This is a genomic window from Paenibacillus sp. Paensp38 (genome assembly GCF_059491915.1).
In genome coordinates, this window is sequence record NZ_CP168516.1 from 5,616,716 (window position 1) to 5,732,058 (window position 115,343).

At 45.1% G+C, this 115,343-nt stretch carries 84 protein-coding genes (2 of these 84 running past the window's edge); 72 read left to right on the top strand and 12 right to left on the bottom strand.

Annotation, left to right across the window (positions count from 1 at the left end):
- Window positions 1-142 carry the beginning of an efflux RND transporter periplasmic adaptor subunit gene (locus tag ACEN8J_RS24930; protein ID WP_029514596.1) on the bottom strand. It extends 1,268 nt beyond the left edge of the window, so 142 of the gene's 1,410 nt are visible here — the first part of the coding sequence; the start codon lies at window positions 140-142; the stop codon falls past the left edge of the window.
- A gap of 266 nt (window positions 143-408) precedes the next feature.
- Here ACEN8J_RS24930 and ACEN8J_RS24935 point away from each other — a divergent pair, with 266 nt between their 5' ends.
- The 32 genes from ACEN8J_RS24935 to ACEN8J_RS25090 all read left to right on the top strand — a co-directional run bounded on the left by ACEN8J_RS24935 (window position 409) and on the right by ACEN8J_RS25090 (window position 35,055).
- Complete coding sequence (locus ACEN8J_RS24935) at window positions 409-3,126, top strand: stalk domain-containing protein (RefSeq protein ID WP_342425346.1); 2,718 nt, start codon at window positions 409-411, stop codon at window positions 3,124-3,126.
- A 47-nt stretch (window positions 3,127-3,173) separates the two neighbouring features.
- Window positions 3,174-4,334, top strand: coding sequence for a sensor histidine kinase (locus tag ACEN8J_RS24940; RefSeq protein WP_013312293.1), 1,161 nt, complete (start codon window positions 3,174-3,176; stop codon window positions 4,332-4,334).
- 4 nt (window positions 4,335-4,338) lie between these two features.
- Window positions 4,339-5,061: a response regulator gene (locus ACEN8J_RS24945; RefSeq protein ID WP_340886602.1), complete on the top strand. Its 723-nt coding sequence runs from the start codon at window positions 4,339-4,341 to the stop codon at window positions 5,059-5,061.
- A 169-nt stretch (window positions 5,062-5,230) separates the two neighbouring features.
- Window positions 5,231-5,671, top strand: a complete 441-nt coding sequence (locus ACEN8J_RS24950; RefSeq protein ID WP_039271515.1) for a hypothetical protein — start codon at window positions 5,231-5,233, stop codon at window positions 5,669-5,671.
- Between the two features lie 200 nt (window positions 5,672-5,871).
- Window positions 5,872-7,989, top strand: coding sequence for an ATP-dependent helicase ComFA (locus tag ACEN8J_RS24955; protein WP_495594102.1), 2,118 nt, complete (start codon window positions 5,872-5,874; stop codon window positions 7,987-7,989).
- A gap of 569 nt (window positions 7,990-8,558) precedes the next feature.
- Window positions 8,559-8,909: a ComF family protein gene (locus tag ACEN8J_RS24960; protein WP_495594103.1), complete on the top strand. Its 351-nt coding sequence runs from the start codon at window positions 8,559-8,561 to the stop codon at window positions 8,907-8,909.
- A gap of 383 nt (window positions 8,910-9,292) precedes the next feature.
- Window positions 9,293-9,760, top strand: coding sequence for a LysM peptidoglycan-binding domain-containing protein (locus ACEN8J_RS24965; RefSeq protein WP_318627928.1), 468 nt, complete (start codon window positions 9,293-9,295; stop codon window positions 9,758-9,760).
- A gap of 747 nt (window positions 9,761-10,507) precedes the next feature.
- A complete protein-coding gene (locus tag ACEN8J_RS24970; RefSeq protein WP_039271507.1) occupies window positions 10,508-10,918 on the top strand; it encodes a TIGR03826 family flagellar region protein in 411 nt (136 codons plus the stop codon).
- A gap of 195 nt (window positions 10,919-11,113) precedes the next feature.
- Complete coding sequence (gene flgM / locus ACEN8J_RS24975) at window positions 11,114-11,389, top strand: flagellar biosynthesis anti-sigma factor FlgM (RefSeq protein WP_342425343.1); 276 nt, start codon at window positions 11,114-11,116, stop codon at window positions 11,387-11,389.
- 10 nt (window positions 11,390-11,399) lie between these two features.
- The gene (locus tag ACEN8J_RS24980; protein ID WP_039271503.1) at window positions 11,400-11,900 is read left to right on the top strand and encodes a flagellar protein FlgN; all 501 of its coding nucleotides are present in this window, start codon (window positions 11,400-11,402) and stop codon (window positions 11,898-11,900) included.
- A gap of 15 nt (window positions 11,901-11,915) precedes the next feature.
- Entirely contained in the window at window positions 11,916-13,496 is a 1,581-nt protein-coding gene (gene flgK, locus ACEN8J_RS24985) for a flagellar hook-associated protein FlgK (RefSeq protein WP_495594104.1), read from the top strand.
- 24 nt (window positions 13,497-13,520) lie between these two features.
- Window positions 13,521-14,429 (top strand): flagellar hook-associated protein FlgL, encoded by a 909-nt coding sequence (gene flgL / locus ACEN8J_RS24990; RefSeq protein WP_340933418.1) that lies wholly within the window; start codon window positions 13,521-13,523, stop codon window positions 14,427-14,429.
- Window positions 14,430-14,514: 85 nt separating this feature from the next.
- On the top strand, window positions 14,515-14,961 hold the full coding sequence (locus ACEN8J_RS24995; RefSeq protein WP_039271499.1) for a flagellar assembly protein FliW: 447 nt from the start codon (window positions 14,515-14,517) through the stop codon (window positions 14,959-14,961).
- The gene (gene csrA / locus ACEN8J_RS25000) at window positions 14,961-15,197 is read left to right on the top strand and encodes a carbon storage regulator CsrA (protein ID WP_495594105.1); all 237 of its coding nucleotides are present in this window, start codon (window positions 14,961-14,963) and stop codon (window positions 15,195-15,197) included. The genes ACEN8J_RS24995 and csrA overlap by 1 nt, the downstream gene beginning before the upstream one ends.
- Before the next feature lie 373 nt (window positions 15,198-15,570).
- Window positions 15,571-16,344 carry a flagellin N-terminal helical domain-containing protein gene (locus tag ACEN8J_RS25005; RefSeq protein WP_495594106.1) on the top strand — a complete coding sequence of 258 codons (774 nt, stop codon included), beginning with the start codon at window positions 15,571-15,573 and terminating at the stop codon, window positions 16,342-16,344.
- 171 nt (window positions 16,345-16,515) lie between these two features.
- Complete coding sequence (locus ACEN8J_RS25010) at window positions 16,516-16,893, top strand: flagellar protein FlaG (RefSeq protein ID WP_341063034.1); 378 nt, start codon at window positions 16,516-16,518, stop codon at window positions 16,891-16,893.
- A gap of 12 nt (window positions 16,894-16,905) precedes the next feature.
- Window positions 16,906-18,378: a flagellar filament capping protein FliD gene (gene fliD / locus ACEN8J_RS25015; protein WP_342425339.1), complete on the top strand. Its 1,473-nt coding sequence runs from the start codon at window positions 16,906-16,908 to the stop codon at window positions 18,376-18,378.
- A gap of 14 nt (window positions 18,379-18,392) precedes the next feature.
- On the top strand, window positions 18,393-18,776 hold the full coding sequence (fliS, locus tag ACEN8J_RS25020; RefSeq protein ID WP_339201040.1) for a flagellar export chaperone FliS: 384 nt from the start codon (window positions 18,393-18,395) through the stop codon (window positions 18,774-18,776).
- Entirely contained in the window at window positions 18,776-19,120 is a 345-nt protein-coding gene (locus ACEN8J_RS25025) for a hypothetical protein (protein ID WP_495594108.1), read from the top strand. The genes fliS and ACEN8J_RS25025 overlap by 1 nt, the downstream gene beginning before the upstream one ends.
- A gap of 127 nt (window positions 19,121-19,247) precedes the next feature.
- Window positions 19,248-21,056: a motility associated factor glycosyltransferase family protein gene (locus tag ACEN8J_RS25030; RefSeq protein ID WP_341063030.1), complete on the top strand. Its 1,809-nt coding sequence runs from the start codon at window positions 19,248-19,250 to the stop codon at window positions 21,054-21,056.
- 29 nt (window positions 21,057-21,085) lie between these two features.
- A complete protein-coding gene (locus tag ACEN8J_RS25035; RefSeq protein ID WP_341063029.1) occupies window positions 21,086-22,105 on the top strand; it encodes a UDP-N-acetylglucosamine 4,6-dehydratase family protein in 1,020 nt (339 codons plus the stop codon).
- Window positions 22,102-22,821, top strand: coding sequence for an acylneuraminate cytidylyltransferase family protein (locus ACEN8J_RS25040; protein WP_495594109.1), 720 nt, complete (start codon window positions 22,102-22,104; stop codon window positions 22,819-22,821). Before ACEN8J_RS25035 ends, ACEN8J_RS25040 begins: the two co-directional genes overlap by 4 nt.
- Before the next feature lie 16 nt (window positions 22,822-22,837).
- A complete protein-coding gene (neuB, locus tag ACEN8J_RS25045) occupies window positions 22,838-23,866 on the top strand; it encodes an N-acetylneuraminate synthase (protein ID WP_495594110.1) in 1,029 nt (342 codons plus the stop codon).
- Window positions 23,863-25,002: a UDP-N-acetylglucosamine 2-epimerase gene (gene neuC / locus ACEN8J_RS25050; RefSeq protein WP_495594111.1), complete on the top strand. Its 1,140-nt coding sequence runs from the start codon at window positions 23,863-23,865 to the stop codon at window positions 25,000-25,002. Before neuB ends, neuC begins: the two co-directional genes overlap by 4 nt.
- 12 nt (window positions 25,003-25,014) lie before the next feature.
- On the top strand, window positions 25,015-25,641 hold the full coding sequence (locus ACEN8J_RS25055) for an acetyltransferase (RefSeq protein ID WP_254328279.1): 627 nt from the start codon (window positions 25,015-25,017) through the stop codon (window positions 25,639-25,641).
- Between the two features lie 19 nt (window positions 25,642-25,660).
- Window positions 25,661-26,803: a DegT/DnrJ/EryC1/StrS family aminotransferase gene (locus ACEN8J_RS25060; protein ID WP_495594112.1), complete on the top strand. Its 1,143-nt coding sequence runs from the start codon at window positions 25,661-25,663 to the stop codon at window positions 26,801-26,803.
- 60 nt (window positions 26,804-26,863) lie between these two features.
- Complete coding sequence (locus ACEN8J_RS25065) at window positions 26,864-28,912, top strand: sulfatase-like hydrolase/transferase (protein ID WP_495594113.1); 2,049 nt, start codon at window positions 26,864-26,866, stop codon at window positions 28,910-28,912.
- A 49-nt stretch (window positions 28,913-28,961) separates the two neighbouring features.
- A complete protein-coding gene (gene aepX, locus ACEN8J_RS25070) occupies window positions 28,962-30,560 on the top strand; it encodes a phosphoenolpyruvate mutase (RefSeq protein ID WP_279835400.1) in 1,599 nt (532 codons plus the stop codon).
- Window positions 30,557-31,699: a phosphonopyruvate decarboxylase gene (aepY, locus tag ACEN8J_RS25075; RefSeq protein WP_340959063.1), complete on the top strand. Its 1,143-nt coding sequence runs from the start codon at window positions 30,557-30,559 to the stop codon at window positions 31,697-31,699. Before aepX ends, aepY begins: the two co-directional genes overlap by 4 nt.
- Window positions 31,692-32,384, top strand: a complete 693-nt coding sequence (locus ACEN8J_RS25080) for a class I SAM-dependent methyltransferase (RefSeq protein ID WP_495594114.1) — start codon at window positions 31,692-31,694, stop codon at window positions 32,382-32,384. The genes aepY and ACEN8J_RS25080 overlap by 8 nt, the downstream gene beginning before the upstream one ends.
- Window positions 32,378-34,210: a 2-aminoethylphosphonate aminotransferase gene (locus ACEN8J_RS25085; RefSeq protein WP_495594115.1), complete on the top strand. Its 1,833-nt coding sequence runs from the start codon at window positions 32,378-32,380 to the stop codon at window positions 34,208-34,210. The genes ACEN8J_RS25080 and ACEN8J_RS25085 overlap by 7 nt, the downstream gene beginning before the upstream one ends.
- A 647-nt stretch (window positions 34,211-34,857) precedes the next feature.
- Window positions 34,858-35,055, top strand: a complete 198-nt coding sequence (locus tag ACEN8J_RS25090; RefSeq protein ID WP_013312263.1) for a cold shock domain-containing protein — start codon at window positions 34,858-34,860, stop codon at window positions 35,053-35,055.
- 158 nt (window positions 35,056-35,213) lie between these two features.
- On the opposite strand, the gene ACEN8J_RS25095 is transcribed toward ACEN8J_RS25090, so the two are convergent.
- Window positions 35,214-46,289: a DUF7507 domain-containing protein gene (locus ACEN8J_RS25095; RefSeq protein WP_495594117.1), complete on the bottom strand. Its 11,076-nt coding sequence runs from the start codon at window positions 46,287-46,289 to the stop codon at window positions 35,214-35,216.
- Between the two features lie 433 nt (window positions 46,290-46,722).
- On the opposite strand from ACEN8J_RS25095, the gene hpf reads away from it, so the two are divergent.
- The 5 genes from hpf to ACEN8J_RS25120 all read left to right on the top strand — a co-directional run bounded on the left by hpf (window position 46,723) and on the right by ACEN8J_RS25120 (window position 52,763).
- On the top strand, window positions 46,723-47,277 hold the full coding sequence (gene hpf / locus ACEN8J_RS25100; protein ID WP_029514571.1) for a ribosome hibernation-promoting factor, HPF/YfiA family: 555 nt from the start codon (window positions 46,723-46,725) through the stop codon (window positions 47,275-47,277).
- A gap of 412 nt (window positions 47,278-47,689) precedes the next feature.
- The gene (gene secA / locus ACEN8J_RS25105; protein ID WP_039271459.1) at window positions 47,690-50,140 is read left to right on the top strand and encodes a preprotein translocase subunit SecA; all 2,451 of its coding nucleotides are present in this window, start codon (window positions 47,690-47,692) and stop codon (window positions 50,138-50,140) included.
- Window positions 50,141-50,365: 225 nt separating this feature from the next.
- Window positions 50,366-50,500 (top strand): hypothetical protein, encoded by a 135-nt coding sequence (locus ACEN8J_RS25110; RefSeq protein WP_280921432.1) that lies wholly within the window; start codon window positions 50,366-50,368, stop codon window positions 50,498-50,500.
- Window positions 50,501-50,652: 152 nt separating this feature from the next.
- A protein-coding gene (gene prfB, locus ACEN8J_RS25115) for a peptide chain release factor 2 (protein ID WP_141695457.1) occupies window positions 50,653-51,766 on the top strand; the annotation gives its coding sequence in 2 pieces (ribosomal slippage) (window positions 50,653-50,724 and window positions 50,726-51,766; 1,113 coding nt in all).
- A 97-nt stretch (window positions 51,767-51,863) separates the two neighbouring features.
- Window positions 51,864-52,763, top strand: a complete 900-nt coding sequence (locus tag ACEN8J_RS25120; protein WP_495594571.1) for a YitT family protein — start codon at window positions 51,864-51,866, stop codon at window positions 52,761-52,763.
- A 99-nt stretch (window positions 52,764-52,862) separates the two neighbouring features.
- Here ACEN8J_RS25120 and ACEN8J_RS25125 read toward each other — a convergent pair whose 3' ends face one another.
- On the bottom strand, window positions 52,863-53,777 hold the full coding sequence (locus ACEN8J_RS25125; protein WP_495594119.1) for an SMP-30/gluconolactonase/LRE family protein: 915 nt from the start codon (window positions 53,775-53,777) through the stop codon (window positions 52,863-52,865).
- 418 nt (window positions 53,778-54,195) lie between these two features.
- Between ACEN8J_RS25125 and argC the strand changes: the two genes are divergently transcribed.
- From argC to ACEN8J_RS25190, 13 genes are all read left to right on the top strand, one after another.
- Complete coding sequence (gene argC / locus ACEN8J_RS25130) at window positions 54,196-55,245, top strand: N-acetyl-gamma-glutamyl-phosphate reductase (RefSeq protein ID WP_495594120.1); 1,050 nt, start codon at window positions 54,196-54,198, stop codon at window positions 55,243-55,245.
- A gap of 105 nt (window positions 55,246-55,350) precedes the next feature.
- Window positions 55,351-56,577 (top strand): bifunctional glutamate N-acetyltransferase/amino-acid acetyltransferase ArgJ, encoded by a 1,227-nt coding sequence (gene argJ, locus ACEN8J_RS25135; protein ID WP_495594121.1) that lies wholly within the window; start codon window positions 55,351-55,353, stop codon window positions 56,575-56,577.
- 118 nt (window positions 56,578-56,695) lie between these two features.
- Window positions 56,696-57,535 carry an acetylglutamate kinase gene (argB, locus tag ACEN8J_RS25140; RefSeq protein WP_449291740.1) on the top strand — a complete coding sequence of 280 codons (840 nt, stop codon included), beginning with the start codon at window positions 56,696-56,698 and terminating at the stop codon, window positions 57,533-57,535.
- A gap of 55 nt (window positions 57,536-57,590) precedes the next feature.
- A complete protein-coding gene (gene argD, locus ACEN8J_RS25145; RefSeq protein WP_495594122.1) occupies window positions 57,591-58,853 on the top strand; it encodes an acetylornithine transaminase in 1,263 nt (420 codons plus the stop codon).
- Between the two features lie 48 nt (window positions 58,854-58,901).
- Window positions 58,902-59,858, top strand: a complete 957-nt coding sequence (argF, locus tag ACEN8J_RS25150; protein WP_495594123.1) for an ornithine carbamoyltransferase — start codon at window positions 58,902-58,904, stop codon at window positions 59,856-59,858.
- A 63-nt stretch (window positions 59,859-59,921) separates the two neighbouring features.
- Complete coding sequence (locus ACEN8J_RS25155; RefSeq protein WP_069010680.1) at window positions 59,922-61,157, top strand: argininosuccinate synthase; 1,236 nt, start codon at window positions 59,922-59,924, stop codon at window positions 61,155-61,157.
- Between the two features lie 86 nt (window positions 61,158-61,243).
- Entirely contained in the window at window positions 61,244-62,656 is a 1,413-nt protein-coding gene (argH, locus tag ACEN8J_RS25160) for an argininosuccinate lyase (protein ID WP_013312248.1), read from the top strand.
- A 447-nt stretch (window positions 62,657-63,103) separates the two neighbouring features.
- On the top strand, window positions 63,104-63,355 hold the full coding sequence (locus tag ACEN8J_RS25165; RefSeq protein ID WP_495594124.1) for a hypothetical protein: 252 nt from the start codon (window positions 63,104-63,106) through the stop codon (window positions 63,353-63,355).
- Window positions 63,348-65,807, top strand: coding sequence for a cyclic di-GMP-binding domain-containing protein, MshE-related (locus ACEN8J_RS25170; RefSeq protein WP_318627920.1), 2,460 nt, complete (start codon window positions 63,348-63,350; stop codon window positions 65,805-65,807). Before ACEN8J_RS25165 ends, ACEN8J_RS25170 begins: the two co-directional genes overlap by 8 nt.
- Before the next feature lie 23 nt (window positions 65,808-65,830).
- A complete protein-coding gene (locus ACEN8J_RS25175) occupies window positions 65,831-66,838 on the top strand; it encodes a glycosyltransferase family 2 protein (protein WP_029514557.1) in 1,008 nt (335 codons plus the stop codon).
- A complete protein-coding gene (locus ACEN8J_RS25180; protein WP_029514556.1) occupies window positions 66,801-67,220 on the top strand; it encodes a GtrA family protein in 420 nt (139 codons plus the stop codon). The genes ACEN8J_RS25175 and ACEN8J_RS25180 overlap by 38 nt, the downstream gene beginning before the upstream one ends.
- Window positions 67,217-68,818: an ArnT family glycosyltransferase gene (locus tag ACEN8J_RS25185; protein WP_069010683.1), complete on the top strand. Its 1,602-nt coding sequence runs from the start codon at window positions 67,217-67,219 to the stop codon at window positions 68,816-68,818. The genes ACEN8J_RS25180 and ACEN8J_RS25185 overlap by 4 nt, the downstream gene beginning before the upstream one ends.
- 103 nt (window positions 68,819-68,921) lie before the next feature.
- A complete protein-coding gene (locus ACEN8J_RS25190; protein WP_069010684.1) occupies window positions 68,922-70,556 on the top strand; it encodes a glycosyltransferase family 39 protein in 1,635 nt (544 codons plus the stop codon).
- Window positions 70,557-70,634: 78 nt separating this feature from the next.
- Here ACEN8J_RS25190 and ACEN8J_RS25195 read toward each other — a convergent pair whose 3' ends face one another.
- Window positions 70,635-71,423 (bottom strand): alpha/beta hydrolase, encoded by a 789-nt coding sequence (locus ACEN8J_RS25195; protein WP_209947871.1) that lies wholly within the window; start codon window positions 71,421-71,423, stop codon window positions 70,635-70,637.
- 265 nt (window positions 71,424-71,688) lie between these two features.
- Here ACEN8J_RS25195 and ACEN8J_RS25200 point away from each other — a divergent pair, with 265 nt between their 5' ends.
- Window positions 71,689-72,840: an S-layer homology domain-containing protein gene (locus ACEN8J_RS25200; protein ID WP_069010686.1), complete on the top strand. Its 1,152-nt coding sequence runs from the start codon at window positions 71,689-71,691 to the stop codon at window positions 72,838-72,840.
- 71 nt (window positions 72,841-72,911) lie between these two features.
- Here ACEN8J_RS25200 and ACEN8J_RS25205 read toward each other — a convergent pair whose 3' ends face one another.
- Entirely contained in the window at window positions 72,912-74,330 is a 1,419-nt protein-coding gene (locus tag ACEN8J_RS25205; RefSeq protein ID WP_495594126.1) for a VanW family protein, read from the bottom strand.
- Window positions 74,331-74,554: 224 nt separating this feature from the next.
- Between ACEN8J_RS25205 and ftsE the strand changes: the two genes are divergently transcribed.
- From ftsE to ACEN8J_RS25250, 9 genes are all read left to right on the top strand, one after another.
- The gene (ftsE, locus tag ACEN8J_RS25210; protein WP_023990620.1) at window positions 74,555-75,241 is read left to right on the top strand and encodes a cell division ATP-binding protein FtsE; all 687 of its coding nucleotides are present in this window, start codon (window positions 74,555-74,557) and stop codon (window positions 75,239-75,241) included.
- Window positions 75,231-76,148 (top strand): permease-like cell division protein FtsX, encoded by a 918-nt coding sequence (gene ftsX, locus ACEN8J_RS25215; protein WP_013312238.1) that lies wholly within the window; start codon window positions 75,231-75,233, stop codon window positions 76,146-76,148. Before ftsE ends, ftsX begins: the two co-directional genes overlap by 11 nt.
- Before the next feature lie 83 nt (window positions 76,149-76,231).
- Window positions 76,232-77,515: a M23 family metallopeptidase gene (locus ACEN8J_RS25220; protein WP_029514550.1), complete on the top strand. Its 1,284-nt coding sequence runs from the start codon at window positions 76,232-76,234 to the stop codon at window positions 77,513-77,515.
- 206 nt (window positions 77,516-77,721) lie between these two features.
- Window positions 77,722-79,188 carry a S41 family peptidase gene (locus ACEN8J_RS25225; protein WP_029514549.1) on the top strand — a complete coding sequence of 489 codons (1,467 nt, stop codon included), beginning with the start codon at window positions 77,722-77,724 and terminating at the stop codon, window positions 79,186-79,188.
- 165 nt (window positions 79,189-79,353) lie between these two features.
- On the top strand, window positions 79,354-80,670 hold the full coding sequence (locus tag ACEN8J_RS25230; RefSeq protein WP_069010688.1) for a PDZ domain-containing protein: 1,317 nt from the start codon (window positions 79,354-79,356) through the stop codon (window positions 80,668-80,670).
- Window positions 80,671-80,847: 177 nt separating this feature from the next.
- Complete coding sequence (locus tag ACEN8J_RS25235) at window positions 80,848-81,405, top strand: class I SAM-dependent methyltransferase (protein WP_029514547.1); 558 nt, start codon at window positions 80,848-80,850, stop codon at window positions 81,403-81,405.
- Between the two features lie 273 nt (window positions 81,406-81,678).
- The gene (locus tag ACEN8J_RS25240) at window positions 81,679-82,062 is read left to right on the top strand and encodes a hypothetical protein (RefSeq protein ID WP_029514546.1); all 384 of its coding nucleotides are present in this window, start codon (window positions 81,679-81,681) and stop codon (window positions 82,060-82,062) included.
- A 297-nt stretch (window positions 82,063-82,359) separates the two neighbouring features.
- Window positions 82,360-86,415 (top strand): glycosyl hydrolase, encoded by a 4,056-nt coding sequence (locus tag ACEN8J_RS25245; protein ID WP_483595239.1) that lies wholly within the window; start codon window positions 82,360-82,362, stop codon window positions 86,413-86,415.
- A gap of 272 nt (window positions 86,416-86,687) precedes the next feature.
- Window positions 86,688-87,050: a BLB8/JUQZ-1 family protein gene (locus tag ACEN8J_RS25250; protein WP_029514544.1), complete on the top strand. Its 363-nt coding sequence runs from the start codon at window positions 86,688-86,690 to the stop codon at window positions 87,048-87,050.
- Window positions 87,051-87,110: 60 nt separating this feature from the next.
- Here ACEN8J_RS25250 and ACEN8J_RS25255 read toward each other — a convergent pair whose 3' ends face one another.
- Window positions 87,111-88,247: a DUF4179 domain-containing protein gene (locus tag ACEN8J_RS25255; protein ID WP_340933353.1), complete on the bottom strand. Its 1,137-nt coding sequence runs from the start codon at window positions 88,245-88,247 to the stop codon at window positions 87,111-87,113.
- Window positions 88,219-88,794 carry an RNA polymerase sigma factor gene (locus ACEN8J_RS25260; protein WP_495594127.1) on the bottom strand — a complete coding sequence of 192 codons (576 nt, stop codon included), beginning with the start codon at window positions 88,792-88,794 and terminating at the stop codon, window positions 88,219-88,221. Before ACEN8J_RS25260 ends, ACEN8J_RS25255 begins: the two co-directional genes overlap by 29 nt.
- Before the next feature lie 296 nt (window positions 88,795-89,090).
- Between ACEN8J_RS25260 and ACEN8J_RS25265 the strand changes: the two genes are divergently transcribed.
- The gene (locus ACEN8J_RS25265) at window positions 89,091-90,488 is read left to right on the top strand and encodes a helix-turn-helix domain-containing protein (RefSeq protein ID WP_495594128.1); all 1,398 of its coding nucleotides are present in this window, start codon (window positions 89,091-89,093) and stop codon (window positions 90,486-90,488) included.
- 101 nt (window positions 90,489-90,589) lie between these two features.
- Here the strand turns inward: ACEN8J_RS25265 and ACEN8J_RS25270 are convergent, their stop codons facing one another.
- Window positions 90,590-90,964, bottom strand: a complete 375-nt coding sequence (locus ACEN8J_RS25270) for a helix-turn-helix domain-containing protein (protein WP_165146326.1) — start codon at window positions 90,962-90,964, stop codon at window positions 90,590-90,592.
- A 255-nt stretch (window positions 90,965-91,219) separates the two neighbouring features.
- Here ACEN8J_RS25270 and ACEN8J_RS25275 point away from each other — a divergent pair, with 255 nt between their 5' ends.
- Both ACEN8J_RS25275 and ACEN8J_RS25280 read left to right on the top strand, forming a co-directional pair.
- Entirely contained in the window at window positions 91,220-92,623 is a 1,404-nt protein-coding gene (locus tag ACEN8J_RS25275) for a DNA-binding protein (RefSeq protein ID WP_185156346.1), read from the top strand.
- A gap of 261 nt (window positions 92,624-92,884) precedes the next feature.
- On the top strand, window positions 92,885-93,112 hold the full coding sequence (locus ACEN8J_RS25280; RefSeq protein WP_023990607.1) for an aspartyl-phosphate phosphatase Spo0E family protein: 228 nt from the start codon (window positions 92,885-92,887) through the stop codon (window positions 93,110-93,112).
- A gap of 235 nt (window positions 93,113-93,347) precedes the next feature.
- Here the strand turns inward: ACEN8J_RS25280 and ACEN8J_RS25285 are convergent, their stop codons facing one another.
- Window positions 93,348-94,163 (bottom strand): flagellar motor protein MotB, encoded by an 816-nt coding sequence (locus ACEN8J_RS25285; protein ID WP_495594130.1) that lies wholly within the window; start codon window positions 94,161-94,163, stop codon window positions 93,348-93,350.
- Window positions 94,147-94,974, bottom strand: a complete 828-nt coding sequence (locus tag ACEN8J_RS25290) for a flagellar motor protein (RefSeq protein ID WP_029514537.1) — start codon at window positions 94,972-94,974, stop codon at window positions 94,147-94,149. Before ACEN8J_RS25290 ends, ACEN8J_RS25285 begins: the two co-directional genes overlap by 17 nt.
- 208 nt (window positions 94,975-95,182) lie before the next feature.
- Between ACEN8J_RS25290 and uvrB the strand changes: the two genes are divergently transcribed.
- The 3 genes from uvrB to ACEN8J_RS25305 all read left to right on the top strand — a co-directional run bounded on the left by uvrB (window position 95,183) and on the right by ACEN8J_RS25305 (window position 101,825).
- Entirely contained in the window at window positions 95,183-97,174 is a 1,992-nt protein-coding gene (gene uvrB, locus ACEN8J_RS25295) for an excinuclease ABC subunit UvrB (protein ID WP_029514536.1), read from the top strand.
- Window positions 97,175-97,346: 172 nt separating this feature from the next.
- Window positions 97,347-100,208, top strand: coding sequence for an excinuclease ABC subunit UvrA (gene uvrA, locus ACEN8J_RS25300; protein ID WP_029514535.1), 2,862 nt, complete (start codon window positions 97,347-97,349; stop codon window positions 100,206-100,208).
- Window positions 100,209-100,613: 405 nt separating this feature from the next.
- Window positions 100,614-101,825 carry a hypothetical protein gene (locus ACEN8J_RS25305; RefSeq protein ID WP_495594131.1) on the top strand — a complete coding sequence of 404 codons (1,212 nt, stop codon included), beginning with the start codon at window positions 100,614-100,616 and terminating at the stop codon, window positions 101,823-101,825.
- Window positions 101,826-101,938: 113 nt separating this feature from the next.
- On the opposite strand, the gene ACEN8J_RS25310 is transcribed toward ACEN8J_RS25305, so the two are convergent.
- Window positions 101,939-103,564 (bottom strand): nitrite/sulfite reductase, encoded by a 1,626-nt coding sequence (locus ACEN8J_RS25310; RefSeq protein WP_039271414.1) that lies wholly within the window; start codon window positions 103,562-103,564, stop codon window positions 101,939-101,941.
- Window positions 103,565-103,923: 359 nt separating this feature from the next.
- On the opposite strand from ACEN8J_RS25310, the gene ACEN8J_RS25315 reads away from it, so the two are divergent.
- The 4 genes from ACEN8J_RS25315 (at window position 103,924) to galU (ending at window position 111,421) form a co-directional block, all read left to right on the top strand.
- Window positions 103,924-105,168: a S1C family serine protease gene (locus ACEN8J_RS25315; RefSeq protein WP_029514532.1), complete on the top strand. Its 1,245-nt coding sequence runs from the start codon at window positions 103,924-103,926 to the stop codon at window positions 105,166-105,168.
- A gap of 49 nt (window positions 105,169-105,217) precedes the next feature.
- Window positions 105,218-107,131 (top strand): stalk domain-containing protein, encoded by a 1,914-nt coding sequence (locus ACEN8J_RS25320; protein WP_165146332.1) that lies wholly within the window; start codon window positions 105,218-105,220, stop codon window positions 107,129-107,131.
- A gap of 702 nt (window positions 107,132-107,833) precedes the next feature.
- On the top strand, window positions 107,834-110,344 hold the full coding sequence (locus ACEN8J_RS25325) for a U32 family peptidase (protein ID WP_209947885.1): 2,511 nt from the start codon (window positions 107,834-107,836) through the stop codon (window positions 110,342-110,344).
- 195 nt (window positions 110,345-110,539) lie between these two features.
- Window positions 110,540-111,421 (top strand): UTP--glucose-1-phosphate uridylyltransferase GalU, encoded by an 882-nt coding sequence (galU, locus tag ACEN8J_RS25330; RefSeq protein WP_029514529.1) that lies wholly within the window; start codon window positions 110,540-110,542, stop codon window positions 111,419-111,421.
- A 91-nt stretch (window positions 111,422-111,512) separates the two neighbouring features.
- Here the strand turns inward: galU and ACEN8J_RS25335 are convergent, their stop codons facing one another.
- A complete protein-coding gene (locus ACEN8J_RS25335; protein ID WP_029514528.1) occupies window positions 111,513-113,966 on the bottom strand; it encodes an O-antigen ligase family protein in 2,454 nt (817 codons plus the stop codon).
- Window positions 113,967-114,083: 117 nt separating this feature from the next.
- Between ACEN8J_RS25335 and ACEN8J_RS25340 the strand changes: the two genes are divergently transcribed.
- Entirely contained in the window at window positions 114,084-114,875 is a 792-nt protein-coding gene (locus ACEN8J_RS25340) for an ABC transporter permease (RefSeq protein WP_029514527.1), read from the top strand.
- A 25-nt stretch (window positions 114,876-114,900) separates the two neighbouring features.
- Window positions 114,901-115,343, top strand: the 5' end (the start) of a protein-coding gene (locus ACEN8J_RS25345; RefSeq protein WP_080658543.1) for an ABC transporter ATP-binding protein. It continues 847 nt past the right edge of the window; 443 of the gene's 1,290 nt are visible here — the first part of the coding sequence; its start codon is at window positions 114,901-114,903; its stop codon lies off the right edge, out of view.

The window sequence follows — 115,343 nt, forward strand, 5'->3', positions numbered from 1 at the left end:
GCGTTGATTTGACGATTGCGGTCCGCACAACGGTTGGCTGTACAGATGAACCTAGAGCGGCATCTTTTTTTTCTGTAGAACATCCGGTCATTGCGATGCACAGGGATAAAGTAGATATGATGATGGCCCGTTGTTTATTCATGATTATCAATCCTTCCGATAGGGTCATAATTAGAGAAGTGAACTAATCAGTATTATTTGAACTAACAAGTTCAAATGTATTATAGTGCGCCGATATTGCATTCGTCAATTCATCGTTTTAGATTTTATGAATTAGTTGACGGGACTTTCGTAACTTTTGCCTATATAATAAGTCTATTAACATAAGAGGATTTTTTTGTTTATTGATAGAGTACATGCGCGGAACAAAACCGTTTAAATACATTGAAGATGGGAGCTATTATCCAAATGTTTTTAAGTAATAAGAAACAGAGTGAAGTGAAAGTTAATGGCAGAGGAATCGCTAAAAGATGGGCCGTGTTAACACTGGCAGGGGTATTATGGGTCGGTCCGGTTGCTGGAACTGGGGCTCTAATTCCCTTAAATGGTTGGATGTCTGCTCCAATCGCAAGTGCAGCCTCTGGTTCAACTGTAAAATTGGGAGAAGAGATCATTACTTCGGGTGCAACATTATTGAAATATCGTTTTAAAGGGTCCAAAGGAACAGCACTGGCTGATATCATTCGAGTAGACTTGCAAAATCCGTACGTTAAGCTGGATGTCATGACGGGGAAGAATGGACAGTTTACGACCCGGCAGAGCACAGGCGGCATGGCAAAAGAGACTGGAGCGGTTGCTGGTGTAAACGGGGATTATTTTAATACCTCAAGCGAGGGAGCTCCGATCGGTGGACAAGTATCCAAGGGTGTGTTGATGTCTACTCCATCTGATTTAACGGGCATGTATGCCTTTGCTGTAACCAAAGATGGTTCTCCGATGGTGGAGCAGTTTACTTTTGAAGGAACAGTAAAAGCTGGAGACGGGTCGTCTTTCTCTTTGGCGGGGATGAACAAGGCTTCGTATTCGCCTGAGACGAGCGGGGGCAGTTATAGTCACTCTAATGCTATGTATATTTATACATCTGCTTGGAAAGCAATTGAGCGGCCCAAAAACAGTTCGACAACGCCTACCGAGGTATTGGTACAAAATGGTGTGGTTACGCAAGTCTCCGACAATGCTACATTGAATATGACCGTTCCGCAGGATGGCTATATTTTACGTACTCACGGTAAAGCGGCTGATTATGCCAAAGCGCATCTGACCGTGGGACAGACCGTAGAAACGAGCTATCGCCTTCGTGTTAAATCGACAGGGAGTGAAGTAGATCCTTCCAACCTTCAGATGATGATTGGTGGACATACCATATTAGTAAATGACGGTCAGAAAACCTCTTTTTCCCGGAGCACAACAAGCATAGGCGGGACGCGTGCGCGTACAGCTTTGGGATATTCCCGTGACAAGCGTTACGCTTATGTCATTGCCGTTGAGAAGAATGGGAACAGCGTTGGTGTATCCCTGAGCGAGCTGCAAACGCTGATGAAAGATATTGGCGTCTGGAAGGGTATGAATCTCGATGGGGGCGGTTCTACGACCATGGTGACTCGTGATTTGGGGGATACGACAGCGGGACTTACGTTCAATACGGAATATGGTACAGAGCAACGTAGTATCGTAAATGGAGTGGGGGTATATACCAATGCTCCTAAAGGAACGCTCAAAGGTTTCACCATCAAGGGCAATAAAACGCTGCTGATTGGTCAGACCGGAAGCTATTCCTTCAAAGGCTATGACAACTACTACAATCCCTTCGATACCTCAAAAGTACAAGTGACGTGGAAGTCCAGCAACCCGGCTGTTGTGTCAGTGAGCGGCGGCGTTGTGAAGGGGGCCCAACCGGGAACGGCTACTTTAACGGCATCCAGTGGCTCAGCCAGCGCTACAACTAAGGTCACCGTGCTTGGAGCAGATGAAATTTCATCACTCACCGCAGGAAGTGGAACTGGCTCGCTTACCGCTGGAGCTAAAATCGCTGTACCGGTAACGGCAAAGACAAAAGATGGACAGAGTGTCAGCATTACGTCAGATGCGCTCAAATGGGAGTTCATTGGCTTTAAGGGAAGCGTTAAGGACAATCAACTTACAGTAAATACGGTGGATGCAGGCGTGAAAACGGGCTATGCCATCGGTCGCTATGATGGTTTCAGCGCTGTCGTCTTCTTGTCTGCTGGCGGAGCAAGTACAAACAATTGGGAGAACTTCGAAAATGTTTCGTATCCGGTTGATTTTACTTCGAATGTGGAAGGTGTTACCGGCACAGTGGCTGTTGTACAAGGAGATGGTGACCATGCCAATTCCAAAGTGCTGGAACTGAACTACGATATGACAAATGGCAGTGGTAAAATGTATGCTTACGCCCAATTGAACGGCACGTCCGGGAAAACGCTTGAACAGGCGGCTACTTCCATCTCAATTGATGTCAGAGGGGATAAGAGTCTGAACTGGCTGCGTGCGGAGCTAGAGGATGCCCAAGGCAAAACAGCATATATTGATCTCGCTAAAGTGATCGACTGGAACGGTTGGAAAACCATTAATGCAGATATGAGCGGTTTGAATATTTCGTATCCAGCGAAGCTGAAACGTCTTTATGTGGTCAATGTGGCGGAAGGTCAGGACGAGCGTGCTAAAACAGGCAATGTTGCTTTTGATAATATTTCTTTTAATACACCGGGAACGGTCGGCACAGAAGGACTTAAAAAGGGAACAGCCCAAATGACGATCGGACAAAAATCAATGACAGTAAACGGAACACCTACAACAATTGATGCAGCTCCGATGACTCGCGATGGTTCAACGTATGTTCCGATTAAGTATGTGCTGGACGCATTTGGCGGACAAGCCAAATGGAATGCGGGCGATCAACGGATCACCGTTATGCGCGGTGGTGTGCTGATGGATTTGACCGTAGGGAAAAAAGAAGTTGTTCTGAACGGGAAGCGTCAAAGTACTGATGTTGCACCCGTTGTGCTAGGGGGTAGGACTTTAGTCCCGTTGAGACTCGTGTCTGAGCAGTTAGGAATGACTGTAAAATGGGAACAAGAAACGAAGACCATCACCCTTCAATCATGATATGGTATGATATATACTTGAAATGCTAGGATTGGAGTAGAACATTTGTGGACTTTCAAGCCGATATCATAGACCGAGTCATTAAAAATGCCATCCAGGTGATGGAGAACAGCAAATATCAGATGTTCGAAATATTGGACACGGCCCGGACCGAGCTGGTCACGTTAAATCAGGAGCTCCAGAGCGTCTTGAAGGAAACAGCAGAAACGATCGAAAAGGTGGACCAGCTGGAAATGAACTATCGGCGGTCCCGCATTCGGTTGACTGAGGTCAGCCGTGACTTCGTTCGCTATTCGGAAGAGGATATCAAGCAGGCTTATGAGAAGGCAACACAGCTTCAACTCGATGTGATGATTTTCCGCGAGAAGGAAATGTATCTCAAAGCCAGAAGAGATGATCTTCAAAAGCGGGCCAAAAGTGTTGAGGCTTCTGTCGAGCGCGCCGAAACCATCGGTTCGCAGATGGGAGTCGTGCTGGAATATTTGTCGGGCGAATTGGGACAAGTGACGCGGATCATCGAATCGGCTAAAAACCGGCAGTTTATTGGTCTGAAAATTATTTTGGCTCAGGAAGAGGAGCGCAAACGCATATCTCGTGAAATTCACGATGGACCTGCGCAGCTCCTTGCGCATCTAGTGCTTAGGACGGAAATTGTAGAAAGAATGATCGCCAAGCAGGAATTTAAGATGGTTCAGGACGAAATAGTAGACTTGAAGAAACAGGTTCGCTCCAGTCTTGAGGAAATGCGAAAGGTCATTTTCAATTTGCGTCCTATGGCCCTGGATGACCTGGGACTTATTCCGACGCTCCGGAAATATGTGCAGGATTTTGAAGAAAAAACGAAGATTAGATCGCTTTTTGAAACAAGGGGCAAGGAACACCGTCTCTCTTCCGCGATGGAAGCAGCCATTTACCGTCTGATCCAGGAAGCTTTGACCAATGCTGCCAAGCATGCTTATCCTACCTATGTGCTTGTTGAGATTACCTATCAGGCGCAGCTTGTAAAAATCGTGGTGCAGGATAATGGTTTGGGCTTTAAGCCAGAGCTTTTTCAGCAAAAAAGCAAAGATCATGGGCATTTTGGTCTGATTGGTATGCGGGAAAGGGTTGAACTGCTCGAGGGGAGAATGGAGATCGAATCAGCTGAGAATCAAGGCACCAAGATAGTGATTCATATCCCAACCAACGTGGAAAAGGGAAAGGAGTAACAACATGGAAAATCAGGAAATTAGCAATACACCCATCAAAGTTCTCTTAGCGGACGATCATCAGTTGTTCCGTGAAGGACTTAAACGTATTTTGAATATGGAGGACGACATTGAGGTCATCGGAGAATGTGGCGATGGTATTCAAGTGTTGGAATTCTGTAACGTAGAGAAACCGGATATTGTTCTGATGGACATTAATATGCCAATCGAAAATGGTGTAGAGGCAACCGAAAAACTGCGTGAGATGTTCCCAGATGTCAAAGTGATCATTTTATCCATTCATGATGATGAAAGCTATGTATTTGAGACGTTGCGCAAGGGAGCCAATGGTTATCTGTTAAAGGATATGGAGGCCGAGTCCCTCATTAATGCTATTCGTTCGGTTCATGAAGGCTATGCGTTTATCCATCCGAAGGTAACAGGTAAGCTCATTCAGCAACTCCGCCGGATGACCTACTTGAATGAAACAGGGGCTATGGCTGAAGGTCATACGAAGGAAGCCGGCGTGAAGTTTGTCGCAGGTGAGAATAATCCATTGACCCGTCGTGAAGCTGAAGTATTGCGTCTGATGGCTGAAGGTAAGAGCAACAAGATGATCGGTGAATATTTATTCATTAGTGAGAAAACGGTCAAAAACCATGTCAGCAGTATTTTGCAAAAAATGGAGGTTGATGACCGTACACAAGCGGTTATTAACTCAATCAAATATGGATGGGTTACGCTGTAAAGTGTAGTTTTTTCATGCATTAGACGATGCAGCTGCTAATAGATATGAATGCTGTACCGCCTTTCACTCCGGGCGATATGTCCGCTCATACAGAAACCCAGTACATAACCGTGACACCTCTTCCTGTTATACGGCATATATTGTCGCTATAGGAGGAGGTGGAACCCTCGTGACGGCTCACTTGGTTTGGATATTGCTTATATACGGTGTGGGGGCCGCTGTCGTGCATCTTATGTATATACGACAGGCGGTTCAGGCTTATCACAATGGTGAAGATTCATGCGCGATATCTTCAGGTCATCGCGCGATTCGCTATATTGTGATTACGTCCAATGACGGAGATCGTGTGGAATGGGTGATGCGTTCGTTGAACATACTTGCCTGGCTGCACCGGAGGCCGCTACATGTGACGGTACTGGATGATGAATCTATGGACGATACGCTACCGATTCTGACACGGCTAGTGCGCTATAGTCATATGGATGTTTCAGTCATTTCAAGTCGTTTTTCACCGGGGAACCCGGTTTTACCGAAGTCAGGCGGTGAAAAGCAGGTTGTTATTGATCTTAGAACAGTCAAGTCGTTGGCGGACGCCCCGCTTGTTCCTTAGCGACAGGGGATTGTGGACATCGTGGTCAAAATCGGATATAAATGTTTATAAACAGTTGTATAGGCAAGACAATAGGGATATCGTTGAGATCTACTTGATGTGAAGCACACTTCAGGCTATTAGCCACAGAAGTGTGCTTTTTTGCTGTTCTCTGGGGTGATAAGAACCCAAAAAGTCATGAATGGGAGGAGAAGGGGAAGGTGAAAATTGCAGTATATGCAGTGAGGTATAAGGGGAATTGGAATCTCCGATTAACTGTGGATATTCGAGTAGATATGACATGGTGGATGAATCCAGATGAGGGGCAGGGGAATGTTGTCGAAAGGTGGGTGTTATTAGGAGATGAGCTCCCCTTGTCCTGGGGAACAAAGCTGTGTGAAACATTTAAGGAATTAGTAGGTATGGAGCGATGGGGGAAACGGCAGTGGTGGGCTTATATTATCGCACAGCTAAAAAGTGAACTGGCTCTTGAACCTTTTGACGGAGAACGAATTTTATCTGGAGGAGTAGAGAATATATGCATTTGGGATCATGTACAAGGTTGGACTTCTCGCACAGAAAGTGGGGATGAGAGACGAGAAACAAAGGGAGGTTTACGTTCTATTCAAAAAAGGGACCTCGTCACGGGAATGGATGGATTGGAGAGGGAGTGTTTAACACGACAAGCGAATGAGCTGGCTAATTTGTTGTCAGGACGCCAGTTACTCGTTCCAGAAGTCGAAGCGCTACTGGCAGAGGCAGCGCCAGGTTTGGAGCGTACTTGGCGATCCGCTGCACAACTTGCATATCTGCAAGGCCGACTAAGCTTTGCTACTGGCCTCGATCCAGCACCTCGCACGCGCTGGTCTGCCGCGCGTACGCATGAACTCCGCTGCAATCGTTGTGGCAGCGGGATAGTGCACCGCACGAGCTGCGCATCGTGCGGCCGTAAGGCGTGCGCCTACTGCGAGACATGTCTCGCACTTGGACGCAGCCGTGAATGCTCGCTGCTGCTGCGCGGTGCAGCGAAACCCGCGCTGCCGTGCACAGCAGGCATAGCCCCGGCGACGGAACTCGACCGCTGGGGGCTAAGCTCAGCGCAGCGTGCCGCCGCCGAAGCGGCGCTGCGCTTTTTAGCCGCACCGCACGGCGGAGTGCGGGGACATTTTCGCCCGGAAGGCCGTGGGCTCCGGGCGTTGTTCCGGCGCGACATGGTTGCGTGCCGGGGATCAGATGCTGCCACTTCGCAGGGCAGCAACCTTGCCCGTAGCAGACAGTCTTCGCCGAAACCTGGCGAAGGTGCGAGGCACAACGCTGCTGATCAGCAGGTGCCTGGTACTAAGGTAGAGCGTTTTTTGCTCTGGGCCGTAACGGGCGCAGGCAAGACGGAAATGATGTTTCCGCTCTTGCAATATGTGCTAGACCACGGAGGAACGGCACTTGTGGCAACACCACGCCGCGACGTGGTACTGGAGTTAGCCCCTCGTTTGGCCATTGCTTTTCCCGATGTGAGCATGGTGACGCTCTATGGGGGAAGCGCAGAACGCTGGCAAAGGGGACAGCTGACACTGGCAACGACACATCAGCTATTGCGTTATCGTCAAGCTTTTGATTTGGTTGTGATTGATGAGATTGACGCGTTTCCTTATCACAATGATCCTATGCTTGCCTTTGCTGCACGAGCAGTATGTAAGCCGAAGGGGAAGTTTATCTATTTGTCTGCTACACCACCGCAATCCTTGCAGAAAGAGGCTGCACGAGGTCTGCTGCCACACGCCAAGGTTCCCGTTCGTTTTCATCGTCATCCTCTACCTGTCCCATTTCGTTTGGGGGCTGCTTCAGTGCAACAATGGCTGCAAAAAGGTCGGCTTCCCGCATCCTTTATTCAACGCCTACGCGTATCCATACAACGTGGGGCACAGGTTTTCCTGTTTGTGACACGAATCTCACATATTCAGGGACTTGTGAAGCTGCTGATTAAACATTTGCCTTATGTACCTATTGCGGGCACCTCCTCACAGGATGAAGAAAGAACCGCTAAAGTACGCTTATTTCGAGCTACTGAAATACGTGTTCTGGTTACAACGACTATTTTGGAGCGAGGGGTAACTGTTCCACGGAGTGATGTGTACGTATTAGACGCGGACAGTAGTCTTTTTGATGAAGCCTCTCTTGTCCAAATGGCTGGTCGCGCGGGCAGGTCCAAGGATGACCCATGTGGAGTTGTTATTTTTACATCCCCCCAATGGACACGAGGTCAAAAAAGAGCAATTAGACAGATTAAACGTATGAATGAACTGGCTCGGAAAAGAGGATACCTGAAGGAGGCGAAGCACTAAATGCATTAAATAAAAAAAGTTTTTTTGGAAATGTGAAACCTGAAACAATGTCGGTACGTAAGCTACCAAGAAAGGTGCATTCTGATATGGGGATGATTCCAACAACCCGTCTATTTTTGAATTGGTTATTCCATCGCCAGTCCCAAACATGTATGGCTTGCGGCACTCTCACAGGTCGTTTTTCCGAATTCCCCGGGATTTGTACTTCTTGTTCACTTCAAATTCCTTGGGTTTACGATATTCGTTGTGTTTATTGTGGACGTCCAACGTCTTGCCCGGATTGCATAAGGCTTCACCGATTAGTACGTTACTATGTGTGCAATCGGAGTGCAACCAGCTATACACCAATGATGAGAGAATGGATTGGGCAGTTCAAATATCGCGGGAATGAAAAGTATGGTTCCCTGCTGGGTGAGATCATGAATTGAGCCTATCAGGCGATGAGGTATGAGTTTGCAGGTCTTAAACATTCTCGTTTCAAGCGATCTTTGTGGAGTGTGGATGTAGTGACCTGTGTTCCGGTAAGTGAGAAGAGGCTGTCAGAGCGAGGTTTCAATCAGGCTCGGATCTTGGCAGAAGAGATTGCTAAGCGGAATAAGCTCCCCTTCCTATCTTTACTTGCTCGTCCACAAGATACAGGCAAACAAAGCTTTAAATCAAAAAAGGAACGCATGAACACAATGAATAATGCGTTTTCTGTTCACCCCAATATGACAAATTTGCTGAAGTCTTTTATTTTAAAAGCTAAATCTCAATCTCAATGTGTTACGGAAAATAAGCTTTCCGTTACCGTTTTGCTTGTTGATGATATTTATACAACGGGGAGCACATTGCAGGCGTGTGCACGTGTTTTGAGAGAAAAGGCATTAGAGCAAGGAATACATTTGACTATTTTTTGCCTGACCTTAGCAAGATCATAAGTCTAAATATCTGGTATTCCCCATAAATTTCGCTTGAAACTATGAAAAAAAGGTTATAATTCTCTTGAAAGAAGGGTTAAATGGTAGAGCAAAAAGTCTTTTAAGCCGTACAATCAGCAGGATTTGACAACAAGCTAGAGAGAGGTATATAATAAAAAATATAGAGACAAACAAAAAGTAAGGAAGTGAGGGATGAAAACAGAATATTTCAATTTAGAGGTTGATTTTTTTGGAAAAGAGGAGTACAATTTCTATCTGTTGATAGCTAACATGATTGGTTATAAGTGATTAGCTAATGACTAAAGAGCGGACATTGGGAGTGTCTCGCTCAGTAGTAAAGCAGTTAATTAAAATTTAAAGTTAAAAAGAGGAGAGAATAAATCATGAAAAACGTAATGAAAAAGGTAGCAGTATCTAGCATGTTGGCAGTTAGTTTAGGTGCAGTATCTTTGTTGAGTCCACTTGCAACAGGTCAAGTAATGGCGAAGTCCAGCTCCGATGACGAAATTCAGCAATTGGAAGACCAACTCATAAGAGAGCAGCAAGAAGCAGCACAGAAAGCATTTGAAGCTAAGTTTTTTAAAACTGAAACTACTGAAAATGCAGCGACTGTAACACCAGCTCAACCAGCTACTGAGAACAACAATCAAGCAACAACCACAAAACCAGCAACAACTACAAATGAAACACCAGCAACTGTAAATACAATCACAGTAAATGTTCAAGAGGGCGACACACTGGCTTCTATTGCTGAAAAATACGGTGTAACTGTTGAAGAACTGGTTAAGATTAACAACCTAGTTAAAGCAGGCCAAGAACTGCAAGTACCGCAAACAAAAACAAATAAATAATTATCATTATAAATGTATAATGAAGTATGTTTTTTAAACCAAGCGTTTGACTATAGTATACGGGAAGGCCACTATTAAAACAATGCTTTTTTGAATAATTATTTGTGGAATAGCTTGTTTTTTTGGGTTGCAAATTTCCACTGGTGCATCTAGCTTGATTTCAGATAGGTTATAAGTTGAGATGATGTTAGGTCCATGAGATTTATGAATACCCACACTCCATGTGCGGAGCATTCGTATGGGCGCCGTTCCCCCGGATTTACAGGACTTTCTTGATGTCATTCGGGGCACAGGTGAACATGAATTCTTCTGAGGATTGTTTCGCCCGGTTTTTCCCTCATCTTGATAATTAATTTCTACATTTACTCATATTCATACAGCTATTTTAATTGTATAATGAAGCGCTATTCCCGAAAATAACTGGAATGGCGCTTATTTTATTTTCTATCTAAAGTACGGAGCAATGTTTGACGATAAATAGACACAGACACTAGACTGAGTTATTAGCTTTCATGGGCTTTCTTTATTTTTATGTCATTGCATATTGATGCATATAGATGTAGAGAAACTTTTGCTGATGGGTCATTCTCTCTTATACTTTTAATATGATAACTTATAAGATGTGCAATTGTGTAAAATCTGAAAATCTCTTTTTGAAATATTTGCTAGACGAGGCTCTTCATTATAAGGTAATGTAAGGATAAAAGTATTTTAAAGATCGGAAATTGGAAAGGGGCGCTACAGAGGATGAATTTGGATAACTGTCCTCGATGTGGAAAGCTGTTTATTATGAACGTCAGGGGAATCTGCCAGAACTGTATTAAAGAAATTGAAATTGAATACGAACGCTGTGTCAAACATATACGTGAGAATAAGGGCATTCATATGCATGAGCTTTCGGAGGCTACTGAGGTATCCGTAAAGCAAATCACGACATTTATACGCGAGGGACGTATTTCCATTGCTAATGCGCCCAATATGACGTATCCTTGCGAGGTATGCGGGATACCGATTCGTGAAGGGCATATGTGCGATTCTTGTCGAACACGTCTGACTAAAGACCTGCATCAGGCTGTACGCGAAAGTAGTAATCAGGATCAAAGTAATAATATGGGCTCAGGTACCTACAGCGCGATTGATAAACTTCGTGGAAAGTAGTACAGGGGAATTAAAAACACATTCAGCTATTCAAAAAGTTTCAAATACCGCCGATAATCTTTATAGAGCTTATCGGTTTTTTTATTTTAGCAACCATGCACAAAATAAAGAAGTGAGGCATAATACGAACCATGTTCGACGCTATGTCGTCTGATACATTCTGACCATATCAAATAACTAAGGAAGGTGGAAGTTATGAAAATTAACGAGACCAACCGCATCGGAGCTATTAATCCATACCAACGAAATATTGAAACAGGACGTCAAGAGGAGCTTAAGAAGTCTCGCCGCAAGGATGAGGTTTCGATTTCTCCAGAAGCGATGGAAATGCTGAACCGCAGCAGTGATGCAAATCGCGTTAAGAAAATCCAGGAGCTTAAGCAACAAGTAGCTTCTGGAACCTATCGTGTAGATGCCGATAAAATTGCAGAGAAGCTGTTACCTTACTTCAAGCAGTCTTCCGAAAGCTAGGTGAAAGATTATGCCTTTAGAGCGATTGATTGATGTGCTGGAGCAGCTTAGAGAGGCTCACGAGCAGTTGATTGCATTAGGAACTCAAAAAAAAGAAGCACTGATATCAAATAAGGTAGATCAGCTCATTCTAGTCATGAATCAGGAATCGAAGATGTCCAGACACATTGAACAGCTGGATGAACGACGCCTGCAGGCAGCATATGAATTTTTGCAGGAACGTGGTATTAAGTCCAAGTTGAATCTCAATATTACGGAGTTGTCTCGTCTTGTGTTTGATGTAGAAGATAAGCAGCGCCTCCTTCACATTCAAAAAAATCTAGCTGATACGCTTGAAGAATTGAAAAATTTAAATGAGTTGAATCAACAGCTTATACAACAGGCGCTTTCCTATATTGATTTTTCTATTGAGAGTATGTCATATTATGCGGAATCTGAAGCGGTTTATCAGCGTCCAGCTGATAAGAGCACGTCATCAGTACGGGCGGGACTATTTGATACACGCGCCTAATTGAAGGAGGAAAACATGGTCTCAACATTTCATGGTATAGAAACAGCGAAAAGAAGCTTAAACACACAAACAGCTGCATTAAATACAACCGGACACAATATCTCGAATGCCAACACAGCTGGTTACTCCAGACAAGTGGTTAGTATGAAGGCCTCGGAATCTATGGAAGCCTATGGTTTGAACCGTTCCGTTGTACGAGGTCAAATGGGTACAGGGGTTGAATTCACTGCTATTGAGCGTGTTCGTCAGACGTTTCTCGACGATCAGTATCGTAATGAAAGTTCTTCTCAAGGTGGATGGGACATCCGTTATGACACACTGAACAAGCTCGAGACCATCATGAATGAGCCTTCCGATACAGGTATCCGTAAGGTCATGGATAATTTTTGGGATTCATGGTCCGATCTGAGCCAAGACCCCCAGGATGTCACGAATCGCAAAATTGTAAAAGAGACTACACTTGCTCTGACAGATGCGATGAACCAGGCTAGTAAGCAACTGGATGCACTCAGTTCTGATTTGACTAATAACGTTACATTAAAAACATCTGAGATGAATTCGTTGTTGCAGTCTGTAGCGGATTTGAATGGCAATATTTATAAATTAGAACAGCTTGGGGATAATCCAAATGACTTGCGGGATCAGCGGGATTATGCAATTGATAAGTTGTCCAAGCTTGCGAATGTGCAGGTAACTCAACTGGATAACGGTTATCAGGTAACGGTGGCAGGACAGATAGCTGTAGCTGGCACAGAGGTAACTGCTATTACGGCGGCTGGCCTTGAGGCTGCATATCAAGGTGGAGCGTTAACTGGTGGCGAAGTGTACGGTATGATTTTATCCAGAGATAAATATGTAGCAGATTATAAAACCCAGATGGACCAGTTAGCTAATACATTGGCAAATGGTAACATTGAAATTACTTTACCTGCAGGTACAGTTCTACCTGAGGGAACGGTATTGAATTCAGGTGTCAACAATGCAGCGGTTACTTACTCAAATGCGAATAACAACAGAACCTTGACCGCGGATTTGAAAGTAACCGTACAAGGAATTAATGGACTCCATCAGTTGGGATACACACTTAGTGGTACGACACCACAAAAGGGCGGGGCGTTCTTTACCTCCAAAGATGGAGCTGCTATTACAGCAGGTAACATTACGTTGAATAAGGATATTCAAGACGATCCAAACAAAATTGCCAGTTCTTTGCGTGTAGATGGAACGGGAACGGCCAATGAGAAGGTGACCGTAGGTAACAATGCATTGGCATTGTCTATGGCGAGCCTGAAAAATGTAAAGTTTGGTTTTAATACAACTCAAGCGCAAAACACCACTGTAGATGACTTTTTCAGTGCAATTGTTGGGCAATTAGGTGTCCAAACTCAGGAAGCAGAGAGACAATCACAAAATGCACAGCTGTTAACTGAGCAAGTGGACTTAAACCGCCAATCCGTCAGCGGAGTGTCACTGGATGAAGAAATGTCAAACATGATTAAGTTCCAACATGCTTACAGTGCGGCTTCCCGGTTCATGACAACTTTTGATCAACTATTGGAAAAGCTGATTAATGGTACAGGCCGCGTAGGTCTCTAGTATAATGAGAAGGTGGAGTAAGCCATGCCAATTCGAGTGACTTCAGGGATGACTAATATGCAACTGCTCAGTAACCTGAATCGAAACAATAATAATATGGGTAAAATGGAGAATCAGATTTCGACTGGTCGAAAGTTGAATAAGCCTTCAGATGATCCAGTAGGGGTAACTTATGCGCTACGTTACAGAGCCGAGTTAGCTTCTAATGAACAATACAAGACAAACTCAGATGCAGCTGTTAGCTGGTTAGATTTCACTGATACAACCATGCAACAAGCCAGTGATGTGATGAAGCGTCTTAAAGAGCTGACAGTTCAGGCTTCAAGTGAAACACTTCCTCAATCCGGCTTGGATTCGATTAAACTGGAAGTTGATCAGTTAAAAGAACAAATGATGAATATTGGTAATAGCCAGCTTCGTGGGAAGTATGTTTTCAATGGACAAAATTATGATCAGATGCCGTATCAGCTATCTGCTACGGTAACAAGTTATGATCAGATTAATCCGGATCAAGGCGCGGTCAGCTATGCAGTTGGAGACCAAGACGCATTTCGGGTAAATACGTCCGGTAGCGATTTTTTTGGGAAATCGACAGATCCTGATAATGTTTTTAAGGTCATGGATGCTATATCTTCTGCACTAAGCAGTGGAAATAGTACGGCAATATCGAGTCAACTTTCAAGTATTGAATCCCGCTTTACTAAAATGCAGACAAGTTTGTCTGAAGTGGGCGCACGTACGAATCGGGTTGAACTGATACAATCCCGTTTGGAAGAGCGAAATTTGAATTTGACGACACTTCAAGCTAAAACGGAAGATGCGGATGTTGCTAGTCTGATGATTCAAGCTACATCTGCCCAAACCATTTATGAAGCCGCCCTGAAATCATCAGCTAAGATCATGCAGCCATCCCTGATGGACTTTATGAGCTGATTTCTATCTCTTTGGCATTTATAATTTGAAGCTATGGACGAGTGGTCCGTAGCTTTTTTGTTACTATATATAGGAGGAGTTACTTATGACCCCAGAACAGAAATTAGATGAAGAGAACCAAGATAAAAATACTAGTCTTTATGTGTTTCCGAAAGGAATACCAGGATTTGAACAACTTCGGGAATTTCAGCTACAGGAGCATAATGAATTATTTAGTCTTTTCAGTGCAGTAGAGCAGCCAGCTACTATTTTTATTACCGTAAATCCATTTGATTTTTTTGAAGATTATGAATTTGAGTTATCTGATGATGCTCTAGAGGATATTGGAATTACAAGTCAGGAACAGATATCAGTACGATGTATTTGTACATGGAACAGTGATCAATCCAAAACAACAGTTAATTTGCTTGCGCCTTTAATTTTTAACATTGAACAGCAGACGGGAAAGCAAATTGTTTTGCAAAATACGAACTATACAATTAAGCATCCCTTGTGGAATGAAATAGAGTCCAGCAAAGGCGGTGAGTCCTAATGCTGGTATTAGCACGTAAAAAGGGTGAATCCATCGTAATTCAGAATGATATCGTTATTACAGTTCTTTCTGTTGAAGGAGATACGGTGAAAATCGGTATTGATGCGCCTAAGGATATCGATATTTACAGAAAAGAAGTCTTTGATGCTATTCAGCAAAATAATCAAGTTGCTGTTATGGATTCGAATGCTATTCAAAATGCAATGTTGGAAATGGATAAGAGAAAGTCTGATTAAACAATAATAGTAGTACACTTTCATTGAGAAAGGCCGACACGAGTAAAGTGTCGGCCTTTGTTTTATGTTTATTCATCTGGAACAGTGCTTGATATAATCATGTATTCCACGTTTATCATCTAGGGGGTTGTTTGATGGCTTAAGTCAGATGTGGGACAGATCGGATTTGGGCAAGGTCATCATTATAGAGATGTTGACTTTTAGTCGTAGACTTCTAAGAAAATATTTCAAAAAAAGCTGAAATGCTATAAACAATTATAGCTTAAGGGTCGATATATATTTTAGAGCGGTAATTCTTCAGGGCGGCCGACCTGTGAAGACGCTTATACCACAAGGATGTGGGAATCAAACCATTTCAGGGAGGAAACTTAAAATGATTATCAATCACAACTTACCTGCAGTAAATACACACCGTAACATGCAATTGAACAACACAGCAGCAAGCAAAAACATGGAAAAATTGTCTTCAGGTCTTCGTATCAACCGTGCTGCTGACGATGCTGCTGGTCTCTCCATCTCCGAGAAAATGCGCGGTCAAATCCGTGGTCTGGAACAAGCACAACGTAACGTTCAAGATGGTATCTCTTTCGCACAAACAGCTGAAGGTGCAATGAACGAAGTATCCTCTATGTTGACTCGTATGAAAGAACTGAGCGTTCAACAATCCAATGATACTTACAGTGCTGGCGATAAATCTAACATCAAAGCAGAACTTGGTCAATTGGGTAGTCAAATTGACGCAATTCTGTCCAACACTAAATTCAACGGCATTGCAATTTCTGGTGGAACTGGTGTGAAAATCCAAGCTGATGATAACCAGTTCGTGATCACTATTAAAGGTATTAGTTCTGCTCGTTTCAGAGGTCTTACTTCTGCAGTTACTTTGTCTGCTACAACAGCTGCAATTGAAGCTGTTGCTAAGCAACGTGCGAACCTCGGTGCTATGCAAAATCGTCTGGAATACACTTCCAACAACTTGGGCACAACTGTAGAAAACCTGACAGCTTCCGAATCCCGTATTCGTGATACTGACATGGCAAAAGAAATGGTTGCTCTGTCCAAAAACAACATCTTGCTGCAAGCTTCACAATCCATGTTGTCACAAGCAAACTCCGCGCCACAAGGCGTACTGTCATTGCTGCGTTAATTTTAAACGACAACCATTACAAAAAAAAGATCCTGCCTTTCGCAGGATCTTTTTTTGTTTTATTTTAATTTTTTCGTAAATAATTGCACCTATTTACCGATATATAATGTATTGGCACTTCAAATACAGAACGGTTTTATTGTGTTTAAAATTATTAATGGAGGTTATTCTATGGACTCGATGATACCCCCTAGCACTGGGAGTCTGTTACCGATTCAGCCATCAGCAGGAATACAACGTGAAGCCCCTTCAGATGCCGAAACAAATTCTGTACAAGATACTGTTCAAACAGCCAATAGAAGTGGTGCCGCACAGAAACACCAGACACATGAGGAAGCAGTTTTGGAGCTACAGAAAGCAATTGATGCTATTCAAGGCCCGCAGAAGACGTTTGAAATATCCGTACATGAAAAGACACATGCAATCATGATAAAAGTGATGAACAAGGAAACGGGAGATTTGATTCGTGAGGTACCTCCTGAGAAAATTCTGGATATAGCGGCTAGAATGATGGAAATTGCAGGGATTATTATCGATAAAAAAGTATAGGGGGATATAACCATGGTAACTAGAATAAGTGGGCTTGCTTCAGGCATGGATGTTGATGCAATGGTTAAAAAACTGATGACTGCTAAGCGTGTACCTCTCGATAAGCTGACTCAACAAAAGCAGCTAATGGAATGGAAACGAGAAAACTATCGTGAGTCCAGTACTAAAATTGTTTCATTTCTACAAGATAAACTGACGACATTAAGCCGTACTGCTTCAATGAATCCGCAGAAAGTAACAGTATCGGGCAATAGTGATGCCTTGTCTGCATCGGCTTCATCGTCTGCCAGTGGAGTATTGGATATCTCAGTAACCAATCTCGCTACTGCCGCAAGATCTGTCTCAGACAGTTCATGGTCTGAAAAGGCAAGTACTGAGCTTGCCTTTGCCGATGGGGTAGCTCGTACGGTTCAGGTTGGTGGGGCCACCATTGATGTGGATGCAAACGAAACGATTGAGTCGTTTGTCAAAAAAATTAATGATAACAGCAAGACAGGAGTAACTGCCCTGTACGATCCCAAATCTGGTTTGTCATTAACTAGTAAGACCACAGGCTCGCAAACATTTAATATTGATTCTCAAATTAGTAATGAATTTAAATTATCTTCAACAAACGGAACCGATGCTGTGCTAAAGGTGAATGGACTTGAAGTCAAAAAGTCATCAAATAATTTTACCATTAATGGCATTGATATTACGCTGAAGGCAGCCGGTGGTGCTGCGACAAGAATCGAAGCAACCAAAGATACCGATAAGATTGTCGAAAATATTCAAAGCTTTGTCGATGCATATAATGATGTTCTCGCTACACTCAATGGCAAGGTTGGTGAGGAGAGATATAAAAAATACGCTCCGCTTACGACGGAACAAAGAGCTGCTATGAGTGATGATGAAGCCAAGCTCTGGACAACCAAGGCCAAGAGTGGCATGCTTAGAAACGATCCTATCCTGCAGGATACATTATCTGAAATGCGTAGTGCTATGATTCAAGGTGTAGACATCGGCAGAGTTGATGCAAATGGTAAGAATATGCCCTTAATGATGTCTGAGCTTGGGATCACTACGGGTACGTATGATACTAAAGGCAAACTTATTTTGGATGCAGACAAGTTGCGTGCAGCGGTTGAAAAGGATCCAGATGTTGTCGCGAATTTTTTCGGGAAACAGGACCCAAGTACCCTATTATCAAATAAATATACACAACAAGATGGTGTTCTTGCTAAACTTAAAAAGATTTCGAATGCCTCACTTCAGAGAATGGCCGATACAGCTGGTACTTCAAAAGTAAGTAAGGATCTAACATCTTCATTTCTTACTACGAGCACAATGGGAGAGCAATTATCGAGTCTGGATCGTCGAATTAGTGACATGACTAGCCGTCTAACAATGATTGAAACTAACTATTACAAAAAATTTACTACGATGGAAACGGCAATCAGCAAGTATAATAGTACATCTTCGAGTCTTACAGGCATGTCGTCATAAAGGAGGTTTTATAATTGATCAATACACCCTATCAGAAATACCGGCAGACTCAAGCGCAAACTGCTTCCAAGCCTAAACTGCTAATTATGCTGTACGATGGGGCTATTCGTTTCCTTCGTGCGGGAATTGAGGGGATAGAGAATAAGGATAATGAGAAGGCAAATAATAATTTGTGTAAAGCGCAAGCTATTGTACACGAGTTGATATCTGCGTTGAATTTTGAATATCCAATATCCCATGACTTATTGCGATTGTACGAATATATGCTGCATGAATTGATCGAGGCGAATGTCCACAAAATAGCCGCTCCGGCACAAGAGGTGCTGGAACATTTGACTGACCTACGGGAAGCTTGGTTGGAAGCTGCGAAAATGCCTGGTGTAGTTGGTAGTGTGTGATGGCAGATCCTAATATGCAAGTACTCCTTGAAGAGCTGCAACATAGGACAGAAGCAGTGCTATCTAACCTTCTGAATATAAGTGAGGAAGAGTTTGAACAGTTTGCAGATCAAAGGCAGCGCATTGTAGAACAGATGCAGCCCTATCAACCATCGTTAACGGAAAATGATAAGCAGAACATTCGTGACATACTAAGTAACGATTCTGTAATTTTGCAGCGTATGCAGGTACTAAAGGATAAGGCTGGTCACTGGATGGAGAAACGCGGAGCCATTCGTGTGCAGCAGCATGCATACCAGCAAGCTTATTCTGTAGACAGTTTGTTTATTGATCATCGTAAATAAAAAATGCTTTAAGGAGCGTACCCCTATTCGATTTAGAATGGGGGTATTTTTGTGAAAAGGTTCATTCCATTAAGAGTAAATCCGATATACTAATTAACAAATATTAATGTGAAACGGTGGTATTACCTTGTCTCAACTACAAATAAACCATACAATTCTAGAGCAGAGGTTTCCTCATGTTGCAACCAAAATAAGTAGTTTGCTGAATGATGACTTATCTATACCTTTGTTTACTGAGCCCTTTGAAAGGGATATCGCCTGGCTTAATGCTGTCGATGGATCTATTGGAAATGGAAAGATCATTTTTGTATATGGGTTTGAAAGGGGACTCAGTATTGCTGACCTCCTCGAATTGTATCCGAACCACTGGTTGTTTGTATACGAGCCAGATGAGCAACTTTTTCTGAAAGCCGTGACGGAGTATGACCTCAGTCTTTTGTTGGAGCATCCCAACTTGTACTGGCTATCCGTGGGTGATTCTCAGCTCAATATGATGTTTCATATGTTGAGTAGTTATATGATGGAAGACTTGGTGTTTATCGCACTACGTAAGTATTTATCAGACAATATGAGTATGTTACGTGAAGTGAAAGAACAATTCCAAGATTACCGTCAGAGTTTTTTGGTAGATAAATATACAGAGAATCGGTTTCGTGAAGAATGGACGCGGAATTTCCTATATCACCTATCTGATGTGTTATACACTCCCTCCATTGAGCGATTTTTTTATGCTTTTGAAGGCGCAACTGTAGTTGTTGTATCATCGGGACCATCGTTACAAGAAGATATCGAATGGCTGAAAAAATTACGTCCTCATGTACTGATTATTTCAGCAGGCTCCAGCATTCAGGCTTTAGCAAAGCATGGAATACAGCCTCACCTTGCTGTCATTATGGATGGACATCCAGTCAATAAGAAGATCTTCGCTTCTTCTGTAACAAGGGAGCAGCCTTTATTGTTTACCTCCTCATCTTATTATGAAATCTCTGATCAGAACTGCGCAGAGAAAATTCATAGTATTATGAAAAGTGATGCTGTATCTCAGTATTTCTTTGGACTCAGTAAAGAGGAACTCTTTATATCCCCCACAGAAACGGTTGCAGGAACGGCTATTCAAGCAGCAGCATGTTTAGGGGCTAAACGGATCATACTTGCAGGTCAGGATTTGTCGTTCCCTAATAACAAATTTTACGCAGATGGAATTGAACATTTTGCAGCCGAAGCTACTGAGAAGACAGTGCAAGAAGCGCCTAAGAAAGTACTGAATGTAAAGGGAACATACAACACTACAGATGAGAGTTTCTCTTTGATGAAGGATGGACTCGAAAATCTCATTGCGGCACTTCCGAGAATCGAATTCGTCAATTCAAGCCGCAATGGTGCAGTGATTGAGGGTGCTCCTTTCAAGCTCATGGAAGAGATGTATAAGTTGTTAGCATCAGAATCTATTGTTCCTGATGCAATTGCCGATTTGATAAATAAAAAAAGTATTACAGTTGATTTGAATAAGGTACAAGATGTCAGAGAAAAGCTGATAGCGACACGTGAGGACCTCTCCAATGTACGCTCTGAGATTGCAGCCATTCACAAGCTTATGAATAAGCTACGCGAGTTTAGCCGGACTAAACCAGCAAAGGCTCAATATATGATGGAATCCATAGAGCAGATGTGGGGGCTAATAGCTAACAGAACATGGTTCTCACCTATATTTGAGTCTATCATGCCTATCGAAGTTGCTCGTTTTGACCAGGTGCTTCCTGTCATTGTGACAGAACATCAGTTGACTCGTAAGTCTGATTTAATCTATGAGCACGTTAGTAAGATTTTGAAGGATATTACAACACAAATCCCAATACTTGAAGAAATGTTTTCGGAATCGATCCGCCGTTTAGATAAAAAAACAGATAGCGATGCAGTGATCGATAAAGATATATAAATTAATCGTTTTACACTCCGGAGGTCATTATGTTTAACAACAAGATTGTACTGGTTACGGGCGGCACAGGTTCGATTGGAAGCGAAATTGTACGTAATATTTTGTCGTATAACCCTAAAGCCTTGCGGATTTTTAGCAGGGATGAGAGCAAGCAGTTTGATCTGCAGCAGGAATTAAAAGAGTATACGAATATTCGTTATCTAATCGGTGATATCAGGGACAAGCAAAGACTGAGTTATGCTATGGAGGATGTGGATTATATTTTTCATGCTGCTGCTCTCAAACATGTGCCTGCATGCGAGTATAACCCTATGGAAGCAGTAAAAACGAATGTTATTGGCGTACAAAATCTGATAGAGACGGCTATTGAGCATAATGTAGAAAAAGTAGTAGCCATCAGCACAGATAAAGTGGTAAACCCAACGAATACGATGGGGGCTACGAAGCTGCTATCCGAACGTTTGATTTCTGCCGCCAACTTGTACAAAGGGAGCAAACGTACCATCTTCTCCTGTGTTCGTTTTGGAAATGTTATGGGATCTAGAGGCTCTGTTATTCCTTTATTCCGGGATCAGATTGCTAAAGGGATACCCGTGACGGTCACACATGCAGAGATGACTCGATTTATGATGTCTATTCCTCAGGCCGCTCAATTGGTCATAGATGCAGCGCATTATTCCCAAGGGGGAGAGGTATTTGTACTGAAAATGCCGATTCTCAAAATTACGGATTTGGCCCAATGCTTGATCGATTCGTATGAAGAGGCGGTTGGTAAACCTTATGGTGGAGAAATCATTGAGACCGGAATCCGTCCGGGAGAAAAGCTATATGAGGAGCTCATGACGCTTGAGGAATCGGAAAGAGCGTTGGAGAATGGACAAATGTATATCATTCCTTCGTTATTTCATACCGCAGAGCAAGAATATGAAGGTTTTCAAAAGGCGATTCGCCAAGAATATTCTTCAATGACTGCACCACAGATTTTCCCGAAAGCCATCCGGGAGCTTATTGAACAGAACGGATTGGGCTTTACAAAAGGTATTGTATGATGAGCAATCACAAGTGTTTGGCAATTATTCCTGCGCGGGGTGGATCAAAAGGTTTACCCGGTAAAAACATAAGATTGTTACATGATAAACCGCTCATTCAATATAGCATTGAAGCTGCACTAAATAGTGGTTGTGTGGACGAAGTTATAGTTTCAACGGATTGTAAAGAGATTGCTCGTGTGTCGGGCCAAGCCGGAGCGGCTGTTCCGTTTATAAGGCCCGATGAACTGGCTACCGATGAGGCTAAAAGCATTGATGTATTGAAGCATGCAGTTGAATTTTATGAGCAGACGCAAAATCAATTTTTTGATGTTATTATGCTGCTACAGCCCACATCTCCACTGCGAAATGCTATGGACATTAAAGAAGCATATAAAATATTTTTAGATCATCAGGCTGATTCACTTCAAAGTGTCACTTTGTCTGGAGTGCAACCCTATTTACTAAGGGAAATGGATAACGGACGGCTTACGCCCTACCTGAAAGGTGAAAGGGAGCATTTGAGGAGACAAGATCTCAAAGAACTACATGCTTTAAATGGAGCCATCTATATCGTGAAAAGAGATCTGTTGATGAATAGTGACACTCTGGTTGGGCCTAATAATTGTGGCTACATTATGCCTAAAGAACGATCTATTGACATAGATGACGAGCTTGATTTAAAAATGGCAGAGTTTTTTTGGAGAGAATCCAATCACAAGGAATCCTTGCAGTAGGAGGGAGGAATATAACATGCAAAACCTCTTGTCAAATCATGAAAACCACCCTATCTATATTATCGCGGAGGTAGGAGTCAATCATAACGGATCATTGGAGCTTGCATTCGAGTGTATTGATCAAGCGATTTTATGTGGTGCCGATGCAGTGAAATTCCAAACCTTTAAAAGCGAAAAGCTGGTAACCAAGTATGCCCAGAAGGCTAATTACCAGACGGAAAATACGAACTCAGCTGAAAGCCAACTAGATATGTTAAGACAGCTGGAATTGAGCTTTGAGGATTTTGTTCTTTTGAAAAAGTACTGTGAGGATAAAGGGATAGATTTCCTTTCCACACCCTTTGATGAAGAGAGTGCTGAGTTTCTGAATTCAATTCATATTGACGCATTCAAGGTTGGATCAGGAGATATGAATAATATCCCCTTTCTTCAGAAGCTTGATAGCTATGGGCGTCCAATTATTCTATCGACCGGGATGTCTAATTTGGATGAAGTCGGAGAATCGTTACAAGCATTCAAAAAAAGTGAAGTACTATTGCTACATTGTACTTCCGACTATCCAGCACCTTTGGAAGATGTAAACCTGCTGGCTATGAAGACTATTTCCACAACATTTGATAAGGTCACAGGATATTCCGATCATACGGCTGGGATTGAGATCGCTATAGCAGCTTCAGCATTAGGAGCGAGAATTATTGAAAAGCATTTTACATTGGATCGAAATCTTCCAGGTCCTGACCATAAGGCTTCACTGGAGCCTGCTGACTTTTCAAAGATGGTTCTTGCGATTCGAAATGTGGAGCAGGCTCTAGGGGATGGTGTTAAAAGGTGTATGCCTTCCGAGGAAAGCACCAGAGCCGTTGCAAGAAAAAGTATTGTGATGGCAACACCTAGAAAAACAGGCCAGCAATTAACTCGAGAAGATCTAGTTATCAAGCGTCCGGGCACTGGAATAGAGCCTAAATATTTTGATGACTTGGTTGGTAAGCAGCTTTTAAAGGATGTACATGAAGACTATTTGTTATCATGGGATGATGTGCAATGAAAAAAGTATTGGTGATTACCGGAACACGAGCTGATTATGGGATATATTACCCGGTTTTGCGGGCTCTTGAGGAAGAACATGCTCTGGAGCTCCACCTGTTGGTTACAGGCATGCATTTGTCTCCACAGTATGGGTATACATTGGACGCTATCCAAAAGGACGGATTTCGTGTATCTGCTAAGGTAGACTGTCTGCTGCAAGGATCTACTCATGCTAATATGTCTCGCTCTATTGGAATAGCAATCATGGGCATGACACAAGCCGTAGAAGCTTTGGAACCAGATTTCGTTGTTGTATTAGGAGATCGGGGAGAAATGCTTGCAGCTGCGATTGTATCCTCTCACATGAACATTCCGCTTGTTCATTTGCATGGTGGAGAAGTATCCGGCACGATTGATGAGTCTGTACGGCATGCGATTAGTAAGTTGGCCCACATCCACTTTGTGGCTACAAATGGAAGCAGGGATCGCCTAATCAGACTTGGCGAAGAACCTTGGAGAATTCATGTCGTCGGTGCTCCGAGAATTGAAACGATGATGAACACATCCCTGCCTGAGCTAGAGAGGACGAAACGTAAATACGATCTGAATATAGATAATGATTATGTACTGTTTGCTTATCATCCTGTCACCACGGAAGTAGCGGATATGCACATCCTTGGTAAGATGATGGAAGTTCTTTTGGCTGGGGAGAATGAGGTAATTTGTGTGATGCCCAATTCGGATGCTGGAGCTGATGCGATCGTTGATGTATATAATCGGTTTTCTGCAAGAAAAGGGATGCATCTTGTAACCAGTTTTGAGCAACTTGATTATCTGACGATGTTGAAAAATGCAAAAATATTAATTGGAAATTCCTCATCGGGGATTATTGAAGCTGCCTCCTTTCATGTTCCAGTCATTAATATTGGAACTCGTCAGACAGGCAGAGAGCGTTCTGTGAACACAATAGATATTGCAGCTGACGAGCTCGAATTGACTTCTGCAATAGAGTACGCAATGTCTGAGCCTTTCCAACAAATTGTTAAAGCAGCCGACAATATTTACAGTAGAGATAACACAAGCTCTCGCATCGTAGATATATTGAACCGAATATCCAAGTCAGAGCAGCTTATTCAAAAGACTATTACCTATTAAGGAGGATCGGCCTTGAGCTATATTGTTTTTGGAGCAGGAGGACATGCCAAGGTCATCGTGGATATTTTGCGGTCCTGTGGTGAAGAAATCATTGGAGTTCTGGATGATCATTGTAAAGAAGAAGCATGGAATGGACTGCCGATCTTGGGGAACCGTAATCAGATTGCTCAACTATTATCTCTGTATCCAGAGGCACTGTTCGTTGTGGCAATCGGAGATAATACAACCAGAAGGAAAATTGTAAGTCAATTAAAAGTTGCTTCAGTCCAATTTGGTACTGCTGTTCACCCAAGCGCTGTAGTCGCACCCAGCGCATTCATTGGGGAAGGGACGGTTGTCATGCCTAATGCTGTAATTAACGCAGACGCGTACGTTGGAGAGCATGTCATTGTTAATACCGCTGCTACTATAGACCATGATTGCCGAATAGAAGACTTCGTGCATATTTCCCCAGGTGTACATATGGCAGGTGGAGTTCAGATCGGGTGCTGTGCTCATATCGGAATAGGTGCAAGTCTTATACCTGGTGTTCGCGTAGGGTGTGATACCATCGTTGGTGCTGCTTCTTGTGTCATCCGCGATTTGCCAGAAAACGTTATAGCTGTGGGTTGTCCGGCCAAAGTAATAAAAAACCTATAAGGATAAGGGATGAAACAAAATGTCCAATCGAGATAGAATTTATTTATCTTCACCGCATATGGGCGGGCTTGAACAACAATATATCGCAGAAGCCTTTGAAACGAATTGGATTGCTCCACTAGGTAAAAATGTAGACGCTTTTGAATCAGAGGTGGCAAATTACTTAGGATGTGGAGGCGCAGTTGCCCTAAGTTCTGGAACAGCAGCGATTCACTTGTCTTTAATATTGCTTGGTGTGGAAAAGGATGATATTGTTTTTTGTTCTTCTCTTACCTTTGTTGCCAGTGCTAACCCGATCTTATATCAAGGTGCAATTCCTGTCTTTATCGATTCGGAACCAGACAGCTGGAATATGTCCCCTGAGGCACTAGAGCGAGCATTCAAGACTTATGCAGATAAGGGAAAGAAACCTAAAGCTGTAGTTATAGTCAATTTGTATGGGCAGAGTGCAGACTACGATCGCTTGAAAAAAATATGTGATTATTACGAGGTGCCAATTGTAGAAGATGCTGCGGAATCACTCGGAGCAACTTACGGCAAGCAAATGAGTGGAACGCTTGGGAAATTCGGCATTCTTTCATTTAATGGAAATAAAATTATTACTACTTCAGGTGGGGGGATGCTGGTTTCAGATGATTTAGAAGCACTGAGCAAAGCACGCTTCTATTCAACTCAGGCAAGAGATAAAGCGATTTATTATCAACATAGTGCGTTGGGTTATAATTATCGTTTAAGCAATGTACTTGCAGGGATTGGTAGAGGACAATTAAAAGTTCTAGAAGATAGAATTTCGCAAAAAAGAGATATTTTTGGCTTGTATCACAAAATGCTATCAGAAATAGATGGCATATATTTTATGCCTGAGACGGGCTCTGGTAAATCCACACGATGGTTAACTGCTATGCAGATTGATTCAACGAAAGTAGGAATTGATGTACATGAAATAGTTCGTTTTTTAGAGAAGTTAAATATTGAATCACGTCCAGTATGGAAGCCATTGCACTTACAGCCGTTGTTTGTGGAAACAGACTATTTTACACATGAAGCGGGAAGGGATATCAGTCGAGAGTTGTTTTCAAACGGAATTTGTCTCCCATCTGATACGAATATGACTCAAGAAAATCAAAAGTTTGTTATTGAACAGTTGAAAAAAAATTTCTAAGGTATGTTTCAGAAAATTATATTACTAAATAAAATATAGAAATTTTAGGGGATTTTTTTAATGAGAAGAAAGCCGATTCAGCAACGCATAGAGAAATTGAAAAATATAAACCATACTATTAGAGTTTCTTTTGATAACAATAATCCATCAACATTGGAGGAAGGCATTAATAAATATATTGAGATTACAGAAGATGCGAACCTAGTCTCGATTAAGAGCAACTACTTTTTCCAAAAAGGCGATTATGAGCAAGCTACGAAAATTTTAGAAGAAGGAATTAAGCTATATCCATTTAATTTTGATATTAACTTAAATCTTGGTATTGTTTATGAAATGCGTAATTTTTTTACTGACAGTTTTCATAGGTATCTCCGTGCATTCAAATATGCTAGTACGGTAGAAAAACAGGAATTAGCTGAGACGTATATTAATCGAATGAATCTTTTATTGATGGAAACTTATCAGACTCATCAGGCTGAATTGTTTCAAATTATTGAGGAGGGCAAGAGATTTTTAGGAGAAACAGACTATCGATTATTTCCCATTGACCATAACCGTCTAAGCACGATTCGTCGACCTCAGGCAACCGGAACCTCAGATGAATATATGACCAATTTTTACAAATCATATAATGATGCTGATATTGACGAAATTAATAGACACTATCATATGACAGAAACTTTAAAGGGCCGGATATGTAACTCTGAACAACAAATAGCATTAGAAGGTCAAACATTACTGCCTGTTTCCCCGCTAGAGGAAGACACGATGCTTAACTTTAATTTGAACGGCAAGGATTACCCTTTTTCAAGTAAAGATCTTCCTTATAATCAATATAATTATTTACGATTTAATGAAAGTGGCTTATTAAAGATAACGATGAATAAACCTATATTTATAGGAACACCGATCCCGTTACAAAAAGTAGCGAAGAAAAAACGATTAATCTTCAACATTTTTGTTGATGGGCTTTCGTTTGATTTTATACAAAAACATGATTTTAAATCGATTATGCCCTATACACATGCCTATTTTCAAAAGGGGTTCACTTCTACCAGTTGCTATGCAACAAGTGAATGGACATTTCCAAGTGTAGCTAGTATGTTTACTGGGAAGTATACAACCAGTCACGGCTTATTCCACCCTGACTTTAATCATGCATTTGCCGAAAATAATAAAATGGTGCAAGAGCACTTTAAAGAGGCTGGATATCTTACCTCACAAATCGGAGGAGATTGGAGAGTGACACCTGCACACGGGTATCATAAAGGTTTTGATCGTATTCTATATCAAAATTTTATGGGCGGGATGGATTGCAAACAGGTTATTACAGAATCAATAGAGCATTTGGAGACGTTTAAGGAAAGAAATAACTTTGTATGGATATCTTTGGCGGATGTACATCACGTGCCAGATGAGATAGATTGTAATCTCATGACACAAGCACAAACTGACATCAGTAAGCGTGTCAAGATAAATAAAAAGGGTAGTACTACCGTTCTGACTCCTTATGATATCAACAAACATGAGAAGTATATTCTTGAAATTAAACGAATCGATTTTTACTTGAACCTTCTTTATGCCTATTTTGATCAGCATTTTCAGAATGAAGAGATCCTGGTTCTGTTTCATTCCGATCATGGTCAATCATTCTTAGAAGATGAACCTTTTCTCCTTCATGAAAGTAGACGTAAAGTTCCTTTTATGATCAGAGGTGGGGATGTCCCAGTGGGAGAATCTGACGAATTTATGGAACTGATTGATATACTGCCGACGCTACTTCACTACAGTGATCTGTCTGCTCCTGAAGATATTGATGGTCACCTCCCTGCATCTTTAGGGGGCGAGGAAGCCCGCAAGTTTGCGTTTACAGAAGCTATACATCCTAATCAAACTTATAAAGCTGCAATCACGGATGAAACTCATATTTTTAGGTTTGAAAACGGACAACCTATTCAGAATGATGGGCTGGTAGATTTAAATGAGTATAAGGTTCAATTGATCAATAAAGAAACTAGTAGCAATGAGACTGATGTGTTCCCGGACAAAGTTGATCACTATGAGGAAGTTGTATGGAAACATATTCGTAAACACATAATAATTAGTTAATAGATTTTAAAATACAAACTTATAACAAGTAAAAGGATGAAAGATTATAATGAAAAAAACAAAGTTGCTCAAACAAATGATTACAAGCTCCAAACTTGATTTCATTATGGAAGCTCATAATGGGATATCAGCAAAAATTGTGGAGGAAGCAGGTTTTCAAGGAATCTGGGGTAGTGGACTTACGATCTCTGCTTCTCTGGGTGTTCGTGATAATAACGAAGCATCTTGGACACAAATCCTCGATGTTATGGAATTTATGAACGATGCGACGAGGCTGCCTATACTGCTAGATGGAGATACCGGTTACGGTAACTTCAACAATATGAGAAGATTGGTCAGAAAACTTGAACAGCGTGGTGTGGCTGGTGTATGCATTGAGGATAAACTGTTTCCTAAGACAAATTCTTTCATATCTGGAGAAACACAACCGCTTGCGGATATGGATGAATTCTGCGGTAAGATACAAGCTGCCAAGGAAACGCAAAGTGACGATGACTTCTGTGTAGTTGCGCGTTTGGAATCCTTTATTGCTGGATGGGGGCTGGACGAAGCTTTACGCCGAGCGGAAGCATACAGATTGGCGGGAGCGGACGCCATCCTGGTTCATAGTAAAAAAGCTGACAGTTCTGATATCGAGGCTTTCATGCGAGAGTGGGGTAATCGTCATCCAGTTGTGATTGTGCCTACTAAATATTATTCTACGCCTTCCGATCGGTTCAGGGAACTTGGAATTAACATGGTTATTTGGGCGAATCATACTTTACGGTCAGCTATCCATTCTATGCAACAGACAGTGCGACAGATTTACAAAGATCAATCTTTGATTAACGTAGAAGGTAAAATTACAACTGTGTCTGAAATTTTTAAGTTACAGGGCGCGGATGAACTGAAAGAAGCGGAGAAAAAATACCTGCCTACATCCGGAAAAAATGTAAATGCGCTCATTCTTGCGGCGAGTCAAGGAAACTTGGGAGAACTCACAAGAGAAATTCCTAAAACACTGCTGAAAGTTAGCGGGAAGCCGATCCTGAGCATGCAAGTGGATGATCTGAACAAGGTTGGTATAAAGGATATTTCAGTCGTACGCGGATTTGCAAAAGAGAACGTGAAGCTGAATAATATTTCGACTATTGACAATGATCAATTTGCTTCAACCCAAGAACTGTACTCTCTTTATCTGGCCAAAGATAAGATTGGTAGTGATACTACGGTGATTAGCTATGGAGATATTATTTATAAGAATTACATACTTAATGATCTTCTTAACGATACAAACGATATTACAATTGTGGTCGATGCGGATGCTGAAGTTTCTGAAAACAATCAAGATCTTGTTGTGACTGAAAAACCTTATTCCAAAAACTTATACTCTAGCGCTGTTAAGCTAGTAAGTGTAAGTAAATCCGGTGTTGAACAAAAATTCAATGGTGAGTTTATCGGGCTTTGGAAGGTATCCGCACAAGGAGCAGATATAGTAAAAACAGTGCTGGAACGCTTATCTAAAGAAAAAGACTTTCATACTCTTACTCTGACCGATCTATTTAATGAACTAGTTAAGATACATTCTGTTGCAGTGAGATTTATTAAAGGAGATTGGCTGGACGTGGACACGATTGTCGATCTTCAAAAAGCAGGTGAAATGCTGTGATAGATACAAAGTTGTTCGGGAAAGAGATGAAATCATTGGGGTACGACTTCTTTACTGGAGTACCGTGCTCTTTTTTGAAGGATCTGATTAACTATTCAATTAATGAGTGTGATTATGTAGGGGCTGCCAATGAAGGAGATGCAGTTGCAATAGCTAGTGGAGCCTATCTGGGGGGGCGTAAGTCTGTTGTTTTGATGCAGAACTCGGGTCTTACGAATGCCGTTTCTCCACTAACCTCCTTAAATTATACTTTCAAGTTGCCTGTTCTAGGGTTTGTCAGTTTGCGTGGTGAAGCAGGTGTCGCTGATGAACCTCAGCATGAGTTGATGGGACAGATAACAACACAACTTTTGGATTTGATGCAAGTGAAGTGGAGCTATCTTTCGAAAGATTTTGAAGAAGCTAGCAAACAATTGCATGAAGCTGATCGTTGGATTTCAAAAAATCAGCCCTTCTTTTTCGTAGTTAAGAAGGGAACCTTCAGTAAAGAGGTACTTCAAGTATCTGATGTAACAACGATCCGACACAATGTCTTGGAGGTGCAGGGGAGCATTAAGAAGCACCCTGAAAACAGGGCATCCAGATATCAAGCGTTAGAAGCCTTGAAACGCTGCAATGATCCAAAAACAGTATATCTGGCTACTACTGGATATACTGGAAGGGAACTGTACGAGGTTGAGGATTCCGAGCAAAATCTATATATGGTAGGTTCTATGGGGTGTGTGAGCTCGTTAGGGCTTGGGCTTGCTTTAAGTAGCTCCGAGTTGAACGTAATTGCTATTGATGGTGATGGTGCTTTAATCATGAGAATGGGGAATCTAGCTACTAATGGGCGTTATGGTCCAGGTAATCTGCTCCATTTGCTTTTGGATAACCAGTGTCATGATTCGACCGGTGGACAAGAAACAGTTTCAGCAAATATTGATTTTCCAGCTTTAGCAGCGGGTTGTGGCTATAAAAGAGTAAAGCGTGTAGAGGATACGGATCAACTTATTGAATTTATAGAAGAATGGAAGTCACAACCTGAACTCACATTTTTGTACATGCCGATCTTAGGGGGGGCAAAAGATGATCTCAGCCGTCCCAATGTTAAACCTCATGAAGTCAAAGAGAGATTGGTGGAGTTCATCCATGGATAATTGGAGAAATATTTGGTCACGTACTCGGCAGCTTCCGAATGCTGATCCAAACCTGCAGTTTTTAATCGATGCGGACGGTTTTAATTCCGGAGCGGGAAAAATCAGTGAGGAAGCTTGGTTTACTTACGTGAGGCATGCGGCTAGCCTTATGAAGATTCAGCCAGATGACTCATTGTTTGAAATAGGCTGTGGTAGCGGTGCTTTTTTGTATCCATTCTATAAGAATGGACACCGAGTAAGTGGTGTTGATTATTCTCCTTCTCTCATTGGAATTGCAGGTTTTGTTATGCCGGAGATGGACTTTAGTGTACAGGAGGCTGCTCATGTAGATTCCACACGTCGATTTGACATTGTCTTGGCTAATAGTGTTTTTCAATACTTTCCAAACCTAGAATATGCGGAAGAAGTGCTTCGGATCATGTGGGAGAAAACAAATAAAATGCTAGTTCTACTTGATTTGAATGATATCCAGTTCGCAGATGAAGCGTTAAGAATTCGGAAAGGATCGCTATCTTTAGGTGAGTATGAGAAGAAATATGCCGGTTTGGAACATCTTTTTTATGAACGGAACTTCGCTGAGAAAGCACTTAAGGGCAAAAAGTTTACAATAAATACTTCTAATCAGCAAATCAATAACTATGGTAACAACAAATTCCGGTTTAACGTGGTGATCGAAAAATGGTAAATACAGCAGTTATTCTGGCAGCTGGACTGGGTAGCCGATTAAAAGAACGTACGGCACATAAGCCAAAGGGCTTCCTAGAAATCGACGATTTGTCTATTATAGAACGCTCGATCCTTCAATTAATTAAGAGTGGTATTGAACATATCTGGATTGGAACCGGTTATTTAGCACAGGAGTATGAACGATTAGCAAGGAAGTACCCTGAAGTGAAATGCGTGCATAACAATCGCTATAAAGACAGTGGGAGCATGTACACCCTGTATAACATGCGGGATTCTGTACATGAGGACTTTCTACTATTAGAGTCTGATCTACTCTACGACATAGCGGGTCTGAAAAATCTGCTGGCGGATACGCGTAGTGATGTAATTCTATCGAGCGGCGCGACTCACTCTAATGATGAAGTTTATATAGAGATCGATGGAGAAGGTCACCTCATTGCGATGTCCAAGCAGATTGAACTTTTAGGCCGAGTGGATGCTGAACTTGTAGGGATATCCAAGGTGTCTTTGGATACGTATCAGCGAATGTGCCGACTGGTAGAAGCTGACTTTCATAATCACTTGAAATGGGATTATGAACAGGCATTGGTTGAGGTAGGTAAAGGAAAACCAATTTCTGTAAAAAAAATCGAGAAATTTATTTGGTGCGAAATTGATACAGAAGAACATTTACAGCGTGCCAAAGAAGTGATCTATCCGAAATTAAAGCAACCAGCAGCACATTTATTATTACCCATCAAAAGAAATATTCTACTTAATCCTGGACCAGCAACAACAACCGATACTGTAAAGCTAGCGCAAATTGTGCCAGATATTTGTCCGAGAGAACAGGAATTTGGAGATCTAATGGAGTGGATAGCTGAACAGCTTACTTTATTCGTTGCGCCAAAGAGTGAGTATGATACTGCTCTATTTTCAGGGTCGGGCACGGCTGCAGTAGAGTCGGTTATTAGTTCAGTGATCGGGGAAGGCAAATTGCTAATTCTCAGTAATGGAGCTTATGGAGAGCGAATGGCTGCGATTGCACAAATCTATCATGTTGATCACGAAGTTTTGGAGAGCTCATCTGTGCTACCGTTATCCCTGGATGCTGTTGAAACAGCGATTATAAGGAATAAAAATAAGCTTACTCATGTAGCGGTTGTTCATAATGAAACGACTAGCGGTATTTTAAACGATATTGATGCTATCGGAAAGTTGTGCGCTCTGCATGAAGTAGATCTGATTGTCGACGCGATGAGTTCGTATGGGGCAATACCGATTAATATGAAAGCGAGTAAGGTTTCTTTTCTTATATCGAGTTCAAATAAGAACTTGCAGGGAATGGCAGGAATTAGCTTTATCGTCGCATATAAAGAAAAACTCCAAAAGATTAAAGATTATAGTCCAAAATCATATTATCTGGATTTGTATAAGCAATATGAGCATTTCCAGCGTACCCGTCAGCTGCGATTTACGCCACCAGTTCAAACGTTTTATGCACTAGAACAAGCAATTATTGAGACGCAAAATGAGGGGATTGAACAGCGTTATAAACGCTATACAGAGTCGTGGCAGACCTTGATTAAAGGATTGGATCGCCTTCAGCTTCAGTATTTGGTACCAATACAGCATCATTCTAGAATTATTACCTCCATTAAGGAGCCAGCATCTAGGAACTACGAATTCGGTGCTATGCACGACTATTTGTACAACAATGGTTTTACAATTTACCCGGGTAAAATCGGTCAAACTGCTTCTTTCAGAGTGGCTAATATAGGGGCAATTACTTACCAAGATATCGAACGATTCTTGAAGTCCATGGAAGAGTATCTGTCTTTGTAACAAATTAAACCTATTTAAAAAACTTAAGTTTGTAACTGTTTGGAAATAGATCAATTATTTATTAATGGTGTTGCTCTAATCAGTCCAAATAATGTAAACAGAGTCTATCTCAATTTTATTGGGGCAAGGTTCTGCTTTTATTATGAGATAAAGTTGCAGTTGTAGAAATAGTTAATTGCCAAACATCAGACTATATAGACTAATTTTCGATTTTCCAGTGTCCAGATAACGCATTTTTTTTGATTTTAAACCTTTTCTGTTTATGGAGGCTATACTTCAAGAAGTTGTAATGAATTAGAGGTTCGTATAAAAAATCTCTGAAAACAATTAGATTTCAATGACATAGATGGAGACCGGAGTCTTTTATATGATCTAGATGAAAAGAGAGTAAATAAGAAACAAGAAAAATTCTAATTAATTTTATTTTATGAGTTTCAAACATTCAAAAAGAGTTTACTATACTTGTATAGTAAACTCTTTGCTTAATATACCATTTCAATCTATAAAAATAGATTGCTTTGTAAAATTGGAATAACTATGAATGAAAACATTATCAATTCCAATTGACAATGGATAACTTTGGATGGTATAGTCGGAAATGTGGGCGAGAGCTTCACTTCATTTGATGACGAAGGGAATGTTAGTGCATGCAAGGTAAAGTAAAATGGTTTAACGCAGAAAAAGGTTATGGTTTCATTGAAACATCTGACGGCGGCGACGTATTTGTACATTTTTCCGCAATTCAAACAGAAGGCTTCAAAACACTTGAAGAAGGACAAGACGTGGAGTTCGACATTGTCGAAGGCGCACGTGGACCACAAGCCGCTAACGTAACCAAATTATAATCATCCCCGGCATAGCCGACCTACATAATTGGTAAGATGGTTAGCAATGGATAACGCGCTAGCACTGCCCTGGAATTTATTCCAGGGCTTTTTTATGTTTTCTAATTACATAAAAAAGCCCCTTACCCGGTGGTAAGGAGCTCAACGCAACAGAACATTTACTCTAGAGAACCATCAAAGTCAGCCATCTCCACAAAAATGGTATTGGAGGAGGCAGATTGATTCTCTACACTTCCGTCTGGATAGCGGAATTGATAGCGCAGGATGACCTGGGCGATCAGATACGCGCGGAGCGCAGATTCGATGTCGAAAGAAAAGATGATGACGGCTTTGTGGTCTGGGTCAAGCCGACCTAACGGAATACCTTGGAGCAGGTTAGGATGCGGAAGCGGCAAAGAATTCACGGTGACCGTTCGCAGCAAAATGAAATCTTCGGCTGCAAATGGTGCAGTGAGCAAGAGCTCTTCCAGTGGAGTATTGCCGATGTTTTCCACATGGACGGTGAAGGACAGGGTATCTTCTTGGCCGACACGCAGAGCGCTGGAGCTAAGCGTGAGTTTAGGAATGGCTGCCATAACGGTCACGCCAACGGTGTTGGTCTGGGAGGTTTCCTGGATGGTCTCTCCTCCACTACGACGTGAGGTATATTCGATGATGGCCTGGTTGCTGAATGTTCCATCGGCAGGTGCTTCACGAATTTGCGCCTGAAGCGTAAGGGTGAGCTTCTCCCCTGGTGCAATATCCGGGAGCGTGATACCTGCGACGGGATTAGCACCTGGCTGTGCTTTTTCTTGGATAGTTAGGCTGTTGGGTACATAAATGAGTCCATGCGGCAACGGGTCCGTGAACAACGGATATTGTGCAGTGATCCCCCCTTTGTTAGTAATCTGAATGGTGAAGGTGAGTGTGTCGCCTACAGAGGCATCTGTGGTGTTCACCTTTTTAACTAATTCGAGCAGTGGGGATACAATTGGGATCGTAACGGCTTTGGTAGTCAATGTCCCTGATACGACTCTTCCTCCAGGTAGCGTAAACGAGTAGGCAAAGGCAGCTTGATTTACGATGTAGCCGGATGGATGCGTCTCTGATACGGTCACTTGATAAGTCAATGTCAATGACTGACCTGGTTCCACATACCCTAGGCTAACACCGATAGTTGGATCGGCTCCCGACAGTGATTGACCGTTCAACTGTATGCTGTCAGGAATCAACAGAGTCCCGGCAGGAATGAAATTTTGCAGTGTAACTTCGGATGTTACGTTGCCGAAGTTGTTGAGCAGTACCGTATAGGTAAGACCTTCTCCTGCGATGGCCTCCGTATTTTCCGTGGAGATACTTGCGGCAAGCTGTGGATCGAAAACAGCTATAGTCACGGTATTGCTGGTAACCTCGCTAGCCCCGTCACTGCCAGCATATTGAAGCCGCACGCTATTGTTTAGACGTCCTCCGAGAGGCAGAGACTGAACGTTCACGCTGTAGGATACATCAATTGTCTGTCCTGCCTGCAAGCTGCCGATAAATAATGGTTCACCCGGCTTGCTAGAAGCAGGTGGAGAACCGCTAATTCTCAAGCTATCCGGGTTTATGATGGTTCCATTCGGTACGTAATCGGCTAACACTACATCGGTAATGACCGAGCCTCCATCATTAACAAGAGTCAACTGATAAGGCACAGCATCGCCTAATGCGATAGTAGACACTGTTGTGCGTAGCACGGCTGACAAGGCTCCTTTAGCAGTAGGGGCTACTTTAACCGAGACAGAAGGTGAAGCAGTTACCAGATTCGTGCTTCGTCCGTCCGGCAGCTGGTAGGAGTAAGCCAGCGAAGCTTGATTCACCAGTGTGCCAGACTCGGAGGCACGAACGACAAGCGCGGAGAAGACGGTAGTCGTCTTTTCTCCTGGTGCGATAGTGCCTAGGGCAATGCCTTGCCCTGGACTGACGCCATATTGAGGGATTCCATTAACCGAAACAGAGCCAGAAACAAAAGAAAGCTCCGATGGCAGTGAGTCCGTTAACAAGCCAAATGCACCGATATTCCCAGTATTTTCTGCAATGATGGAATAGGTGATGCTTTGACCTGGCTGTACGCTCTCCGTGCTGGCTATTTTCGTCAGTTTCACTACAGGCTGAAGTAAGGCAATGGTGACAGCATTGGACAAAACGGCACTCGCTTCTTCACCATTTGAGAGTAACAGGCGTGCCTGATTCGTACGTGGTCCTGGCTGTTCTGTCGCTGTGATACGGACATCAAAGGATATGACAGTCTTGGAATTCGCTTCTAACGGTGGCAAAGGTATACCGGTGCCGGGATCGCTTTCTGTTACCGTAGATCCATTAATCTGAACTGAACCTGTAATAAACTCGATGTCTTCTGGCAAAATATCCAGCAAACGGGCATCTTGCACGGTATTTGTATCCTCGTTGAAGATCACGAGTTCATACGTCAAGGTTTCGCCAGTAGTGGCGAAAGGTGAGCTTACGCTTTTACTTAATGTGATGTCTAGCGGTGACACGGCAACCTCAACAATGTTGGATAAACGGAAACCGCCTGCCTCTCGCCCATTTGGTGCATTAAAGCGATAGTCTACCTCGGCCTGATCAACCAGCAGTACGGTTGCAGGGATGGAAGATACCAGCACTTGGAAGGTGACAGTTGCCGATTGTCCTGGTGGTATGGCTGGAGTCGGGATGCCGGAAACCGGGCTTGCACCGGGAGCTGCAATGCCATTAATCGAGACGGTGTTGGGAAGGAATACAGAGCCGTCTGGAATATTGTCGCTTACCGTAGTTGAGGCTGCAATGTTACCCGTGTTGGATACGACAATCGTATAAGTGATGATGTCTCCGACGGTGGCATTATTAGTATTGCTTGTTTTGACTGCTGTCAGGATCGGCTGGGAGACTGGAATAGTTACCACATTAGATGTTGAACTGCCAGTAAATGCCCCGCTGGTAAAGCTAACGGATGCCTGATTGGTTAATTGTGCCGATGTGGGCAAGAAATCAACTCGAGCCTGGAACGTAACGGTAGTAACAGCTCCTGGAGCGAGCGTACCGATGGCAATACCAAATCCAGGATTTCCATCAGGGAAGGAGGTTCCATTTACAGTAACACTGCCATTCACAAAGGAGCTTCCTGCTGCAATGATATCTGAAACCACTATATTATTGGCGGTACTGATTCCATTGTTGGAAACGGCCAAGGTATAGGTGATGATATCGCCGACAATGGCGTCTGTAGCTGCTGTTCCTTTGACAATGCTCACATCTGGTGAGGATACAGAGATACTAACTGTGTTGGATACCGCAGATCCGGATACTGTTCTGCCATCTGGTGGTTGGAAAGTGAATGAGCCTGATGCCTGATCGACCAGTACCTGTGGATTAGGCAGAGTATTGATAACGGTTTGGAACGTTACGGATACCGTTCCGCCTGGCAACACGGATCCAACGGGAACGCCAGTTTCGATGGACAATCCAGGTTGCGGACTGCCAGCAATGCTGACACTGTTGGCAAGGAAAGTCGATCCGGCTGGGATGTTATCGCTGATGGTAAGTGCTGCTGCAATATTGCCGCTATTTACGGCCGTAATCGTGTACGTCAGTGTATCGCCGACGGAGGCGTTAAGAGTGCTGGATGCTTTAGTAATTGCAATTAGCGGTTGGAACACAGGTACGATGAGTGGATCGGAAAAGGCAGTGCCAGTGAACGTTCCGCTAGTAAACGTGACGGCTGCAATATCTGTGAGCAGGGGTGGTTGCGGCAAAGACTGGACAGTCGTTTGGAAACTGACGACGAATGTATTTCCAGGTGCGACGTTTCCAATGGCAATTCCAGCAATCGGAGAGGCATTAGGGAAGGCTGCTCCGTCGATGAGGACACTGCCCGGAACGAAGGAGGTACCTGCAGGAATTGTATCGGTCACGACAGTATCTGTGACTGAATCCACACCGCTATTCGTGATGCTCAGTGTATATCTGATCGTATCTCCGACTACAGCGGCTGACAGACTGGATGTTTTCGTCACCTGAATATTAGGTGCAGACACAGCAACATTGACTGTATTGGATGTGACGGAACCACTCAGCACCCTACCATCTGGCGGTGAGTACGTAAAGTTCGCTTGCCCTCGGTCGGTCAATATAGGCGGAGTTGGTAGAGACGAGACGATGGTTTGGAAGCTCACTGTAATACTGCCTGAGGGGGCCAGTGATCCGAGCGTTATGCCTGTAACTGGCGAAGCTCCTGGTACAAGGATGCCGTTAACGACTACGCTGTTAGGCAGTAGCTCAGAGCCAGTAGGAATGTTATCCGACAGCACAGGTATAACGGCAATATTTCCGGTATTAGTGAGTGTCAGGGTGTAGACCAATGTTGAGCCGATTTGTGTGTTGACGGTGTTGACGGTTTTGGTCAGGCCGATGATTGGCTGATAAACAGGCAAGGTCACCGGATCGGATTGCGAAGACGAGGTCAACGCGCCCGAAGTAAAGCTGACGGTTGCTTGATTAGTTATTTGCGGCGGCTGCGGCAGACTAACGACGGAGACCTGGAATGTAACGGCTGCCGAGCCACCTACTGCAATGGTGCCAACAGGGATACCTGAGCTTGGTGATGCAGTAGGTACAGATGTGCCATTCACGGTTACACTGCCAGAAACAAAGCTGGTGCCGGGCGGCAGCTGATCAGATACAACGGCATTGACGACTTGACTGATTCCGTTATTCGTAGCGACGACAGTATACGTAATGGTATCTCCGACTACGGCATCCGTAGCAGAGGCTGTTTTGGTAACGTCCACATCCGGCGAAGAGACCGAGACGGTCACGGACGGAGATACTGCACTTCCAGTCAGGACACGACCATCTGGAGGTTGATAGCTGTAAGCTGCGGTCGCCTGATTGACCAATGTACCTGATGCGGGCAGTGAGGTAATGACTGTCTGAAAGGTCAGAGTAACGGTCGTAGCTGCACCTATGATACCTAATGGAATCCCAACACTTGGATCTGAACCAGGTGCGGCGGTGCCATTGATCACTACACTATTAGGTATAAAAGCAGCCCCTGCCGGGATGGGATCACTAAGTACGGTATCTGCACCGATGTTTCCAGAGTTCGTAACGGAGAATGTATAGGTTACAGTATCTCCAACTGTAGCTCTTCCCGCTCCCGCGCTTTTAGTTACAGTGACGATCGGTTGATACACAGGGATGGTAACGGGATTGGATACCGAAAATCCATTAAATGCACCTGAAGTAAAGCTGACGGTTGCTTCATTAGTGATGGACGCCGGTGTCGGCAGGGATTGTACGTTAAGCAAAAAGCGAATCGTGGCTCCGCCACCAGCTCCAAGCGTTCCGACAGGAATGCCATTTTGTGGGTTGGCTGTAACAACAGGAGTACCATTAATTGTAACGCTGCCCGGGACAAAGGCGGTTCCGAAAGGAATGGTGTCCGTAACGATTACGCTAGTAACCGGATCGAGTCCGTTATTGAACGCAGTTATGACATATGGGACAGAATCGCCCACGACAGCGACAGCCACCTCGGCTGCCTTTGTGACTGTTACATTCGGTGACGAGATTGGAATGGATACAGGCAGGGCTGCTCCGCTTCCAGTCAACGTTCGTCCATCTGGCAATTGGAACGTGTAGTTCACAGTGGCCTGGTTGGTCAGTATAGAGCCAGGTGGTACTGATATGACCACGGCGCTAAACGAGACGGTTACCGTCGCGCCTGGTGCGATTGAACCGATATTGATGCCTGTAATAGGGTCCGCTCCGGGAATGGGCGCACCGTTGACCAATACGCTATTTTGATTCAGGCTAAGCGAGCTGGATAACAGATCAAGCACGACCGTTTCTGCAGGCGCGTTGCCGGTATTGGTTACAGTGATGAAAAAACCTAGTGTATTCCCTACGGTAGCACGATCCGCACTGAGGGTATTGGTCACATTCAAGATCGGTTGTAATACAGGCAGGCTGACTTGATTCGAGACGGATTGACCTGCAAAAGCCCCGGAATTAAAGGATACCGTTGCCTGATCTGTTGACAAACCTGATGCTGGCAAGGATGTTACTGTGGCCTGGAAGGTAACCGTTGCTGAGCTGCCAGCTGGAACAGTGCCTACGGACACACCTGTAGCAATGTTGGCTCCTGGTATAGTGATACCGTTGACTTGTACGGAGTTAGGTATAAAAGTAGTGCCATCAGCTATCGGGTCGATAAAGACCGTCCCTGTTACAGGTTCAATGCCTCCGTTTGCTGCGGTAATGGTGTACGTAATGGTGTCTCCAAAGGCTACAGAAGTCTGATTGACTGTTTTGGTCACGGTGACATCTGGATTGGATACAGGAATAAACACCGGATTGGATTGGACGCTTCCGTTTAATGTGCGACCGTCAGGTGGCTGGAAAGTGAATGTGGCCGAACCTTGATTTAACAGGCCCAGGCCAGTGGGGACAGCGTTAATGACCACTTGAAAGGTAAGAGAAACAGAAGCCCCCGCTGCAATGTTTCCGACTATTACCCCTGATTGGGGATTGGCTCCAGCAACAGGCAGACCGTTCACGGTGACGCTATTCGGTATAAAGGAGGAACCAGATGGAATGGCATCGGTGAAGGTGGCGGTTGCTGCTAGATTACCTGTATTTTGGGCAGTGAGTGTATAGACTACGGTGTCGCCTACCGTTGCTTGACTCGTATTTGCGGTTTTAAGAAGACTGATAATAGGCTGGTAAACAGGGACGACAACGGTGTTGGAGAGTGATGTGAAGTTCAGTGTACCGCTGGTAAAAGAAACTGTAGCCTGATCACTCAGCTGAGGTGGGTCAGGCAGGCTGTTGACAGACACGGAAAAGGTAACGGTTGTTGACGCTCCAGCAGCGATGGAGCCAATTGGAATCCCCGTTAAGGGGCTTGCTGACGGCAGCGTTGTTCCATTTACGATAACGGAGCCAGGAACAAAAGAGGAGCCTGTCGGAATGGTATCGGTCACACGAACATCTGTTATGATTTCAATGCCACTATTGGTAGCTGTAATAGTATAGGTTATCGTATCACCAGGAACGGCATCAGTTGCCGAGGTGCTTTTACTGACCTGCACATTGGGTGACGATACAGGAATTGTGACAATATTGGACGAAACATTGCCGTTAACAATCCGGCCATCCGGCGGTTGAAAGGAAAAACTGATATTCGCCTGGTCGGTGAGTTGGGGAGGTAAAGGCACGGAAGTAATCACCACCTGAAAAGTTGTTTGAGTTACGGCTCCAGGTGCAATGGAGCCAATAGACAGACCTGCTTCGGGACTGGTACCAGGAATAGGAACACCGCTGACGACCACACTGTTCGGTACTAGTGCTGAGCCTGCGGGAATACTGTCTGTCAATGTGGCAGCAGCAGCTATGTTACCATGGTTGGTTACCGCCACGGAATACGTTACGATATCGCCAACTGTTGCCCGTAGGAGGTCAGCAGTTTTACTTACAGTTAGCACTGGAGCATTGACGGCTACTGTCACCGGGTTAGATACTGACACGCCTGAAAAAGCACCGCTCGTGTAGCTGACACGCGATTGATTGATGAGCTGCGGTGGACTTGGTAATGGAGAGGATACCGTTACCCTGAAGGTGATCGTAGCTCCCCCTCCAGCGGCAATGCTCCCAATTACGATACCTAAAGAAGGATCTCCACTGGCTATTGTGGAGCCATTCAGCGTTACGCTACCCGCAGTGAATTGAGAGCCGGCCGGGATAGGATCGGAAACGACCACATTGTTCACGGTCTGGATTCCGTTGTTAAGTACGGTCAGGGTGTATAATACCGAATCACCTGGAATGGCGGTGAAACGGTTTGCAGTCTTCGAAATGGACACATTCGGCGCAGACACAGGAATGGATAGCACGTTGGACGATGTGCTATCTGTTCGCACCCGCCCATCAGGCAACGTAAAGGAAATGGCGGCGGTGGCCTGGTCTGTCAGTTGAGATGGTGTTGGAAGAGAGGCTACTACGGTTTGAAATGTCAGTGTGATAGGGCTTTGCGGCGACACGGTTCCGATGAAAATGCCTGCTGCTGGACTGGCTCCAGGCTGACTAACACCATTGATTACTACGCTGTTCTCCATAAATGTGGAACCGGCAGGAATAACATCTGTCAGCGTTACAGAAGCATTATAGTTACCGTTGTTCGCGACCAACAATGTATACAGAATTGTGTCGCCTATCGTAGCTACTGTTGTATTTGCAGATTTGACCACACTGATACGAGGCTGATAAACCGGCACAGAGACGGTATTCGTCTGGGATGTTCCGGTAAAAGCACCGCTGGTGAAGCTGACACTGGCTGTGTTTTGCAGCGGCTGTACGGACGGAACGGCGTTGACTAGCACGGCATAGGACACCTGCACGGATGCGCCTGCGCCAATGGTACCGACTGGAATGCCACTTCTTGGATCGACTGTGCTCACAGGTGAACCACCGACGGTTACGCTTCCGGGTACAAATGACACGCTGCCGGGGAGTGGATCGGTAATCACGGTGTTTGTGATGGGGTCAATTCCGTTATTAACGGCGTTCACGCTGTAGGTCAGCGTTTCGCCAACACTAACGGATGTGAATCCCGCAGACTTGGTTACGGCTACGTTGGGAAGCGAAATCGATACGGAAACAATATTGGAAAAAAGCGAGCCCGAGAGGGTTCTTCCGTCTTGCAACTGATATGAATATTGGAGCAGGCCCTGATCGTTTAATCCACCCCCGGGTGGTAGGGAATCTACTGTCGTCCGGAATGAGACTGTAATTTGTGCACCAGGGTTTACGGTGCCCACTGAAATTCCCGTATTAGGATTGGCGCCTGGCACTGAGGATCCGCCGACAATGACGCTTCCGGGAATAAAGGTGGAGCCTGTCGGTACGGTTTCCGTCAAGGTCGTGTTTAATACGGCTGTTCCGGTATTAGCGATGAGAAATGAATAAGTAATCGTCCCGCCAACACTGGCACGGTTGGAGCTTGCGCTTTTGGTAATCGTCGGGGCTGCAATAACGACTGGTATGGTTACAAGATTGGACAAAGATGATCCGGTAAAGGCCCCGGAAGTGAAGCTGACAGTTGCACGATTGTTGATCTGTGCAGGAGAAGGCAGAGAATTAATGGCTGCCCGGAATACAACCGTAACCGATGCGCCTGGAGCTAAAGTGCCGATCGGAATGCCGTTCACAGGTGTAGCACTCGCAGAGGCAGTTCCGTTCACGGTGACGCTACCAGGTACAAAGGCAACTCCGCTTGGCAGCGGATCGGTAATGACTATATTGGTCACATTGGCGATTCCGTTGTTTGTGGCGGTTATGGTAAATTGAACAGTCTCTCCGACTGCGGCTGCCGCCAGGGAAGATGTTTTTGTCACGGTCACATTTGGTGAGGATACGGGAATGGTGAGCGTGTTGGACGTCCCGCTTCCGTTCAATACACGTCCGTCAGGCGGTGTGAAGGTATACGTGTAAGCCGCCTGATCGGTCAAATTACCAGAGGCGGGAACCGCGTTGACGAGAGTCTGGAAGGTCACGGGTATAGTAGCACCTGTATTAATTGTTCCTACTGAAAAGCCAGTAGCGGGATTGGCAGCAGGCACGGAAGAACCGCCAATGGTCACACTACCGGCTATGAAGGATGATCCGGTGGGAATGCTCTCCGAAAAGCTGAGATTTGCAGCAATGCTGCCCGTGTTGGATATCTGAAACGTGTACGTAATCGTATCTCCAACTGTAGCAGCCGTTGTATTGGCACTTTTAACAATACCGATGACAGGCTGGTAGATCGGTGTGCTCGCAGTGTTGGACGGAACGTTGCCGGAAATGACAGGTCCTCCAGGTACGGTTTGGAAGGAAAAGGATGCCGATGCTTGATTGCCCAGCTGGGTGTTTGCTGGCAATGAAGTGACGGTTGCCCGGAATGTAATGGTCACCGTGGAAGCAGGAGCTACACTACCTACTGTGATACCTGTAGTGGGATTAGCTGTTGGCTGGGCTGTGCCCGCGACAACAACACTGCTGGGTACGAAGGTAGCCCCGGCTGGTATGGTATCGGTAAGTACTGTGTTGGAAGCACTAACGAGCCCCGTATTCGAAATGTTAACCGTATAGGTCACTGTATCGCCAATAACCAAGCCCGTAGAGCTGGCCGTTTTGGTCAGAGTCACCAGCGGAGCATTGATATCAATTTGAATGGCGTTGGCATTTACAGTGTAAATATCGCCATTGGTTGTCAGCTGAAGGACACCCGTGGTCTGGCTGTTGAGTAGCGTGGAGGAAATATCGACATTGGTAATGTCCCAGCCTTGCCGTCCGCCTGTCACCTGCGTTCCAGGTGAGCCATTTACGGCATTAGTTGTACCGAAGGTCCCGGTCGTGACCAATGTACCGTCATCTCCGTTTATTTGCGAAGCGAAAAAATTAGTCGAAAAATTATTAGGCCCAGACAGCGCAGTCAAACTGGATGTGGTAGGTCCAAACAACGCACGGTCACCAGTGATGTCCACGTCACCCTCTTGGGCGCTAATCAGCGCCCTGCCGCGCAGAGTTCCCTGTACAGGAGTGGCAAAGCCACTCACTACAACGTTGACTGAGCCAGTAGCACTGCTGACCCCCTCACCGCCTACACGCAGCGACAGGTTACGGAAGGGCAGAGATGGGTTATTGTACACCACAGCGAGCGTCCAGCCGGCATGGTTGGTATTGGTGGAATCAGGAACCGTGATGGTGCCCGTCACATTTCCGACCGTGTATGCCCCTGCGCCGCCTTGAATGACCAGATTTGTGACATTCGCTGTTCTCACATAGGTACTGATACTGGTGACGTTGACTGATGTTGCAGATTCAGGACTGACCGTAGTAGATAAAGCAGGTGTCTGAAATGTGACCGGGTTGCTGGAGCTGGACAATACATTGGTACTGCCGTTGGCATAACTTCCTCCCCAAATAAGTTCAGCATACAGCACTGTACTGCCCGCAGGGAGCACAAGAAATGCTGTCGATGAGTTACTGGTAAAGGTAGAAGTCGTGCCAAATGGATACGTGCCGAAGCGAGAGGCTGTATTGGTTGTGATGAATGCGCCAATGCTGGTCGTTGTTCCCGGCGCTCCTACCGAATTAGAGCGTGCCAGCCCAAGTGTATTCCCTATAAAGGTGACAGCCCCCGTCTGGTTCGTTACGTAACGCTGAATAAAAGCCATGGATTAGCTTCCTACTTTCCATCTCTTCCAAATCCGTTATCTTGAGATCTCCGTATAGGAAGAGCCAGCTAGGCTGGGTGTAATAATCCTTTCGTATAAATTGTCTGCGTTGTAACCAGGCCTTGCATACCGCACAAGTCCATGTACCTGTCCAGCGGGAAAGGGACACCCCCTTTTTCGATAAGATCGCTTAGCATGAAGCCCAAAATAGTTGTTTGTCATGACGTCAGCGGAGCAATATTCGTATATGCACTCATTATTCACATATGTATGCAAGTCGATTTTAAACATACCTGTTTTCAAAGAATGACGTTATGGGAAGCGTTTTAGCGAAAAAAGAGGGATTTTGTAAAATAGCTTCGAAATGTTGGTCTCTTTTTTTACTTGGCGTTAACATATGTGCTATACTGAAGGGGCAAAGGAGGCGTGCCCTATGAACTTAACAGTACGAGGTCAACAGATCGAGGTTACCGACGCTTTGAAGGACTACGTTGATAAGAAATTCAGCAGACTTGAAAAGTATTTCGATGCACCCCCGACGTCTGATGGAAGTGTAACGTTAAGCACAACCAGAGATTTGCACACTGTAGAAGTAACCATTCCTTTGCCGGGGCTTGTACTCCGTGCCGAAGACGAGAGCGATGACATGTATGCATCCATTGATGCCGTGGTAGACAAGCTTGAACGGCAAATTCGCAAGCACAAAACCAAGCTAAACCGAAAATTCCGTCAAGAAGGCAGTTTGAAAACCCTTTTTGTGGAAGATCCGGCAGGTGGCGTGGCTGTTGCTGAAGATGCAGAACTGGATGAGCTGGAAGTTGTCCGCACCAAGCGTTTCTTATTGAAACCTATGGATGTGGAAGAAGCTATTCTTCAAATGAACATGGTTGGACATAATTTCTTTGTGTTTTCCAATATTGACAACGAAGAAGTTAACGTAGTTTACAAGCGCAATGATGGTAAATACGGTCTGATCGAACGGCAATAGCCTGTGAAGTAGGAACTTTTCACATTTTAAAATGAATAGAACGATTTCGATTGAAGCATGCTTCATGGATATTAGGAAAATGAAAACAACACGAGCCTTATCCTTGCGAACCTGGCGGGATAAGGCTCTTTTATATGTTTTTTTGTGAAAGTAAGGAAATTTAAACTTGGATAAGTGTAATCAAGTTGTGTATTTCGTGCGTCAATTGTTTTGGTATCTTTAACCGGATGCAAATCTGGAGGCTGCTTGTGTTGCGGCATGTCCTACAAACTGTTACAATTTATGCAAAGTACATCGCACGATGGGCTGGTACAGCCGGGCCTGTCAAACATATCGGGAATCAATTTCATCATGGACCCTTTCTTATTGTGAAATTGATTCTATTAATTGTTTTGCGCGAAAGGGGTAAACCATGCTAGGAATTGTTAAGAAAATCTTCGGAGATACCAATGAACGTGATGTCAAGCGTTTAATGAAGACGGTTGAACTGATCAATAAGATAGAGCCGGATTTCGAAAAGCTCTCGGATGAGGAGTTGCAAGCGAAGACGGTGGAATTTAAAGCTCGGGTCGAACAAGGGACTACGGCTGAAGAAATTTTGCCAGAAGCTTTTGCTACTGTTCGCGAAGCGTCCAAACGGGTGCTGGGTAAACGTCATTATGACGTACAGATGCTCGGCGGTATTGCGCTGCATGAAGGTAAAATTGCCGAAATGAAAACCGGTGAAGGTAAAACACTGGTAGGAACACTGCCGGTTTATTTGAATGCTCTGTTGGGCAAAGGCGTGCACGTGGTTACGGTCAATGACTATTTGGCGCAACGTGACAGCGGAGAAATGGGACAAATTTATAACTTCCTAGGAATGTCCGTAGGGCTTAATTTGGCCAACATGGATCATGCCGCCAAGCAGGCAGCATATGCTTGTGACATCACATACGGTACAAACAACGAGTTCGGATTCGATTATCTGCGCGATAACATGGTGCTTTACAAAGAGCAGATGGTACAACGTCCGTTGTACTTCTGTATCATTGATGAAGTGGATTCCATTCTCGTCGATGAAGCCCGTACACCATTGATTATTTCAGGACAAGCTCAGAAATCGACCGAGCTGTATTTTGCGGCTGACCGTTTTGTGAAGAGCCTGAATGTTGAAGAAGATTACACGCTGGATATTAAGGTGAAGTCGGTTGCTTTGACCGAAAACGGCGTATCCAAAGCTGAAAATTTCTTTGGTCTTGAAAACTTGTACGATCAGGAAAGTGTTACAATCAATCACCACATTGTACAGGCATTGAAAGCTAATGCTATTATGCGTTTGGATGTGGACTATGTCGTGGCTGACGGTGAAGTCCTAATTGTCGATGAGTTTACAGGTCGTTTGATGGCTGGACGTCGTTACAGTGATGGTTTGCACCAAGCTATTGAAGCAAAGGAAAACATCATTGTACAAAATGAAAGCATGACATTGGCGACAATTACATTCCAAAACTATTTCCGTATGTACCGCAAATTGGCGGGTATGACGGGTACAGCTAAAACAGAAGAAGAAGAATTCAAAAAAATATATGGTCTGGAAGTGCTCCAAATTCCGACGAATAAGCCTAACCAGCGTGTAGATATGCCTGACATAGTGTACAAGAGCGTGAAAGGCAAATTCCATGCTGTGGTAGATGAAATCCTGGAGCGTAACAAAAAGAACCAGCCGATATTAGTAGGTACGGTTTCTATTGAAAACTCGGAGCTTCTTTCTGAAATGCTGAAACGCAAAGGCGTTCGTCACAAAGTGCTTAACGCCAAGTATCATGCTGAGGAAGCTGAGATTATTTCCCGTGCAGGTGAAGCAGGCGCAGTTACCATCGCTACCAACATGGCCGGACGTGGTACTGACATCGTACTGGGTGAAGGCGTATCAGAACTTGGTGGTTTGCACATCATCGGTACAGAACGTCATGAATCCCGTCGTATTGATAATCAGCTTCGCGGACGTGCAGGACGTCAGGGTGATCCGGGCTCCACACAGTTTTACTTATCGCTGGGCGATGAGTTAATGAAGCGTTTTGGTGCGGACAACGTACTGAATATGATGGAGCGTTTGGGCTTCGAGGAAGACCAACCTATCGAGAGCCGTATGATTACACGTGCTATCGAATCAGCTCAAAAACGCGTCGAAGGCAACAACTTTGATCAGCGTAAAGTCGTTCTCCAGTATGATGATGTAATGAACCAGCAGCGTGCTATTATTTACAAACAACGCCGTGAGGTGCTGGAATCAGAGAACATCAAGGAAATTGTGTTTGACATGATCAAGCCTGTCATTGAGCGTGTAGTGGAAGCTCATTGCGGGGATGACATTCCTGAAAACTGGGAACTTGAAGAAGTAGCAGAGTATGTGAATAACAACCTGCTTGAGGAAAATACACTTACACGTGACGACCTGTGGGGCAAGGAAAAAGAGGAGATCGTGGACATGATCTTCGAAAAAGTTACCAACAGATACCACAGCCGTGAAGAAATGATTGGCGAAGATATGGTACGCGAGTTCGAGAAAGTTATCGTACTGCGTGCGGTCGATAGCAAATGGATGGACCATATTGATGCTATGGATCAATTGCGTCAAGGTATTCACTTGCGTGCTTACGGCGGTACCGATCCTCTGCGCGAGTATCAATTTGAAGGCTTCGAAATGTTCCATGCTATGATTGCTAGCATCCAAGAGGAAGTAGCGACATACATCATGAAAGCACAAATTGAATCCAATCAAGAGCGTCAGGCTGTCATCGACGAAGACAAAATCTCGACGAGTGGTGAACCAGCTGCTCCTAAAAAGAAATCCGCTCCTTCGCGTCCGCGTAGAAAATAACGGATTGAAATTAAGGGAGAGTCTTGAGATACACTATTCCCTGCAGTGCATATAATGGCAGGCGGCAGTTCAACCACTGACCGTCGGCCATTTTGTGCCATACAGGGGATGCACTGATGTTTTCAGCTTATAGTGTTTTTGTTGGAGGATCAGTTTGAATATTTTTTTCTTGAGAAGATTGTCCCTATTTCTATAATTATGACAAGCAAGCGGGTCTTAGCTTGCTTGTCAGTTAATTCAGCTCTTGACTCGGCTCACATACCTGAGCCGATTATCTATAAGTCGTTTGACTTTACGGCGGTCGGTAGCGAAGTGAAGGATTTGAATCTGGAGAAGCGTCAGCGTTCGCCTTTGCAGTGAGATGCCCACCTTTGAATGTGTTAATCCAATCAAGGGCATCTCGCTGCAACAGCGATCGTAAGATCAAATCATTCGCGCAGCGTCTCTTCACCCAGCCGTAACTCACAACGCTTTTACTTCCCCTAACCATATATTAAAAGGAGAATGACAGCATGATTGATCCAAGTGTAAAGCATGATTTGCGAGAAATAGGCAAGAAACTAACAAACCTTAGGGGGTCTCTTTGACTTAGATCTCAAACAGGAAATGATCGCAAACTTTGAAGTAAAGATGGCTGCACCTGACTTTTGGGATGATAATGATAAAGCCCAAGGTGTAATTGCAGAAATGAACGCTGTTAAGTCTTCAGTAGACAGCTATGAACAGCTTCGTCAGGAATACGAAGATGCTGGCATGATGGCTGAGCTGGCTGATGAGGAAGGCGATGAAACACTGGCTGGAGAAATCGAGAATAGTGTCAGTTCTCTGCTGAGCAAGCTTCAGGAGTTTGAGTTGCAATTGCTTTTGAATCAGCCGTATGACAAACTTAATGCCATCCTGGAGTTGCATCCGGGAGCAGGCGGAACGGAGTCCCAAGACTGGGGACAAATGTTGCTACGGATGTATACTCGCTGGGCTGAAAAACGGGGCTTTAAGGTAGAGACCCTGGATTATCTAGCGGGTGATGAAGCAGGAATTAAGAGTGTAACACTTTTGATCAAAGGTTATAATGCCTATGGCTATTTGAAAGCGGAGAAAGGCGTGCATCGGCTTGTTCGTATCTCTCCATTTGATTCCTCCGGCCGTCGGCATACATCGTTCGTATCCTGTGATGTGGTGCCTGAAATTGCGGATGATGTGGACGTTGAGATCCGCACGGAAGATCTTAAAATTGATACGTACCGGGCCAGTGGTGCGGGAGGTCAGCATATTAATACGACCGATTCAGCCGTTCGGATTACGCATTTACCTTCCGGTATTGTCGTGACCTGTCAAAATGAACGCTCCCAGATCAAGAACCGAGAGCGTGCCATGACGATGCTCCGTTCCAAGCTCTACGAGCGTAAGATCGAAGAGCAGCGTCAGCATTTGGATGAAATCCGCGGAGAACAGTCCGATATTGCATGGGGCAGCCAAATTCGCTCCTACGTGTTCCATCCGTACAGCATGGTTAAGGATCACCGTACTAGCGTGGAAACTGGCAACGTAGGGGCTGTCATGGATGGCGATCTCGATCCCTTCATCGATGGTTACCTGCGCAGCCAAATTAAGCTGGACGCAGAATAATAGCCTGTACGTTTTCCTACAGTCCGCAGACCATGTGCCTGCAGACTGTAGGAATTTTTGTGTAACGGTATTTTTTAATTAAAGGAGAACACGAATGATGCCTCAATTGAATCCTCCCGCTGCTCGCCGAAGACGACGCAAGCCTCTGATTGCCGCCAGCGGACCCGCACGCAACGTGACCGATATTTTGCTGATTATACTCGGCTCTTTCATTACAGCGCTGACCTTTAACATGTTCTTGCTCCCAAACCGGATTGCATCCGGGGGGGTATCGGGCTTGTCTATCTTGGGCGAGGAGCTGTTTGGCCTGGAACCAGCCTATACGCAGTGGGGAATGAATATTCCATTATTTATAGCAGGGGTCCTGCTGTTAGGGAAAAAATACGGTTTGCGTTCTTTGCTGGGAAGTATTATGCTGCCGCTATTCGTTTATGTTACGAAGGACTGGGCAGTTCCGACAACCAATTCGTTGCTGGCTTCGCTATATGGTGGAATCGGAGTAGGGTTGGGTTTGGGTACCGTGTTTCGGGGCAGGGGCTCGACGGGTGGATTGGCTATTTTGGCGCAGATTATTCAAAAGTATACGGGTTTTAGTCTTTCTCTCTGTGTCATGTTGATGGATGGCACGGTGATTACACTGGCTGGTTTTACCCTCTCGCCAGAACGGGCGTTGTACGCGTTGATCGGCTTGTTTGTAACGGGCAAGGTCATTGATGCCGTGGAAATGGGATTGGGCTACTCCAAAGTGGCTTACATCATATCCAATCAGAAAGAAACGATCACGCAGGCTATTTTGCAGGATTTGGACCGGGGATTGACAGAGCTGGCAGGACGGGGCGGTTACACGAACGAAGAACGTCCTGTGCTTATGGTTGTAGTCGGACAAAACGAGGTAACTCGCCTTAAAACGCTCGTCCGCTTGGTAGACCCGGAAGCTTTTGTGATTATTAGTAATACTCGTGAAGTATTGGGTGAAGGTTTTAAGAAGGAAAGTTGAAACAAAGGGCCCCGTCTGGAGGACTGCTGTTAACTGAATCCATGCAGGAGAGCCCACTAATATAGTAGGCTCTTCTCTCTTCAGTATGCTTTACTAGATTCATTTTACTAATCGTTCAAGCCAATTTGCCGTTTGTCCTTGATTAAAATACGAGGTAGGCGTTCCTTTTACCCCTGTTTTGACCATAAATAGGCCGCCTGCTAAGGGTTGATCGGCACTATCATCATCTTGAGCAGTCGTAATATATAACTCATCCAGCTGTTCACCGCCAAAAGCGCACGAAGTCACACAATTGACGGGAAGTGATACCTCAGCAATTACTTCTCCATGAGCAGGATGGATACGGGAGACACGTTTACCACCCCATCTCGCGACCCACAACATGCCCTCTGCATCGATTGTCATGCCATCTGGATACCCTTCACTTTCATCCAATCTAGCCACCAGTTGCTTATTCCTAATAGTGCCTTGCACCACATCGTAATCGAAGGAGACCACCTCCAATGTTGGAGTATCAATGTAATACATTGTACGATGATCTGCGCTCCAGGCTAATCCATTAGATATGGAAGCTTTATCAACCAGTAAGGAGACCTTGCCTTTTGTGTTCAGACTATACAATGCTCCTTGCGCATGTTCGCCATTTAGACTCATGGTTCCTGCTAAAAAACGTCCGGCAGGATCGCATTTTCCATCATTAAAACGATTACCTAGTCTACCTTCCTCAGGATCATGAATTAATACTTTGGCCCCTGTCTCAATATCTAAACAATATAGACCGCTAATCAGCGCTACGATCACTTTATTTTTGAGATAAGGTACAACTGCACCAATATGTTCACCAACATTTATTGTAAGATCTGTGCATGTAGAAGGATCGTAGATATGCAATTGAAAGCCTTTAATATCGACCCAAAATAAACGTTGAAACCGCTGATCCCAGCTGGGACCCTCGCCTAACTTTGCTTTTGCATCTATAACGATATTCGCTGTATATGTTTCGATGTGTAACACCCCTAACGTATAGGTTTATTTTCGACCCCAATTATCCGCTTCAGCGGTTCCTCTGAGCAGATTCACTAGATGCAGCGCATGTGATTTCCTCTTGTATGTAGTGCTACATGTACTCCCTTCATGTTCAACAAGTCCATAAAGTGCAGTAAATGACCAATCGAGATGAACTCCAATAAGTGAGATCATGTAAAGGGAATATCCCCCTTATTCTTTATGCAAAGTGGCAAGCTGTATTCAAGAAGTTCGCTGTCTATTTTTTTATTTACTTTATTATAGCTCGTATAGCTTGTCGGTCAAAAGAATAGACAAGAGCGCATATTTTAAATTAGGGGGAATAACATGACATGAGGTGTTGTATTTATATAAATAGAGTCGTATAATAATACATATTTCATACGAACGGAATGGAGGAAGGTCTGTGAGCAGCAAGTTAAAAGTGGCAATTGTCGGTTCCACCGGGTATGGCGGGGTGGAGCTGATTCGTTTTTTGGTTCATCATCCGCAAGTAGAGATTGTATCTGTTATTTCTTCGTCCAGCGCGGGTGTCCCAATCAGTGACGGATTTCCACATCTGACGGACATTGTAGTGCAGGATTTGGACGGTGTCGAAGTCCACGAAATTGCTGCTAAGGCCGATCTGGTTTTCACTGCTACGCCATCGGGCGTTAGTACCAAGTTAGTGCCGCAGCTTCTTGATGTCGGACTGAAGGTCATTGACCTTTCCGGGGACTTTAGGCTCCGAAGCGGGGAAATGTATGAAGCTTGGTATAAAAAGCCTGCGGCTTCCCCCGAATATCTCAAGCAAGCGGTATACGGACTCAGTGAGGTGTATGCAGAAAAGCTGGCGGGCGTTTCTTTTATTTCAAATCCAGGCTGCTATCCGACTGCAACATTACTGGGGATTATTCCTGCGCTGAAAGCGGATTGGATCGACCATCGGTCGCTGATTGTGGATGCCAAATCCGGTGTATCCGGCTCGGGTAGGGGAACAAGCCTCGTTTCGCACTATGCGGAAATGAACGAGAATTTTAAGGCTTATAAGGTGAATAAGCACCAGCACATCCCTGAGATCGAACAGGTACTGGGTGATATTGTGGGCGAGGACGTTACGATTACGTTTACAACACAACTTGTTCCTATGACCCGAGGAATTATGAGTACGATTTATGTCACGCTGAAGGGTGACCATACAGATCAAGATCTTATCGGGTTATACCGGGATTATTATAAAGGCCATCCTTTTGTCCGTGTACGTGGCGAAGGTATATGGCCAGCAACGAAGGAAGTAATGGGTTCGAATTACTGTGACATCGGTTTTGCAGCAGATGCCCGAACCGGGCGTCTTACGATTATTTCTGTCATTGATAATGTTGTGAAGGGTGCCGCTGGGCAGGCGATTCAGAATTTAAATTTGATGATGGGATGGGAGGAGAACCTCGGGCTAAGCTTCATACCGGTATATCCGTAAGTAGCAAGTAACTGCAACATGGATACGGATAACGGCAGCAAGCGGGAATTTGGAATACAAACAGCTGTCATTCATCGAATATGTTGCGAACGAGGGCACATAATTATGGGCAAAGTAGAGTTTATAGTAGTAAACGGGGGGAACATCGTAACTCCGCGTGGTTTTACAGCCGGCGGATTACACTGCGGGCTAAAAAATTCGAACCGCAACGATATGGGCGCGATTCGTTGCGAGGTAGAAGCGACAGCTGCTGCGGTGTACACCACCAATGTGTTTCAGGCTGCACCGCTGAAGGTGACCCGCGAGAGCTTGGCAGATGGTCGATTGCAGGCAGTAGTGGTGAACAGCGGAAACGCCAATGCCTGCACGGGACAACAAGGAGAGCAGGATGCCTACACTATGCGTTCGGCTGCGGCTCATGAACTGGGTGTTGCTGAGAGCAATGTAGCCGTCGCCTCGACAGGCGTGATCGGCGAGCATTTGAAAATGGATTGTGTGCTTGAAGGTATATCCTCCTTACCTGACCGTATGAACGGGGCAAACGATGGAGCAGAGCAATTTACCCAAGCCATTCTGACAACGGACTTGGTTAAAAAGGAAGCATGTGTGGCGGTTGAAGTGGACGGTGTGACCGTGCACATCGCCGGGGCGGCCAAGGGATCGGGCATGATACATCCGAATATGGCAACGATGCTCGCTTTTATGACCTGTGATGCAGTAATCGGACAGACGGCGCTTCATCAACTATTAAAGCAGGCAACGGATACCAGCTTTAATATGATTACGGTGGATGGGGATACGAGCACGAACGATATGCTGATTGCTATGGCAAGTGGGCTGGCTGGCAACCGTGAACTGCACGTAGGGCATCCCGATTGGGACGCTTTTGCCGAGGCGTTCACCTATATCTGCCGAGAACTGGCGAAGGCAATTGCTCGCGATGGAGAGGGTGCTACGAAGCTAGTAGAGGTGTCTGTAAGCGGAGCGGTAAGCGATGCGTCCGCTCAAGCGATAGCCAAGACGGTGGTTGGGTCTAGTCTGGTCAAGTCAGCCGTCTTCGGAGCAGATGCGAATTGGGGACGGATTATTGCGGCCGTAGGGCGTGCTGGAGAGCCAGTTAATCCAGAAACGGTAGATATTCGCTTGGGTGATATTGTTGTGCTAAGCCAATCAAGTCCGGTCGCTTTTGATGAAGAAGAGGCGCTAGCCTATTTGCGGGGAGATACGGTGCAAATTATTGTTGATTTGCATCACGGAGACGGAACCGCTACAGCATGGGGCTGTGACCTAACCTATGATTATGTGCGGATTAACGCAGCTTATCGGACATAGATACCCGAATAAAATACGGATTGAATAAGGATAGTAGTTAATAGAAGCAAAGAGCGGATATAAGTCCAGCATCATTTAAAAATTGCACGGATATGCGGAGAAGAAAAGGAGAGATGATATGCAATCGGCAGTGGAACACGCGGATCAAGCGAATCATGCGGGAGTGGCACGTCGTAATTTTGTGATGAAATGCGGAGGAAGTACGCTGGCTGCGTTACCTGATTCCTTTTTTGAAGATTTGGCGCGTTTGCAGTCGGAAGGTCTTCAACCTGTCATTGTACATGGCGGTGGCCCTGCGATCTCCGACAACTTGGCGAAGCTGGGGATCGAAACAGAGTTCATTCATGGATTACGCAAAACGACCGAACCCGTGCTGGATGTCGTGGAGATGGTACTGGCGGGTAGCATTAACAAGCAGATTGTACGTAGAATAGGACTGCATGGGGGCCGAGCGTTGGGGTTGTCAGGTAGTGATGGTTATTTAATCGAAGCCAAGCCTGTGTCGAATGCTGCTGAGGTCGGTTGGGTCGGAGAGGTAACATCTGTTCAAGCCTCGATTATTACAGGTGTCCTGGATATGGACTATATGCCTGTTATTGCCCCCATCGGGATTGATCGATCTGGTCAGCGTTACAACATTAATGCGGATACAGCGGCGGGTGCGGTAGCCTCTCATCTGGGGGTCAGTCGGATGATCGTCGTTACAGATGTACCAGGCATATTGAAGAAGTATGGCGGAGAAAAGAAAGTGCTGGACTCTATCACCGTACAGGAAATTGAGGATATGATTAGCACAGGTGAAATATATGGGGGTATGATCCCGAAAGTGAGAGCGGCTATTGCCTGTATCCACGGCAAAGTGAAGGAAGTCGTCATTGTGAACGGTAGCGAACCGCAGGTACTAAGTCGTGTGCTAGGCGGAGAATCGGTTGGAACACGCATCGTGCGTATGCAGTAATTGTAATATATATAGCTCGACCTATATAACCAAACGATAAAGGAGCGTGAACATAATGAGTAAGGAACCGAATACGCTGGTGAGCGAGGAAATGCCAAGTACGGATGGAAGTGGAGTGCAAGCGGAAATGGAGCCGGCAAAAACGCAGACAAATAGCTCTCTTTTTCCAAACTACGCAAGATACCCGCTTACACTGGTGAAAGGGCAAGGAAGCTGGCTGTGGGACGATCAGGGCAAGCGTTATCTGGATTTCATGTCAGGCATCGCCGTTACTAATTTGGGCCATGCGCCTCAAGCAGTAGTTGAACGATTGAAAAAACAGATCGATGAATTGTGGCATGTATCCAATCTGTTTCATATACCGGGGCAGGAACGGGCAGCTGCCTTGCTGACAGCCCATAGCAGCGCAGATGCCGTGTTCTTCTGCAACAGCGGGGCCGAAGCGAACGAAGCTGCAATTAAGCTGGCACGTCGTTACCACCAGAAGGTAAAGCAGACCGGTCGCTACGAAATTATTACGTTCACGCAATCCTTTCACGGACGGACGCTGGCAACCTTGACCGCTACGGGTCAGGACAAAGTGAAAGAAGGCTTTTTACCGCTTCCCGCCGGATTCAAAAGCGTTCCGCTTCATGATCAGGCTGCGCTCGAAGCAGCCATCAATGAGAATACAGCGGCAATTATGCTGGAAATGGTGCAAGCCGAAGGCGGCATGTATCCGGTAGACCCTGCTTTCGTAGATGTGATCACAAAGCTATGCCGCGAGCATGGTTTGCTGCTGATCATTGACGAAGTGCAAACAGGTATGGGACGGACGGGCAAGCTGTTTTCCTTTGAGCATTATGGTATAGAGCCGGATATCTTTACATTGGCGAAAGGACTGGGCAGTGGGTTCTCTGTGGGTGCGATGCTAGGCAAAGGATATTTGCGTGAAGCGTTCACAGCGGGCAGTCATGGTTCTACCTTTGGAGGTACGCCACTTGCTATGGCAGCGGTTCAAGCTACTATTGAAACGATTATTGATGACAAGCTGCCAGAACGTGCAGCAGAGATGGGAGATTACCTCTTCCATAGCCTGCAAAAGCAGCTTGGAGATAGTCCTTTTGTAAAGGATATCCGTGGAAAAGGTTTGATGGTCGGCATTGAGTGTGCAGAGCCGGTAGCGGAGCTTGTTTTGGCAGGACAGAAGAAGGGCATTCTGTTCATTACAGCAGGACCGAATGTGATTCGCCTGTTGCCTAACTTGTATGTAACGAAAAACGAAATAGATCAGGCTGTAACATGGATTGCTGAATTGATTCGGGAGCATGTGGCTTAGTGTAAAGATCAAATCATCCCAGACTAGAGTGTAAAAGGAGACGATAGCATGAGCCAGGGCGGCGCACTGCAGCAGATGAATTTGAAAGGACGGGACTTCCTGGAGCTGGACGATTACTCGCCAGAGGAAATCCAGTATTTAATTGATCTCGCTGTTGAAATTAAGCGTAAGCATAAAAACGGGGAAACCTATCAGCCGCTAAAAGGGAAAACGCTCGGACTGATTTTCGAGAAATCCTCTACCCGCACACGGGTATCTTTCGAAGTCGGTATGTATCAATTGGGTGGGCATGCCCTTTTCCTCAGCAAAAATGACATTCAACTGGGACGCGGCGAACCGATTAGCGACATGGCCCAAGTCATGTCACGTTATCTGGATGGCATTATGATTCGTACCTTTGGACACGATAATGTGGTAGAGTTGGCACGTTATGCGTCCATTCCTGTGATCAATGGATTGAGTGATTTGGCGCATCCGTGCCAAGTGCTAGCAGATTATCAAACCTTGTATGAGCAAAAGGGTGAGCTAAAAGGGCTCAAATTGGCTTACATCGGAGACGGTAACAATATGGCTCATTCTCTCTTGATTGGGGGGGCGAAGCTTGGAGTGCATGTGTCGATTGCAAGTCCAGCTGGATACGAGCCTGACCCGAGTGTGGTCGCAGCTTCCCGTGAAATTGCCAAACAGACAGGTAGTGAGATCGTTATAACCCAAAGTCCGCAGGAAGCAGTACAAGATGCGGATGCGATCTACACAGATGTGTGGGCGAGCATGGGGTTTGAGGAAGAGCAGAAGGAGCGGGAGCTTGCTTTTGCCGACTTTCAGGTGAATGAAGAGCTGGTCAAGCTGGCAAAGCCGGATTATTTATTCCTGCATTGTCTCCCTGCGCATCGTGGGGAAGAAGTGAGCTCAGGCGTAATCGATGGTCCGAATTCGGTCATCTTTGATGAAGCAGAAAATCGTCTGCATGCGCAAAAAGCGCTGTTAGTTGCTTTAATGGCATAAAATTGATAGGTATTGATAGGTAAAGAAGATAAAGGCTAGAAGCATTCGGGGAGGACTTTAACAATGGCAAAAGAAAAAATCGTACTCGCATATTCCGGCGGTCTGGATACGTCGGTTATTCTGAAATGGCTCAAAGAAACTTATGATGCTGAAATCATCGCTTTCACCGCAGATATTGGTCAAAAAGAAGAACTGGACGGTTTGGAGGAAAAAGCACTCGCTACAGGGGCTTCCAAAGTGTACATTGATGATCTGCGTGATGAATTCGCCAAGGATTTTATCTATCCGATGTTTCAGGCGGGTGCCTTATATGAAGGGCAATATTTGCTCGGAACGAGTATTGCACGTCCATTGATCGCTAAGCGGATGGTCGATATTGCGATTGCCGAGGGAGCAACAGCCATTGCTCACGGGGCAACAGGCAAAGGTAACGATCAGGTACGCTTCGAGCTGAACGCGGCGGCGTTGACGCCGGATATCAAGGTGATTGCACCTTGGCGGCTGGAAGAGTTCCGCAATCAGTTCCCGGGCCGTGCAGAAATGATTGCCTATGCGGAAAAACACGACATTCCGGTAACTGCTTCTGCAGCCAAGCCATACTCCATGGACCGTAATCTGCTGCATATCAGCTATGAAAGCGGCGTGCTGGAGGACCCTTGGTTTGATCCAAGTGCTCCTGAAAATAAAGAAATGTTCTTGCTCAGTAACGCGCCTGAGGACGCTCCTGATGAAGCAGAATATTTGGAGTTGGAATTTGAAGCAGGTAACTGCATCGCTTTGAACGGAGAACAGCTTAGTCCATTGCAAGTGATGGAAAAACTGAATGAGCTCGGCGGCAAGCATGGTATCGGACGCGTGGATATGGTGGAAAACCGTTTTGTTGGTATGAAAAGTCGGGGAGTCTATGAGACGCCGGGCGGTACGATCCTGTTCACAGCTCACCGCAAAATGGAATCCATCACGATGGATCGCGAGGTTATGAATCTGCGTGATAGTCTGATTACCCGTTATGCTACCTTGGTTTACAACGGTTTTTGGTTCGCACCGGAACGTGTCGCTTTGCAGGCTCTGGTTCATGAGAGTCAGAAAAATGTTAGTGGTACCGTGCGCGTGAAGCTGTACAAAGGCAACATTATCGGCGCAGGCGTTAAAAGTCCGGTTAGCTTGTACAATCCGGACATTGCGACCATGGAAGCCGATCCGACACAAGCCTACGATCAAGGCGATGCAACAGGCTTTATCCGCTTGAATGCTCTGCGTTTGAAGGTTAACGCGGGTGTAACACAAAATCATAAATAATGATGTAACCTAAAAAATGTACGGGATGCGGGCCGTTCTTGTCCAAACGACGAGGGCGGCTTGTATTGCAGAGAGGGGATCATACAATGAGTAAGCTATGGGGCGGACGGTTTACGAAGCAAACGAACAAGCTGGTAGAGGAATATACGGCTTCTATCGGGTTTGATCAGGCGTTGGCGGAAGAAGATATCCAAGGCAGTTTGGCTCATGTGGCCATGCTAGGAAAATGTGGAATTATTCCGCAGGAGGATGCAGACACGATCAAGGAAGGACTGCACACCGTTCTGGAGCGTATCCGCCGTGGGGAAATTGAATTTTCCGTTTCGGATGAGGATATTCACATGAATATCGAAAAAAATCTAATCGAGGCTATTGGTCCAGTGGGGGGTAAACTACACACTGGGCGTAGCCGTAACGATCAGGTAGCAACGGATATGCACTTGTATTTGCGTGGACGTGTGGTATCGCTGGTGGGTATGCTGCATGATGTACAAGCTGCATTAATCGGCCAAGCAAAGGATAATCTGGACACGATTGTACCTGGATACACACACTTGCAGCGTGCGCAGCCTATTTTATTTGCACATCATCTGCTGGCGTATGTGTCTATGCTGGAGCGTGATATTGACCGACTCAAAGACAGCTACAAGCGGATTAACGTGTTGCCGCTTGGCGCGGGTGCTTTGGCCGGGACCACTTTTCCGATCGACCGTCATTTTGTAGCCGAGCAACTGGGATTTGATGGCGTATATGAAAATAGCCTCGATGCCGTCAGCGATCGGGATTTTATCGTAGAGTTCCTGGCTGGCGCCTCGCTGATTATGACGCATTTGTCTCGTCTGAGCGAAGAATTGGTGCTATGGAGCAGCACGGAGTTTGGTTTTGTCGAGCTGGATGATGCTTTTTGTACAGGCAGCAGCATTATGCCGCAGAAGAAAAATCCGGACGTACCGGAGTTGGTACGTGGTAAAACCGGACGTGTCTATGGAAACCTCGTGGGCTTGTTGACTGTATTGAAATCCTTGCCGCTGGCATACAACAAGGACATGCAGGAAGACAAGGAAGGGATGTTCGATACCGTTGCCACGCTGGAAGGAGCCTTGCAACTGTTCGCACCGATGATCGCCACGATGAAGGTGAACAAGGATCGCATGCGTCAAGCGGTCAACCAGGACTTCTCCAATGCAACGGATATTGCGGACTTCTTGGTCGGCAAAGGGCTTCCGTTCCGTCAGGCGCATGAGGTCATTGGCAAAACCGTACTGTATTGCATCCAGCATGGAAAATATTTGCTTGATCTGACACTGGACGAATTTCAGCAGTTTTCGGATTTGTTTGATGAGCGTATCTATGAGGTACTTCAACCGGAAGCGGTAGTGAATGCACGGAATGTATATGGTGGAACCGCTACCGGTCAGGTACAGGCAGCCATTGGGCGCAGTGAACAGCTCCTGGCGAATACATCAACATGGTTTGAAGGGCACAAGCCGAAAAATTAATCAGTAAAGAAAGATATTATTCTCTTGCACAGTAGCGGTATACTGTGTAAAATCAAATTTTAAGGAATTAGCAATCAAAGATTCTAAGGCACCGTTCGCGGTGTCTTTTGTGCTTTTTGGGGCATTAATTAATAGTTCCAAATACCTATTACTACACTAGTGTGAAAGTTTCTAGAATTTACATTTTTGTATACTACGTCTACGGTGATTATGGTAGAATAGCACTAAGTTTTTCATTGAATTACCAATTCAATAGGACAAGAACTATATTCAATAAATAAATGTCAAGTTACTAGGGGCTCTTTTGGTCAAGTGAATTTCATAAATGTGTAAATGAAGGGCTTGAATGAGAATAGAGGTATGTCCTGGTTTTGGGAGAACGGCATGTATATGCTTTAAAGTAGTGACGTAGCAATAGGCAGAGTCGGGATGATTCAGGGAGGTATTATGAGAACTAAAAGGACGGCGCGTCAGTTAAAGAGCGCTTGGATCGGTTATCGCGCTTCTGAAGCCGATCAACTGATATCTTCATTGCATGAGGAACGGATACAAGCGGAGGAGTTACTGCGCGAGGAGCGGGAACTTTTTCGCGCGGCGCTGGAACGGAAAAAGCAGCGGGATGCGGAGTTAAAGCAGCTGCTTGCAGATGCGCTTGCGGAAGAGCGGCGCTGGATTGAAAGGGCGGGAATTCATGGGTGACAAGCTTAGGTGGCAGGTTGGAGGAGTTTCAATTCGCCAAACCAAGAGAAGAATAAAAGAAGAGCGTCAGCGAATCGAACAACTGCAACAACAGCTAGAGGCTCAGCGGTCAGAGCAGGCTCCGGTGCTGTACAAGCTTGATTTTCATATCGAAGAGTTGGAACGGCGACTTCAGGATACAGAACTTCGTATCCAGGCTATACGGAACGCCAATGATACAGCAGCAGCTGTGGAACAATTGCTGGATGAAGGGATACAGGATGGACAGGCGCAGGAGGCTCAAGTCCAATATGCATCTGGGCAGGAACAGACAGCAGCAGGAGCTGCTATGGTCACTGCTTCCAGTATCCCTGGTACGGAAGGCGAAGAGGCCGCAACAGGAACGCGGAGCGGCCGAAACGGCAAGGCCCGTCTGGGGGATCAACTGGTGGAGAACGGGATGATCACCCGCGATCAGCTGACAGATGCCATCCGCAACCAGAAGCGCTACGGTGGTAGGCTGGGCGATATTCTTGTAGAAATGGGCTTCATTACAGCCGAGCAGCTACAGGAACAGGTTGGCGGCGACGAGTCCAAGGAGCGCCTAGGCGATATGCTGGTTCGTTCCGGTTATATATTGCCGGAACAACTGGAACGCGCACTGGAGTTCCAGGCGAAGAGCGGCGGGCTGCTGGGCGACATCTTGCTGTCATTGCAAATGCTGGAACCTGCGGATTTGTACCGCGCGATTGCTACACAGAACCGGATCGGGCGTATTGGTGAGGAACTCGCGCTGGATGCGGCGTACAAACTACCCGAGCAAGTGGCAATGGCTTATGGCGTGGTCGTTATCCATCAATATATGAACCGATATATTGTGGCGGTCAGCGATCCGCTGCCAGAAGAGCGACGCTTGAAGCTGGAGGAAATTCTGGGTATGCCGGTAGAGCAGGTGCTTGCTACGAAGGAAGAGATGGAGCAGCTCTGGGGTAAAATCTACGGTGAAGAAATGATGCAGGAGAGCACGACCGGGCTGTTGGAAAAAGAACCGCACAATTCGGCGCGGACGACTTTTACAAAGGGACAACTTTGGGTGTTCGCAGCCATGGGTATGATTACACTGCTCGGTCTCTTCTGGAACAGTTGGAAAACGGTGTTGATCATCAATATGATGATTCAGCTGTTTTATTTTGCGATGACGCTATTTAAATTTGGCATTATTTATCTTGGTTCCCGGCGTGGGGCGCAGCTTCGTTTTACGAAGGAAGAGGTTGACGCCATGGATGAAAAGAAACTGCCGATCTATACCATTCTTGTACCTATGTATAAGGAAGCGGGCGTGCTTCCGATGTTGTTGCGAAATTTGGAGCAGCTGGATTATCCCAAGTCCAAGCTGGACGTGCGGCTGCTGATTGAAGAGGATGACATTGAGACGATCGAGCTACTTCGGGAAATGAAGCTGCCGGCCTATTACACGACACTGGTCGTTCCAGACGGTTTGCCGAAAACCAAGCCGAAGGCATGTAATTATGGACTTATTCGGGCACGTGGCGAGTTTGTCGTGATTTACGATGCTGAGGATCGTCCCGACGCTGATCAGCTTAAAAAGGTCATTGCAGCGTTCGATTCACTCCCTGAGCATTATGCGTGTATTCAGGCGAAGCTCAACTATTTTAATAGTACACAAAATTTGCTGACCCGCTGGTTCACTCAAGAATACAGTATGTGGTTCGAGCTACTGCTGCCGGGTATTATGCAGTTAGATACCCCAATTCCTTTAGGTGGCACATCCAATCATTTTCGGGTATCTGTATTGAAAGATATTAATGCGTGGGACCCCTATAATGTAACCGAGGATGCCGATCTGGGCATACGTCTGTATAAAGGCGGCTACAAAACTGCTATTGTCGATTCCCGCACATGGGAGGAAGCTAACAGCCGTGTGGGCAACTGGATTCGTCAGCGGTCACGCTGGATCAAGGGGTATATGCAGACGTGGCTGGTTCATATGCGCAATCCGGTGAAGCTGGTGCGCGAAGTGGGCTGGAAAGGTTTTTTCGGCTTTCAGGTGATGATTTTGGCAACTCCAATGTTGCCGTTGCTGAATCCGATTTTTTGGGGCTTGCTTATTTTATGGTTTGGCTGGGAATTGTCCTTTATTCCCAAGCTGTTCCCGGGATATGTGTATTACCTGGCCAGCGCGGAATTTTATATCGGTAACTTTCTGTTCGTATTCAGTAACGTGGCCGGAATGTATTGGGTCATCGGGGAACTGGAAGAGCGCGGTGAACGAACATTTTCATACGCGATGGTCAAATATGGGCTACTCTCGCCGTTATATTGGGTACTAATGAGTATAGCTGCGGTGAAAGCAGCTTGGCAGCTCATTACCAAGCCGTTCTATTGGGAAAAGACGACACATGGTCTGACCGATATGCACGACTTGGATGATACCCCGGCACAGTCCTCCTGAATATGAAGAAAGAAGGAGCAAGAATGGAGACAAAAACACCTTTTTTATCCGTCGTCATTCCCATGTACAATGAAAGCTCGCATCTTGAGCGTTCGCTTAAGGTGATTGATGGGGTACTGTCTGTTGTCACCTCACGCTATGAACTCATCATTGTAGATGATGGTTCCAAGGACGATACGTGGCTTAAATTGTCTGAATTATCCCATCGAATGCCCTCTTTGCTCGCGCTCCGGTTGAGTCGGAACTTCGGTAAGGAACTGGCGTTGTGCGCAGGTCTGGAAAATGCCTCTGGCGATGCAATCATTGTCATGGACGGTGATTTGCAGCACCCTCCTGAGATGATTGGAGAAATGGTGCGTTTATGGCAAAATGAAGGTTATGATTTGGTCGAATGTGTGAAAGAATTCCGGGGAGAAGAGTCGGTGGGCAAAAAGCTTGGAGCTTCTTTGTTCTACGCGACCTTGAACCGCTTGACGGGCTTTAATCTCAAGGATGCCTCCGATTATAAGCTACTGGATCGACGAGTGGTGGATGCCTGGATGGCGATGCCAGAGCGGATGCCGTTTTTTCGCGGAATGACGGCCTGGCTCGGTTTCCGTAAAACCCAGATTTCTTTCCGAGTGGCTCCACGCGAAGAGGGTCCAAGCCGCTGGAGTCCGTTAGGGCTGACTCGACTGGCAGCAGAAGCGATCGTTTCGTTTTCGACAGTACCATTGCGGGTTGTAAGTCTAATGGGCCTCATTTTTATGCTGATTTCAGTCGTATTGGGGATTCAGACCTTAATGCGTAAATTAATGGGTGACGCTGTGACCGGTTTTACCACTGTCATTTTGCTGCTCTTGATTATCGGCAGTGTACTCATGCTGTCGATCGGAGTAGTAGGAGAATATATTGCCGCCATATATCACGAAGTCAAAGCTAGACCTCGCTATCTGATAGCAGATAAACGGGCGAATGCTGACCGATTGTGGGTGGACAGGGAGTTTAATCAACATGATCAGACGTTCATATCTAAAGTATCCAATCATTAAATACGGTATTGTAGGACTGCTGGGTACAGGTATCCATGTTGGTGTACTTGTGCTGCTGGTGGAGCTGTTTACGGTACCTGCAGTAATGGCTACTACAATAGGATTCGTGGTTACGCTGCTCGTTTCCTATGTGCTGAACCGAAACTGGACGTTCGAGCCTACCGGTGAGGGAAGCCGCACCCAGTTTCTTAAATATTTATTGGTCTGTACCTGTGGCTTACTCTTAAATGCCGCCCTGATGTACGTGACCATTCACTGGATCGGTTGGTCGTATCTGATCGGTGAAGTACTAACTACCATCATCGTGCCTGTTCATAATTATTTCTGGAACCGCTACTGGATCTTCTCCGTTCCGCAACAGCGTCAGAAAGAGGTTTCATGATTTTAAGAAAACACGGAAAATTGCTGTCATTGTTTGCTTTTATTGCTGCTCTTGAACTGGCGGTGGGTGTGTATTTTGCATGGCATCTTGGCTATATGCATACCGATGCGCTCAGTCGAGTGGCTAATGCATTTTATGTGCTATACAGTCGTGATCCACACTTGGGTGCTATCGGGTTTGTATGGAATCCGCTGCCCAGTTTGATGGAACTGATCGTGCTGTTGTTTTATCCTTTATTTCCAGTACTCGCTTCCCACGGGCTGGCGGCAGTGATTGTGAGCAGCCTGTTTGCAGGGGCGAGCGCGGCATTATTGTATGCGACGGGCAAACAGTTGGGGCTTCACGGTGCAACCAGCTTGCTGATTGCGCTATTATTTTCACTGAATCCATTTATGTTTCTGTTTGGCTTCAACGGCTTAAGTGACTCGCCATATATCTTTTTCATCCTGTTGACAGTGAGTCGATTTTGTATGTGGTTGAAGGATCGCAAGGCGGCGAATTTGATCGTATCCGGTTTTGCACTTGCACTCGCTTTTTGGGTGCGCTATGAAGCGGTTCCGCTTGGCGTTGCGATGGCTTTGGGTGTATTGCTGACGATCTTTTTTCTGCATCGGTGGCGTACAAACAGAGAGAGCGTTAGAACGCAATTGTCTTTAAAAGAGCGCCTGTACAAGGTAGAAGCGACATGGCTTCTATTGTTGCTGCCGCTTGTCTTTTCCGGTTTGCTGTGGCTCTTTTTTAACTGGATTATCATGGGCGACCCGCTTTACTTTTTACGCTCGCAATATTCCAATTCCACACAATCAGCGGCTTTGTTAGAGGATCAGCGCTTTGTAGAAATGTTTGCTCACCCTGTGCTGATGCTAAAGTTTGTCGGGCAACGAACCTTATGGTATGCGGCTCCGTTAATTTCCATTTTGCTTATACGCCTATTGGACAAACGTCTGTGGAGTTGGAGCACGCTTACGCTATTAGCAATCTTTTTATCGGTACCCGGGCTTCAGCTTTTACTGATGTTTAAGCATTCTTCGTTTGGCTGGTTCCGATATTTTATGTATGTATTCCCGATTACGGTTGCTTGGCTGCCGTATGAGCTTAGTCTGTTGAAGGGGAAAATGCGGGGGATCGGAATCTCACTGGTAACGGCAGGGATGTTGGTAACAGCAGGCTTGTTATCCTACGCACTGACGAACCCCGCGATTGCAGCAGATGAACACAGCTATTTGACGCATAGTGGTAATGAAAGCTACGAACGTCAAATTATTGAGCGGAAAATAGCGCCGTGGCTGGATGAGTATTATGGTTCATCTCTTATTTTGACAGATTCTTATGCCGCCTATCCGATCATTTTGAGCAGCAAAATTCCGAAGAAGTTTATGATTACGAGTGATTATGATTTTGGGGAATCTTTAATAGATCTGCCTGCTTCCAAGGTGGATTATGTCTTGGTCACGCGCTTGGTGGATGGGGTACCGCTGGATCAGGTAAACCGGAGCTATCCTGATTTATTCGAAAAGGGAGCGCCGTGGGCCTCGTTGGTACATGACTTTGACGGGCAGTGGCGACTGTACAAAATAGAGCATGAAGAATCGAAATAATTATTATATTTTAGTGCATCGTAGCGGAGGGAAGAATACAGCTGTAGGGTGTGAGTGGGCTACAGCTGTATCACCGCAAGAAGTTTGAGGGGGAACGAGAGGAATGTCCTTTCGCAAATGGTCTGCAAGCAGATGGATGGCTATAGGTCTGTTTGTATTTATACTTGCATTGGAACTTTCTGCGGGCATCTATTTCAGCTATGTTCTGGGATATATGCACACAGACGCGCTCAGTCGCGTAGCTAACGCATTTTACGTGCTGTACAGCCGCGACCCGCATCTGGGCGCCATCGGATTTATCTGGAATCCACTACCCAGTCTTCTGGAAATGGTGATTCTACTGCTGTATCCAATCTTTCCGGCATTAGCCACCTATGGATTGGCTGCTATTATTTTGAGTGCTACCTTTTCTGCTTTGACCGCTATGTTGCTATATCGGGCGGGTGTCAGAACAGGGCTTAGCTCTAGTATGAGCTTGCTGCTGGCTTTGTTGTATGCACTGAATCCGTTTATTTTACTGTTTGGTGCCAATGGGCTGAGTGATTCGCTATACATATATTTCATTATGATGACGGTGATTGAGTTTGCATTGTGGCTCAAGGATCGCATGACGGCAAGTCTGATTGTTTCTGGATTAGCGCTTGCCATGGCGTTCTGGACTCGTTATGAAGCGGTTCCTCTGGGCGTGGCAATGGCAGGTGGCGTGGTCTTGGCGGTTTTGTTTCTCCATCGAAACATGGGCAGACGCGAGCTGGCCTTGCGAGAAAAACTGCACAAGGTCGAGGCAACGTGGTTACTGCTTCTGCTCCCCGTGGTCTTTTCCGGGCTGTTATGGATTTTCTTTAACTATCTCATTATGGGGAATGCTTTTTACTTCCTGAATTCGGAGTATTCGAACACGGCCCAATCGGCAGAGCTGCTGAATGATGATAAGTTTGTAGAGATTTTCTCCAATCCGCTGGTAGCCTTGAAATTTATTGCTTCCAAAACACTTTGGTATTCGGTACCGTTGTTGGCTATTCTGTTCATTCGTCTGTTGAGTGGACGCTTGTTCCGATGGGGAACCCTGATTATTTTGCTGCTGTTCCTATCAGTGCCGGGATTGCAGTTTTTACTTATGATGAAGCAATCTTCGTATGGATGGTTTCGTTATTTTATGTATGTATTCCCAATTACCATAGCCTGGTTGCCTTATGAGTTGAGCCAGCTTCAGGGACGATGGCGGAGGGCAGCCTTTGGCCTGGTATCCGTCAGTCTGCTGCTTACCGCTGGATTACTTTCCTATGCGTTGACTCGCCCGGATATTGCACCGGATGAGAACAGCTTTCTCACACGGACAGGTAATGTGAACTATGTGAGACAGGAGTCAGATCGTAGGATTGCCGTTTGGTTGGATGAGCATCTGCCGAAGTCTACCATTATGACCGATTCGGCTTCAGCCTACACCATGATTGTTTACAGCCAACATCCTAAACGCTTCCTGATCACCAGCGATTATTCGTTCAATAAGGCATTAAGTTATCCGCAGGATCACCATGTGGATTATATCCTTGTACCTAAGATCATGTCAGGCATGCCACTGAGTAAGATCAATATGGTATATCCGAACTTATATGAACATGGTGCCCCATGGGTTCAGCTTGAACGTGAGTTTAATGGCGAGTGGCGCCTGTATAAAGTACTGCCTAAGTCACTAACTAAAGAATCTCCATCAACGGAGACCACAACAAATCCCTAATGTGCATATAATAAATCCCCGAGCCTATCCCTTCGCCATGGTGCGATGAGAGAAGCTACGGGGATTTTTTTAACCTGTTTAGTGCTCTTTGAGCGGTAGCCATGCCAGAACATCCTGAATTTTCGCGTCCCAGTATCCCCATTCATGCGCTCCAGGACCTTCTTCGTAGGTCAGCGGAACCCCGACGGTACTACATGTTTCACGAAAAGTCTGATTCCCCTTATATAAGAAATCCTCCGTACCGCAGCATTGGTAGAGTCGGGGGAGTGAGGTCCCCAAGGCAGCATGACGTTGTAGCAACTCTAGCAAGTCGTGATCTGTTCCGCGTATTTCATCTGGCCCAAAAATGTTAAGCCATTCCGCTGGACTCATCGCATTTTGCATAGGATCGGTGCGTGATGCGTGTAAATCCATGACTCCCGAAAGACTGGCAGCGGCTGCAAACCGCTCTGGATGCTGGAGTGCCAGTTTGAAAGCACCATATCCACCCATAGAAAGTCCGGCTACAAAATTATCCTCACGCTTGTCGGATAGAGGAAAGAATGAACGTGCCAAAGCCGGCAATTCTTCACTGATAAAGCTCCAATAAGCCGCTCCTTGCTCCATATTCGTATAGAAACTCCGATGTACTTGGGGCATAACGACAGCCAGGCCCAATGAGGCCACATAGCGTTCAATGGAGGTTCGACGCAACCAGGTTGAATCATCGTCCGATAGGCCATGCAGCAAATACAGCGTCGGATGTGGCCCGGTTCCTTGCTTGCCCTCTAGTCCAATTTGTGAACGGGTTGCCTGAGGAAGAATAACATTCATGGATGTGCTCAGACCAAGAACTTCCGAATAAAACTGACATTGAATAAGAGCCATAAGAAGACCTCTTTTCCTAGGGGTTTGTGACCTCATTGCGGTGTTCAGCATATGACTGAGTATTCATTCAGTATACCTTAGCCTGTCTAAATATACATATCCAAGTGAGCGACTAGGTATTAAGTCCCGTTTCTTATTTATCCTACATTAGGAGGGGGTATGGTTATATGGGACGATTTTTTTAATTTGGGGGTTATTTGGGTTTGATTTCTGGTAAAGTGTTTAAAAAAGAATGATGAATCCAATCAGAGGAGGAATTTATAGCATGGGAAAAAAGTTAAGAAATACAGTTACAGGTGTATTGAGTACAGGTCTTATTCTTAGCGCATTCAGCGCAGCGGCAGCTGCTCCTCAAACTACAAATGGACATTGGGCAGGAGATCAGGTGCAACGCTGGTCAGCCACAGGACAATTGGACGGCGCGGTAAAACCGGATGCGGCAATCACACGTGCAGAATTTATTGTTCTTCTGAACCGCAGCTTGGGTACGTTCACGCAGGATACTCCAGCTGTGACAGACGTAACGTATGCGGACAGTGTAAAAGTAAACGGTAATGGAGGCAGAACGTTCACAGATGTACCAGCTTCTCACTGGGCATACAACGAGCTGACAAGTGCCGTGAATGCAGGTTACATAAGCGGCTATGCAGGTAACAAGCTCAAACCAAATGGTAAGGTAACACGTCAAGAGGCTGCGGCTATCGTAGGCAAAGCTATTGGACTCACTGCGGGTAACGCAGCAGATGTTACTAAATTTATTGACTCCGACAAAATTGGATCTTGGGCAAAGAAAAGTGTAGCGGCAGCTGCGGAGCAAAAAATCATCAACGGTTATCCGGATGGTAAATTTCAGCCACTGAAGTCGCTGACTCGTGCAGAGGCAATTGCTATTCTGGACGCTGCTTCCGGCTACAACCTGAGCCCTGTTGATAATCTGACGACGACTCCTGGTGGAACGGTAACGGATTCCACATACAGCAACGTGACAGATTCCACTTATGGTAACACGTCGACTACTTCTGGCAGCGAAACAGAAGATAGCAGCACAAATACCAGCACAGATAGCACGACTACGAACAACTCTACAACAATAGATACCAACACAGATGCAGACACAACTACGGATACGACTACAGATAGCACTACAGACACAGTTGCAACTACGGGAGTACTGAAAGTCAACGATGTGTATGACGGAGAAAGTACAATTACGGGGACAGCTAAAGCAGGTTCCACAGTAACCGCCTATTCCAACGAACTGCCTATCGGTAGTGCAGTAGCCAAAGATGATGGCACATTTAGTATCAGTGTGCTTACTCAAAAAGCAACGGTTAGACTGGTAATCAAAGCTAAAGATGCAGACGGTAACGAAAGTGAGCCTGTAGAAATTTCTGTTTTGGGTAAACGCAGCGAGTAATTTATAGCTAAAATCCCCCTTTCATTCTGTCTGGAACAAGTCCAGCCGACAATGGAAGGGGGATTTTTCGTTTATTCGCTTATACCATCCTCGACAATAGACTTCTCGGGTTCACGTGTTTGTGGCTCAGACGATGTGCCACCGCCATAACTAGCTATAATGCGTTGCTGCGCTCGATACGTATCGCGGCTGATTCGGGTGCGATCTACGGCTTTTCCGTCTACCTTTTTTACCCGAAATGTTTCTACCACATACCCTTCTTTGCCCTGCCGAAGTACTTGATAGAAGCCAGGGGAAAGTGAGTCATTACGCAGCCTCTTCTCCGGTATGGGAAGTACGCGAACCGTATGGGATTCCAGTTCATACGAAACATTGGACGGAAATGTACCAAAAAATTTAACAATAAGTGTTCGGTTTTGGACAGCCGCACGAAGTAACAAATGCTTGCCTGTATTGTTTTTAAAACGGAAATTAATGGACCCCGTAGCGAAAGTCGCATCCTGACCTTTGGGCAGATAGCTGACCGGCAAGGAATGGTTGCGGCGCTCAACAATGTCCAAACCGACTCGCAGCGCTGCATTATACACCGTGCTGGATACCTGACAAATCCCCCCGCCTATACCGGACTCCAACTGACCGTTCACGATCACTGGAGCTTCACGAAAGCCATGAGTGCGCTCAGCCTTGGCAATCAATTGGCCATAGTCAAAAATGTCACCCGGCTTGAGAATTAAACCATCAACGGTGCTTGCCGCTGAGTTAACGTTGTACACGCGTCCTTCCGAGCTGCTGCCCAGACTGGTGGAGAACTGGACAATTTTGCGCTCAATCCCTTCGTTACGTAGACTGTCCACCGAAATTTTCGGTTCCAGCTGACGGAAAGGTAATTCCACTCGTACGGGCTCTTCCGAAGCGGTAAAATCCTTGGGCAGCGCCTTATCTAGTGCGGCGTCCAATCTGGGCCAATCTAGGCGTCGGGCAGAGCGCCCCGGAATATAACGAACCTGATCATTCCCGTCAATCTGTCGCACAGCATTGATAGGCATGCCATATCGTTGCTCCTCCCAATCGGCTCCGAATTGGGCCCTTAATATCTCCTCCTGTCGGAAAGATGTGATAGACCATTCCTTCTCAAAGCTAAAACGTGTCTGCACACGAGTCCATAGATGCTCCGAGCTGAGTGCCGTCACGGCATTCCGAAATGCCTCCGCTTTATAATGAATTCCTGCTTCTCCGAGTGTAATTTTTATATCCTGTGCACTGCTGTCACTGTCCGTCAGAAGTAGTGGACGTTGCTTCAATGCATCCAATTTTTTATCCACCAGCCGAAGAGCGGCTGTGTGATCCATGCTTCCTACGTTAATTCCTCCGACCCTCACTCCCTCCGGCAGTGTTTGTCTGTCGGCGTACAGATGAAGTCCCCCCCACAACAGGGCCAGCGCCATAAACCCAGACCATATCCAAATAACAGATAAATGAATTTTTTTCATAATGCAGATGTCTCCTGTCTGATAAGCTTGATAGCGTGCTCGTGTGCCATAATATTCATATATATGTGCCAAAAGCAGAAAACTTTCGGTACTATTTAGGTAACAAATTTGTTACAATGATAAACGGTATGATGAAATAGAGAAGTTTTTAAAGGAAATGCATGGAATATGTCGAATGGATATTAGGTTATGCGTAATATGATTAAGCAGCGGGAAGTGATCGAGTGATTGAAATGCAGGATGTGTGGAAGACCTATACTAACGGAACCCACGCACTTCAAGGAGTATCGGTTAGAATTGACCGTAATGAATTTGTATACGTAGTCGGCCCGTCTGGAGCGGGGAAATCGACTTTTATGAAGCTTATTTATAGAGAAGAAGTACCTACCAAGGGGCAAATTTCAGTCAATGGTTTTAATATCGGGAAGCTCAAGCAGCGTAAAATTCCCTACGTTCGTCGTAACATCGGAGTCATTTTTCAGGATTTCCGGCTTTTGCCGCGTTTGACGGCTTATGAGAATGTGGCTTTTGCTATGGAAGTTATTGAAGCTCCCAAGAAGCTGATTCGCAAACGGGTACCCGAAGTGCTTGAACTGGTTGGCTTGAAAACAAAAATGAATCGTGAGCCTGCCCAGCTTTCCGGTGGGGAGCAACAGCGTGTAGCGATTGCACGGGCCATCGTAAACAATCCTTCCGTGATCATTGCCGATGAACCTACGGGAAATCTGGACCCGGAAACATCGTGGGAGATCATGCAGTTGCTGGACGAAATTAATTTTCGAGGCACGACCATTGTGATGGCGACCCACAATAAGGACATCGTGAACTCTATGCGTAAACGCGTGATTGCCATTGAAAATGGCAACATCGTAAGGGATCAGGTAAGAGGGGAGTACGGATATGACTTTTAACACCTTCTTACGTCATGTGCGGGAAGGTTTCAAAAACATATTCCGCAATGGCTGGATGTCCGTGGCATCCGTCACCTCGATTATTGTGTCACTGCTCATATTGGGCGTATTTATCATGCTGGTGCTCAACGTCAATTCCCTGGCTGATCAGGCAGATAGTCAGGTGGAGGTTAACGTATTTCTGGAGCTGAATGTAGAGCAAAACATGCGTGAAACACTGCAAAAGGAAATCGCGGCGATGCCAGAAATCAGCAAAACGACCTTTGTGACTAAAGCTCAGGGTTTGGAAGAGCTGCGCAAAGATTTGGGTGACAGCGGCAAGGAGCTGCTGGAGGGTTTTGACAAGGACAGCAATCCACTGCCGGACAAAATTGTGGTAGAGGTTATTGAACCAACAACGGTTCCATTTGTGGCCGAAAAGATTGAGAAGCTGAATACGTTGCATCCAGAGAAACCGATTTTAAAGGTTCGTTATGGAAAAGGCACCGTAGAGACGCTCTTTACGATTACGAAGCTCATTCGTAATGTAGGCTTTATATTCGTCGCTGGACTGGCGATCATGTCCATGTTCCTCATCTCGAATACGATTCGCGTGACCATATTGGCACGACGAAGAGAGATTGGCATTATGAAGCTGGTCGGTGCGACCAACTTTTTTATACGCTGGCCGTTTTTTATTGAAGGAGCGCTTATCGGTCTCATTGGTTCCTTGATTACCGTAGGTATTTTATTTACTGGCTATCAGCGTTTGCTGACCGCCGTTCAGGGCGATATAGCTCTGAATATGTTGAAGCTTATGCCACTTGAAGGCATTTGGATTCAGTTGAGTGCATTGCTGATTATTTTGGGGATGCTGGTCGGAATTGTTGGCAGTACCCTGTCCATGCGCAAGTTCTTAAAAGTATAAGAAGCGCTGGATGGACGTCGTGGTCGATTTAATAGAACGGGGAAGCCCGGTGTTATTTTGCGATAAAGGATGGGGAGTGCAAGTTGAAAAAAACAGGATCTGTGTTGGCCGCTACCTTGGTAGCCGCATTGCTAATCCAGCCTTCTGACGGATATGCCAAAAGCATGAGTGAGATCAATTCGCAGCTGAACAAATTGGAAAAGCAGGCCCAATCTGCCAAGCAACAACAGGAAAAGGCTGCTCAAGATAAACAGTATGCCCAACATTACAAAAATAAAACCGTGCAAAACCTAAAAATTGTGCTTGCTCAGATTAACAGTGTCAGTGATCAGCTGACTCGTGTTGCGGTTCAGATTGATCAAACGGAAGATAATCTGCGTGCGACTAAAAAAGATTTAGCTGAGGCCATTGATCGTATCCAGTCACGGGAAAAAATGCTGGAAACTCGTGTGCGTTTGATGTATACGGATGGAACCGTCTCATATATGGACGTGCTGATGTCTTCGTCCAGTTTTAGTGACTTTCTTAGCCGGGTAGATTCCCTGAAAACGATCGTGGAGCAGGATCAAATCCTGTTGGACGAGCATAAAAAGGACAAGGCTCTGGTCGTAAGTAAGAAGAAGCAGCTGGATACGGAATATAAAAATGCCAAGAAGCTGTATGCGCTCAAGCAGGGCGCCAAAGCAGAACTGAATTCGAAGGAGAAAGAGAAGCAAAGACTGATTTCCAATTATGATCATGATATTGCGGAGTCAGATGAAATCAGCGAAGAGCAAAATGACATGCTGGTAGCCCTCGCGAACAAACGTGTGGGTCTGGTGCAGGAGAAGAACAAGCTCAGAGCGGAGCAGGCTGCCAAAGCAGCACGCGCCAGAGCGGCTGCACGTGCGGCTGAAGCCAAACGATATGCATCTTCTTCCTCAGGCGCTGCCTCGAATTCCAGCCATGCGGCAGCCAGTACGTATACGGGTGGATCAGGTACGTTGGCTTTACCTGTATCTCATTACAGACTCTCATCTACTTTTGGCATGCGGGTACATCCGATTACTGGTAAGCTTAAAGGCCACACAGGTATTGATATGGCGGCTCCGCAGGGAACTGATATTCATGCAGCTGAAGACGGTGTTGTCATTGTTGCCGAGTGGTGGAGTGGTTATGGAAACACAGTTGTAATTGACCATGGAGACGGACTATGGACCCTATACGGACACATTCGCAATGGCGGTACGGTGGTTCATACGGGGCAGACTGTGAAACGTGGTCAAAAAATTGCAGAAGTTGGTTCGACGGGCAATTCCACGGGACCTCACTGTCATTTTGAGGTGCGCGAAAATAACAAACCTGTAAATCCGATGAACTATTTATAGTAAATAAGGTAAGCCCTATTTATAGCCATTACGGTTGTAGATAGGGCTTTGCTGTAATGGTTAATATCCGATGAAGAACATGTGCATTGAGACACGGAGTAGGATACAATTAACATATTCCGTACAAGCTAGACGTATACTTCGTGGATGGATATGCGTTGTAAGGCAATAGGATACAAGATAACGAGAAGGCGGTGGACGATTAGATGTTGAAAAAAAGTACAGCGATACTCTTGATGGTGATCGGGCTGCTTGGCGGCAGTCTGCTCACTTTTGCCTATACTGGAACGACTACAGTAGGGAACAGCGCTCTGGGCGAAGGACTGCTGGCGAGTGTGACAGGTAGCAGTTCTACCTCCAGAAGTGATATCCGCAAAATCGAGACGGCGATGGACCTGATTCAGGGACAATATTATCAGGATGTGGATCGTACCAAGCTGGTGGATGGCGCCATCAATGGTATGATGGAGTCGCTCGGCGACCCGTATTCCTCTTATATGGGTAAAGAAACTGCACAACAGTTCGAGCAATCTATAGAAGGCTCTTTTACCGGGATCGGAGCTGAAGTAGCGGCTGAAAACGGAAAAGTAGTTGTAGTCACGCCAATTAAAGGCTCGCCGGCTGAAAAGGCAGGGCTACGCTCTAAGGATATTATTTTGTCTGTTAATGGTGAAACACTGGACGGATTGGATCTGAACAAGGCCGTTTCCAAAATCCGTGGACCTAAAGGCAGTCAGGCGAAAGTCAAAATTCAGCGCAGTGGCTCTCCTGATCCGCTCGAATACACGATTACCCGTGACAATATTGATATGGAAACTGTAACAGCTCATATGGAAAGCGACGGTGTAGGCGTCATCACGATCACCCAGTTCTCCTTGAATACAGCAGAACGATTCAAGGAAGAGTTGGCGAAGCTCGAGAAGCAAGGGCTAAAAGGGCTCGTCATTGACGTGCGTAATAACCCGGGCGGCGTGCTTTCCGTTGTCATTGAGATTGCGCAGCAATTTGTACCTTCCGGCAAAACGATTGTACAAGTGGAAGACAAGAATCAGAAGCGTGAAGAAGAGAAATCCAAAGGTTCACGTAAAAATTACCCTGTGACTTTGCTAATGAATAAAGGTAGCGCAAGTGCGTCCGAAATTCTGGCAGGTGCTCTCCAGCAATCAGCAGGTGCTGTGTTGATCGGGGAAAACTCCTTTGGTAAAGGTACTGTACAAACCAGCTATGACAAGCAAATGGGTGACGGTAGCCTGCTCAAAATCACGATTGCCAAATGGTTAACGCCAAATGGAACGTGGATTCATAAAAAAGGGATTAAGCCGAACATCGCGGTGGAACAGCCTGAATACTTCACAGCAGCACCGCTGAACAAGGAAAAGTCCTTGAAATACAATATGAATAGCAGTGATGTGAAAAATGCACAAATCATTCTGCAAGGTTTGGGTTACAAACCAGGTCGCGAGGATGGCTATTTTGACAAAGTAACTGAAAGCTCTGTTATTGCTTTTCAAAAACAAGCGAAGCTGACGGCTAGTGGCATCATTGATGCGAAGACAGCAGCAGCGATGGAAGCCAAGCTGATTGAGAAAATTCGTGATCCGAAAAATGATAATCAACTCAAGCAGGGGATTGAAGAGATTCGGAAGGAAATGAAGACAAGCGTAGCGAAATAATAGTGAGGCTACAACAAGGGGGCTGGAAACAGCCTCCTTTTATATTGGGATTTATTTGCAGTCTGTCGGTTTGTCTTCCCTACGTTGGCAATTTCATATAGAATAAATGGATATGAAGTGTACGTGATCCGCTATACAGCGGGCCAGGGGCATAAGGGAGTGTGAATGGACTTGGAATGGGCATTACAATGGGGATGGAGCGTCTTGAATGCTTGCTTATACCTGCTTATGCAGCCGTTTTATTATATCTCAATACTCATTGTCGCACTTGGTTATCGTCGGCAAATGCTGCTGGAGCGCAAGCTATTTCATACTAAAATGCATAGCTGGGCCTCAGAGACCTGGCGTGTCGTATGGAGTGGTTTGCTTGCTGGAATGGCGCTATCCGCTCTGGGAATGTTCGTCAGCGTGCATCTGAACCCGGCTTCCATCGTGTGCCTGTGGGTAGCAACATTACTGCTCATGCTGGTACGCGTCCGTTACCTGTGTCTCGCTTATTCGGTAGGTCTGCTAGGTGTGGTTCAATTTTTCCTAAATGTGGCCAGTGGCTGGCAACCTGTGGGAGCGCTCGGAACTTCAGTAACGGCTATCCGCGGATTGGATATTCCAGCACTGTTGGTGTTGGTCGCCGTGCTGCATGTGGCTGAGGCGCTGTTGGTTCGCTGGCAAGGGGGGAAAGCTGCCACTCCACTGTTTGTCGAGGGCAAACGGGGGAGATTGGTTGGCGGCTATCGGATGGAAGATCTCTGGCCCATTCCGTTGTTATTGCTGGTACCCACTCAGGGAGGATTCATGCTTCCCTGGACACCGTTGTTCGGCGGCGATGCCGGAACCGGGTATATGCTGGCAGCCTTACCAGTCCTGATGGGCTTCAGCAGCGTGACGCTAGGCCAGCTACCACGACAGAAGGCGGTACTCACTTCGAACCGCTTGCTTCTGTACAGTGTGGCTTTACTTCTGCTGAGCTTGCTGGCTGCATGGTGGAGTCCGCTGATATTGTTAGCAGCGTTATTCTCTTTTCTGGCTCATGAGGCACTGATCTGGTATGGTAATATGGAGGAAAGTCGTCTTAGCCCGATGTTTGTCCATCCGGAGCAAGGGATGCGTGTGCTCGCTGTGCTGCCAGACAGTCCGGCGACAGCCATGGGCATACTGCCGGGCGAGGCCATTTACCGCGTGAATGGAGTTATTGTGAATACCCGTGCCGAGTTACACCAGGCCTTGCGGATCAATTCTGCCTTTTGCAAGCTGGAAGTACGCAATCTGCAAGGCGAGAGCAAGTTTGTGCAGCGAGGCATGTACGATGGCGATCATCACCAGCTAGGGGTCGTGCTTGCACCGGATGCAGACGCGAGCTGGGCCGTATCCCTACAGCCGGCCTCCATCTATCGGATTGTTGCCATGCATATAGGCGCACGGCGACGTAAAGCTGGACAGGCATCGCAGGCAGAGGGTACACAGTTGGATACCATGAACAAATAGATGTTACAATAAGAGGGTAGTCATTATTTGATTAGAGTCGAATAAGGCTACGCTCTTTTTATATGCCGACAGTAGCCTGCTTGAAATCAATATTCTGATCGGTATACAATGAATATGTAATAAGAAGCGTCGATGAACCGAATGTCTATCATGTGTGTCAAGCAGGGAGAGGAAAAGATGAACGCGATTCACTTTATTCGAGAGTACATCAGGCATCCACGCAGCGTAGGCGCTGTTATACCCAGCTCAAGACAGTTGGCCAAACAAATTGCCACACCGATTTACTTTGACAAAGCATCGTGCATTATTGAATATGGTGCAGGGACCGGTGTGTTTACGCAAGAGCTGATTTTGAACAAGCGTCCAGAAACGCTACTTTTAGTGATTGAAGCTAATGAATCGTTTTACAAAACGCTACAAAGCAAGTACGGACACTTGGAGAAGGTACACATCATTCATGGATCGGCTGAGCATGTGGCGCAGTATATACGACAGTATGAGGTTCCAAAAGTGGATTATGTCGTATCAGGGCTCCCTTTCACCAGCCTGCCAGGCGCGTTATCTAGCCTTATTTTGGGACAAACGGCTGAGGTTTTGGGCCAGGAAGGCAAATTTATTACGTTCCAGTACAGCAAGGTCAAACACAATTTTTTCCGCACCTTTTTTGCTGACATTCAGATTAAAAAGGTAAACTGCAATGTCCCGCCCGCTTATGTGTTCACGTGCAGCCTGTAACCTTGCAGCTATGTAGAAGATTAGAATAAATACGAATGCGATTATACGGATGATTATGAGAAGACTTGGTCAGCGTCATTAAGATACTGAAACGGTCTTTTTTTGTTGTCCACTTTCATAGATATATAAGAAGGGGATATGTTAAAAAGCAAAATTCATTTAAGGAATCATATTTTAAAATGGGGCTTAACCTATATATTACATAAGATGGAACCCACTAGATTTTTGTAAGATTCATGATAAATCTGAACTTTTGTTAAAGGAGATTTATATATGGTAAAACCACTGATATTCATGCGTTGGTGTGAGTACTATAAGTTAAGTGATCGTGAGACGGACTTTGTATCTTTTTTTATGATGAATTTCTCGGCTGCCCGTTCAGGCAATCAACCGAAGCTTAGGGAGCAGTTTGTTGAAATTCAGAAAAAAACCTTTCCTGAGTACCCGTTTGATATTACCCCGGAAGAACTGGATTACTCCAAATTCGAAGGTTTGATGAAGCAGGTGTTGAAAATTCATTTTGACACGGCCGAGCTACTATACTCCTTTTACCTCCAAAAGCTGTGCGCACCTTTGGCAGAATACATTTTATCCACTGGAGAATCAGAGCCTGCGCGCATCTATTATAAGCTTATTCAAAAGGATAAAGTACGGTAGGAAAGACGAGTGTGGATAAGCAAGAGCTATTGGGATACTCAAGCAATATGGTTATTTAAGAAATTAATACTAGCTAATTAAAACAATAGTTAAAAATGTCAATATACCTTTGTGTTAAGGTAATATTATAAATCCAGTTTCAAAGAAAGAGGGTGTTGTCTTCGGCTGGAACATTTCAAGCAGGGATATGACGCTGTACCAGAACGATAAACTCGTTTGGAATCAGGAGCCTTAAAGCCTTGTAGAGCGGCACTCGTATGGGTGCCGCTCTTTTCAAACTTAAAGGAGGAAAGCGGCATGAAGGAGAAAAATAGTAGTGGTATTTGGTCCAAACGTTCCAAATGGCTGCCGGTCGTCATGGCATGCACGATTATAGTAGGGGGGGCTCTACCCACTCCAACTGTAGTTCACGGTCAAACGGCAAAGACCGTTACCATTAAAGTCGATACATCCAAGGATCGTAAGCCGATTAGCCCTTATATTTACGGTACGAATCAGGAATTGACAGGCGATGAGAATCTGACTGCCAGACGACTTGGTGGCAATCGAATGACCGGATATAACTGGGAAAACAATATGTCCAATGCAGGAAGTGACTGGATGCAGTCCAGCGATAGCTATTTATGCGACAACGCCGGATTGACAAAAGCCGAATGTGAAAAGCCAGGTGCGGTGGCAACCTCGTTTCACGATCAATCGCTGAAGCAGGGCACATATTCTTTAGTCACGCTGCCGATGGCTGGTTATGTGGCCAAGGATGGAAACGGAAGTGTGCAGGAAAGTGAAAAGGCCCCTTCTGCTCGTTGGAATCAGGTCGTAAACGCTAAAAATGCGCCGTTTCAACTACAGCCTGATCTGAATGACAATCAGGTTTATGCGGATGAATTCGTCAACTTTTTAGTGAAAAAGTACGGCGTTGCTTCAACAAAGACGGGCGTGAAAGGATATGCGCTCGACAATGAACCCGCTCTCTGGTCGCACACGCATCCGCGCATTCATGGTGAAAAGGTCGGAGCCAAAGAGTTGGTAGACCGGTCGGTAAGTTTATCCAAAGCTGTTAAAGCGGTTGACGCGGGTGCGGAAATTTTTGGGCCCGTTCTTTACGGTTTTGGCGCCTATACAGATCTTCAAACCGCACCTGATTGGAACTCTGTAAAAGGCAACTACAGCTGGTTCGTGGACTATTACCTGGATCAAATGCGCCTTAGCTCGCAAGCTGAAGGCAAGAGATTGCTGGATGTTTTCGACGTCCACTGGTATCCCGAAGCGATGGGCGGAGGCATACGAATTACGAATGAGGTAGGCAATGACGAAACGAAGAAAGCCAGAATGCAGGCGCCTCGTACTTTGTGGGATCCGACCTACAAGGAAGATAGCTGGATCGCTCAATGGAACAGTGAATTCTTGCCTTTATTGCCTCGATTAAAGCAGTCGGTGGATAAGTATTACCCGGGAACCAAGCTGGCTTTGACTGAGTATAGCTATGGCGGCGAAAATGATATTTCTGGCGGTATCGCTATGGCCGATGTGTTGGGCATCTTGGGCAAAAACGACGTTTATATGGCAAACTACTGGAAGTTAAAGGAGGGTGCCAACAACTACGTTAGTGCCGCTTACAAGCTTTATCGCAATTATGACGGAAAAAGCTCTACTTTCGGTGATATCAGCGTTAACGCGCAAACGTCGGATATTGTTAATAGCTCGGTGCATGCTTCCGTAACAGATGCATCCTACAAAGAACTGCACCTCGTTGTCATGAATAAAAGCATGGACAGCGCATTCGACGCCCAATTTGATCTTTCCGGCGAGACGACTTACGGTTCCGGTAAAGTATGGGGCTTCGACAAAAATAGCTCGCAAATTAAGGAATCCGCACCAATCACGCAAATTTCAGGCAACCGCTTTACCTATACAGTACCACCATTGACGGCTTATCACATCGTGCTGACTGTTGGCAATGATACACCTGTGGAAGGTCCCGAAAACTTTGCGCTGAGAGCTGAGACTGGCGATGGGAAAGTCGATTTGTCCTGGGACGCTTCCAGCGGAGCTGTAGGGTACAGTGTACAGCGGGCTACGTATGAAAATGGTCCTTTTACTGCTGTAGCATCCAACTTGGTCGAAACGTCTTATACAGATACCAACGTAACGAACGGCACTTCTTATTATTATAAAATAACCGCAAAAACAAAGACGGGAACGAACGAGTCCAATGTCTTGAAAGCGGTTCCGCGAACGCCTGTAGACGGACCGCATCGCTATGAAGCCGAAGATGGCACACTGAAGGGAACCATTGTGGAATCCAGCGGGACCGGCTTCTCGGGTACTGGTTATGTAACTAATTTCCACAATGCAGGGGATTCCCTGACGATGACGATTCAGGCAGAGGCGGCAGGCTTGTACAATCTTACAATCGGCTACCGTTCTCCTCATGATGACAAACGCACGAACTTCTCTTTAAACGGCAAAGCGTCTGGCGAGCTGATACTTTCGAAATCGGCTGATTTTAAAGAGACTTCCGGTGGTAAGGTTCTGTTGAATGCAGGGGCCAATACGATCGGTTTTGAAACAGGCTGGGGCTGGTATGATATTGACTATGTCAAGCTGGAGCCAGCTACTGACCGTCCACCGCATGCGGTAACCAAAACGCTCATTAATCCGAATGCGACGATAGAAGCAAGAGCATTGATGAACTACCTGGTTGATCAATACGGGAAGAATATGCTCTCTGGTCAGGAGGAGATAAACGAAATTGATTGGCTTCAAGCCAATGTAGGTAAAAAACCAGCAATTGCAGCGCTTGACCTGATCGACTATTCGCCAAGCAGAGCGGAACACGGTCTTAGTTCCACAGAGGCGGAAAAGGCGATTGAATGGGATAAGCAAGGGGGCATTGTTACCTTTGCATGGCATTGGAACGCACCGAAAGGTCTGATCGATACGCAGGGAAAAGAATGGTGGAGAGGCTTTTATGCCGATTCAACTACATTCGATATCGAATATGCGATGAATCATCCAGAGTCCGAAGATTATACATTGCTTATTCGCGACATCGATGTAATTGCGGGGCAATTGAAGAAGTTGCAGGATGCGAAAGTTCCTGTGCTGTTCCGTCCTTTGCACGAAGCGGAAGGCAAATGGTTCTGGTGGGGCGCCAAAGGCCCTGAGCCTGTTAAAAAATTGTATATTTTGATGCATGACCGTTTGACGAATGTGCACAAACTGAACAATTTGATTTGGGTATGGAATTCTGTTGCTCCGGATTGGTATCCGGGAGATGAGTATGTGGATATTTTGAGCTTTGACTCTTATCCGCAAGCAGGCGACTACAGCCCGCAGATTGCAAAATACGAAGACCTTGTTACATTGGGCAAGGACAAAAAGTTAGTTGCCATGAGCGAAAACGGACCTATCCCGGACCCTGATCTGATGAAGGCGTATCAAGCCCATTGGAGCTGGTTCGCTACATGGTATGGGGATTTCCTGAGAGACGGCAAACAAAACAGTCTGGAGCATCTGAAAAAAGTGTATAATCATCCGAACGTCATTACGCTTGAAAAGCTCCCGACTAACTTAAAAACGTATGGCATTACCGAGCAACCATCAGTACCGGGCAGCTTCACGCTGAACGCAGCGGGCGAAACGGCGAAAGTAAAGCTGAGCTGGACAGCATCGGCGAATGCCGCAAGCTATGAAGTGAAGCGTTCGACGGCTGAAAACGGTACGTTCGCCACCGTAGCGAGCGATGTATACGAAAGCAGCTACACCGACACAGCCGTAACGGCAGACACGATATACTATTACCAAGTCGTAGCGAAGAACGATGCAGGTCAAACGCTTTCGAACACGGCTAGCGCAGCACCGAAAGCGGATACTCAGCAGCCGACAACGGGACTGGTGCTCCAGTATCGCACAGCGGATACAAATGTGAACGACAATCACTTGAACCCGCATTTCCAAATTGTAAACAAAGGTACAGCCTCCGTACCGATCAACGAGTTGAAAATTCGCTACTACTACACGATCGACGGTGACCGTGAGCAGACATTCAACTGCGACTATGCAATGCTGAGCTGCTCAAAGCTGAATGGTAAACTGGTTAAAATGGATAAGGCTGCAACCGGTGCTGATTATTATTTGGAAGTCAGCTTCAACTCAGATGCAGGCGTGTTAGCACCTAGAGGAAGCACGGGCGGAATTCAAACTCGTATTCATAAAACAGACTGGTCGAACTATAACGAAAGTGACGATTACTCGTATAAAGGCACGCAAACTTCATTCGCCGATCATACGAAAGCTACGTTGTATCATAATGGGGTACTTGTTTGGGGAACCGAACCGACAGCTAATTAAAATGATATAAATACTATCGCTGAAATGAGCAGGGGGATTTGTATCCTACCTGCTCATTTTTTTATACGAGAAGCCATCTATATGATTATTTTGTAAAAAATGAAATGATATGTTTATTTCTATTCTTTTTGTAACATATCAAGAATTAGAATGGAATTAATTAGAAGGAAGGGGGTTGGAAAATGTAACAGAAACGTAGCCACAGACATAAAGCAAGGTGTTTAGTAGCTTAAGAACTTTTAAAGAAGACTATTAAAGAGGAGAAATGACAAATGAAAAAAGCAATCTTAGCACTATCAATTTCCGCGTTAGCTTTATCTTTAGGGGGAGTAGCTTCGGCTTCACCAGTAAGTTCAACAATATCTGTTGGAGCTCCAGCAAAAGTAACCGTAACCTTTAGTCCTGCCAATGGAGAAAAGCCACCTATTACAAAGCAAGATACTCCCCCACTTAAATTAGGTATAGGTAGCTCATATGCTATGGAAGGTTCTAACTGGATGATTTTGTATGGAAGTGATGTTGTCGAACTTCATGGAAATAAAGCTAAGATGATCGGTTATGGAACAGCCCAAGTAGCCGCATATAAATCTAATGGAGACAAGCTTGGAGTTTATACTTTTGATGTTAGAAGATAGATAGTACTTATATGCAGTGAAGGAGGTGAAGTACGCTTCACTTCCTTCACTTATTTATTATCATGGATTAATCGGGTAAGTAATCTCTAGATCAGGGAAATACTCTATTTTTGGATTTCCATCTTTGTCTAATTCAAATTTGCTCTTATCATCTTTTCTTAAGATAACCTTGTCGACCTTTATAGTAATTGATTTGGGGAGAGAGGTGAAAGGTTCAAAACGTGAATCAGTTATCAGAACGTTTCCATCCGTAGCACTCCAACCGTTGTTGCTTATAAATTTTAGTTGTTTTCCTTTATCATCGTAAATTTCATACTCCAAAAAAGGAAGTGACGAAATTTTCGAATTAGTAGGTAGCTTTATGCGAGTAGTGATGCTGGTTGTAATCGGTGTGAGCTCAACTTTTTCTAGGGTATAGTCAATGTTTGAATACTTTCGCTTAAGAGACGGTGTAAAAACCAAGTTATTCTTGGTGTTCTTTTCCACAGGAATTTCTATTTTAAATGGTTGCTTAATGCCGGAGACAGGCATGGAGACTGTCAAATTAAACTTATCTGGGAAAGGCTTCCCTCCCTGGTTACGTAAATCTGAAAATTGTATAATTGTTGAATTAGAATTTTTCCCAGGTATCGTATAAGGATCAATGGAGTTGCTAGTGTTAGCAGGTGCATAGGAGTTTATTTCTTCTCCATTAATAGTAAGTATTACATCGTTGATCAGTGATGATACCGTTTCATTTGTAAATCTTTTATCAGTGGTTTGTCGTTCTAGGGCAATGGATACACGTGTTCCATCAAACATGACCTCCGGTACGCTGAGAGTCAGGCCATCGTGAGTGTCACTAAGATTTGGTTTGGATAGTAGCCCTTTTTCGTCCGCTGTTTGTAAACCAAGATCACCAGCTAGCTGGAATATAGAATTCATACCTGGAACTTGTTTTAAGGATGCAGCCATTGTTGGTGAAATGAATCCAGTACTAACGACAAGTGTAAACGCCATTACAAGTGCAGCGGAGGTTCCGAAAAAGGCATTGCGAACTCTTTTTGAACGAGAGTTAGAGCGCTTATAACGTCTTGTTTTCATATTGCTATAGCGTTCCATAGTTCTATCTATTAAATCCACTTGTAATGGAGTATTCCGAATAAGCTTTTGTAAGTGCTCGATTTCTTTATCTTCCGGGTTTAAATGAATGCTCAATTTGTTTTCCTCCCTTTTCATTGTAGTTAATTAGCTTTTTACGGAGTCGCTCATATCTTTTTCGGATCGTGGATGATTTCAGTCCCATAATTGTAGCAATCTCTTCGTAGTTGTAATCCTCAAGCGAACGTAATAATAAAATCTGGCGATCTTTTAATGTTAGCTGGTCCAGTAACTCGTGAATTAAATTTGTATATTCATGTATGGGCTGTTGCTTTAGATTCAGTCTGTACTGAATGAAGGACTTGAATGTTCTAGCGTTTCTTTTTAATAAGTCAGTGCAGTGATTTTGAGCGATTTTGTAAAGCCAAGCTGAAAAAGAAACTGTAGGTACGAACTGACGGATGTGCTCAAGCCCTTTGATGAATATTTCTTGAGCGGCATCTTCTGCTTCTTCCTGATTTTTAAGTAAGTAGTAGCAATATAAAAAGATCTGTTGTTGATAACGCCGTATGATATGTGTGTATGCTTGTTTGTCGCCTGCTTGGACCTGCTCTATGACAAGATTAATGTCTGCGTTTTGATTATCTGTATTTAGTTTTTCCATTAACGTCCCTCCCTTCTGCCTATATAACTGAAAAAGATATACATTTGTGACATTCAAATAAAAAAACTTGAAGTTTGTTTTTAATGGTTCTCCAGATGTACCTCATTTAACTTTTCAATTATCACGGAATTCGTAAAAAAAAGGCTTCCTTCTAAGGCATCATAAAATAAAATGACTTTATAGACCATATATTTCACTATTTTAATTATTTTGTAATGAAATGAAGCTCTTACGACCGAAATCACATGTTAAGTATGACTTACGATATAACTGCAACTATATTGAGGGGGATTGAAATGAAACATACACCTACGATCCGCTCGACGATAGAGACCGAACTCAAGCAGAGAGGCTATACATTTAGCAGCTTCAGTAAAATATCCGGTATTAACCGTGGTACATTCAGTACCATGCTGAACAGTAACCCACCCAAGCCAATCTCCGTTCGGCAGATGGACTTGATCACTAAGGCATTAGGGTATCCCGAAGGCTGGTTGTATGAGTTGTACATAGATGAATGCTTTTACGAAGGGAAAGGGCACTGGAAACGGATCAAACCTTTTTTATTGCGTTGTGTAGAGTTAGGAAAGGGAGACTGTATTCAAAAGGTATTGACGAGACTAACGGAGGATTTGTTCTATGTGTCGACAATATTTGAGCTTGCAGAAGAACTACACGAAGCAGGTAAGGAAAAAGAAGCTGTCCCTTTTTACGAATGTGTGGTAGAGAACGAAAGATATTACCACTCGGAGAGGCTGGCGATCAGCCAATATCGTTTGTTTTGTTATTCTCTAAATACTGATTTGGATAATAATCGTCAAGCAGCTATAAAATTTGCCCCGTTTCGAAGGAATCTTCCTGAAAATTACCAATTAGACGCTTTATTAAAACTGGCTAATGCCTATTTTCAACTTTATGATTGTGAGACGGTTATACAGTATGCTGAAGAACTAAGAGTACTAGCTACGAGTATCTATCAACAGCAGGTTAGAGGAAAATTAAAAAATCGTGAAGTTAAGCCTCTAAATACAGAAAGACGTCTAATCGTTTATTATGGTCAGTCCTTTTTACTGAAAGGGAATGCCTACGAGATACAAGGGCAATATAAAAAAGCTATGGAATTTATCCCCTACTATGCAGATTTAACTGATTTTGAAGGACTGGACGATATAGGAAAAATAGAGGCACAAAAATTTAAAGTGTGGGCAAAAGCAAATCAGTTGAGTATGGAAATCTTAATGGGGAATATGGAAAGCTTGCCTGCCTATGTTGAGCTTCTTAGAGATAATTCCCAGGAGATATTACATGGGCTACTGACTATTGTTGAGTCAGCTAATATTTACAATTATCCAATAGATGATATTTTAATTCTCTTTGCTGAAAAAATTGATGAATTCAGAGAACTAAATGTAAATATTTCTTACTATCATACGAATTATAATCTGGTCACTTATTCTCGTTTTTTTCTTGAGCTTAGTCGCTACTATTTCAATACAGGAGCTTATTCGAAAGCTATGGACGGTATGCTGAAGAGCTTCAAAGCATCTTCTCAATTGAATGATAAAGCGTACTATATCAAGTCTATTACATTATTATTTGAAAAGTATAAAGATCATTCCACATACGAACAACAGGAGGAATATGGAAAATTGCTTGAAGAAGTACAGTATAATGCGAAACACATGCTTCCTTGAACTACAAAAAGGCTACGTATTTTGCTACTTAATTGAGCAGAACAGCGTAGCCTTTTTTAATTTTTCTTAGCCTAGATGGCTAATAGAGAACAATATTAAACTTATCCTTTTCCTTTGGAATCATCAGAGTTATTTTCAGAAAGCTCATTCTCTGTCGAGAAAAGCTCCTTTAGAATGCGATAAGCTTTATTCTGCTCCGCTTCACTCTGCTGGGAAAGAATATGAATACATCCCCATATCCAGGGCTGGCTTTTGAGTTCTTCATATGAATTAAAGTTAAAAAATGCAAATACGTTTGTGTTCAGCGCCTCTGCTATTTTCTCTAATGTTTTAATCTGTACATTGACTTCACCGCGTTCCAACTTCCCTATGTAGGAGCCTGTTGAATCGGATGCTTCTGCCAGTTGTTCTTGAGTAATATCACGCAATTTTCGAAATTGGCGAATCTTCGTTCCTATAAGTTTCGTCGTTTCCATAGACCTCCACACTCCTATAGTATGAGTGTAGACAAAGCTAGATCAGGCGTGGAGGTAATTAAATTGCCTAAATTAATATATATTTAGTCTCTGTGAGGACTATTTAAAAAGCATCAAATACCATAATATAATAAAACAGTGTAGAAAAGGGGTTGACCATCATCCAATTTATTCATATAATTTCTAGTATATTGTAATTGATTATCGAGGAGGGTGATTTTTTAAAATCATCTGAATATGCCGGGGGTGTTTTTATTGGAAAATGCAACCACGATTCGTTCGGAAATTGAGAAAGAATTAAAACTTGGTGGCTACACGTTTAATAGTTTTGGACAAGCTACGGGGCTTAACCGGGGCATATTTAGTGCGATGCTTAACGGAAATCCACCTAAACCTATTTCTGTGAGACAAATGGACTTGATTACCAAAGCCTTTAATTATCCAGAGGGCTGGTTATACGACCTGTATGTGGATGAATGTTTTTATGATGGAAGACCACATTGGAAAAGGGTCAAGCCGTTCCTGATTCGTTGTGTTGAAGTGGGGAACTTGCGATGTGTTGAGAAAGTGCTTTCACGCTTAATGGAAGATCTTAACCACATTCCAACGATCTTTGCTTTGGCAGAGGAGTTATACGAAGGGGGGAAGCTGCAAGAGGCAATTCCTTTCTATGAATGTGTCATTGAAAATGAAAAGTATCAGCATTCTGAGAGATTGGCGATAAGCCATTATAAATTGTTTGTTGCTTCTGTGGGTCAAGATCTGGAGAAAAATTTGGAATCTGTTCTGAGATTTATTCCTTATCGTAATCGCTTACCAGAGAGTTATCAGCTAGATGGGCTTTTAAAAATTATCAATATATATTTTTATCTACATAAATGGGACAGCGTTAAGAAGTATGGAGATGAGTTGTGTACTCTCGCCAAAACTGTTTATTTAAATCGATATGAAAATAATAATACTAAAAGACGTGTTAAGGACGAATTTAAAACAGAGAAAAATCTTGTTTTCTATTACGGATACGGATATTTATCTAAATCTACAGCTCTCCAAAAAATGGAGAAATTTGAGGAAGCACAATCTTATATTAAATATTACGCGGATTTAAGTTGGTTCAAAGGACTTAACTCAGAAGGTGAGCAATATGTAAAGATGTTCAGCCTTTGGGCAAAGGCAAACTCTTATACACTTGATATGCTTTTAGGAAAAAGAGATGTTTTAGTAGAATATATTTCTTTTCTCAATCAACATCCGGAAGAAAAATTATCTGGTCTTTTAACTATCTTGGAATCAGCTAACAAATATAACTTCTCGGTAGATTATGTACTTGAAAGTTTTTCAGCAGAGATTGATCAGTTCAAGTTTCTTGATGATGTAAAGAATAGAAACTATTATTGTTGTTTTTTATATCAAAGGGCAATTTATGAGTATAGAAGTAATAGCTTGGAGAAAGGAACAAACTATGTTCTAGACTGTCTTGCACTTTCATTGATTAGTCGGAATGATAGTGACTTTAAACAATGTGTTGCGTTGTTTGAGGTTTACAGAGAATTTGCTACTTATGAACAAACAAAGAGATACGAAAATATAATTAAGGAGGTGAATATCTATGAAAAAAGGTTATTTAGTGGTACTAGCCTTAGGTATTCTATTTTTTAGTATATTCCCTTTCTATAATCCAAGCAGTGTAGAAAGTTCTAATGAAATTATATTATTTAATCATGGCATGGGTTGAATTTGTATAGATGTGTATAATTCATAGAAGAGAACCACCGTTCTCGAAGCCAATTCCTATGGATTGGCTTTTTTGATTTATCCCGTTAAAGGGATGAATTGGGTTTTATTATATTTTTAACCTGTAGGGAAGGTATCAGCTTGTAAACTAATGTAAATACCACACCGAACAGGAGGTTTATTGATGTGAAATGGAAACAATTGGAGGAATGCATCGAAGAAAAGCGGAAGGAACTAAATGATTTGGCGAATGAGGTGGGATTGAAGGATCGGCGGGTGTTAATCAAGTCCATGGAGTTAGATCGACTTCTTAATAAATACAGCGACTGGAAATATAGCTATCGTAGACAACAGAGCATCCCCCAAAGTTCACAAATACAAGAGAAGCAACACGAGCTTGTCCTATCTTATTAATCTTCAAGCATCATGACAAGATAGAATCTAACTTCACCAGGGCTTCTAATACATAGTGGGATATAGAATAAACAAAATAATCTCTATTGCATCTCGTACGCTGCTCTTATCCACGTTGTTCGTACGGTTTATTGTTCTGCGTCTACATCAGGCGGAAGCCATGTATTAATGATGAATATGTATCAAAAAAACCTCCCGATTCACGTTATTACGTGACTCAGGAGGTTTTTGGGTTTTACTGTTGAAGTTGGCGTAGTACGGTGATTTCGACACGGCGGTTTTTTTGTCGTCCAGCTTCGGTGCTATTGTCACCAACCGGTCGGGTATCTGCATAACCTGCATACTGAAATCCTGTGGGTGAAAGTTGCTCTCGGTCGAGAAAGAATCGGAGTACAGACAGTGCCCGTGCGCCGGAAAGCTCCCAGTTATCCTTATACATCGATGAGTTCGAGGAGCGCGTGAACGGAATGTTGTCCGTATGGCCCTCAATGCTAATCGGTGTTTTCAAATCTCGAAATAGACTGGCCAACTTGGATAGTGTGTTGGCAGAGCCTTGCTTGAGTGCAGCTCTACCTTGATCGAATAAAAAGCGGTCATTTAGCGTAATGACAATACCACGCGGCTGATCTGACACAAAAATCTGATTTTCCAGTTTGTTGTCCGTAATATATTCTTGAATGACACCCATTAAATTTTGCAGTTCTTTTTCCTGCGTGCGGAATGCTTGTTCACGTTCGGTAAGCTTTGTCGATCCGGCTTCCTTTTTATCGGCTGCTGGTTGCTTGGTCGCGGGTGGATTCTTGCTGGTATAACGATCGGCAGTACCTGTAATGCCCGAGCCTTGCTCCAAAATAGAATCTCCCTTGTGGAACGTATCCTGAAGGGATTGAACAACGACATCGTATTTTTTAGCATCCAAACTACTCATGGCATACATCACAACGAAAAATATGAGCAGCAGGGTGATTAGATCGGCATAGGTAATCATCCAGCGGTCACGATGGTCTCCGCCGCCTCCTTGACCCCCACGGCGCTTACCGCGCGTTCTCATGGAAGTCCTCCTTTGGAGATGCGTCCTCAGTGCGTGAGCGACGAGGCGGTTTGCGATCTATATTTTGCTCTGAGCGGATAAAGAACTCCAACTTTTTGCGTACAAGCTTTGGATTCTCTCCGTTTTGGATAGCCAGAATACCTTGCAGCAGCAAATCCATCGTGATAATTTCACTCTCACTGGCTGCTCTTATTTTGGATGCGATGGGCAGAAAGATCAGATTGGCGCTAGCAACGCCGTATAGGGTTGCGATAAAGGCAACAGCAATGGACGGACCAAGCGCAGTAGGCTCGGTCAGGCTGCCCAGTACATGGATTAGGCCCATAACCGTACCGATAATCCCCATCGTAGGGGCATAACCGCCTGCGGATTCAAATATTTTGGCGTACCCTTCATGTTTGTGTTCAATGGCATCTAACTCAAGCTCTAAGATCTGTTTGATCTGTTCCTGCTCGGTGCCGTCGATGACCAACTGAAGACCTTCGCGCAAAAATGCATTCGGATGCTCTGATGAAATACGCTCTAGCGCAAGCACACCGGATCGGCGTGAGGTGGCAGCCATGGAAACCAAATCTTCTATATATTGCTCCGTAGGATTGTCCTCACGGCTAAATGCCATCCGTAGAGCGGTGGGGATCGTCTTCAGCTTGGAAGCGGGGTAGCTGATCACAACTGCGGCGAAAGTTCCCCCAAATACAATGAGAGCCGATGTACCTTGAAGCAGCCCGGTAAATTCGCCGCCTTCCCATAAGAAGCCACCGATTAATGCTATGATTCCTGCGATGATGCCCAATACGATGGTGATATCCAAAATTTAATTCACTCCTATTCAAGACTTATCGTTTGCATCCGCAGTAAGAAAGAGGTATAATACGGGAACAAACATTCTTATCCAACCATATTTCCCAAGTATCATTGCTCGGGAAATATCGACATAGAGTTACAGGTAAAGACGTTAAAGCTCGACTGGTGTAAAATCATGATGTTTCCATTTTAGACGATAAGGGTGATGCAGGGCAATGAGTGATATCGTTGTTAGCGATAAGACTTTTGAAATTCAGTCGGAATTCCAACCTCAAGGCGATCAGCCCCAGGCCATTTTTGAATTGGTAGAGGGAATTGCAGAAGGAAAGAAGCATCAAACGCTATTGGGTGCTACGGGAACAGGTAAGACGTTTACCATCGCACAAACCATTGCCAAGTTAAATCGGCCTACGCTGGTTATTGCACATAATAAGACTTTGGCTGCTCAACTGGCGAGTGAGTTTAAAGAATTCTTTCCGAATAACTCCGTCGATTATTTTGTCAGCTACTATGATTACTATCAACCGGAAGCATACATCCCGTCTTCCGATACGTATATTGAGAAGGATTCCAGCATCAATGAGGAGATTGATAAACTTCGCCACTCAGCGACAAGCTCTCTGTTTGAGCGTCGTGACGTTATTATTGTAGCGAGTGTCTCCTGCATTTATGGTTTGGGTTCGCCGAAAGAATATTCAAGTCTGCTGCTTTCGCTTAGAGTTGGCATGGAGAAACCCCGCAATCAGATTTTGTCCCGCTTGGTCGATATTCAATATCAGCGGAACGATATCAACTTCGTGCGGGGTACTTTCCGTGTACGGGGGGATGTTGTAGAAATATTCCCGGCTTCCCATGGGGAACACGCTATACGTGTAGAACTATTCGGGGATGAAATTGAACGAATTACCGAGATTAATGTGCTTACAGGTGAATTGATCGGTGAACGTGATCATATTGCTATTTTCCCGGCATCTCACTTTGTTACTCATGAGGATACGATGAAGGTAGCATTGGTCAACATTGAACGTGAGCTTGAAGAGCGGTTAGCAGAGTTGAAGGAGCAAGGGAAGCTGTTAGAAGCGCAACGTTTGGAGCAACGTACCCGCTATGATATCGAGATGATGAAAGAGGTTGGTTTTTGTTCCGGTGTCGAGAATTATTCAGGTCCACTGACATTCCGTGAACGAGGAGCAACACCATATACGCTAATGGATTATTTCCCGGATGATATGCTGATCGTCATTGACGAGTCCCATGTAACATTGCCGCAGATTCGTGCCATGTATAACGGTGACCAAGCACGTAAGAATGTACTGGTGGATCATGGTTTTCGTTTGCCGTCTGCATTGGATAATCGCCCGTTGAAGTTTGAAGAGTTTGAGGACAAGGTAAGTCAGATTATCTATGTATCAGCTACTCCAGGACCCTATGAGATGGAGAAGTGCGAAACGATGGTGCAGCAGATTATTCGTCCTACCGGGCTTCTTGATCCGATTATTGAGGTGCGTCCGAGCAAGGGGCAGATTGACGATCTTATTAATGAAATACGGCTTCGCATAGAACGTGAAGAACGGGTGCTGGTGACCACACTTACGAAGAAGATGTCCGAAGATTTGACTGACTATTTAAAAGAAGTAGGCATCAAGGTCCGGTATATGCACTCCGAGATTAAGACGTTGGAGCGGATGGCTATTTTGCGGGATCTTCGTCTAGGGACCTTCGACGTGCTAATCGGGATTAACCTGTTGCGGGAGGGTCTTGATTTGCCGGAAGTATCTCTGGTCACGATTTTGGATGCAGACAAAGAAGGCTTTCTGCGTTCTGAGCGCTCTCTGATACAGACAATCGGACGGGCAGCACGGAACAGTGACGGTCGTGTTATTATGTACGGCGATAAGATTACCGATTCTATGGATAAAGCGATAAAGGAAACGGAACGTCGGCGTGCGATTCAAATTCAGTATAATGAAGAACATGGGATTACCCCGCAAACCATACGTAAAAAGATTCGTGATGTTATTGAAGCAACTAAGGTGGCAGAATCGAAGAATGATTACCTTCCTAATGAGACGGGTAAACTTTCCAAGAAGGAGCGCCAATCACTCATTCAGCGTCTGGAAGCAGAGATGAAAGACGCCGCCAAGAACCTACAGTTCGAGCGGGCAGCCGAGCTGCGTGATGCTTTGCTGGAGTTGCGAGCTGATTAAACATTGAGAATAAGCTAGAAGCAAAACATATGAAAATAAAATGTTTGATTGCTTTGCTTTTAAAAATAGTGAGGGCGGCCTATGTGGTCGTTCTCTTTGCGATATATCACTTCCATGGGATAATCCAATGCGATATAGCATGACGTGAACTACGGCTAAGGAGATGAAACATTTGGCGAATGAAAGCATCATCATCAAAGGCGCACGCGCGCATAATCTCAAAAATATTGACGTGACGATTCCACGGGACAAGTTCGTCGTCCTGACAGGGCTTAGCGGCTCAGGTAAATCGTCGCTGGCTTTCGATACGATCTATGCGGAAGGGCAGCGGAGGTATGTGGAATCTTTATCTGCGTATGCCCGTCAATTTCTCGGGCAAATGGAGAAGCCGGACGTTGATTCGATTGACGGTCTGTCTCCTGCCATTTCCATTGACCAAAAAACAACAAGTCGGAATCCGCGTTCTACCGTCGGAACAGTTACCGAAATCTATGACTACCTGCGGTTGTTGTTTGCCCGGGTGGGTCATCCTCATTGTCCTGAACATGGCATTGAAATTACTTCACAGACCGTCGAACAGATGGTAGACCGCATTTTGCAGTATCCTGAGAAGACACGACTGCAAATCCTAGCTCCATTGGTATCGGGTCGCAAAGGTGAGCATAAAACACTGTTCACGGATATAGCCAAGCAGGGCTTTGTGCGGGTACGTGTGAATGGCGAACTGCGTGAATTGTCTGAGAAGATTGAGTTGGAAAAGAATAAGAAGCACTCGATTGAAGTGGTCGTAGACCGCATCGTTGTCAAGGAAGATGTGCGTGCGCGTCTGTCTGACTCTATTGAGACGGCATTGAATCTTTCAGGCGGGCAGTTGCTTGTAGACATTATGGGGCAAGAGGAGTTGCGGTTCAGCTCCAACTTTGCATGTCCGATTTGTGGATTCAGCATAGATGAACTGTCTCCAAGAATGTTTTCCTTTAATAGTCCGTTCGGCGCTTGCCCGGATTGCGATGGGTTAGGAGTTAAAATGGTGGTTGACCCTGATTTGCTCATTCCCGATCCTGAAAAAAGTGTGGAAGATGGGGCGTTTCAGGCTTGGAGTGGGGGAACTTCCACTTATTATCCTCAATTTTTACAGTCAGTATGCGAGCACTACGGTATTCCACAGGACATTCCTGTTAGTCAATTGACGACAGAACAAATGAACCTCATTTTACATGGAACGGGTGAGCAGAAGATCCGTTTCCGCTATGAAAATGATTTTGGTCAACGTAAGGAAGCCTATGTGACCTTTGAGGGGATTATCCCCAACTTGGAGCGTCGGTATCGTGATACGGCTTCTGAGGGCATACGTGAATTTATTGAAGGCTTTATGAGTGCAAAGCCATGTAACACCTGTAAGGGACATCGACTGAAAAAAGAAAGCCTGTCGGTAACCATTCAAGAGCGCAATATTGCTTATGTAACAGCCCTGTCTATCGGTGAAGCCTCAAACTTTTTCCATACACTGGAGCTGAGTGAGAAGGAGAAGTCGATTGCCAATCTCATTTTAAAAGAAATTAACAGCCGACTGGGATTCCTCGTTAACGTGGGTCTGGAATACCTGACTTTAAGCCGTGCGGCAGGCACGTTGTCAGGCGGTGAGGCACAGCGTATCCGATTGGCGACACAGATCGGGTCCAGTCTGATGGGTGTGCTTTATATTTTGGACGAGCCTAGTATCGGGCTGCATCAGCGAGATAATGATCGTCTGATTAGTGCTTTGGAGCATATGCGGAATCTTGGCAATACCTTGATCGTGGTGGAGCATGATGAAGATACGATGATGGCGGCGGACTATATCATTGATATCGGGCCGGGAGCTGGAATCCACGGTGGGATGATTATGTCGCAGGGGACCCCGCAGGAAGTTATGGAAGACCCGAATTCCTTAACCGGGCAGTATTTGAGCGGACGCAAGTTCATTCCGGTCAATACCGAGCGGCGCAAGCCTGCTGATAAGTGGCTGGAGATTCGCGGAGCCAAGGAGAACAATCTCAAAAATGTGAATGTCAAAATTCCGTTGGGTGTTTTCTCGGCTGTTACTGGTGTATCCGGCTCTGGAAAGTCGACGCTGGTCAACGAAATTTTGTACAAAACGTTGGCGCGTGATCTGAACCGGGCGAGAGTGCGTCCAGGGCAGCACAAAGAAATTCGCGGGCTAGAGCATATCGAAAAGGTTGTTGAGATCGATCAATCGCCAATTGGCCGTACACCGCGTTCCAATCCTGCAACGTATACTGGTGTATTTGATGATATCCGTGACTTATTCTCGCAGACGAACGAGGCCAAAGTACGAGGCTACAAGAAAGGCCGCTTTAGCTTTAACGTTAAGGGAGGTCGTTGTGAAGCTTGTAGAGGCGACGGCATCATCAAGATTGAGATGCATTTTCTGCCAGATGTGTATGTTCCATGTGAAGTGTGCAAAGGCAAGCGTTACAACCGGGAGACCCTGGAGGTTAAATACAAAGGAAAAAGTATTGCCGATGTGCTGGAGATGACGGTAGAGGATGCGACGGAGTTTTTTGAAAATATTCCGAAGATTCATCGCAAGATCCAGACGCTGATGGATGTAGGTTTGGGGTATATCAAGCTGGGTCAGCCTGCGACTACCTTGTCAGGCGGTGAAGCACAGCGTGTGAAGTTGGCCTCCGAATTGTATCGTCGCAGCACAGGCAAAACCATTTATATTTTGGATGAGCCGACAACTGGTCTGCATGTTCACGATATTGATCGATTATTGACGGTGCTGCATCGTTTGGTTGATTCAGGAGAGACGGTGCTGGTCATTGAGCATAATCTGGATGTGATTAAAACAGCCGATTATCTGATTGATTTGGGACCGGAAGGCGGAAGTGGCGGTGGAACGATCTTGGCTACCGGGACACCGGAGCAACTCGTGAAAGTCGAAGAATCCTATACAGGTCGATACTTAAAGCCGATCCTTGAACGGGATACAGAGCGTAGCCAAGCGCTTCAGACAGTCGATCTATAGATATCATTTAACGTGCGCTTTAAAAGCCCTGCACAGGCAGGAAGGCAGAATACGAACTACTGTATTTATGCCTTCGCCTTGGCAGGGCTTTATTTTTTTTGTAAAAAAAGAAAACTTTTATCAAATTCCTGCGTTAAAGCATGTGACACGTAGTTTACCAAGCGCTGGGATAATAAATCTATACGTATATTCATCGACAGAAAGTCTCTGAGTAGTCTCTAAATTTGGGAGTTTTGGATGTTTAGGTTCGGACTTGAAGAGGTAAATATATAAATCGTCATAGCATCATACAAAGTTCCGTGCCCACGTGACACCATTACAAGTTGAAGCGAAACCGTCTCTAGTTTTATCACATCTAAGGTTCATACAACATCTCTGAGGAAGTCATGAAGGGAGCTGGAACGCTTGAAGGTTAAGCAAAGTAGAGTTTTACGTACACGTGTGTATACATGGGCAGCAGGAGCTGCTTTGGCGGCATGCTTGATGGGATATAGTGCTACACCGTCCTATGCCTCCGAGGTGTCCGAGGCGTTTGTGCCCAAACAAGCCGAAATCGAAACAAGTGCGGCCATTGGCAGTATTAAGGATTTAGGAAACGCTCACAATTACATTCAACCCACAGCAAATGGTGGGTTTTTAACGCTGAACGTCGAGGACGATACAGAAGCAAGTGTAGTACACGTCACATATGGCAAGCTGGACAGTTCTGTGGAGGCTGTATGGAAACATCAGCAGGATCTGAACGTACAGCCTGGAACAAGCAGCAGGGGAGTCCAGCGGGAGACGTCGGATGGTGGCTTGCTGTTTCTGATTGAATATACAAAACCGAACGGAATACGAGAGTTGCAGGCTTCACGATTGGACGAGGATGGAAACACCTTGTGGTCCAAAACATTACCCACAGATGGCTTGATATCTCATGGGGAGGATTCTCAGGTTGGCTTGGAGCCACTGGAGGATGGCGGTTTCCTGGTCTCCTATCTGAACCTTGCGGAACAGTCCTTCACTGTACTCAAATACACTGAAACTGGCGATATACAATGGAATCGAACGACGGCCGGAGTGACCTCGGGTTGGCTGGTCGGCAGTCACAATGGATATTATGCGCTTTTGAACAGCTCAGATGGTCCCGTGGGGGTACAAGCAGATGTATATGGTCGCGATATCCGTGACATCCATCTGGACTTGGGATCAGGTAAAGAAATTGCCGCAGTACGTGAGTTGCCGAGCGGTCATATTGCTGTAACAGGGCTTAAAGGAAACAGCAAGCGTACACAGGTGCTAAGTAATAGTCTGCAATTATTTAGCAATACAGCGGACTACGGGGCTGACCAGGTGTATCTGCCTGAGGAGCAGCTGTATGTCCAGTTCAGTGATCAATATGATCCACTGGGGAAAACGACGAAGATGCATGGCATCACCATTACAGGCTTGAAAGAAAACGGTACGAAGGTGTGGGAAACGAGGACTCATTATAAGGAGGACAATTCCTTCGGCATCCGGTATGATACGGGATTGATATATAAGATACCTTCAGGCTACGCGGTGGTGACATCTACAACAGGCGCTCATAAACCGACAGTGCTTGATTTTGCGAAAATATTGATACCGGAGTAATCCGGTGTCTTTTTTTTGTGAAAGTGAGGGAGACGATATTGCGGGGCTGTATGGCGATAAGAAACAGCCTGCTTGTATATGGGATACAAGCAGGCTGTTAATAGGCTCTATATTTAGGATGCAACGTGGCTGGACTGTAAAATAGCAGACAGCTTTTCCTGGAAAGTCGGAATACCTACACGCTGTACATATGCGTAAAAGCTTTCGCCAGCGCTCCTGTTTTCTTTGTAGAACAGAATGAGCTCCGCCAGCACAGGTCCAACCTGATCCCCACGTACGCGACCTTTGAGCGCCTTGTTAAACTGGGCGCCTGCCCCAAGCGCTCCGCCGACAGCGATGTCGAACGCGTCGACCAAGCCTTCCGGTGTCTTTATGAGCGAGCCTTGCAGACCGATGTCCGCAATATGCTTTTGACCGCAGGAATTTGGGCAACCGATAAAATGAATGCGCACCTTTTCATCCAATTGTACGTGCTGATCCAAATACTCGGCAACGTCAACCGCCCGTTTTTTGGTTTCCACAATCGCCAGATTGCAAAACTCATTTCCTGTGCACGATACCGTACGACTCATAAAATGCTTGGGTCGTGGTGTCAGGCGTTGCAGAACGGGGGCTTCCAGTAGTTCATCCACTTGCTCATCCGGCACGCCGCTCAGCAAAATATTTTGCGACATCGTGGTACGAATCTGCCCATCGCCATAGCGGTCAGCCAGTTCGGCCAGTTCATGCAACTCGTCAGCACTAAGACGACCGACAGGCACGTTCAGACCGACATAGTTCAGGCCTTTTTGGGCTTGAGGATGCACACCGTCAAAATAGGCGGCTTGCCAGCCAATCGTTTTGTCTTCGCCTCGTCCGGGCATTTCACCGATGTACTCGGTGAGCTTAGCTAGAAATTTGTCCGGGCCCCAATCGACAACGAGGAATTTCAAGCGAGCATGGTGCCGCTTTTCCCGATAGCCGTAATCACGGAAAATGGTGGTGACAGCAATAGCAACCTTCAGCACTTCCTCTGGACGAACAAACAAATCCAGAGACTGTGCCATATGCGGCTTGGCGGACAAACCTCCACCAACCATCACATGGAAGCCGATCACTTCTTTTCCGTCGAGGATCTTGGTGGCCGGAGTGAAGGACAGGTCGTTAATTTCAGCCTGTGCATTGTTGTACGTATTACCGGAGATAGACATTTTGTACTTACGCGGCAGATTGGAGAAGTCTCGATTTAATAAGAAAAAACGGTTTACTTCGTCCACAATCTCTTGGGTATCTACCAATTCATTGGGATCAATACCAGCCAGTGGATTACCGACAATGGTACGCGGGCAGTCTCCACAGGCTTCGAAGGAATACAAGTTGACTTTTTCCAGTCTTTCAAAAATATCGGGCAAGCTTTCGACTGTCAGCCAGTGAAATTGAATCGCCTGGCGAGTGGTGACGTCCACAAGACCGCGTCCATATAGCGCGGATATGTCCGCCAATGCATGTGCCTGTGCTGAAGTCATGATCCCTGTGTTGATGCGGACTCGCATCATGAAATGACCATCCTTGGGCTTTTGCTGATATACCCCAGCCCATTTGAAACGATCCATATCGTCCGCAGAGATCGAGTCATAGCCTTCGTTGGCATAGTTTTCAATAATGGTACGGATAACGTCGAGACCGTCCTTTTCCAGCTTGACTAACTCGAATTTGTTAAGCTTATCGGGATGAGCGTTCCAGATTGGTTCGTAGGCCATTCTTTTAACCTCCTGTAGGTGCTTATTTATACTTTAGTGTTTTGGATAGAGGACTCATGATTTTATTCTTTATTTCCGACAATAAAACTAAGATATAATGTGATGGTATCATAGTTGGTTATGCCCGTAAATGAAGGAATGACCTAAACGGTATAACGATTATTTATCGTTTTTGCTTATTTTTTTGATATAAGGATTTGGAAAATTTATAATATAAATAGCATGAGAGGACAGGGATGCAGCAAACGGCGCCTTTTAGAAAAAGATAGGGCTTAAAGCGATTGTATACGTGTCCCCTCTATGGTAGATTTGGACTAACTGATAGAACAGGGTCATGTAAGAGAGGGAATGGTGAGTATATGCGTAAGATGGGGAAAAGGGCAGTTGTTCTGGCTTTGGGCAGCGCTCTATGTGTTTCTGGTACGGCAGGTGCAGCCAGCAGTGGGACTGCGTTAAAGGCCAAAGTCATTAATGGTGGGGTCTATGTTAACGTAAGCGATATGAATAAGGCATTAGGAACCAGCGGCGCATATAACAGCGCAAATGGTACATATACGTTATCGGCCGGTCGTGTGCCGCAGGTGGTTAAAAATGTATCTCCTTCTGTGGTCGGTATTATTGGCCGTTCAGCCACGGGAGAGACCGTAGCAGGAGGAGATCGATACAACCTGGCTCACGGCACGGGTGTCATCATTCGTACAGATGGATGGATTGTGACGAATGCGCATGTTATCGAAGGATTAGGTGATGCCGTGGTCGTAACCTCGGACGGAAAATCTTACGGAATCACCGACAGCTATAGCGATCCGATCAGTGATTTGGCATTAGTTAAAATCAAGGCAAGCGGCCTCAAACCCGCTACCTTGGCAGCTTCAACGAACAGTCTACAGGTAGGGGAGCAGGTAGTGGCTATTGGTACGCCTATATCCTTTTCACTTCGCAATTCGGCAACCTCAGGTGTGGTTAGCGGGCTGAACCGTGGTGTCAACGCTGCTTATCGTTTGATCCAAAGTGATACCGCGATCAATCCTGGTAACAGCGGCGGTCCGCTGGTCAATCTCAAGGGTGAGGTCATTGGGATCAATACGATGAAATTCTCGGCGGTCGGCATTGAAAATATGGGCTTTTCGATTCCGGCGGATACGGTGAAATATGTCATCGGCCAATTTTTCAAATACGGAGAGGTTCGGCGCGCTAGTCTTGGTCTAGGGCTGGAAGAAAGCTGGTCAGCTATCGTCGGATTACCTACCGAGGATCCTTTGAAAGTTACGAAAATTACTTCAGCCAATGCCGTTCAGGCCAAAATCAAGGAAGGCGATGAGCTGTATAGTATTAACGGTAAGCGTGTAGCTTCCGCTATTGATGTCAATGAACTGCTTAAAAACTATCAACCAGGTCAAACGGTGAGTGTACTTATGCAGTCTGACGGTGATATTGTGAAGCGCAAGCTGGTACTGACACAGGATAATGGTGAAATCTATGAGTCCATTCAGTCTGGAGAAGATAGTGAAGATTCGAACGGTTCGGAAGCCGCTGAAGATGGTGGTGTAGCGCCTTCTAAGGAAGCATCGGAGCCAGCTCAAGGAGCAACTACTGGAAAGTGAACAATAATGCCTCTTGAATCTATAAAATAAAGCTAAAGGGAGATTTACTGTGAAGCATATTCAAAGAAAAATGATGCGTAAGCTGGGGGTCGGCGCTGTCGCATTGTCCCTTCTGCTTTCCGCTTTGCCAGCAGTTGCAGCAGATCATGATAAAACCATGCTGGAATTACGGTTGCAAAGCGGCAGCAATACAGCCATCGTGAACGGTCATAATGCCAATATTACGAAGCCGTATTCCAAAAGTGGTGCACTGATGGTTCCGGCTGGTGTGTTTAAAAAGGCATTTAACAGCAAAATTCGATTAGCTGAAGATAATGTGGTTAAAATCACTAGCGGAACTCATGTTGTATCGCTAACCATTGGTAGCCGTACAGCGTGGGTGAGAGGTCACAAGGTGACACTTCCAGCTCCACCGGAAATGTCATCAGGTATTCTCATGGTGCCTCTGCGTCAAGTAGCAGAAGGGCTTGGCGGTAAGTTGGAGAAGAATGGTGCCGGAATCATTATTCGGATGGAAGCACAAGAAGAGGCAGGCACGGTAGCTGAAGAGACACCGAACATTGATAATGATGAGGGTAAGACACAGATCGGGAACAGTTACTATGACTGGTCTATGAACTATCCAACAGGGCTCGTCATTGGTCAGGGAGGTGGAGATGAGAGTATTTCCACATTTATGGACGAGAACAGTGCGTATTATATGGAAGTGCACACAGCGTCACAGCCGGTTCCGCTGAATGCGGACGATCTGCTGCAACAATTGGTGCAGGCAGCCAAGGAAACGGGAGAAACTGTGATCGATCGAAAATCCTTCCCGAAAGCGAAGGTACCTTATGCTCGTGTCATTACGAAGGATGGGGACGGCGTGCTGTGGGAAAATCGTCAGTACTATGACAACGGACGATTGTATGTAGTTTATTTTTCCGATGCTAAAGCAACGAATTATAAAGATCTGGCCCAGTATGCGGGACTTTTAAATTCCTTCAAGACCTCCTTTAATGCGCAGGATAAAAGTATTAAAGACTTGTCTACTGTCGTAGGAGGCACACGCGAGGCCGGGAATCCAGACTACGGTGTGTCACTCAGCATACCCGCAGGCTGGAAAATGGACGATCAACGGATGCAATATGAAAGTAATGATGGATCGAGCTTCCGTGTGAAAGTAACCTCAGCTCCAGCAGATGGAAAATTGGAGAACTGGGGCCAGCAGCTGCAAAAATGGCTGAGCGATTCATTTGTGTCCACGGCTTATGAGGCACAGAAGACGTATCCGCTGGAGGTTGCAGGCGTTCAAGGGTTAGTACAGGAGTACCGCTATAATTTTGGCGATGGATGGGTCAAAGAGTACAATGTGCTGATTCAGCAAAATGGATACCGCTACTTGGCTGAATACGCAGTGCCTGAAAAAGTAAGCAAAGGAAATGATCAGTTCAACGCGCTCATTTCCTCGCTTCAAATCGATTTTCAAACCGTAGCGAGTAACTTTGGACAGTTGGAAGAAGACGACTATTTGACAGACAAAACGAAAACGGTCAAAAAGACGTCAAAAGCCTATGAATATACAGTGAATATCCCACGATATTGGACCGCGATTAGCGATCAATTTGAATTGGGCGATGTAGAGTACCAGTTTACCGGAGGACGCTTTTCCATCAAAATCGACAACGACCAATCATTTGAACTAACGGTATCCCAGCTCAAGGACTTCTACGATAAGCAAGCAAAGAACTACAAAAACCTCAAAGTTGAGGAAGTTAAGGACGTAACATTTGCTGGTGTTCCGGCAGTGTCCTTTACATTCCATCGTATCGAGGAAGGCATTGGCTACACAGGCCACCAATTGGTTTTAGAACGTGATGGAAAAACGTATACCGTGACAACGACATTGAATGATGCGAACAACACGGCTGTACAGTCTAACGCACTGGATTCGACGTTAAATTCGTTTAATTTTGTGAAGTAAGAGGGTGTAGGTAAGAGATTAGCGAGGTTGTGGGGGAAGCGCTACGCGTGCCATTTGAGCCTACGAGCGCTGACGCTTCTTCGGATTCAAATGGCCCGCTTCACTGGCGCCCGCCAAATACCGCCAATCTTTTGATGAGTGAGGTAAGCAGGGAAGAGCGAAGGCAGATATTTACGGTACTTAGATCAGCCAATACGAACCCCTTTTCTCGGATTCATTGTCTGGTACGCTGTTAGCGTCAACGAGGATACCGTATTCTAAAAAGGCTGGTGTAGCTTACTAGCGCTCTAAATTGCCTAGTCTTCATCACTATTTGGCTTCCTGCTCGATAGTACTGATTACTTCGTTGTTCCTCTTGTTTTATAGGATTCTTCACCTCCAAAGTACCGTTTGACGGGAATGGGGGTGTTTTTTATGTTTTAGTAAGAGGATTTTTATGAGGAATCGCTTGGAAAGTGTAGAAGCTTGGGACGCAGTCTGGTACACTAGATTAGTTACAAGATAAGAATAACTATGCCGCAAATGTTCGTGATGCGGATTTTTTGAGTTGGATGCCATTTATCCCTCGAGCCAGTGGTTCAGAGTGGGGATGATCGGATAGGATGATAATTCATAGGGCTATAAAATAAGCAGCATCGCTGCTCTGGAAAATAACTTTAACTCAAGGTTAATCAGTTATTTCTCCATATAGGGAGGACAAAAATGAAATCAGTAGTACGAAGAGAAGATGTTGAGCTTCTGGCACCAGCCGGTGACTGGGATTGTATGCGTGCGGCGGTGGCAAACGGGGCTGATGCGATCTTTTTCGGGGTGGAAAAGTTCAACGCACGGGCACGGGCGAATAATTTCCGCATGGAGGAACTGCCTGAAATTATGGCGTTTTTGCATAGCTATGGGGTTAAAGGTTTTTTAACATTCAATATATTGGTATTTGAAAACGAGTTGGAGGACGCTAAGGAGCTGGTCGATGCCTGTATTGATGCTGGAGTCGATGCTTTAATTGTCCAGGATATGGGCCTGGTGAAAATGATCCGCGACATTTCACCGGATTTTCCGATTCATGGTTCTACCCAAATGACGATTACCTCGCCGGAAGCGGTAGAGTTTACAAAGCCGTACAATATGGAACGGGTCGTGCTTGGACGTGAAAACAACCTGAAACAGATCCAAAAAATAGGCGATCAGGCGAGACTTCCAATGGAGGTATTCGTACATGGAGCATTATGCGTATCTTATTCTGGCCAATGCCTGACTTCAGAAATGTGGGGCGGCCGCTCTGCTAACCGTGGTGAGTGTGCACAGGCATGTCGTTTGCCTTACGATCTGATGGTGGATGGAGAGCAGAAGCCAATGGCAGATGTGACGTATCTGCTGTCACCTAAGGATCTAGCAGCGATTGACCTGATGCCTGAACTGATCGACGCGGGTGTGGTTTCTTTTAAAATTGAAGGGCGACTGAAAACACCTGAATATGTGGCAAATGTGGTCAGCAAGTACCGCAAGGCCATTGATAAGTATTTTGATGGAGATACATCCAAGACGAGCAAAGAAGATATCCGCGAGCTGCAGCAGAGCTTTTCACGCGGCTTTACGCACGGTTTTCTCGAAGGAACCAATAACAAGAAGCTGGTTGACGGGACGTTCCCGAAAAGCCGGGGGGTGTATCTGGGCCGAGTGGAACAAATCCTTCGTGATGGCGTAGTGTGCCGTATTGATGCACCGCTCAAGCGTGGCGATGGTATTGTATTCGATGCGGGAGATCCCACGCAAAAAGAAGAAGGCGGACGCGTATACGATATCCGTCGCAAGGGCGTGAAGATTGAAGGCGAAGCCGGAGAAGGCTGGATCATTGACATCGTAGCGGGACGCAACGATGTTGATCTGCGCCGTGTACACGTGGGCGATCGCATTTGGAAGACCAACGACCCGGCGCTGGACAAGCGTCTGCGCCAGTCGTACGACACGGACAAGCCGTACCGGGTCTTCCCAGTACATGTGCGGGTCAGCGGCTCCCCAGGACAACCGCTGTCGACATGGTGGACCGACGTGCAGAAAGGCACAACGGTCCGCGTGGACTCCGAGCTGGAACTTGAAATTGCCCAGAAGCGTCCGATGACGCACGAGCTGCTCGAAGAGCAGTTCGGCCGACTGGGCGGAACGGTGTTCCAGCTGGAAGAGCTGGACGTCCATCTGCATGGGGACGTCATCGTGCCGATGCGCGAGCTGAATGGTATCCGCCGTCAGGCGGTGGAACTGCTCGCGGGCGAGCGTCCCAAACCGCCCGTGTACACGAAGCGGGCGGTCGAGGTGTATGACGATGCATCGACTCCGGCATCGTCTGTGGCACGCGGTCAGGCAGAGCTGACCGCGTTGTGCCGCAGCCTCCCTCAGGTGGAGGCTGCGCTCGAGGCCGGCGTGGAGTTCATCTACGCCGACTTCGAGTTCATCAAGCAATTCCCGGCAGCCGTAGAGGCAGTGCACGCTGCAGGCCGCCAAATTGCACTGGCGACCCCGCGTATTCACATGCCGGGTGAAAATGGCTACCACAACAACATCCTGCGCCTAAAGCCGGATGCTGTGCTGGTACGCAATCCAGGGGCACTGTATTTCTACTTGCGACATCGGTTGGAGAACCCGGACGCACATCACCCGCAATTGATTGGTGACTTCTCGCTGAACATAGCCAACCATAAAGCGGCTGATCTGTTCCTGGATTCCGGCTGCGACCTGGTTACGCCTTCGTACGATCTGAACATCCAGCAAATGGTCGATATGCTCAGACGTACGCGTACCGATAAGCTGGAGATCGTGATCCAGCAGCATATGCCCATGTTCCATACTGAACATTGCGTATACTGCACCTTTATGAGTGAAGGCACCGACTACACTAACTGTGGACGTCCATGTGAGGACCATCGCGCATCCCTGCGTGATCGAATTGGTATGTCTCATCCGGTTCGTGTGGACGAAGGCTGCCGCAACACGGTGTACAACGCGATTGAGCAATCCGGCGCGGAATATCTGTCCAACTTCCTGGAGCTGGGCGTGTCCCGTTACCGCGTGGAATTTTTGGAGGAGACACCGGAGCAAGTGCATGAGGTTATTGATCTTTATAACCGTGCCCTGCGCGGAGAAATCAGCGGAACACAAGTATGGAAGACGCTGAAGGCGACGAATCAGTTGGGTGTTACACGTGGTCAGCTGGTGAAATAAATAACTGTATATTTGTTCGGGAGCCAGAAAGATTCCGGCAGCATAATATATTTATATAGAAAGCTAGTGATTGGAAGACATGTTCTCTTTAAGGGAAGATGTCTTCTTCTTTAATCTATTACAATAATTGACCTTCCTGTTATAATCATAGATAGTATATCTTACCGTTATATTGACGACAAAGGAGTTTAACCTATGAAAATCCGTAAAGCGATTATTCCTGCTGCGGGATTAGGAACCCGGTTCCTTCCTGCTACGAAAGCGATGCCTAAAGAGATGCTTCCCATTGTAGACAAACCAACAATTCAATATATTATTGAAGAAGCTGTTGCATCTGGTATAGAGGATATCATTATCGTTACTGGTAAAGGCAAAAGGGCGATTGAGGATCATTTTGACTACTCCTTTGAGCTGGAGCATAATTTGACTGCGAAGGAAAAATGGAACCTGCTCAATGAAGTGCGTAAGCCATCTGAGATGGCAGATATCCACTATATTCGTCAAAAGGAACCTAAAGGGTTGGGGCATGCCATCTGGTGTGCACGTAAGTTTATAGGTGACGAACCTTTTGCCGTCCTTTTAGGGGATGACATCGTTGAGTCTGAGAATCCGTGCCTCAAACAGATGATTGACGTGTTCGATGAATATCAGCGTTCTGTTGTAGGTGTAAAACAAGTGAATTGGAACGAGGTACATCGTTACGGGATTGTTGAAGGTCATACACTTACTTCCAAAATCTCTGAGGCGGAACGATTAGTGGAAAAGCCAAAGAAGGAAGAAACCAACTCCAACTTGGCGATCATGGGACGTTATATCTTGACGCCTGACATTTTTGATATCCTGGGTCAGCAATCCGCAGGAGTAGGCGGGGAAATTCAACTGACGGACGCATTGTCCAAACTGGGAGAAAAGAGCCCCATTCTGGCCTACGAATTTGATGGCAATCGCCATGACGTTGGCGAGAAATTGGGATTCATTGAAACGACCATTCATTATGCTCTACAGCATAACGAGATTAAGGATGAAGTACTGGCTTATATGAGACAGGTTATTAAAGAGATTGACCAACAAAAATAAACATCTCACTAAACCTAACTATGCTTCCTCAATATAAAAAAAGAGACTATCAGTATGATGTAACATCATCTGCTAGTCTCTTTTTTCTTAACTATTTCTCCGATTTCAACTGTTCAATCTGCTCCTTCTCCTTCGGATCAGCCTGAATCAGCTTATCGTACAAAGCTTTATCATCTTGTCCCTGCCGTTGCAGAGCGACGATATAATAGCGAGCGACCTCACGATTTGTAGCATCACTCAGATCGTCCTTTAGGCCGTTTTTGAGGATGCTTGCAGCCTCAGCAGGCTTACCTGACATGAACTCAATTTTACCAGTGCTGAGCGCAATGCTTGGGGTTACTTCAAAAGTACGTGTCAATTGAATTTCAGGTGGAATCGTCTTAAGATGAGCTACCCCATCCAGAACCTGCTGATAAGCAGCAAGACCTGCTTGGAAATACTTCTGTTCCGTAGCTGTGTCCTTAGCCAATCGAGCTTTATTGCCAAATTCAAACGCTTGGTTAATCAGCAAATTGTACCAATCCAGATCCCAGATGAAGTTAGCACGGTTATTTTCCAAAATGGCAAATGCCTTGTCATTGTTTCCTTTAGCTTGCTCAAGTCGCATTTTAATAAACAGCATATTTCTATTATACGGCTCTGCCTGCAGCCCCAGATCAACAATGGTCATGCCACCTGTATAGAACTCTTCGCGTTTGGTTTGCTTATAGACCTGATAATACATACTAGACAAACCAACAATTGAATCAATATGAGTTGGGCGTAGATTCAAGTCCTTATTATAAGCAGCTTGTCGTTGTTCGAACGAATTGCTGCTTTCCAGGGCTTTTGCTTCCCGGGCAGCATTGCTGGCTTGTACAAAGCGCAGCCCTACAAATAAAAGCACAATACTGAGAACACCAATGACGATACTATAAATCGGACGGAAACCTTCAGGCTTCATCGCCAAGCGTTTTACAGGTTGTGCATCCATTGCTGCAGCCATACCCCCGAGTCCAATAAACACGAGTATACCCATGAACACATAACTCATATTAAAGTCCAATAGACTATGGAGCAAAATGGACATTGCCAAGATCAGGTAAAGGAAGTGGCTATCCCGATTTTCCCCATCGCTCTTAATGTAACCTTTAGTGTATTTATAGAAAATATAAAGGATAAACGCCATAAAAATAATGAATCCAATAATACCAGTCTCTACCATATATTGCATAAAAAAGTTATGTGCCTGTGCGCTTGTGTAGCCATAGTCTTGATATTTTCCATACAGCGTAGCCCAACCGCCGCCACCTGCGCCAATCAACGGATAATCAGCAATTAGCTTGGAAGCATCGCGATAAAAGGTTATACGTTCCAGCACACTATGCTGTCGGAAGTTGATATTTTCCAGACGTGTCTCCACATTGGCTGGTAGAAAACTTCGTAGTCCTGTACCAATGAGCAGGAACGCAATTACACCAATCACGACCACAGAGCCAACAGGCAGCCACAGATTAGAGAGTTTACGTGAAGCTAGACCTTGCATTCCTTTTTCCAAACGAGATCCCAGAGAGGTTTGTATAAGCCATAAAATAACTGCAGTCACCAAGGAAGTCCCAAGAAGCAGTCCCCAGCCCTTAGTAGCTAAAGCACCGTTGTAGGTCTGATTCAACTGTAATCCCCAATTTGTAATAGGGCTCAAAATAGCAAGTGAAACGACACCCGCAATTGCGCAATGCAAAAGCCATAATATTTGCCGCGCTGGCTTAAAGAACAGAAGTAAAAGAACAAATACGACTGGCAACATAATGAGACCACCACGTGAAAGTGTCAGGAACAGTGATACCAATATAGGCACCAGCATAAAGGCGTGAGTCGCTTTACCATACCACGTCTTCGACTTCATCAGACAAAAGATAGCTGCGAACAAAAACGCCATTAAAAATGCCGCATATGTATTCGCGTACTGGAAGACGGATGTGAGACGTGGACCGTTAGAATCTACCTTTATGGCATCAACGTAGCGATTACCGCTTACCATTGATGAGAACCAATCCACGAGTCGCCCGGCCAATACCCACTGTCCAAACCAGTTGATGAGGCCAAAGCCTATAATAATATAAGCTACGGTCATAATCGCGGTTTGGATGATCTGGTTGCTCAACCGATCTCGCAAGGCGTACAATGTAATGATGAAGAACGAGGCATAGATGCACTGCACCACTACCATGTTCATCGCGAGATAATGAGAAGCAGCAGAAATCAATGAGAGCACGAACGTCAGCGGAAGTAAGATAACAAGCACCGCCAACCAGTCTCTTTGATCTTCTAATTTGAATTTCTTATAATAGGTTGCGATTCCCAAAATCAATAGAATCATGCTGATGATCAAAGCCCCATACAGAGGCTTCTCAAATTCGAGCATTTGCCCATTAAAAAGTGCAGCCTGAAAGGGGGCCCAAACTAAAAACAGAATAATCCCAACAATTAACACCCATAATATAGCCGGCCTTTTATCGTCACGGGTCGACGTTTTGGCCTGTTTCCCGTATACTGGATTCGACAAGGTTTACAATCTCCTTTTCTTGTAGATACGTCAATATTTTAGCATAGAATGTTGTTTAGTTGAAATTTATAAAACAAATATCAATGATATAGTTATTAGTTAGGGGATGCTTGAGCAGTGAGCTATTTGAAAGAGTACATTTCTAAAAGAAGACTGATTATAGATCTATCAAAAAATGATTTTAACAAAAGATTTAAGGGGTCCTACTTTGGAGCTATTTGGGCATTTGTAAATCCAGTTATAACAATTTTGCTGTATTGGTTTGTTTTTGCAATTGGATTTAGAAGCGGTAGTACACCGGAGGGATACCCCTTTGTATTATGGCTGATCTGTGGAATGGTGCCGTGGTTCTTTTTTTCAGAAGCCTTTATGAATGCAACATTGAGTTTTTCCGAGTATAGCTTTTTAGTCAAGAAAGTAGTATTTAAAATTAGTATACTCCCAATTATAAAAATCTTTTCGGCTCTATTTATACATTTATTTTTTATTGTATTTTTTATAGCTATTTTATTTATTTACGGAGTTATGCCAACTTTATCATGGTTGCAATTAATATATTACGTTGTCTGTACAATTGTTTTACTATTAGGTGTAACCTTTATAACCGCGTCAATACTGCCGTTTTTTAAAGATATTGCACAAATCGTTTCTGTGATAATACAAATTGGTTTTTGGCTAACTCCTATTGTGTGGAGCTTGGATATTGCTCCAGCCAACTATCAATTCCTGTTTAAGTTAAATCCTTTCTACTATATTGCTGAAGGATTTAGAGACACCTTTTTGTATAACAATTGGTTCTGGGAAAAACCCTTTCAAACTCTTTATTTTTGGATTGTTTGCGTAATTTTCCTTTCAGTAGGCTTAGTCATATTTAAGAAATTAAAACCTCATTTTGCAGATGTTTTATAAAATGATTTGTGTAGGAGATACTATGATGACCCCAATAATAGATGTAAAAGAACTGACGAAAATATACAAGTTATACTCTAATCCCTCAGATCGGTTAAAAGAGTCGCTTCATCCAATGAAAAAAAGTTATCATAAAGAATTTTTTGCTTTGAATAACCTTTCATTTCAAATTAATAAAGGTGAATCAGTAGGGATTATCGGTAAAAATGGATCAGGGAAATCCACTTTGCTGAAAATTGTAACAGGTGTGTTATCGCCTACTACTGGAGACGTCCAGGTTCGTGGGAAAATATCTGCTTTGTTAGAGCTAGGTGCAGGATTCAATCCGGATTTTTCAGGGATCGAAAATGTGTATTTGAATGGTACTATGATGGGATTCAGTAAAGAAGAAATGGATGCTAAAATGGATGATATTATTCAGTTTGCGGATATCGGTGATTTTATTTACCAGCCTGTCAGAACCTATTC

Bases quoted from the DNA above. Each gene is read 5' to 3' on its own strand.
- ACEN8J_RS24995 (WP_039271499.1), top strand. From the start codon at position 14,515: ATGACCCCAGAACAGAAATTAGATGAAGAGAACCAAGATAAAAATACT.
- ACEN8J_RS25205 (WP_495594126.1), bottom strand. From the start codon at position 74,330: ATGAAAAAAATTCATTTATCTGTTATTTGGATATGGTCTGGGTTTATG.
- ACEN8J_RS25025 (WP_495594108.1), top strand. From the start codon at position 18,776: ATGGCAGATCCTAATATGCAAGTACTCCTTGAAGAGCTGCAACATAGG.
- ACEN8J_RS24965 (WP_318627928.1), top strand. From the start codon at position 9,293: ATGAAAAACGTAATGAAAAAGGTAGCAGTATCTAGCATGTTGGCAGTT.
- ACEN8J_RS25240 (WP_029514546.1), top strand. From the start codon at position 81,679: ATGGTAAAACCACTGATATTCATGCGTTGGTGTGAGTACTATAAGTTA.
- ACEN8J_RS24935 (WP_342425346.1), top strand. From the start codon at position 409: ATGTTTTTAAGTAATAAGAAACAGAGTGAAGTGAAAGTTAATGGCAGA.
- ACEN8J_RS24945 (WP_340886602.1), top strand. From the start codon at position 4,339: ATGGAAAATCAGGAAATTAGCAATACACCCATCAAAGTTCTCTTAGCG.
- ACEN8J_RS25245 (WP_483595239.1), top strand. From the start codon at position 82,360: ATGAAGGAGAAAAATAGTAGTGGTATTTGGTCCAAACGTTCCAAATGG.
- ACEN8J_RS25060 (WP_495594112.1), top strand. From the start codon at position 25,661: ATGTCCAATCGAGATAGAATTTATTTATCTTCACCGCATATGGGCGGG.
- ACEN8J_RS25085 (WP_495594115.1), top strand. From the start codon at position 32,378: ATGGTAAATACAGCAGTTATTCTGGCAGCTGGACTGGGTAGCCGATTA.
- hpf (WP_029514571.1), top strand. From the start codon at position 46,723: ATGAACTTAACAGTACGAGGTCAACAGATCGAGGTTACCGACGCTTTG.
- ACEN8J_RS25260 (WP_495594127.1), bottom strand. From the start codon at position 88,794: ATGGAAAAACTAAATACAGATAATCAAAACGCAGACATTAATCTTGTC.
- flgK (WP_495594104.1), top strand. From the start codon at position 11,916: ATGGTCTCAACATTTCATGGTATAGAAACAGCGAAAAGAAGCTTAAAC.
- ACEN8J_RS25315 (WP_029514532.1), top strand. From the start codon at position 103,924: ATGCGTAAGATGGGGAAAAGGGCAGTTGTTCTGGCTTTGGGCAGCGCT.
- ACEN8J_RS25190 (WP_069010684.1), top strand. From the start codon at position 68,922: ATGTCCTTTCGCAAATGGTCTGCAAGCAGATGGATGGCTATAGGTCTG.
- argJ (WP_495594121.1), top strand. From the start codon at position 55,351: ATGGGCAAAGTAGAGTTTATAGTAGTAAACGGGGGGAACATCGTAACT.
- argH (WP_013312248.1), top strand. From the start codon at position 61,244: ATGAGTAAGCTATGGGGCGGACGGTTTACGAAGCAAACGAACAAGCTG.
- ACEN8J_RS25265 (WP_495594128.1), top strand. From the start codon at position 89,091: ATGAAACATACACCTACGATCCGCTCGACGATAGAGACCGAACTCAAG.
- ACEN8J_RS25270 (WP_165146326.1), bottom strand. From the start codon at position 90,964: ATGGAAACGACGAAACTTATAGGAACGAAGATTCGCCAATTTCGAAAA.
- neuC (WP_495594111.1), top strand. From the start codon at position 23,863: ATGAAAAAAGTATTGGTGATTACCGGAACACGAGCTGATTATGGGATA.
- ACEN8J_RS25010 (WP_341063034.1), top strand. From the start codon at position 16,516: ATGGACTCGATGATACCCCCTAGCACTGGGAGTCTGTTACCGATTCAG.
- ACEN8J_RS25165 (WP_495594124.1), top strand. From the start codon at position 63,104: ATGAGAACTAAAAGGACGGCGCGTCAGTTAAAGAGCGCTTGGATCGGT.
- ACEN8J_RS25195 (WP_209947871.1), bottom strand. From the start codon at position 71,423: ATGGCTCTTATTCAATGTCAGTTTTATTCGGAAGTTCTTGGTCTGAGC.
- aepX (WP_279835400.1), top strand. From the start codon at position 28,962: ATGAAAAAAACAAAGTTGCTCAAACAAATGATTACAAGCTCCAAACTT.
- csrA (WP_495594105.1), top strand. From the start codon at position 14,961: ATGCTGGTATTAGCACGTAAAAAGGGTGAATCCATCGTAATTCAGAAT.
- flgM (WP_342425343.1), top strand. From the start codon at position 11,114: ATGAAAATTAACGAGACCAACCGCATCGGAGCTATTAATCCATACCAA.
- ACEN8J_RS24980 (WP_039271503.1), top strand. From the start codon at position 11,400: ATGCCTTTAGAGCGATTGATTGATGTGCTGGAGCAGCTTAGAGAGGCT.
- ACEN8J_RS25200 (WP_069010686.1), top strand. From the start codon at position 71,689: ATGGGAAAAAAGTTAAGAAATACAGTTACAGGTGTATTGAGTACAGGT.
- ACEN8J_RS25040 (WP_495594109.1), top strand. From the start codon at position 22,102: ATGATGAGCAATCACAAGTGTTTGGCAATTATTCCTGCGCGGGGTGGA.
- ACEN8J_RS25310 (WP_039271414.1), bottom strand. From the start codon at position 103,564: ATGGCCTACGAACCAATCTGGAACGCTCATCCCGATAAGCTTAACAAA.
- ACEN8J_RS25230 (WP_069010688.1), top strand. From the start codon at position 79,354: ATGGACTTGGAATGGGCATTACAATGGGGATGGAGCGTCTTGAATGCT.
- argD (WP_495594122.1), top strand. From the start codon at position 57,591: ATGAGTAAGGAACCGAATACGCTGGTGAGCGAGGAAATGCCAAGTACG.
- ACEN8J_RS25185 (WP_069010683.1), top strand. From the start codon at position 67,217: ATGATTTTAAGAAAACACGGAAAATTGCTGTCATTGTTTGCTTTTATT.
- ACEN8J_RS25225 (WP_029514549.1), top strand. From the start codon at position 77,722: ATGTTGAAAAAAAGTACAGCGATACTCTTGATGGTGATCGGGCTGCTT.
- ACEN8J_RS25035 (WP_341063029.1), top strand. From the start codon at position 21,086: ATGTTTAACAACAAGATTGTACTGGTTACGGGCGGCACAGGTTCGATT.
- ACEN8J_RS24970 (WP_039271507.1), top strand. From the start codon at position 10,508: ATGAATTTGGATAACTGTCCTCGATGTGGAAAGCTGTTTATTATGAAC.
- argB (WP_449291740.1), top strand. From the start codon at position 56,696: ATGCAATCGGCAGTGGAACACGCGGATCAAGCGAATCATGCGGGAGTG.
- ACEN8J_RS25250 (WP_029514544.1), top strand. From the start codon at position 86,688: ATGAAAAAAGCAATCTTAGCACTATCAATTTCCGCGTTAGCTTTATCT.
- ACEN8J_RS25235 (WP_029514547.1), top strand. From the start codon at position 80,848: ATGAACGCGATTCACTTTATTCGAGAGTACATCAGGCATCCACGCAGC.
- ACEN8J_RS25170 (WP_318627920.1), top strand. From the start codon at position 63,348: ATGGGTGACAAGCTTAGGTGGCAGGTTGGAGGAGTTTCAATTCGCCAA.
- ACEN8J_RS25065 (WP_495594113.1), top strand. From the start codon at position 26,864: ATGAGAAGAAAGCCGATTCAGCAACGCATAGAGAAATTGAAAAATATA.
- neuB (WP_495594110.1), top strand. From the start codon at position 22,838: ATGCAAAACCTCTTGTCAAATCATGAAAACCACCCTATCTATATTATC.
- ACEN8J_RS25325 (WP_209947885.1), top strand. From the start codon at position 107,834: ATGAAATCAGTAGTACGAAGAGAAGATGTTGAGCTTCTGGCACCAGCC.
- uvrB (WP_029514536.1), top strand. From the start codon at position 95,183: ATGAGTGATATCGTTGTTAGCGATAAGACTTTTGAAATTCAGTCGGAA.
- ACEN8J_RS25120 (WP_495594571.1), top strand. From the start codon at position 51,864: ATGCCTCAATTGAATCCTCCCGCTGCTCGCCGAAGACGACGCAAGCCT.
- galU (WP_029514529.1), top strand. From the start codon at position 110,540: ATGAAAATCCGTAAAGCGATTATTCCTGCTGCGGGATTAGGAACCCGG.
- ACEN8J_RS25090 (WP_013312263.1), top strand. From the start codon at position 34,858: ATGCAAGGTAAAGTAAAATGGTTTAACGCAGAAAAAGGTTATGGTTTC.
- ACEN8J_RS25180 (WP_029514556.1), top strand. From the start codon at position 66,801: ATGATCAGACGTTCATATCTAAAGTATCCAATCATTAAATACGGTATT.
- secA (WP_039271459.1), top strand. From the start codon at position 47,690: ATGCTAGGAATTGTTAAGAAAATCTTCGGAGATACCAATGAACGTGAT.
- flgL (WP_340933418.1), top strand. From the start codon at position 13,521: ATGCCAATTCGAGTGACTTCAGGGATGACTAATATGCAACTGCTCAGT.
- ACEN8J_RS25095 (WP_495594117.1), bottom strand. From the start codon at position 46,289: ATGGCTTTTATTCAGCGTTACGTAACGAACCAGACGGGGGCTGTCACC.
- ACEN8J_RS25155 (WP_069010680.1), top strand. From the start codon at position 59,922: ATGGCAAAAGAAAAAATCGTACTCGCATATTCCGGCGGTCTGGATACG.
- fliD (WP_342425339.1), top strand. From the start codon at position 16,906: ATGGTAACTAGAATAAGTGGGCTTGCTTCAGGCATGGATGTTGATGCA.
- ftsX (WP_013312238.1), top strand. From the start codon at position 75,231: ATGACTTTTAACACCTTCTTACGTCATGTGCGGGAAGGTTTCAAAAAC.
- argF (WP_495594123.1), top strand. From the start codon at position 58,902: ATGAGCCAGGGCGGCGCACTGCAGCAGATGAATTTGAAAGGACGGGAC.
- ACEN8J_RS25005 (WP_495594106.1), top strand. From the start codon at position 15,571: ATGATTATCAATCACAACTTACCTGCAGTAAATACACACCGTAACATG.
- ACEN8J_RS25175 (WP_029514557.1), top strand. From the start codon at position 65,831: ATGGAGACAAAAACACCTTTTTTATCCGTCGTCATTCCCATGTACAAT.
- ACEN8J_RS25080 (WP_495594114.1), top strand. From the start codon at position 31,692: ATGGATAATTGGAGAAATATTTGGTCACGTACTCGGCAGCTTCCGAAT.
- ACEN8J_RS25285 (WP_495594130.1), bottom strand. From the start codon at position 94,163: ATGAGAACGCGCGGTAAGCGCCGTGGGGGTCAAGGAGGCGGCGGAGAC.